This is a genomic window from Streptomyces sp. NPDC001137 (assembly GCF_040298885.1).
Taxonomy (GTDB): domain Bacteria; phylum Actinomycetota; class Actinomycetes; order Streptomycetales; family Streptomycetaceae; genus Streptomyces.
This window is the reverse complement of the sequence record NZ_JBEPBA010000004.1, coordinates 112,748-228,090: the sequence shown is the minus strand read 5'-3', so window position 1 is coordinate 228,090 and position 115,343 is coordinate 112,748. Positions and strand designations below refer to the sequence as shown.

The window sequence follows — 115,343 nt, the reverse complement described above, 5'->3', positions numbered from 1 at the left end:
ATGCGCCGTGGCCTCGCCCGGGATGACGTTGACCTTGTAACCGGCGCCCAGCTGCGTGGGGTTGGCGGTGTTGCTGAGGGTCGCGCCGATGAGCTTGGCGATGCCGCCGAGCCTGGCCAGGGTGCCCTCCATGTCCTCCGGGTCCAGCTCGGTGCCGAGCGCGTCGCCGAGTTCGTCGAGGAAGGCCCGGGTGGTCTTCGTCACCCGCACCGGGAACTTGTGCCGGCCGAGCCGCGCGACGGCCTCCGACAGCTCGGTGATGGCGTTGTCCCGGTGGATCATCGACCCGTGCCCGGCGGTGCCGGCCACGGTCAGCTTCATCCAGTGCATGCCCTTCTCGGCCGTCTGGATCAGATAGAGCCTCCGCTGCTCGTTGACCGTGAACGAGAAGCCGCCGACCTCGCTGATCGCCTCGGTGACGCCCTCGAAGAGGTCGGGGTGTTTGTCGACCAGGTGCCGGGCGCCGAACGTGCCGCCCGCCTCCTCGTCGGCGAGGAAGGCGAGCACGATGTCGCGCGGGGGCCGGCGTCCGCTGCGCAGCCGGTCGCGCACGACCGCCAGGGTCATCGCGTCCATGTCCTTCATGTCGACGGCCCCGCGGCCCCAGACGCAGCCGTCGGTGACCTCGCCGGAGAAGGGGTGGTGGGTCCAGTCGTCGGCGTTGGCCGGTACGACGTCGAGGTGGCCGTGGATGAGGAGCGCGGGCCGTGACGGGTCCTCGCCCTCGATCCGGGCGACCGTGGACGCCCGGCCCGGGTGCGACTCGAAGATCTTCGAGTCGAGACCCACCTCGGCGAGCTTCTCCGCGACGTACTCGGCCGCCTCCCGCTCACCCGGACCCGAGTGGTCGCCGTAGTTGCTGGTGTCGATCTGGATCAGCTCGCGGCAGAGGTCCACGACCTCGTCCTCGCCGGTGACGCCCCTGGCCGTGTCCGTCTCGCTCACGCTGCTTCCTCCCGCTGTCACTGCTGGTGGTTCCCCTCATCCTCCCTCTGAGCCCGGCCCCTCCCCAAGACCGGGCCCCGCCCGTCACACGCCGTTCACGCGGGACGGGGGGTGACCGGGGACCTCGCGAAAGCCTGGTAATGTTTCCTTCGTCGCCGCGGGGGAAACCCCGCACGACAGACACCTTGTCCGGGTGGCGGAATGGCAGACGCGCTAGCTTGAGGTGCTAGTGCCCTTTATCGGGCGTGGGGGTTCAAGTCCCCCCTCGGACACCAGCCGGAGCCCCCGGCCGCTCAGCGGCCGGGGGCTCCGTCGTTCGCTCAGGCCGTTGTGGCCACAACCCGTCCTCCGGCGCCGTGCCCGCGCTGATTCCGCAAGATTCCCCGAGGTCCGACGAAGCCCCAGCTCCCCCGGTGCGCTCCGGCGCGCGCCGGGCTCCGCTACGCCCTCCGGATTTACAATTTACTTGACTCGACCTTACAGGGCTTGTTGACTGGTTCGGAGCCAGTGACTCCCAGGTGACAAGAGGTGAAGCTCTGTGAAGACCCAGGGAAGCCTGACGATCGAGCGCCTGCCGGAGGCCGTCCCGAGAGTCACAAGGGGGCGTCCGCAGCCCCTGGGTGCCACTGTCGACGCCGACGGCGTGAACTTCTCGCTCTTCTCCGAGCACGCGACACGCGTCGACCTGCTGCTGTTCGACCGCTGTGACGCGCCCCGGCCGTCCCGCGTCGTACGCCTGCACCCCGAGCGGCACCGCAGCTTTCACTTCTGGCACTGCCATGTGGCCGGGATCGGTCCGGGGCAGGTGTACGCGTACCGGATCGACGGCCCCCGCAACACCCACCACTCGGGGGCCCGCTTCAACCACCGCAAGGTGCTCCTCGACCCGTATGCGCGGGCCAACATCAACAGCTGCTGGGACCGCGCCCACGCCATCGGCGGCGGGGACAACGTGGAGCACTGCATGCGCAGCCTGGTCGTCGACCTCGACGCCTACGACTGGGAGGGCGACCGTCCGTTACGGACGCCGATGGCGGACACGGTCATCTACGAGATGCACGTCCGCGGCCTGACCGCCTCGCCCACCTCGCGCGCCGCCCATCCCGGCACCTTCTCCGCGGTCGTGGAGAAGATCCCGGAGCTGAAGCGGCTCGGCATCACCGCCGTGGAACTGCTGCCCGTCTTCGACTTCGACGAGACGCAGATCCTGCGCACCGGCCCCGACGGCACACCACTGCGCAACTACTGGGGCTACGACCCGTACGGCTTCTTCGCCCCGCACACCGGCTACTGCGCCGAGCCCCACCTCGCCGGGCACATCACCGAGTTCCGGGACATGGTCAAGGCGCTGCACCGGGCGGGCATCGAGGTCATCCTCGACGTGGTCTTCAACCACACCAGCGAGGGCAACGAGTACGGGCCGACGATCAGCTTCCGGGGCCTCGCCAACGAGGCCTACTACCACCTGTGGCCGCAGGACCGCAGCCGCTACATGGACTTCACGGGCTGCGGGAACGCGGTCAACGCCAACCACCCCATGGTCACCAAGTTCATCCTGGAGTGCCTGGAGTACTGGGTGACCGAGCACCATGTCGACGGCTTCCGCTTCGACCTGGCCTCGGAGATGTCCCGCGGGCCCATGGGCTACGAGATGGCCGTACCGCCGGCCCTCTGGGCGATCGAGCTGTCGCAGGTGCTCGCCGAGACGAAGATCATCGCGGAACCCTGGGACGGCGGCGGGCTGTACCAGGTCGGCCGGTTCCCGGGGAAGCGCTGGGCGCAGTGGAACGGGCCGTTCCGCGACGACGTACGCCGTTTTGTGCGCGGGGACGCCGGCCTGGTCGGGGAGATCGCCTCCCGGCTCGGGGGTTCGGCCGACCTGTTCTTCCCGCAGCAGGTGCTGCCCACCAACAGCATCAACTTCGTGACCTGCCACGACGGCTTCACGCTCAACGACCTGGTCTCGTACCAGCACAAGCACAACCACGCCAACGGCGAGTCCGACGCCGACGGCGCGCACGAGAACTTCAGCTGGAACTGCGGGGTGGAGGGCCCGACGGACTCCGAGGAGGTGGAGCGGCTGCGGGTGCGGCAGATCAAGAACTTCCTGTCCATCCTGATGCTCAGCCGGGGCGTGCCGATGCTGCTCGCCGGGGACGAGTTCCGCAACACCCAGCACGGCAACAACAACGCCTACTGCCAGGACAACGAGACCTCCTGGCTGGACTGGGACCAGGCGGAGAAGGAAACGGAGATACGTTCCTTCACCGAACGGGTCATCGGGCTTCGCAAGCGTTTTGGGACCTTCCGTGAGGCCCGCTTCTTCACCGAACGCCGCAATGAACGGGGTCAGGCCGACGTCACCTGGCACGGCACCAAGCTGCTGTGCCCCGGCTGGGACCACGCGGACGCGCGGGTGCTGGCGGCCACGCTCGGCGGCTTCGACGGCGACCCCGACCTGCATCTGATCCTGAACATGTACCACCTGGGCCTGGACTTCGAGCTGCCGCCCGTCGAGGGCCACCGCTGGTTCCGGGTCCTGGACACGGCCTGCTCCGGGCCGCACGACCTGCTGCCCGCCGGCGCGGAGGAACCGGTCGACGGGGCCGTCTTCCACGCCCACGGCCGCAGTGTCGTCCTCCTTGTGGCGCTACCCGACGAGAAGGGCACGTGACGAGATGAGTGCCACCACCGACCGCCGTATCTTCTCCGACACCCTCGCGGGATATGTGACGTACCACAGCCCCACCCAGCACCGTTTCGGGCTGCGCACCTCCGACGGCCGCGAGTTCACCGTGCACCTGGCCCGCAACGTCGTCTCCCGCATCGTCCGCAACCTGGGCGACCCCTACCACGACACCACCTCGCGCACCCGGGACATGCTCGGCACCGGACGCTTCCTGTTCGCCTACGGGATCTTCTACGAGTGGGAGGGCGGCGCACGCTTCGAGGCGAAGGAGATCACCTTCCCCGAGGAGAGCCGCGGCCACTACGTCTTCGAGCACCCCAACTGGTGGGTGCAGCAGGCCGCGGCGATCGCCGACTTCTATCTGCGCGGCCAGTTCCCCGACGGCAAGTTCGACTGGCGCAACTACCGCACCCACCTCACCCTCGACGGGGCGCACCTGCCCGAGCACGCGGGGGCGAACGTGCGGCAGGAGACCGACACCATCTCGCGGCTGGTGTACGGCCTTTCGACCGCCTATCTGCTGACCGGCGAGGACCGGTTCCTGGACGCGGCCGAGAGCGGGACCGAGTACTTACGGCAGTACATGCGCGTCGACGACAAGCAGGACGGGATCGTCTACTGGTACCACGGCATGGACATCACACCGACCGGGCGGCGCAAGGTGTACGCCTCGGAGTTCGGGGACGACTTCGACGCCATCCCGATGTACGAGCAGATCTATGCGCTGGCCGGGCCGACCCAGACATACCGGGTGACCGGCGATCCGCGGATCCTTCAGGACATCGACCGGACGGTCGCCCTGTTCCAGCGGTACTTCCGTGATGAGGAGCGCGGGGGCTTCTTCTCGCACATCGACCCGATCAACCTCTCCCCCTGTGACGACGCGCTGGGCCGCAACCGCTCGCGCAAGAACTGGAACTCGGTCGGCGACCACGCCCCGGCGTATCTGATCAACGCCTATCTGGCCACCGGCCGCGAGGACTTCGCCGAGCTCCTGGAGGAGACCGCGGACACCATCGTGGCCCGCTTCCCGGACGAGCCGGACAGCCCGTTCGTCCAGGAGCGCTTCCACGAGGACTGGAGCCCGGACCGCACCTGGGGCTGGCAACAGGACCGGGCGGTGGTCGGACACAACCTGAAGATCGCCTGGAACCTGACCCGGATCCGGGCCCTGCACGACAAGCAGGAGTACGCCGAGACCGCCCGCCGGATCGCCGAGATCATGCCGCCGGTCGGCAGCGACCAGCAGCGCGGCGGCTGGTACGACGTGGTGGAGCGGCGGGCGGACGCGGACAGCGGCATCCACCGCATGGTGTGGCACGACCGCAAGGCCTGGTGGCAGCAGGAGCAGGCGATCCTCGCCTATCTGATCCTGGCCGGGACGGCCGACGACCCGGAGTCGCTGCGGCTCGCGCGGGAGGCCGCCTCCTTCTACAACGCCTTCTTCCTGGACCACCAGGACGGCGGGGTCTACTTCAATGTGCTGGCCGACGGGATCCCGTATCTGGTGGGCACCGAGCGGCTCAAGGGCTCGCACGCGATGGCCGGCTACCACTCGCTGGAGCTGTGCTATCTGGCGGCCGCCTACACCGGTCTGCTGATCAGCCACGAGCCGCTCACCCTGCACTTCCGGCCGCGCCCCGAGGACCTGCCGGAGCGTGAACTGCGGGTGGCGCCCGACCTGTTGCCGCCGGGGTCCGTGGAGCTGACCCGGGTGTGGGTCGACGGACGCGAGCACCATCACTTCGACGCCAAGCAGCTGACCGTGAAGCTCCCCGAGAGCGACGGGCCGGTGCGGGTGCGGGTGGAGCTGGAGCCCGTGCAGATGCGCCTGAGGATGCGCAGCGAGTTCGACGGCGGCACCGCGCACGTCCGCTGCGGCGGCGCGGTCGACGCGGGCGAACTGGACAAGTTCCGCCGGGTCCTCGGCGAGGTGATGGCCGCGGGGCCCCGGCGGGTGGAGTTCCATCTGTCCGAGGTCAGCGAGATGTGCCGGCCCGCGGTCAACGAACTGCTCGTGCAGCGCACCAAAGCAGGACTCGACGTCGACTTCGTCGTCGTCGGTGCGGTCCTGCCCGAGGTCCGCGAAGCCCTGATGGCCACAGACGCCTTCCTGCTAGAGGGCGAGGAGGACTGAACCGTGACCACCACCCTGCCCCCCGGAACCCTCGCCGCGGAGCCCGACTTCGCCCCGCCCTACGAGGTGCCCGTAGAGCCGGTGGACTTCTCCGCCTACTGCCAGGACCTCTTCGGCACCCTGAGCCGCTCCGACCAACGGCGCTGGGGCGAGGTCTACGTCCGTGGACTGCTCGGCGTGCCCGGCCGCAAGACCCCGGCCCGCATCTCCGAGCAGGTCCTCGGCCGCCGGGCCGTGCAGCAGATCCAGCAGTTCGTCAACCAGAGCCCGTGGCCGTGCGGTCCGGTGCGCCGGCGGCTCGCCGGGCAGCTCAGCCGGGCCTTCCGCTCGGAGGCCTGGTGCGTCGACGAGGTCGTCTTCGCGAAGAACGGCGACCGCTCGGTGGGCGTGGCCCGGCAGTACGCGCCCTCGCTGGAGCGCACCGTCAACTGCCAGCTGGCGCTGGCCACTTCGCTGGTGGGCCGGCACGGCGGCGTCCCGGTCAGCTGGCGGCTGATGCTGCCGTCCCGCTGGGACCGCGACGAGCGGCTGCGCACCCAGGCGCATCTGCCGCCTCAGGAGCGCTCCCGGCCGCGCTGGCGGTACATCCTGGAGGCCGTCGACGAGATGCTGGAGGAGTGGTATCTGGAGCCGCTGCCGGTGCTGGTGGACTGGCGCGGTGAGGCCGATGTGGCGCCCCTGCTGCGCGGGCTCGAGGCGCGTGGGCTTGCGTATCTGGTCGAGGCCTCGCCCAGCACCGCGGTCACCCTCCCCAGGCCGTGCGCCGGATCCCCGTACGGCAGCGGGACGTTGACGGAGCTCGCCGTGCACGCCGTCCAGCACCGCAAGCGGATGCCGATCGCCTGGCAGGACCGGACGACGGCCCGGATGCGACAGTCCCAGGTCCTGTCCGCACCGGCCCTGCTGCTGACCGAGGCGCCCCACGGCGGGGGTGCGGGCGCCCGGTCCGCGGGGGCGCAGCCGCCGCAGCGGCCGAGGCATCTGGTCACCGACTGGCCGTACGGCCGGCCCACCCCGCGTACGTACTGGCTGACCAATCTGCCCGGGCGCAGGCTGTCGGACGTGCTGCCGCTGGCGCAGCTGCGGACGCTGTCGGGCGAGAGCCTCGGCCGGCTCCAGCAGGACTTCGGGCTCGCCGACTTCGAGGGCCGCTCCTTCCGCGGCTGGCACCATCACGTCACGCTCGCCTCGGTGGCGATGGGCTACGACACGCTGAGCCGGCCCTACCGCGGCCAGCCGACGGCGGTGAAGTCGATGTCGCCGAGGCCGGGCACACCGTAGTTGGCGAGGCCCTTCCTGACCGCGAGCACCTGCGGGCGCTGGTAGAGCAGGACGTCGTGGCCCAGCTGCCAGATCAGGCGGTCGGCCTGGTTGTAGAGCTGGTCGCGGCGTCCTGCGTCCAGGGTGTGCACGGCGCGGCCGAGCAGGGAATCGATCTCGGGGCTGGAAATCCTGCCGTAGTTCTCGTAGAACTGGCCGCCGCTCGGCCGCCGGTAGACGGGGTACAGGGTGCTGGGATAGGTCAGTCCGGTGAATCGGAAGATCGCCAGATCGAAATTCCCGCGGTTCAGATACTTCGACAGGTAGTCGTCGGCCGGGACTTTCTGGATCTCCACCGAAATTCCGGCGCGCTGGAGCATCTGCTGGATCAGCTGGGAGAGGTCGAGACCAAGGCGGTTGGTGGACTGACTGAGTACGAAACGCAGGCGCAACTCCTGCCCGTTCTTGCTGCGGGTGCCGCTGCCGCCGGTGCGGTGCCATCCGCGCCGGTCCAGAATTCGCTCGGCGGCCTTCAGGTCGTAGGTGCCGAGCGAAGCGGAATTGTCCGCGTATCCGGGCTGGTTGGTCATGAAGAAGTGGTTGCCGAGCAGGGGCACCCCGACCGGCAGACCGGTGCCCGCCACCTCGGCGAGGGCATGGCGGTCGATGGCCCGCAGCACGGCCCTGCGCACCTGGGCGTCCGCGAGGGGGCCCGCGGCGCCGTTCAGCGCGACCTGTACGTCGTCCCAGGCGGAGCCGGTGCGGATGTCGGTGTCGTCGGCGTTCTTGAGCCGGTCGTAGAGGTCGGCGGAGGCGGCGTTGACGGCGTCGATCTCGCCGTTGAGGAAGGCCTGGACGGCGGTCGTGGGGTCGAGGGTGCGGAAGACGACCCGGTCGAGGCGGGGGCGGGTCCCCCACCAGGCGGGGTCGGGTACGAGGGTCAGGGTCTGGCCGGTGTCGTCCAGCGAACCGATCCTGAAGGCTCCCGCGGTGATCGGCGCCTTCCCCTGCCAACCGGTGTTGAAGTCCGCCGGGTTGCCGAAGCCGGCGGCCGGGTACAGCGGCGTGAACAGCCGCTGCCAGTCGGCGAACGGCCGCCTGAAGGTGACCTTCACCTCGTGCGCGTCCGCCCCCTGACGTACCGAGGCGATGTCCTCGTAGCCACTCGGGTCGGCGATCCGGTAGCGCGCGTCGCCCCTGCCCAGCGCACGCCACTGGGCCGCGAAGTCCCGCCAGCCGAGCGGCTTTCCGTCGGACCACCTCGCCTCGGGGTTGAGGCGGTAGGTGACCGTCTGAGGGGTGGTGGAGGTGACGGAGGCGGAGCGCAGATAGGCGGGCGCGGGCCGGGGAGCGCCTTCGGCGTCGCGGGTGAACAGGCGCGGCTCCAGCATGCCGGCGACCGTGAAGACGTCGTCCAGGGTGCCGTCCGCCTGGTAGTAGTTGAACTGCGTCAGCCACTGGTAGATCGGCAGCGTCAGGGTGCCGCCCTGGCGGAGTTCGCTGCGCGGGCGGGGGTTGACGTCGGTGCGGCCGTAGGCCGGAACCGCCGCGCTGGAGCTGCTGTTGCCGGGGGCGGCACGGCCGTGTGCCCCGGTGCAGCCGCCCAGCACGGCGCAGAGGGTGATCCAGACCAGCGCGGGCCACAACCTTCTGCCGCGTATCAGGAACCCCGTCATTGCGATGCCCTCTCCCCCGTGTGACCGCAACACCTGCCGCTGACACGGCGGGCGCTTCAGCGAGCAGTCTGCCGTAAGAAAGCGCGAACACGTCTTCAAAGGGCGTCCGTGAGCTTAACATTGGCCCATGTCAAGCACATGAAGCCGACGGGTTGCCGAGGAGTCCGACGCCCGATGCTCGTATTGTTGGCAAAACGTCTGACAAACTGCCTCGTATTGCTTCTCGCTTCAACCTTTCTCTGCTATTTGATTTCCTCCGCGGCGCTCGATCCGCGGTCCTACTTCGAGGACCGGACGCCCCGGCCGCCGGCCGCCGTGGTCGATGCGCGGCTCGCCGAAATCGGGCTCGACGGCGGCACTCCGGTGACCGAGCGTTTCGGCCACTGGGCGTGGCGGGCCCTGCACGGGGATCTCGGCCGCACGCTCGACGGCACGCCGGTGGACGCCGAGTTCGGCCGGCGAGTGGGGGTCACCGCGCGGCTGCTGATCGTCGGGACGGTCGTGGGCACGGCGCTGGGGGTGCTCGCGGGGGTGTGGGCGGCGGTGCGACGGGGCCGGCTGCCCGACCGGGCGCTGACGCTGTTCTCCTTCGCGGTGCTGTCGGTGCCGCCGTTCGTGCTGGGACTGCTGCTGCAGGCGGGTGCGCTGACGGTCAATGACGCGGCGGGCCGTACGGTGATCCGGTACACCGGCGAGCGCACGCCCGGTCTGGAGGGCGGCCCGGTGACCCGACTCCAGGACGTGGCAGTGCACTTGGTCCTGCCGACGATCTCGGTCGCCCTGGGGGCGATCGCCGCGTACAGCCGTTATCAGCGGGGGGCCACGCTGGACGTCCTCGCCTCGGACCATCTGCGCACCGCCCAGGCCAAGGGGCTCACCCCCGGGCGCGCACTGCTCCGGCACGGCCTGCGGACCTCGCTGATTCCGCTGACGGCGTTCTTCTCCTTCGGATTCCTGACGCTGTTCACGGGCGCCGTGTTCACGGAGAAGATCTACGGCCGGCACGGCATGGGCAGTTGGTTCATCGAGTCCGTGCAGCGGGGCGATGTGAACGCGGCCATGGCGGTGGAGGTGTTCAGCGCCGCGCTCGTCCTGCTGGCCGGACTGGTCGCGGATCTGCTGCACAGCGCGCTCGATCCACGGGTGCGGTACGCGTGAGATCCGCGCGGGGGGCGCGGATACGGCGGCGGCTGGTCCGCTCACCGGGCGCGGTGGCGGGCGGTGCGCTGCTGCTCGGTCTGTTCCTGTTCGCCTTCGCCGGACCGCATCTGTCCGGGTGGGGTTACGCCGACATCGACTACTCGGCGCTGCACCGGCCGCCGGACGCCCGGCACTGGCTCGGCACCAACCGGATCGGCCAGGACGTCTACGCGCAGTGCGCCCGGGGGTTGCAGAAGTCGCTGCTCATCGGGGCGCTGGCGGCGGGCTTCTCGACCGGGCTCGCGGCGGTGGTGGGGGTGTGCGCGGGGTACTTCGGGGGCTGGGCGGACCGGGCGCTGATGCTTCTCGTGGATCTGATGCTGGTGGTGCCGGCGCTCCTGGTCCTGGTGGTGGTGGCGCCGCGGCTGCGTCCTGTCGGCTGGCTCGCCTACGTCGGGCTGATCGCCGCGTTCGGCTGGATGGTCACGGCGCGGGCGGTGCGGGCCATGACCCGCTCCCTGATGGGGCGTCAGTTCGTGCTGGTGGCCCGGTACATGGGGGTCGGCGCGGTCACGGTCGTCCGGCGGCACATCCTCCCCCACATGGCGTCCTTCCTCGTCACGGACGCGACGGTGGCGGTGGCCGGGGCCGTCATCAGCGAGACCGGACTGTCGTACTTCGGCTTCGGGGTGCAGCCGCCCGACGTGTCCCTCGGCACCCTGATCGCCGATGCCGCGGATGTCCCCACGGCGTATCCGTGGATGTTCTACTTCCCGGCGGGGCTGCTGGTGCTGCTCGTGCTGGCGTTCCACCTCATCGGGGATGCATTGCGGGACGCGCTGGATCCGGAGGCGGAGGCGGTGGCCGGGGAAGCGGGGAGCCGGGTGTGACGGACGAGGTGGTGCTCGACGTGCGGGGGCTGCGGCTCGGGCGGACGGGGGGCCGTCGGGCGGCCGGGGTGCCGTTGGTGCACAGTGTCGATCTCCGGTTGCGCCGGGGGGAGGTCCTCGGACTGGTCGGCGAGTCGGGGGCGGGAAAGAGCCTCACCGCGCTGGCGCTGCTCGGTCTGTGCCCGCCCGGGGTGGAGATGGGCGGTTCGGTGCGGCTGCTCGGGCGGGAGCTGGTCGGGCTGCCGGTGCGTGAGCTCGCCCGGGTGCGGGGGCGGCACATCGCCATGGTGTTCCAGGACGCGCTGAGCGCGTTCACTCCGGTGCAGCGGGTGGGGGACCAGATCGGTGAGGTGCTGCAGATCCATCAACGCCCGCGTCCGGGGCGGGAGTCGGCGCTGCGGGCGGCGACCGAGCTCCTGGACGCGGTCGGGGTGCCGGAGCCGGACCGGGCCGCCCGCTCCTACCCGCACCAGTTGTCGGGCGGGATGCGGCAGCGGGCCATGATCGCCATGGCGATGGCGGGCCACCCCGAGGTGATCGTGGCCGACGAGCCCACCAGCGCCCTGGACGTCACCGTGCGGGCCCAGGTGCTCGAGGCACTGACCACGGCACGGCGGGCCACGGGCGCGGCGCTCCTGCTGGTCAGCCACGACCTGGGGGTGGTGGCGGGGACGGCGGACCGGGTCGCGGTGATGTACGCCGGGCGGATCGTCGAGAGCGCCGGCGTCGACGCGCTCTTCGCGCGCCCGCGGATGCCGTACACCAAGGGGCTGATCGGGTCCGTGCCGCGGCTCGACGGGGAGACACCGCCCACCCCCGTGCCGGGTGAGCCACCGGTCGCGGGTGGCGGCGGGCGGGGGTGTGCCTTCGCCCCGCGGTGTCCGCTCGCCGAGCAGAGGTGCCGGGAGCGGATACCCGAACTCATGGGAGACGACGGGCATCTGGCCGCCTGCCATCGGGGCGACGAGACGGTGAAGCGCAGCTCCGCCGAGCTGTTTCCGCCGTCGATGTTCCGCAGGCCGCCCGCCGGAGGACCACAGCCCGAGCCGGTTCTGAGGATCACCGGGCTCGCCAAGTCCTATCCCGCGCCCGGCGGCTTCGGCATGTGGAAGCCGTCGAGCCCGTGGCGGCGGCGGACGGCGGACGAACGCGTGGTGCGCGCCGTGGAGTCGGTCGATCTCGAGGTGCGCCGGGGGGAGACCCTGGGGCTCGTGGGAGAGTCCGGGGCCGGGAAGTCCAGCACGCTGCTCGAAGTGGTCTCCCTGGCGGTCCCGCAGAGCGGGACGATCGAGATCCTCGGGCAGGACACCTCGTCGTTGTCGCGCGAGGCGGCTCGGCGGCTGCGGAGCGCGGTGCAGATCGTGCCCCAGGATCCGATGTCGAGCCTGGATCCGCGGATGCCGGTGGGCGACATCGTCGCCGAGCCGCTGTGGGTGCAGCGGATGCCGGCCGACCGGGTCGCCGCGCGGGTGGCGGAGGTGCTGCGGCTCGTCGGGCTCGGCCCGCAGGACGCGTCCGCCTGCCCCCACCGGTTCTCCGGTGGACAGCGGCAACGCATCGCCCTCGCCCGGGCGCTGGCCGCCCGGCCGGAACTGCTGCTGCTGGACGAGCCGCTGTCGGCGCTCGACGTGTCCGTGGGGGCGGGGATCCTCGATCTGCTGCGCAGGCTGAGGGAGGATCCCGGCCCGTCCTGTCTGTTCGTCTCGCACGACCTGGCCGTGGTGCGACAGATGGCCGACCGGGTCGCGGTCATGCATGCCGGTCGCGTCGTCGAGACCGGCGAGGTCCAGGAGGTGTTCGAGTGGCCTGCCCACCCGTACACCAGGGCGCTGCTCGACGCGGTGTCGGTGCCTGATCCCGCGCTGCAGCGGACACGTACGGCCGTGGCCCTTCGGGGCGATCCGCCGGCGGTCGGCGCGTACGTGACGGGATGCCGGTTCCGGACACGCTGCCCCGTGTTCGCTTCACTTCGACGGGAGGAACAGCGCAGGTGTGAACGGGAAATCCCGGCGACCCTGAAACAGGCTGTGGGGGGTGGCCGTTCGGTCGCCTGTCATTTTCCGCTCACGGACCCTCGGGGCGTATCCGGGTAGGGCTCCCTTTACGGCAGCCGGCCGAGGTGCGCCGGCCGGTTCAGCAGCAGCCGCCGCCCGCCGGGCCGTTCTGCTTCGCGGGCTGGACCGTCTGCACGGATGCCCCTCCTTCTGCGAGGAAGGTTCCGCCGCCGACCAGTCCGGCGACGAACAGCACAGCCACAAGTATTGCGGCGAGTTTGTGAATCACTCCTTTTCTCCATTCCCCCTAGAGGTTTTTATTTACGATGAGAGTCAATCGAACATTACTTCGTCAGTCAAGTGCGTTCCGGGAAAATAAAAGCTGTATTGAGAATTATTGGAATCGGAATTTCCGTCTCCTGTTCACACACGTGGCAACCACAAGTGGAGCAGGGCGTTTTCGGCCGCTCCAGGCCACAGCCCGGTCAAGCCCATTGGCGTGGCCCAGTCATGCTGGTATTGTGATCTATGACATCTCAAGTCATGTGCGCACCCCTGGGAAGCCAAATGGATCAAACGGAAAGCGCATCTCCGGTCGAGGTGGGCAGGCGTATCCGGACCCTCCGCGTCAAACTCGGGCTGAAGCAGCAGGACCTGGCCTCCTCGGATATCTCGGCGAGCTACATCTCGCTCATCGAATCAGGGAAAAGGGCTCCCTCGGATGCGGTGCTGTCCGCTCTCGCCGGGAAACTGGGGTGCTCGCCGGACCATCTGCGCACCGGTCGCGACGACCACGCCCTGGAAGACACCAGGCTGAAGCTCTCTTTCGCCGAAATGGCGCTGCGCAACGGCGACAACGGCGAGGCCCTCCAGGCCTTCGGTGAACTCCTCGCCAAACCCGCCCTGCTGGACCCGCACATGCGGCTGCGCGCGCGCATCGGCCAGGCGACCTCGCTGGAGAAGCTGGACCGGATCGAGGCCGCCATCCCGGTGCTCGAGGAACTCGGCAAGGACCCGTCTCTGGCGGCCGGCTCCGACGAGTGGTGCCGCGTCCAGGTCGCCCTCAGCCGCTGCTACCGCAACATGGGCGACATCACCCTCGGCATCGAGATCGGTGAGCGGGCCATGGCCAGGCTCGACGCGCTCGGCCTGGACGTCACCGTGGACCACATCCAGGTCGGTGCGACGCTCATCGGGTCGTACCTCATGCGCGGCGACATCACCCGCGCCCACCTGCTCGCCCAGAAGCTCGTTCCGGTGGCGGAGGAGCACGGCGGACGCGCGGGCCGCGGCGCGGTGTACTGGAACGCCGGGTTGGTGGCCCTCTCCCGCCGGCAGCTGCCCGAGGCGCTCGCGCTGACCGAGCGGGCCCTGGCGATGATGGCCGACGACGACAACCTGCGGCATGTGGCGATGCTCAAGATGACGGTCGCCTGGCTGGAACTGCAGTCCGAGGTGCCCGACCCCACCCGTGCACTGGAACTGCTTCAGGACGCGGGTCAGACGCTCGCGGAGCTCGGCACCGCCGTGGAGCAGGCCAGGTGCGAGATCTGCCTGATCGACGCGAACACCCAGCTCGGCAGGTGGGACGAGGCCGTCTCCCATGCCCGGCGCGCCCTCGGACTGCTCAGTTCGGGTCCGCGCGTCGAGGCGGTCGGGGCACGCGTCAGGATCGCCGAGATCCATCTGCTGCGCGGGGAGACGGAGGAGGGCCTGCAGGGCCTGCACGCGGCGACCCGCCAGCTGAGGCATTTCGCCGCGTCGTACGAGACCGCGCAGGAATGGCGCCACCTCGGTGACGTGTGGAAGCGCCAGGGCCGCGCGAAGGAGGCTCTGGAGGCCTATGACCAGGCGCTGCAGGCCTCCGGGATGCCCACGACCTACGATCCCGCGCAGGCCCTGACCGGCCAGCAGCAGCACCAGAGCTGACCGGCCTGCTCGACGCGTTCCCCCGTGAGTGTTCATCAGCTCACCGCGCCCACAAACCGGTACCGGTGCTTCTCGTCCCGTGTGCGGCGAGCAGGTCGATGATGGTGCGGGCGAAGAGATGGCAGTGCTCGCCGGTGCGGGCGGTGACGAGATCGTCGTCGACGACGACGTCCTGGTCGACGTAGCTGCCGCCCATGTTGCGCAGATCGCCCAGCAGGTTGTTGTGGACCACGGCCCGCCGGCCGCGCACCAGTCCCGGCACCGGGGCCGCGAGCCACATGCCGTGGCAGATGACCCCCTTGAGGATGGCGGGGTCGGCGAACGCGCGGCGCAGAAACGTTGCGGCGGGCGGGAGCCGGTCCGGGTCCTCGGTGTAGCGCAGCCGGTCGGCGACCATGCCGGAGGGGACGATGACGGCGCTGAACTCCTTCAGGGCGAACTCGTCGACGTCCTCGAAGGATTCGCCGACCGTGAACGGCATCCGGTGCTCGTGTCCCTGGAAGGTCATCTCCTTCTCGCCCCACAGCCGGGACAGGAAGTGGACCTCGGCGCCCTCCTCGGGGAAGCGGCGCGCGTAGTAGAGGATCTCGGGTTCGTAGAAGTCGCTCTCCATCAGTACGGCGATCTTGTGACCCGTCAGTCGCACCGTTACCGTCCCCTCCCCCGTTCGGTGACCAGGTCGATCAGGAACGGGCCGCGGTGCGACAGCGCCTCGTCGACGGCCGCCGCGACCTGGCCCGGTTTCTCCACCCGCAGCGCGGGCACGCCCAACGACCTCGACAGGGCGACGAAGTCGATGGCCGGCCGGGAGAGGTCGAAGATCCCCGGGTGCTCGTGCTCCGGGATCCCCTGTTCCTTCCAGTACTGGTCGATGTTGAGTTCCAGCAGCCGGTAGCTGCTGTTGTTGCAGACAACGAACTTGGCGCCGATGTCGTGCCGGGCCGCCGTCCACAGCGCCTGGAAGGTGTACATGCTGCCGCCGTCGCCGGTGAAGCCGACCACCGTGGCGTCGGGGCGGGCGAGTTGGGCGCCGAGCGCGCCGGGGATGCCGACGCCCAGGGAGCCGCCGCGGGTCTGGTGCCAGCGGCCGGGTTCGGCCGCCGGGAGCGGTCCGAACAGGTCCGGGGAGGCGGTGAGGGACTCGTCGAACAGGACGACGTCGTCGGGGAGCCGGGCCGCCAGCTCCTCGGCGAAGGCGACGTGCGGGAGTTCCACCGCGTCGGCCCGCTCACGGGCGCCGCGGGCGGCGGCCGCCCGGGCCTCGGCCCGTGCGGCGGCCCCTCGTCGCAGCCGGTCCTGGGCCGCCGTACGGTCCTCGCGGCTCATCCGGGCCTCGATCGCGTCGGCGAGCAGCGCGAGGGACCGCTTGGGATCGGCCACGAGACCGATGTCGACGGGGAAGTTCTTGGCGATCGCGTCGGTGTCCAGGTCGATGTGGACCACCGGCACCCCCTCGCCGAAGACGCCCTCCAGGGCCGGGAAGACCTCGGGCAGCGCGTAGGTGCCGCACAGCAGCACGGCGTCCGCGGCGCCCGTGACACGTCGGCTGCTCTCGCCGAACATGTGGCCCAACTGACCCGCGTAGGCGGGGTGTTCGACGGACAGGTTCACCTCGGCCCAGTCGGCGCCCCACACCTCCGCGCCCCACACCGAGGCCAGGTGCCCCAGCTCTTCCTGGGCGCCGGAGAAGTGGATCCCGTCGCCCGCGATCACGATCGGTTTGCGCGCCCCGGCCAGCAGCTCCGCCGCGCGCGCCAGCGACCGCGGGTCTGGTGCGGAGGCGGTGTCGGGGTAGGACACCGGCACCGCCTCCTCGCGGGTGGGCCGGTCCATCACGTCGGCGGGCAGCACGACGAGTACCGGCCCGTACGGCGGGGTGCCGGCCACCTTGAACGCGCGGCGCAGCACCCTCAGCGTGGAGTCGGGGTCCACGACCCGCGTGGCCCACTTGGTCACCGGCTCGGCCATGGCCACCAGGTCGGCGGCCATCTGCGCCTCCATCGCCTCGTAGCGCAGGCCGGCCTCGCCGACCAGGACGACGAGCGGGGCGTGGCCGCGCTTCGCCTGGTAGAGCATGCCGATGCCGTTGCCGAGGCCCACCCCGGAGTGCAGCTGGACCACGGCCGGGCGGCGGGTGGCGCGGGCGTAGCCGTCCGCCATGCCGACGGCCACGGCCTCCTGCAGGGTCAGCACGTACTCGATGCCGGGGAAGTGCCGCAGCTCGTCCAGGAAGCCCTGCTCGACGGTGCCGGGGTTGCCGAACATGTACGGCACCCCGTCGACGGCGAGCTGTTCGAGGAACGCCGCCCGGGCCGGCCTGCTGTCCATGGTGGTACCGCCTCTCGTCGGGATCGGTGGCTACGACTGGGCGGCGGCCCGGAAGCCCCACTGGCGCAGGCCCTGGTCGAGCACCTCGACCGTCTTCTGGCCGGTGAGGTAGGAGTCGGGCGTCGAACGCCCGGTGATGAACGGGTAGTCGACGATCACCGAGGTGGTCTTGCCGAAGTTGCCGTGGTAGGCGCCGCCGGGGGCGGTCGCGTCGCGCAGGATGTACTCCAGCGGGTACGGCGGCGGGCCCATGTTGAAGTCGGTGCCGACGAATCCGGTGCCGTCGAGGTAGTCGTACTCGATGCAGTGCCCGGTGACGTGCTTGCCGCGGATGATGCTCTCCCGGTCCTCCTGGTCGCGGGCGAAGGCCAGGCAGGCCACGCCGTAGCACTCGGCGGCGATCGGGCGGTCCAGGTGGTGGAAGGCGAGGATCAGGTCGTGGACGCGCCAGTTGTTGGCGAGGTCGACGATCGGGCCGCTGCCGCCCACGATGAGGAGGGCGTCGTAGCGGTCGGCGATCTGCTCGCGGACCTTCTCCACGCGGCTGTTGTACGCCTCCCAGTCGCGCAGGAAGTACGGCTTCGAACGGTAGGGCCGGTCGGGCAGCCAGGAGGACAGGTCGAGGGGGTTGTCGAGGCGGTCGGAGGCCTCGACGGCCTTGACCTTCGCCGCCATCTCCGGGGTCGTGACGGAGCGGCCGAGCGGCGGGTCGACGTAGTCGGGGTCCATGCTCGGGGGCAGCGCCACGGGCCGCTTGCCGGTCGGGGTGGCGAAGGTGAGGTGGTATCCCGCCTTGTCGAAGGTTTCCAGGGGGCCGATCAGTTCCTCGCCCCAATAGCCGTACTCGGACAGGACGACGAGGATGCGCCTGCTCATGAGGTTCCTCTCGGTCGGCTCGGTCGGCGTTCGCTTCGGACACGTGAACTGCCGAACTCATGTCTAGTTTTCGGGCTTTGGCCGCTACCAGAAGGGAGGGCTCCGGGTGGCGCACATCCCGAAGTGGCAGACCGCACTACGGCAAATCGGGCCGTGGCCGGGGCTGTTGTCCACTGCGCAACGAACGACGCCCCCCGCGCCGGGCGGAGGGCGTCGGAGTCGGTCTGCCGGGTGTCAGAGGCGGAACAGCCCCGGGTCGGCGACCACGACGTCCAGGAGGACCGGTCCGTCGGCCGTCAGGGCGCTGCGGAGGGACTCGCGCAGGTGCTCCGGGGTCTCGATGCGTTCGCCGCGCACGCCGAAGCCGCGCGCCAGCTGGGCCATGTCGACGCCGCTGAGGTCCCAGCCCTTCTGCCAGGACTTCTGGTCCTGGAGGTAGTACTTGAGGGACAGATAGCCGGAGTTGTCGGGGATGACGAAGGTGACCGGCAGCCGGTGCTGGGCCGCGGTCCACAGGGCGTGCAGCGTGTACTGGGCCGAGCCCTCGCCGACCACGACCACGGCGCGCTTCTCGGGGTGCGCGAGGGCGTAGCCGACGGCTCCGGCGAAGGGGAAGCCGAGGGCACCGCTGGCGGTGGCGAAGTAGCCGTTGTCCGCGCCGAGCGGGATCTGCTCGTGGAAGTCGGCGCGGGCGATGGGCAGTTCCTCGAACAGCTGGGCGTCGTCGGGGAGTTCCTGGGAGAGGACGTGGAAGAGGTACGCCTGGGTGAGCGGCGTCGAGGGTTCGGGGATGGCCACGGGCTCGCGCACCGGGGCGAGTTCGGTCCGCTCGCGCTGCTCCACCAGCGGCACCAGGCCCTTCACGACCGCACCGGGCGGGGCCACGAAGCTGGTGTTCGCCAAGGTGGCCGCGGCCGCCTGCGGGTTGTCCGTGACGTGCAGGAACCGTACATCGGCGGTGAGTTGAGGCCGAGGCGTCCTGTCCAGGTCCGCGGGTGCCGTCGAGAACAGGTCCCAGGCCGTGAAGAGCGTGAACGCGGGGCCGCCGAGGACGACGACCACGTCGTGCTGCTCGCCGAGCCGCTGGTTGACCAGTTCCGGGATGGGCGGCAGGACGCCGGCGAACAGGGGGTGGTTCTCGGGGAAGGCGCCCCGGTTCCACACGGGCGCGCCCCACACGCGCGCGTTCAGCTTCTCGGCCAGGGCGATCAGGTCGCCGCGCGCGCCCTGCGCGTCCACCGGACCGCCGGCCACCAGACCCGGCCGCTCGGCACCGTTGAGCGCGTCGGCTATGCGGGCGAGGACGGCGGGATCGGGGACGACGGCGCTCTCCACCTCGGCGATCCGCACCGGCTCCGGATCGGCCGGGCGGACCCAGTCGTCCTCGGGGACGGCCACGAACACCGGGCCCTGCGGGGCCTGTTTGGCGATCTGGTAGGCCTGGGCGATCAGCGCGGGCACGTCCTGCGGGCGCCCGGGCTCACCGGCCCACTTGATGTACGGCTTCGGCAGCTGGGTGGCGTCCTTGGCGACCAGGAAGGGGTCACCGAGGAGCATCTTGCGGGCCTGCTGCCCGCCGAGGATGACCATCGGCGTGTTCGCCGCGGCCGCCGTGTAGACGCTGCCCATGGCGTTGCCGAGGCCTGGTCCGCCGTTGATGAGGACGAGGGCGGGCTCGCCGGTGCCCTGGGCGTAGCCGTCGGCCATGCCGACGACGGCGGCCTCCTGCAGGCCCATGACGAAGCGGAACTCGTCCTCGGGCCAGTACTCGAACAGCTTCATCTCGGTGTGGCTGGGGTTGCTGAAGACGGTCGTCAGTCCTAAGGCGCGCAGGACGTCCAGGGTCGCGTCCCGCACGGTGCGGGCGGTGCTCGCCGCTTCGGTCATGGTGATCAGGCTCCTGAGTCGGTATCGGGGGGGTCGAGCGCCGCCACCGCGCTGAAGACGTGGTCCGGGTCGTAGCGTTCCTTGGTCTTCAGCAGCCGGGCGGCGCCCGGGCCGAACGCGGCCGCGGCGCGCCGGCTCTCCTGGGGGCCGAGCAGATTGGGGTAGCCGCCGGGCAGGGCGTGCTCGGCGAACGCGGTGGACACCTCGCGCGCCCAGCGCCGGTGCGGCGCGGCCCGTTCGGCGCCCTCCCAGGCCGCGGCGACCTCGACGAGCAGATGGTCCCGGCGCAGCGCGAAGGCGGTGTCCGCGGCCGGTACGCGGGCGGCGGCGCCGTGGAAGTGGTGGATGTACATGCCGGAGTACGGCGAGGTCGCGCCGGCCGCCGCCTCGACGATCAACTCGATGGTGGGGTCGGTGAGTTCGGGCAGCCACCGGGTGCCGACCTCGTTGTGCCGGCCGTCGACCACGACCTGGTCGAACATGCCGAGGACGCCCGCGTACTCCTGGGGGCAGACCTGTCCGGCCAGGGGGGTGCCGAGGGCGGTGAAGCGGTCGATGACCGGGCGGCCGCGGGCGATGTCGCCGCACCACACCGGCAGGACGTAGATCAGGGGCTGTCCGTCGGGTCCGCCGAAGAAGCCGGTCATGACGGTCAGTTCGTCGGCCGCCGAGGCGATGATCTCGCGGTAGCCGCGCAGGACGGAGGCGGCCTGGGCGAGGGGGTGGAGGATCATGCCGGCGAGGACGGTGCTGATGGGGTGCAGGCGCACGCGCAGTTCGGTGACGACGCCGAAGTTGCCGCCTCCGCCGCGCAGCGCCCAGAACAGGTCGGGGTTCTGCTCGGCGCCGGCGACGACGGGGCGGCCGTCGGCGAGCACGACCCGGGCGGAGACCAGGTTGTCCAGGGCGAGTCCGCACCGGCCGGCGAGCAGGCCGTAGCCGCCGCCGAGGGTGAGGCCCGCGAAGCCGACCGCCTTGACGGTGCCGGTGACGGGGGCGAGGCCGAGGGCCCGTGTGGCCTCGACGAGGTCGCCGGCCCGGGCGCCGCCCTGTGCCACGGCGGTGCGGGAGGCCCGGTCGACGGTGACCCGGCGCATCGCGGACAGGTCGATCATCAGGCCGTCGTCCGCACTCGCCCGGCCCGCCCAGTCGTGGCCGCCGCCGCGGACGGTCAGCGGCAGCCGGTGGGTGCGGGCGATACGGACCGCCCAGGTCACGTCGGTCTCGTCGGCGGGCCGGACGATGACGGCGGGCCGTGCGTCGACCGCGCCGTTCCACACGCGCCGCGCCGCTTCGTAGGACGGGTCGCCCGGCGCGAGCACGGCCCCCCGCAGGGTGGTGCGCAGCGCGCGTACGGCGGCCGCCGACGCGGGAGTGGTCGTTGAGGGTGCCATGGCTCCCCCTTCTCTTCTTGTCGACAGGTGGGCCGGGCCGGCTCCGGATCCCTCACAGTCCTGGAGCCGGCCCGGCCGGGGAGGAAGACCGAGGAGTGGGCCTCAGCTCTCGATCAGCTCGTAGCGGCCGGGCTGTACGGTCTCCAGGTCGACGGCGGCGAGGAATGCCTGGGTCTCGGGGGCGGCGAAGAAGGCCGCGATGGTGGCCTCGGCGTCCTCGGGGGAGGCCCAGTGGACGGTCACCAGGTACTCGCCGTCGGCGCTGCGGGCGGTCGAGCGGGCGAGGAACCCGGGGCGGGCCTCCAGGTACTCCTTCTCCATCGTGCGGTTGAGCTGCTGGAACTCGGCGTCGGCGGCGGCGCCGGCTTCGCGCAGCTTGAACCGGATGGTCTCCACAGTGGTCATGTGCTCCACCTCTCTTGGGCGAGACGTGCGTCGAGGGGGCGGTTGAAGACGGGCGTGCCGGGCTGCTGCCGGCGTCCTCCCTGGGCGAGGGAGCCCGTCGGCAGGGGCGCGAATCCGAGCTCGTCGAGGAGTTCGGTGACGAGCCGGTTGGCCTCGGGGTCGTCACCCGCGACGAACAGCGCGGTCCGTTCCTCGCGCGGTGCGCCCGGCCGGGCGAGGTCGAGCAGGTACTTGTAGTTGAGGGTGTTGACCGCCTTGACCACGCGGGCGCCCGGAAGGTGGGCGGCGATCAGCTCGGAGGACGTAGTGCGGTCCGACTCGAGGTCGGGGAAAGCGCCGTCCCTGCCGGGTGTGTAGTTGGTGGTGTCGACGACGACCTTCCCGGCGAGCGCGTCGGCCGGCAGGCTCTCGTAGGCGCCGAACGGAATGGCCACCACGACGAGCGGGTCGCCGAAGGCGATCGCCTCCTCGACGCCGGCCGCCCGGGCCCGTCCGCCGAGTTCCGCGACCAGCCCGGCGAGGGAGTCGGGGCCGCGCCGGTTGGCGACGGCGACCTCGTGTCCGGCGGCGGTGAGCAGCCGGGCGAGGGTACCGCCGATCTCGCCGCTGCCCAGGATGCCGATCCTCATGTGCGGTCCTCTCAAGCGCCCGGGCGGTTGTACGCGTACGACTCGTTGGTGTCGGCCTCGTCGGGGACGAACTCGGTGACGACGTCCTTGGCTGCATGGATGTTGACCATGCGGGCCCGGCCTGGGCCGAGGTTGGCGAACTTGTGCGGCATTCCGGCCGGTACGACGCAGATGTCGTCCGGGGTCGCGTCGACGCTCTCGCCGCCGGCCTCCAGCCGTACCGTGCCCTCGACGATCACGAAGATCTCCTCGTAGGGGTGGGTGTGGCGCGGGGGGCCCGCGTCGGTCGCGACGTCGACGATGAACGCCGAGACGCTGAGACCGGGGTGGTCGCTCGCGTTGAGGATGTGGGCGGCCACCTCGCCGTTGATCTGCACGGTGGGCAGGCTGTTCTTCGCGATGATCTGCATGGGTCGGTCCTTGGGGTCCTCAGGTGGGATCGGCGACCGGGTCTGCGACCGGGGACACCGCCTGGACGGGCTCGTCGGCAGCCGGGCGCAGCCGCGTCGCGGCCCAGGTCGCGGGCAGCGCCACGACCATGACGATCAGGGCGAGTACGAACACCGAGTCGACGCCGTGGGCCTCCACGGCCCAGCCGCCGGCGGCCGCTCCCCCGGCGATGCCCGCGTTGACGGCGGAGGCGCCGAGGGTGGCGGCGAGATCGCCGCCGGGGCCGGCCAGCGTGATCACCCGGAGCTGGAAGGAGGGCACCAGGCCGAAGCCGACCAGCCCCCACACGGCGAGCGCTACGGCGGTCAGCGCCGGGTTGTCGCCGACGTAGTGCAGGGCGGTGAGGATGAGGGCGAGCGCGACGTTGGCCACCACCAGCGTGGTGGCCGCCCCGCGGTCGGCGAACCGGCCGCCGCCGAACACGCCGACGGCGCTGGCGATTCCGTAGACCAGCAGGAAGGCGCTGACCGCGCCGCCGGAGATGCCGGTGACGTCCTCCAGGTAGGAGGCGAGGTAGGTGAAGGCGGCGAACTGGCCGCCGAGCAGCAGCAGTCCGACGCCCAGCTGGGCCAGCACCCTGGGTGCGAAGGCGTGCCGGACCTGGGAGCCGAGCCCCGTCGGCCCGGTGATGCCGACCCGCGGGACGAAGGCGAACGTGGCGACCAGGGCCAGCGCGCCCAGGGCGACGATGCCGACGAAGGTGGCCTGCCAGCCGATCGCGTTGCCGACGAGGGTGCCGAGCGGCACGCCGATCACGGTGGAGACGGCGATCCCGCCGAACACCATGGCCACGGCCCGGCCCTGCTGCCCGGCCGGGACGAGGTGTGCGGCGAGCGCGGAGGCGACGCCGATGAACAGGCCGTGGATGGCGCCGGTGATGACACGCGCCACGATCAGGGCGCCGAAGCTGGTGGTGACGGCTGCCAGGAGGTTCCCGACGAGGAACACCGACAGCGCCGACCACAGCAGCAGATGGCGGCCGAGCCGGATGGTCACGGCCGTGAGCAGGGGGCCGCCGATGCAGATGCCGAGGGCGTAGGCGGTGACCAGCAGGCCGGCCGTGCCGACCGAAACGCCGGTGTCCTTGGCGATGAGGTTGAGGATGCCGACGATGACGAGTTCCGCCGTGCCGATGACGAACGCGCCCAATGCCAGTGTGCCCAGGGCGAGTTGGGTGCGACGCGCCTCGGTGTCGTGCGTGTGTTCAGCGGTGGTCACGTGCTTCGCCTTCCGAACCGATGATCCAGTGCTCCTTGACCGCCATGTGGTGCAGATAGCGGGGCTGTACGAAGGTGACGAGGTCGTCCTTGGCCCTCGCGTACTCATCGGAGGCCGCGGCCTTCTCCAGGTCTTCGAGGCTGTCGAAGGAGAGCAGGTAGGCGGCGTCGAGGAGGGCCTCGCCGATGGCGTAGGCGCCGTCCCGGGTGAAGCACTGGAGGTAGCGGCGCAGGCCCGGCACCTGGAGCATCAGCTCGGCGTGCTCACCGAGGCTGCGCTCCCGGAACTGCTCCACGGTGGTGCCCTCGGTGCGCTTGACCAGGGCGACGATCTTCACGCCGTCCTCGGGCGCCGGGTGGTCCCCGGCCCGCAGGACGTGTGCGTCGGTGTCGAGGACGACGGTGCGCCAGAAGGCGGCCCACTTGGGCTCGTCCAGCCGGGCGCCTTCCAGGAACTCCGGTGTCTGCAGGGAGGCGAGCTGGTCCTCCTCGTTCTCCAGCCAGATCTCCGCGATCCCGCTCCACAGCGGGTCGTCGGGTTCCGGACCGAAGGGAATCCGGGTGTCGATCAGATACTTCTTGATCTGCGGGATCTTGCTCGCGTACTGCACCGCGTGGACGTCGACCCAGTAGTCCTGGAACTCCTGCTCGGACATTCCGGGTTTGGGGTGGGCGAAGATCAGCTGGTGGATCATGACGCATCTCCAGGGGAGTCGGTCGGCCGGAAGGGGAGTCGGTCGGTCAGACCTTGTAGGCCTTCTTCACGTCCTCGGCGAAGCCCAGGTAGTCGCGCAACGGCCAGACCTCCTCGAACTCGAGGTACTCGCGCATCGGCAGCCGGCCGAGGGCGGTGCGGTCCAGTTCCTCGGCGCTCGGGGACTCGATGATGCCGATCACCCGCTTCTGCGCGGCGACCTTCCACAGGCCGACGGCGAATCCGGAGTCGAGGGTCTCCTGGGCGTGTTCGGCCTCTTCGCGCTCGATCTCCCAGAGTTCGTCCAGGGAGATCCGTCCCTCGTGGTTCCAGCGCATCTGGACGTAGAACAACATGGGGGTTCCTTAGGGGAGTTGGGGTCACGCCGCCGCGAGTGACGCGATCCGCCGGGTGATCGGGTCGTCGTCGCCGAAGACCTCGACGGCCAGGTCGAGCGGGGTCTTGCCGTCGTGGCCGACCAGGTCGGTGCGGGCGCCGGCGTCGAGCAGGACGGTCACGCAGTCGGCGTAGCCGTGCCACAGGGCGTCGTGCAGCGGGGTGTAGCCGTTGGTGGCGCCCTGGAAGTCGAGGTCGATGCCGGGGTGGGCGACCAGGTCGGCGGTGATGTCGACGTGGCCGTTGTAGACGGCCTTGTGCAGGGGTACGGCGCCGAAGCAGGGCTCGACGGCGTTGATGTCGGCGCCCGCGCCCAGCAGCAGCCGGACGATCTCGCCGTGGCCGTCGCGGGAGGCGACGAGCAGCGGGGTGTGGGCGTCGTTGAACCCGTTGAGGAAGGGGGCGCGGGCGTCCACTTCGGCGCCGTCGGCGAGGAGCCGGCGTACCGTCTCGGTGTCTCCGGCGGCGGTGGCGGCCATCAGGGGCTGGCCCTCGACGGCGCTCGCGTCGGCCTCCCGGCGCTCCTTCAGGAGCTGTTCGGCACGGAGCAGCTTGTCCTTGCCGAAGGTGTTGACGTTCAGCTCGTAGGCGAAGTGCTCCTCGAGCGAGAAGCCGTAGTGGGTGTGGAGCTTGAGGCCCGCGCCCTGGTCGAGGAGGTACTCCACGAGGTCCGGGTACTTGTACCAGAGGGCGTCCATCAGCGGGGTGTGCCCGGTGGTGGGGGCCACGGCGTCCACGAAGGCGCCGGCCTCGACGAGCTGCCGGGTGACGTCCAGGCTGCCGCCCTGGCAGGCCTTGTGCAGCGCGGTCGCGCCGGCCCTGGTGTCGGCGGTGTGGACGTCGGCGCCGGACGCGATCAGCGTCTCGGTGGTCGCCGGGTCGGCCTGGCCGGCGGCGATCATCAAGACGGTGAGCCCGGAGGAGTGCTCGCGCGTGCTCGGGTCGGCGCCCGCGTCGAGCAGCCGCTGGACCTCCTCGGTGGCGCGGCCGCGTACGGCCGCGATGAGAGCGGCGCTCATGAGGCCACCGCCTGGCCCCGGATCGCCCGGATGATCTGCGAGGGGTCGGTGTGGGACTCCCAGCGGACGATCCGGCCGTCGCGTACGGTCAGCCAGTGCGTGAAGATGATCTCGAAGTCGATGCCGGTCTCCTTGACCCGGGAGATCTCGTGGATGATCCCGGCGGCCTTCTCGCCCTCGACTACGAGGTCGAGCAGCTCCTCGGAGATCACGTCGCACTGGCCGGCGAACACCCCGACGCTGTCGGCCACTTCGGCGCTGCTGTGCAGGGTGCCGATCCACTTCATGTCGTCGTTGTAGCCGGGCACGGGGCGGTAGTTGATCCATTCGACGTCGTCGGCGAGGAGCCCGAGCGCGGTGCCGAAGTCGCCGCTCGTCAGGGCGGCGAACCACCGCTTGGCAACGTCCCGGGTCTGCTCGGTGAGGTCGCTCATGTCGTCTCCTTGTGGCCGTCTCGCGGCCTACTGGCTGTCCGGAGGGGTCATGATCTGCTGGTTGCCGTCCGCCCACACCGCGGTCATCACCACGCCGGCGATGCGCCAGCCGGACCCGTCGCGGGTCAGGCTGAAGCGGTAGCGGCCGCCGAGCGTCCAGGTCGGGCCGCCATGGGCATTGGGCAGCAGGTGGGTGGCCTGGAAATGGGCGGTGAGGACCGCCTCGTCCCCGTACACCTCGGCGATCTGGTTGCCGATCATGTGCTGGGTGGCCTTGAGGTGGCCGAGCCCGGCCCGCCAGTCGGCGATGACCCGGTCGCGGGCGCTGACCACGGGTTCCCCGCCGAACAGGCTCGTGTAGTCCAGGGTCACCTTCTCCGCGAGCAGGGCCGGCAGGGCCTCCCACTGGCGCAGGTCGACGTGCCACAGCATCCTGGTGCAGGTCTCGATCACGTCGATCCGGTCTTCGGCGGAAGTCATCGGCAACTCCGTGGGGGCGCGCCCGGGTCGGGGCGGGCGTGCTGGACGATCGGTCCCCGCCGAAGCTAGTGACGCGGCCGGACGCGAGGTCCCGGCGCCGGGTCCGCCCGGCACACTCTGCGAGCTCCACCTGGGTACTACGTCAGTTCATTCGAACTGACCGCTCACTTGACGCAGTGTCATCCGGCGTGTGACAGAGTGCCGGAACCGGCGGCTCGGCGCCGCCCGGGCGAGGATTCGGCTGGGGACGGTGGGACGACCGGATCAGCCCACGAGGAGGCACTGATGGCGAACAGCAGCGCACTGCGGAGCACGTCCCCAGAGGACGACGGCTGGGGTCTGGTCGGCTGAGCATGCGTATCGGAGCGGTTTTCCCGCAGACGGAGATCGGCGCGGACCCGGGCGCGGTGCGCGCCTGGGCCGAGGCCGTGGAGGAACTGGGCTTCCGGCACGCGGTCGCCTTCGACCACGTGCTCGGCGCGGGCACCGCCGGCCGCCCCGGCTGGTACGGCTACACCAGCGAAGACCCCTTCCACGAGGTCTTCGTGCTGTTCGGCTATCTCGCCGGGATCACCCGTACCCTGGAGCTCGTCACCGGGGTCCTGGTGCTGCCGCAGCGGCAGACCGCCCTGGTGGCCAAGCAGGCCGCCGAGGTCGACGTGCTCAGCGGGGGCCGGCTGCGGCTGGGCGTGGGCATCGGCTGGAACCGGGTGGAGTACGACACCCTCGGCGCGACGTTCACCGACCGCGGCGCCCGCAGCGCCGAACAGGTCGAGGTGCTGCGTGCGTTGTGGGCGCAGCCCACGGTCACCTATGAGGGGCGCTGGCATCGCGTCGAGGACGCGGGGATCCTGCCGCGGCCGGTGCGGGGGCATATTCCGGTGTGGTTCGGCGGCAACGCGGAGCCGGTTCTGCGCCGGGCGGGCGAGCTGGGGGACGGCTGGCTGCCGCAGCGGGCGCCGGACGAGACGGCTCGTGCCATGGTGGAGCGTGTGCGGTCTTATGCCGCCGCGGCCGGGCGTGATCCCGGGGGGATCGGGTTCGAGGCGCGCCTCAAGCTTGCGGAGGTGCCGCAGGCCAAGTGGGCGGCCTTCGTTGCCGGTTGGCGTGACTTGGGGGCCACCCATCTTTGCTTGAGCACGATGGGATTGGGGCTGGCGTCCGTTGATGACCACATCCGGATGCTGGGGAATGCATTGCGAGAATTGGGGCCAGTCGCTCGTGCGTGAGACTGCGGGTCGGTGGGGGCTTGTCGCGCCCACGCGGCGGAGCCGCAAATCGATACAGCCCCGCGCCCCTAAAAGAGGCGCTTCAGCGACCGTATTCCTCCGCCAGGAACCGGATTGACTGGTCCGTGAAGACCCGCATCTCACGCGTGAGGTTCTTCCCGCGCCGCCAGGCCAATTGCGTGAACACCTCGAACGGGATGTCCCAGTCCAGTTTCACGAGAATGCCGGCGTCCAATGTGTCCTGTACGCAGGCCGTCGGCAGCAGGCTGATGCCGAGGCCCGCCGCGACCCCCCGCTTGATGGATTCAATCGTGCCGAACTCCAGGAACGGCAGCGCCTCCCCCGTTCCGTCGTTCAGTTCGGCCTCGAACAGTTCCCGGTAGGCGCAGCCCGCCTCCGCGGAGATGACCTGGGTGCGGCGGAGTTCCTCCGTGGTCACCTTCGGGAGCTGGGTGAGCGGATGGTCGGGGGCGGCCACCACCGTCAGCGGTTCGGAGCCGAGGACTTCGGTCTGGACGCCCGGGTGCTGTGTCTCGGCCTCCATGAGGAAGCCCATGTCGAACATTCCCTGCCGCAGCGCATGGCAGGTCTCCGCGCACAGGCTCGGGCGCAGCACGATGTGCAGGGCCGGGTAGCGGTGGTGGAAGAACTCCAGCAGGGGCGGCATCCGGTAGGACGTGATGCTCTCCATCGAGCCGATGGTCAGCACGCCGGAGGGGTCCCCGGAGCCGACCGTGGCGCCGCGGGCCTCGCCGGCCAGGGCCAGCATCTGCTCGGCGTAGGGCAGCAGCCGCTGGCCCGCCTCCGTGAGCTGGATGCGGCCGCCGAGGCGGTCGAAGAGGTCGACGCCAAGGGACATCTCGAGTCCCTTTATCTGGCTGGTGACACTGGACTGCGCGTACTTCAGTTCCGTCGCCGCCTTCGAGAAACTGAGCAGCGTGGCCACCTTGTGGAACGCCGCCAGCTGCCTGATATCCATGGTGTTCTCCTGCATGGGCCGACAACGGATGGATTTCCTGTTCCAGCGAATCACCGGGCGGGCGCGGACGCCATGTCCCGGCGGTGTCCCCTTGGGGACAGGCGACGTCAGCTAGCGGCCAACGTCCCCGTTTTCCCGGTCCTCGCCGTTCTCCCGGTTCTCGCGGCCGATTATCAGGCCTGCCTGGAATCGGCTGACCGCGCCCATTTCCTCCATGACGGCGGAGATGTGGCGCCGGCAGGTCCGGGTCGCCATGCCGAGCCTGCGCGCAATGACCTCGTCCTTCAGTCCGAGTGCCATGAGGCGAATGATGGAGTGCCGTACTTCTTCCGCGACTTGCGGGTATTCGGCGGTCTGCTGGTCCACCTCGAAGGGGCGGCCGATCTGCCACACCGACTCGAAGGTGCGGGCCAGATAGCCCACGACCGTCGGTTCGGTGATGACGGCGGCGCCGGGCGGCTGCCGGCCGGTGCGCTCCTTGGGGATGAAGGCGATCCTGCGGTCGTAGATGATGAGCCGCTCGGAGAGTTCGTCGACGGTGCGCACCTCGGCGCCGCGTCGGCTGATCTCCTGGACGTAGGTGCGGGTGGCGAGGCTGGTGCGGGCGGTGTGCTGGTAGAGGGTGCGCACGCGGACGCCTCTGCGCAGCAGTTCCAGGGTGTGTTCCCGGTCGGCCTCGAGGAGTTCGGGCGGGCGGCCGCCGCCGGACTGCAGGCTCATGCGCTCCTGGGTGCAGCCGTAGCGGGCCCGGTCGATCTCGCGGCGCACCTCCTCCACGTCGTCGAGGACGGTGATGGGTACGTCGGCCGGCAAGCCGCCCGGCCGGGCGCGGTAGTCGGCGGCGAGGGAGCGCAACTCCTCGTGGATACGGCCGATCTCGCGGCGGCGGCGGCCGATCTCCACCTCCAGTGGGGTGACCAGCTCGGCCTCGGCGACCTCGGGGTCGAGGGGGACCACGGGGCGGCCGGGTGCGCTCGGGCTGAGCAGGTGCAGGTCCTGGAGGGACTTGCGTACCTCCTCGGCCGCGGTGACGTCCGCGCCGAGGGCGGTGGCGATCTCCTCGTCGTCGAAGCGGCCCGTCTCCAGGGCCGTTTCGTAGGCCTTCACCGCGAGGTCGCCGAGAAGAGGAATCCCGTCCGTCAATTCCTCACCCCCAAACCCGCCCGAACCCCACGAGGCCGGCGCGTCGCCGCGCACTGCTCCTTGCCGTTCCACCCTAGGACTCCGATCCCCGCCCGAACTCCCGTGCGGCGACCGCCGGCTTGAGAGCGTTAGGTATGGCACCGCATTCAGTAATGAACGCGCCGGTCCTCGGGCGTGGCCCGGTAACGCACGTTCCACAGGTTGCGGCGGATGTAGGTGCGTTGGAGCCAGCGGTCGCGGCCGTCGTGGTGGGCCCGGAAGGTGGAGCGTGCGTGGACGCCCTTGCGGTTGTTGATCAGCAGGGCCTGGCCCGGTTCCAGCCGTACGGTGTGGGCGACGGACCGGCAGGCGTCCCGCAGCGCGTCGAGGGCGGTCCTGGCGCCGCTGGTGAGCGGTCGGGTGCCGTTGGCGGAGATGGTGATCTCCGGGAAGCGGGCGGCGCCGCTGAGGATGGGCACCGGCTCGGACAGCACCTCCTCCCCCACGCTGCGGGTGTAGCTGCCGGGGGCGTTGAGCCGGTACAGCGGGCTGCGCAGTGTCTCGACCAGGGGGTCCGGCAGGTGCCGGCACAGGTCGCGGGCGTCGGCGTAGTAGGTGTAGGCGTCGTTGCCGGCGGCGCCGCGCAGGCAGTTGAGGACGAGGAAGTCCGGGTTGGCGACGTCGTAGCGGCCGGTGGTGTCGTAGGTGATGTCGCTGTGGAAGTTGAGGAAGACCGCGGAGCCCTGGTTGGTCTGCGCGCGGGCGCCCTCCTGGACCGGGACGACGTCGTGGACGAGCCGGCCGGCCTTCTCGGTGAGCACGCCGATCGGCTCGCCCAGCAGTCCGGTCAGGCCGAGCAGCACGCCTTCGGCGACGAAGCTGTTCTTGGCGGCGGACGGTTCGCCGTCGACCGGGGTCGGCGGCAGGTCCGTGTCCAGCGGCAGATTGCGTACGAGCATCACGCCCGGGGAGTCGTTGTGCCGGCCGAAGTCCATGATCTGCTGGAGGAGTTCGGTGGGCAGGGCGGCGAAGATGCGGTGGTAGCGGGTCAGGGCCCGGTCGACGTCCGCGGTCGGGTCGGGCAGCGGACACAGCTCCGCAGCGATGGTGTCGCGCACCCGGTCGGGCAGTTCGAGGTCGGCGAAGGTCAAGGCGGTCACACTCCGGCGAGGTGGGGCTCTGGTGCGGGTTCCATGACGGGCAGGTCGATCCGGTCGTGCAGGCGCTGGGCGAGGTGCAGGGCGTCCTCGCCGCTCTCGGCGATGTGCGTGGTGACCTTGGAGCCGCGGATCTCGGCGACCGGGACACCGACGTAGGTGCCGGGTTTGAGGTTCTGGCGGCGCTGCACGGCCTCCAGGTCGACGAAGCCGCCGACGACGGCGACCCACGGTTTCTCGGTCAGCCGTACGGTGTCGATGCCGGCCGCGTGGAAGACGCCGTGCGCGAGGTCGGCGCAGTCGTCGGAGTCGTAACCGAGCACCACGGAGCGCTGGTTGAAGACGATCGCCGCCATCTGGTCGCCCTCGCGGCTGATGGTCGTGCCGCGGGAGAAGGGGGCCCGGTTGTAGCGGCAGACGATCTCGATGCCGTGCCGCAGGGCGAGCTGCACGGCCCTGCGGTGCAGCACCTTCGCCCCGTACAGGGACATCAGGGCGGCCATGTTGAAGGAGACCTTCGGCAGCAGCCGTGCGCCCCGCACCAGGTGCGGGTCGGAGGTGTAGATGCCGTCGACGTCGGAGTGGATCTCGCAGGCGGTGCCGCCGAGGGCGCGGGCGACGGCGATCGCCGACAGGTCGGAGCTGTTCTTGCCGAGCCAGGTGGGCCGCCCCTGCGCGTCGATGGCCTGTCCGCCGGGGACGACGACGACCTCGTACTCGGCCAGGGTCCTGTCGAGCGGTCCCGGGTCGGTCTCGATGACCCGGGCCCACAGGAAGGACGAGTTGGTGATCAGGCCGATCTGGTGGCCGGCCAGGACGGTCGCGGTGCGGCCCCTGCGGTGCAGGGCGGTGGCGAGCAGGTGGGCGCTGATCAGGTCGGCGGTGGCGAGCATGCCGGCCGGGGTGGCGTCCTCGGGGTGGGCGTTGACCTCGTGCAGCCGGCCCCGCAGCTGTTCGGTCTCCCCCTGCATGGCGCTGACCACGACGGCCAGCCGGCGGCCCTCGCGCTCCAGCCGGGCTTCGAGGCCGGCCGCGAGCTTGTCGTAGGCGGCATGGGTACGGAAGGTGGAGCCGCCGAACTTCAGAATGGCAGCGTCGGTCACAGCAACCCCCGGTCGAGAACGGTCTCGGCGATCTGTACGGCGTTCAGGGCGGCCCCGATGCGCAGGTTGTCGGCGACCAGCCAGAGCCAGAAGCCGCGCGGGTTGTGCGGGGCGACCCGGACCCGGCCGACGTGGACGTGGTCCGGTTCGCCCGCGGTCAGCGGGGTCGGGAAGCGGCCCGGGGTGTCCCGGTCGTGGACGGTGACCTCGGGCAGGGCGGCCAGCCGGTCGATCAGCTCGGCGCGGTCGACGGGGGCCGCGGCCTCCACCCACGCCGCCTCGGAGTGCGAGTTGACGACCGGGACGCGGACGCAGGTGGTGGTGACGTCGAGGTGCGGCAGGCCGAGGATCTTGCGGGACTCCTGGAGCATCTTCTGCTCCTCCATGGTGAACCCGGTGTCCAGGAGCCGGTCGATGAACGGCACGACGTTGAAGGCGAGCGGGGCGGTGAAGCGTTCCGCGGGCAGTTCGGCGTCGGGGTCGTGCAGGGCGAGTTCGGTGCCCTCCTGGAGTTCCTCGATGCCGTGCTGGCCCTGGCCGGAGGCCGCCTGGTAGGTGCTGACGACCACCTGCCGTATCCCCCACCGCTGCTCGACCGTCTGGAGGAGCCGCACCAGCGGGATGGTCGAGCAGTTGGGGTTGGCGATGATGCCGCTCGCCGGGCGGCCGGTGAGGACGTCCGCGTTGACCTGCGGGACGACCAGCGGGGTGTCCGGGTCCATGCGGAAGGCGTTGGTGTTGTCGATGACCAGTGCGCCCTGGGCGGCGGCCGGCCGGGCCCACTTCTGGCTGACGGACGTACCGGCGGAGAAGAACGCGATGTCGACGTCCGAGAAGTCGAAGCCGTCCAGGTCCTCCACGGTGCAGGAGAGGCCGTCGACCTCCATCTGCCGCCCCGCCGAACGTGCGGACGCGGCGAGCCGTATGCCGCTGTGGCGCAGGCCCCGGGTCTCGATCAGCTCGATGAGGGTGTGGCCGACCGCTCCGGTCGCGCCGACGAGGGCGATGGTCGGCGCCTTGGTGTCGCTGACGAAGGTCATCGGGGTTCTCCGATCCGGGTGAGCGCGGGTGCCGCCGCCTTGTCCCCGTGCGTACGGCGGCCTCCCGACGGCAGCAGCCGCCAGCCGAGGTTCACGCCGAGGCCCGCCAGGACGATCAGCGGGACGCCCAGGGCCTGAAGGAGCGTGATGTGGTGCCCGTACACGGTGAAGTCGGCGAGGATGGCGACCGCCGGGTAGACGAAGGACAGGACCGCGATCTTCGCGGTGGGCAGCTTCTGGTACGAGGCGTACAGCAGGATGTACATCAGGCAGGTGTGGATGACGCCGAGTCCGACCAGCCAGGCCCAGTCGGCGCCGAGCCCCGCGGTCTTGCCGAGAGCCGTGAACGGCAGGAGCAGCGGAATGCCGACCAGCACCTGGGTGAGGGCGGTGAGTTCGGGCCGTACGGACTTCAGGTGCTTGGCGATGACCGTGGCGAAGGCGTACAGCAGCGCGGCGAGCAGTGCCTGGCCGACGCCGAGGAAGTAGGCGTCGCCCTTCCTGCCGTCGGCGGAGGTGAGGTCGGCGACCAGGAGCACGCCGAGGAAGGCGAGGACGATCCAGCCGGCCTGGTGGCGGTTGAGCTTCTCCTTGAAGAGGACCAGCCCGAGGATCACGACGTAGAACGGCTGGGTGTGGTAGACGACCGTGGCCACCGAGATCGACGTCCTGGTGTAACTGCTGAACAGCAGCACCCAGTTGAAGACGATGCACACACCGCCGAGGACCGCGAGGGCGAAGGTGCGGCGGGTGAAGTTGTGGTTCCTGAACAGGCCGCGGGCCAGGCAGTACGCGGCGAGGGCGACGGCGCCGAAGACGCAGCGGAAGAAGACCACGTTGAAGCTGGGCTGGCCGGACTCGACGACGAAGACGCCGAGGGTGCCCGACAGGACCATGGCCGCGGTGAGTTCGACGGCTCCTCTGGTCTGCTGCTGACGGCTGGGGGTGCTCACAGTCGGTACCTCTTCTCCGGGTGGATCCGCGTCTCAGCGCAGGGGCACGGCGTAGTGCAGACCACCTCTGGTCCACAGCTCGTTGGGGCCGCGCGGCACATCGAGGCCCGAGGCGCGGCCGAGGTTGCGTTCGTACAGGTCGGCGTAGCTGCCCACGGCGTCGAGGACACGGGCCGCCCACCGCTCGTCGAGGCCGGCGGCGGGTCCGTGCCGTCCGGCCTGGCGGGCGACGGCCTCGCGGGCGGCCTTGCCGGTGCGGTGGCTCTCGTACTCGGCGGCGAACAGGAGTTGCAGCACCCAGCGGCAGATCCGGAACCAGCCGGGGTCGTCGTCCCGCACCACGGCGGCCATGGGCTCGCGGGAGATCTCGGCGGGCAGGATCCGGTGTGCCTCGGGGTCGGGGAGGGTTCGTCGCGCCCCCGCCAGGGCCACCTTGTCGAGCACGTACGCGGCGCACTCGCCGGAGGCGTAGGCGCGCAGCGCGTCGGCGGGCCGGTCGAAGGGGACGGGCTCCACGGCGAGACCCCGCGGCCGGTACCAGGCGGCCAGGTTGGCCGGCGAGGTGGAACCGGCGTGCACGGCGAGCCGCCGACCCGCCAGCTGGACGGGGTCCTCCAACCCGGATTCCGCGGGCACGAGGAACCCCTCGCCGTCGTAACAGGTGACCCCGGCGAAGAGGAGCCCGTGCGCGGCCTCGCGCCCCATGGTCCAGCTGACGTTGCAGACCGTCAGATCGGCTCGCCCCGCGGCCAGTTGGCTGAGCCGGGCGGCGGATCCGGCCGGACGCCACTCGACGGCCTCCGGGTCGCCCAGCACGGCGGCGGCGACCGCACGGGCGATGTCCGCGTCCAGCCCGGTCCAACGCCCGTCGGCGCCGCACAGCGAGAGCCCGGGCTGCCCCTGGGACACCAGGGCCCGCACGGCACCGCGGGCACGCACGGCGGCCAGCGTGCCGACAAGGGCGGTACGGGCGCTCATGCCCCGCTCCGCGGCAGCGAACCGACCAAGTCCCCGCCGTCACAAGCCGCCCCCACCGACGACCGGCCGACCGTCGACCCGACCGCGCACACCGCACCGGCACAGCACACGGGCGGACCGGACCGGGCACGGGTGCCCAGCGGCCACCGGCCGTTCGCCGGGGCGGCCGGGGCGGCGGCTGTGGTGCGGGGGGTCATGCCGCGCTCCGCAGGAGGGAGCCGACCAGGTCCTCGCGGTCGTAACGGCGTTCGTTGTAGGCGAGCATCGTGGTCAGGCGGTCGGCCGTGAGGGGTGAGGTGCATGCGGTGTCCGTGTCGCGGATCGTGACCGGCATGCCGCCCGCCTTCGACCAGCTGAGCATGCCCTGTTCGTCGATGACGGCTCGGGCGGCGCCCGCGTTGTCGCGGTGCAGGCAGTACGGCACGTCGAGGACGCCACGGGCGAAGGCGGTGACCAGGGCGGAGCCGACGCTGCGGCCCAGTTCGAGGGTGGCGCCGATCAGGGTGCGGGCCTCGGTGAGGAGGCCGGTGTCGGTGGGCGGGGGGCACTTGGTGACCGCGCAGTCGGCGGCGGCCTGGCGGGCGACGGCGTCCGCGAACTCCAGGGCCTCGGCGTTCTCCTCGATCGCGGGGATACGGCGGGCCTCGGCGGGCGTCTTGACGATGAGCCGCTCGGTGCCGCTGTGCACCGCAAGGCGGACGCTGTCCTCGACGAGGCGGTAGGAGCCGATGGGGGTGCGCGGGAAGACACCCATGTAGGTGTAGAGGGTGACGTGCCAGTCGGCGCCGGGGAGGTGCTCCCCGGCGAGGCGGCGCAGGGCGGCCAGGGCTTCCAGGTCCTGGCCCAGGTGCACCTGTTGGGCGTAGCTGAGGGAGATCGAGCGCAGCCCGTGCTCGTGGAAGAACATCGCCTCCAGGACGCTGAGCGCCACCAGCAGGGAGGGCGGGCAGAGCTGGCCGAGCATGCAGCCGCCGAAGGTCTCCAGGTGCATGGGCTCGGGGGCCGCCGCGGCGAGCTCGCTGCAGCGGGCCCAGTTGTCGGTCGCCTCGGGGAGGGGGACACGGCCGTAGGGCAGGCAGTACGACACCGGGCCGCCCTCGGTGGCGTCGACGCCCGCGGCGACCATCGTGCGGAACAGGTCGAGCGGCAGCGGCGAACCGTGTCGTACCTGGACCGGGAAGTCCGCACCGGAGACCTCGCGCAGCAGGTCGCGCACGGTTCCCGCGCCGTGGGCCTGCAGCGGGAAGCCGTTGAGCTCGGCTCCCTCGCGCAGGGCGCGGCGAGCGGAGGCGTAGTCGCCGACCCGGGTGTAGCTGTCGAGCGTGATGGTGCCGACCGTGGTGGCCCGGCAGTCCCGCACCGCGCTCAACCCGGCCCGCATCCGGGCGAGTTCACCGAAACCCATGCGCGGCTGCACGACCAGCCGCCCGGCCGCGGCCGCCGTCCGGACGAAGTCGGCGAAGCGGGGCATCAGCGCGGCGCCCCGGCGACGAGAGGCTCGCCTGCGGCCGCTGTCTGGGCCAGCCCCGCGAGGAAGTCGCCGAAGGCGGCCAGGGTGCGCCCCGCCGGCTGGTCCGACTCGTTGAACACGGCGTCGAAGCCCGCGTCGAGCAGCCGCCGCCCCTCCTCGGCGTCCGCGCCCCGCACGCCCAGCTTGCCCCCGATGACCACCGGCAGGGCGGTCAGTTCGGGATCGCGGCGCAGGGCACGGATCAGGCGCAGACCGTCGAGGTGGCCGTGGCCGTTGACGGTGCTCAGCACCAGGAGGTCGGGGCGGTCGGCACCGCGGCAGGCGTCCATGACGGTCCCGTCCGGCGGGCACACGCCGAGATTGGTCACCTCGTGCCCGGCCTCCTCCAGCAGCAGCTGAAGATAGACCAGATTCCACATGTGCGCGTCGGAAGAAACGCTGGAAACGACAATACGGAGAGACATACCCATCACTCTTGGATTCGCCCGGGCGAAAGTACAGAAGCCGCCCAACGGAGTTCCCGGACCGGAGATCAGGAATTTCCATACGTCAGGTGTCCGGGGTGTCCACGGCGCCGAGCAGGCCCAGCCGGGCGGCGGCCGCGCCCAGCTGGAAGCGGGTCACCACGCCGAGTTTCGCGCACATTCCGGCCAGATAGCGGCGCAGTGTGCGGGTGGAGACGCCGAGGCTGCGGGAAATGAATTCGTCGGACCTGCCGCATTCCAGTTGACGTAGGATCGCGACTTCCATGGCGCAGATGTCGCAGGTTTCGCCGAACATGTCGGCCTCCGAGCGTCTAAAGAGCGAAGTGCCGCTCCAGGAAATCCGTGGCGACTCCCCCGCGGCGGAACTCCGGGTGGCCGAGTATCTCCTGGTGCATGGGGATCGTGGTGTGGACCCCGGGGCCCGACACCTCGAACTCCGACAGGGCGCGCAGGGCGCGGTCCAGGCAGGTGGCGCGGTCCGGGCCCCAGACGATGAGCTTGCCGATCATCGAGTCGTAGTAGGGGCTGACCCGGGATCCGGGCACGTAGTCGGTGTCGACGCGGACCCAGGGGCCGCCCGGGGTGCGGTAGTTCTCCAGCAGGCCGGGTGTGGGCGCGAAGCCGCGGTCGGGGTCCTCGGCGTTGATACGGCACTCGATGGCGTGGCCGCGGACCTCGACGTCCTCCTGCTTGACGGTGAGCGGGGAGCCGGAGGCGACGCGCAGCTGTTCGCTGATCAGGTCGACGCCGGTGACGAGTTCGGTGACCGGGTGCTCGACCTGGATCCGGGCGTTCATCTCCATGAACCAGAAGGCGTTCTGCGCCTCCGGGTCCGCCTCCAGCAGGAACTCGACCGTTCCCGCGCCCCGGTAGCCGACGGCGCGCGCCCCGGCGACGGCCGCCGCGCCGAGCCTGGCCCGCAGCTCGGGCGGGATGCCGGGGCCGGGCGACTCCTCGACCAGTTTCTGGTGGCGGCGCTGCACGGAGCAGTCGCGTTCGCCGAGGTGGACGGCGCCGTCGAAGTCGTCGCACAGCACCTGGATCTCGATGTGCCGGGTGTCGGTGAGGTAGCGCTCGATGTAGACGGCGCTGTTCTTGAACACCGCCAGGGCGCCGGCCCTTGTCCTCGTGTAGGCGTCGCGCAGGTCCCGCGGCCGGCGTACGACGGTGATGCCGCGCCCGCCGCCGCCCGCCGCGGCCTTGATGATCACCGGATAGCCGATCTCCCGCGCGATCTCCTCGGCCGCCTCCACCGAGTCGACGGGCTCGGTGGTGCCGGGCAGCAGCGGGAGACCCGCGGCCGTCATGAGCTTGCGGGCCGTGGCCTTGTCGCCGACGTTCTCCATCACGTCCGGCGGCGGGCCGATGAAGGTGATGCCGTCGTCCGCGCAGATCTCGGCGAAGTACGGGTCCTCGGAGAGGAATCCGTAGCCGGGGTGGATGGCCTCGGCGCCGGTCTTCACGGCGGCGCCGATGATGTTGGGGATGTTGAGGTAGCTGCGGGTGGGGGCGCCGGGGCCGATGTGCACGGCCTCGTCGGCGGCCTTCACGAACTGCGCGTCGGCGTCCGGGGTCGAGTACACGGCGACCGTGCGGACCCCGAGGTCGCGGCAGGTCCGGATGATCCTGAGCGCGATCTCGCCGCGGTTGGCGATGAGCACCTTGTCGAACATGTCGTCGTCCGCCTCGTCTCAGCCGGCCGGGACGAGGTCGATGAGCGGCTGTGCGTACTCGACGACGTCCCCGTCCTGTACGTGGATGGCGTGCACGGTGCCCTTGACCTCGGCGGTGATGGAGTTGAGCAGCTTCATCGCCTCGATGATGGCGAGCTGCTGCCCGGCCTCCACGGTGTCGCCGACCTTGACGAAGGGCTCCGCGCCCGGGGAGGAGGCCTGGTAGAACGTGCCCACGAGGGGCGCGGTGACCCGTACCAGGTCGGCGGGGGCGGTCTCCGGCTCCGGAGCGGCGGCCGCCGCCACGGGGGCCGCCTGCACGGCCGGGGCGGCCGGAGCCGTCGGCACCGGCGCGTTCTCCCACTCCACGTCCACGCTGAGGGATCCGGCCCGCAGCGTGATCCGCCTCAGTGTGCCGGGGAGTTCACCGGCGAGGCGCAGGGTGTGGGCCCGTAGTTCCTCCACCGTCATGTCGGTGCTGTCCTCGGCTTTGGTGGTGGTCACCTCAGTGCTCATCGTGCGTCTCCCAGTCCACTACGGGCTGCAGTTGGGGGTCCCCGAAGCGGTCGTACCGCCTCCGTCGTGCGTCGACGAGCTGCTCGCCGGAGAGGTCGAGCAGCGGGGCGAGGGTCCGCGCGAGGGCGCTCTTGACCGTCAGCGCGGTGGTGTGCGGTGCGGTGTGGGCTCCGTCGGGCGGCTCGGGCACGATGCCGTCGACGACGCCCAGGCGCAGCAGTTCGGAGGCGGTCAGGCGCAGGGCGTCGGCCGCGCGGTCCGCGTGCTCGGCCGTGCCGAAGAGGATCGTGGAGCAGCCCTCGGGGCTGATGACCGAGTAGTAGGCGTTCTCCAGGATGAGCACGGAGTTGGCGACACCGAGGGCGAGCGCACCGCCGCTGCCGCCCTCGCCGGTGACGACGGAGACGACCGGGACGCGCAGCCGGGACAGTTCGAGGATGCACTCGGCGATGGCCACGCTCTGGCCGCGTTCCTCGGCACCGATGCCCGGGAAGGCTCCCGGGGTGTCGATGAACGCGATCACCGGCAGCCCGAACCGGTCCGCGAACCGCATCAGCCTCAGTGCCTTGCGGTAGCCCTCGGGGTTCGGCATGCCGAAGTTGCTGCGTACCAGCTCGGCCGTGTCGTGGCCCTTCTGGTGCCCGAGGACGACGACGCTCTGCCCGCCGAACCGGGCGATGCCGCCGACCAGCGCCTCGTCGTCCCCGAAGGCACGGTCGCCGTGCAGGGCGACGAAGTCGTCGAAGACGTACCCGATGTACTCCAGGGTGGTGGGCCGCTGGATGTCGCGGGCGAGGGCGACGGTCTCCCGGGTGGTGCGGGTGGTCGGAACCGGGTGGGTGAGCACCGGGTCCCCGGATTCTTCGGGGAGTTCGGGCACGGACGGGCCCAGCAGCATCAGCAGTCGCGCCAGCTGCTCGCGCTGGCTCTCCCGTGGTACGACGGCGTCGATCATGCCGTGTTCGAGGAGGAACTCGGCGCTCTGGAAGCCGGCCGGCAGCTCCTGGCGGATGGTGTTGCGGATGACCTGGGGCCCGGCGAAGCCGAGGAGGCTGCCGGGCTCGGCGAGGACGACGTCGCCGAGCATCGCGAAGGAGGCGCTGACCCCGCCGAAGGTCGGGTCGGTGTTGAGGTTGATCACCGGTACCCGGGCCTCGCGCAGGGCGGCGATCCACTGGGAGGTCTTGGCCATCTGCATCAGCGACAGCGCGCCCTCCTGCATCCGCGCACCGCCGGAGGCGGCGACCAGGAGCAGCGGCAGGCGTTCGGCGAGGGCGGTGCGGGCCGCGGCGGCGACGGTCTCGCCGACGACGGTGCCCATGCTGCCGCCCATGAAGGTGAAGTCGAGTACGGCGACGACCAGGTGACGGCCGCGCACGCTCATCCGCCCGGCGAGCACCGCGTCCTGCCGCCCGGTCCGGGACTGGGCGTCCCGCAGCCGGTCGGGGTACGGCTTGCTGTCGCGGAAGCCGAGCAGGTCGCGCGGCGCGTAGCTGTCGGGGAACGCCTCGAAGCTGCCGGCGTCGGCGAGCTGGGCGATCCGCACGTCGGGTGGGATGCGGAAGTGGAACTGGCACTCGGGGCACACCTTGCGGTTGCGGTCGAGTCGTTTGCCGTAGATGTACGCGCCGCAGGACGCGCACCGGCGCCACTGGACGTCCTGTCCGGCCCGGATGGGCCCTGGTGTGGTCGTCACGTTGTGCTCCGCTCTTGTCGACTGCCGCTGCCGCGCTCCCGTGGCACCGGCACGGCCCGCTGGGGCCGGCTGTCGGTGGCCGCGGCGATGCCGAACGGCGGCATGTTGCGGTAGACGGTGTGCGTGCGCGCCGGGTCGACGACATACGCCTCGTGGTAGATGCCGACCGCGCCGTTGTCGGCGACGGTGCGGTTGAAGCGGCCCCAGGCGGGCCGGTGGGCGGCGTCCGTGTCGTGCGCGTACGCCATCAGCTCGTCCATGGAGCGCCAGTACTGGATCACCACGACCGTGCGGCCGATCCAGGTGCGGGCGCCCAGGAAGCCGTACTCCTTCTGCTTGTGGAGCTCGACCAGCATCGGGACCATCGCCGTGAAGGACGGCAGCCAGCGGTGCACCTTCCAGAAGCTGTTGATCCGCATGCCGATGAGGAACACCACGGTTCCCTCGGGCGGGTCCGCCACCTGGGGCACTAGCTCGACCTTGGCTGCCACGGAAGCTCCCATCGGAGTCTCAGAAGGGGTACGTGCGCGGGGGCGTGCTGGTGGTGAGGGTGCGCCAGCGGGTGAAGGCCTCGAGGCTCGCCCGCCCGCCGAAGCCGGAGCCGTTGCCGGAGGCGCCGATACCGCCGAAGGGAAGGCCGGCGTCCTGGACGACGGTCTGGTCGCCGATGTGGGTGACACCGCACCGGAGTTGACGGCCGATGGCCTCTCCACGTGCCGTGTCGCCGGTGTAGACGGCGGCCGTCAGGCCGTGGTCGCTGGTGTTGGCGAGGCGGACGGCCGCCGCGTCGTCCGCGAAGGCGGTGACCGTGGCGACCGGTCCGAAGACCTCCGTGTGGAAGACGTCCATCTGCTCGGTGACGTCGGCGAGGACGGTCGGCGGGTAGTACGGCGGCTGCGGACGCCCCCCGGTGACCAGCCGGGCGCCCTGGGCGACGGCCTGCTCGACGGCGTTCGCGACGGTCGTGAGCTGACGCCGGTCGATGACGGGGCCGATCTGGGCGTCGGAGCGGTAGGGATCGCCGATGCGCAGGGCGGCCGCGTGTCGGGCAAGAGCCTGCGTGTACTGCTCGACGACGGACCGGTGCACCAGGTGACGGCGGGCGGACATGCAGATCTGCCCCTGGTGCAGGAAGGAGCCCCAGGCCCCGGCGGCCGCGGCCTGCTCCACGTCGACGTCGTCGAGCACCACGAAGGCGTTCTGGCCGCCGAGTTCGAGCACGACCCGCTTCAGCAGCCGCCCGCACTGCGCCCCGATCTCGCGGCCCACCTCGGTCGACCCGGTGAACGACACCATGGCCACGTCGGGTGCCTGCACCAGCGCCGAGCCTGCCTCCGCGTCGCCGTGCACGACTTCCAGCACGTGCGGTGGCAGCCCCGCGTCGGCGAACGCCTCGGCGAAGAGGCGGCCGCCGCTGAGCGGGGTGTGCGGGTCGGGCTTGAGGAGCACGGTGTTGCCGAGGGCGAGCGCGGGGCCCAGGGAGCGGGCCGCGAGCAGCAGCGGGAAGTTCCAGGGCACGATCACGCCGACCACGCCCAGCGGGACGCGGGTCACCTCAGCCGCGCGGTCGGGGTCGTCGGCGGGCGGGTGCGGCAGCCCGGGATGCCGGGCCAGCCGCGCCCCGTGCCGCAACTCCTGTGCGGCCTGGTGCACTTCGAAGAACGCCTTGCCGGGGATCGCGCCGCCCTCCCGCACCAGCAGCTCCTGTGCCTGCTGGGCGCGCTGCACCAGCAGGTCGGCGGCGCGTTCGACGATCGCGGCGCGATCCTCGGCGGGCGTGGCCGCCCAGGCGGGGGCCGCGGCGCCGGCCCGGCGGGCGGCGGCGGTGACGCGGTCGGGGGTGGACAGCTCGACGGCGCCGAGCGGTTCACCGGTGGTGATCTCCCGGCTGACCAGCCGGGTCTCGGACGCGGTGAGGGCGGTCACCTGGGCACCTCGGTTTCGGCTTTGTCGTGGGTGCGTACGGGGCAGCGGGCGCAGTCCTCGTCGAAAGCGGCCGGTGTGCCGTCCCGGTCGAGGGCGCGCCGCAGCCGGCGCAGACAGCGGGTGCGGATCGGTCCGACCGAGCTCACCGGCATGGACAGCGCGGCGGCGATCTCCTGGTACGAGGCCGGCGGGTCCTGAAGGGCCCGCAGCAGGAGTTCGCGGCACTGGTCGGAGAGGCTGTCGAGGGCGCGCAGCACCTCCTGGCCGCGGTCGGCGCGCAGGGTGATCTGCTCCGGGCTCTCGTGGTGGTCGAGCAGATGCTCCAGCGAGGCGCTGTCGCCGACCATGACCAGACGCCGGTCGCGGGTGGCCGCCTTGATGGCCTCGCGGCGGGCGACCGTGGCGAGCCAGTCGCCGAGCCGGTCGGGGTCACGGATGCGGTCGGCGTTCTGCATCAGCCGGAACCAGGTCAGCTGGCGCACGTCCTCGGCGTCGACCCGGCTCACCCGGTGGCTGCGGGCCACCGACCAGACCAGCCGGCCGTAGCGGCCCACGGTCTCGTCCCAGGCCTCCGCCTCGCCACGGGCACAGCCCGCGAGCAGCTCCGCGTTCCCCTTCGCCGGCATCGCTCGTCCTCCGTCTGCGACCGCCCGCACGGCAGCGGGCTCCGGCTTCCATGCAACACACCGCGCGTTACGGCCGGAAACGGATGACGGCGTCAGGTAGCGGTCAGACCAGGAGTGGACAGCGTGGAGTGGGCAGTTGCTCATCGGGGGCCGCCCGCGGGGGCCCTGGGCAACAGCTCGGCCATGGCCGAACGCAGCCGTACGGGGATCGGCCCCGGCTCGTCCTCGCTGCCGCGGATGGCGATGCCGAGCGCGAAGCGGTCCCACACCTGGAGCACCTGGATCTGCCACAACGGCCGCTCCTCCTGCGGGATCTCGTCGTCGACGACGGCCAGCCCACCGCCCCTGAGCCGGTGTACGGAGAAGGCGTCGAAGCCGCGGGCCATGCCCATGCCGGTGGCCTTGGTGTACGCCTCCTTGGCCACCCAGGAGTCCGCGAAGGCGTGCCCCTGCTGGTCCTCCCGGTCGCGGCGCAGCACCTCCTGTTCCAGCGGGGTGAAGACCTTCGGCGCGAATTGGAGGGCCTCGGGGCGGGCCGGGGTGTTCTCGGCGTCGACACCCGCGGTACGCCCGCGTACCACGATGGCGGCGATCAGCCCGTTGGTGTGGGTGATGTTGAAGTCGAGCCCCCAGTCGGCACCTTGGACGGTCGGGCGCCCGAACCGGCCCTTGTCGAACCGCCACTCCCCCGGCGCCACGTCGGCGTACTGCGACAGCACCTGGCGGGAGAGCAGCCGGGCGCCGAGGAAACGGGTGCGGGCGGCGGGGAAGAGCAGCCGGTCGTGCCGGGCCCGCTCCTCCTCGGTGAGCAGTTCGAGGCCGCCGGTGGCCTCGGCGAACCGTTCCACGTCCTCCTCGGCGAGAAGCCAGACGTCGGCGCCTTCGGCCAGCGGGTCGCCGGCGGGCTCGCGCTCCCGCGACGTGTCGGGGGCCTCGGTCGTACGCATCTTCCGGTCACCAACTCACCTGGAACGGACGGAAGGAGAACAGCAGCCCCTCGCGGTGGGCGCCCGCCATGACCTCGGCGACGGCGTCGACGTCCTCGGGTCCGGTCGCCCGGCGCGTGGGGTGGAAGCGCCGCAGCAGCCGCTCCAGGCAGAGCAGGAGGACGGCCGGTGAGCGCAGGGCGGGCGCGAAGCTGTCGCGTCCGCGCAGGTAGAGGTGGACGCAGGCGGCTGCCGCCGACACGGCCGCGTACTGCTTGGCGAGGTCGTACAGCTCGGCGGACTGCCCGGCCTGCCGGCCCTGTTCGGCGAGGAGTTTGGCGTGCTCGTCGGCGAGGCGGTGCACTTCGTCGGCGAGCTGCCCCGCGGTGTCGGCGCAGCCGGCCAGCCATGCCGCCTCACGGCCCTGCGCTTCGTCCGCCGCCCGGCGCAGTTCGGCGACGGCCGAGCGGAGGGCGAGTACGGAGTCGTCGCCGCCGCGGCTGAAGAGCTGCTGCGCGGCGGGCTCGTAGGGGTCCATCGGGTGGGCCGGGTCGAAGAGCCGGGTGGTGGCGGCGACCGCCTCGGCCACGGGGGCGGGTTCCTGTGCGACGGCGTTCGCGAGCAGGTTCTGGAGCTGCAGGGCGATGTTCTTGAGGTTCACCACGGTGTTGCCGTCGGCGAAGTTGGAGATCGCGAAGTCGCGCAGGACCTTCTGGAAGATGCCGTGGCGGGGGTGGTCGCGCAGGTAGTAGCGGGCGCCGAGGACGGTGGTCAGCCGGGAGAGGGTCTCCTCCAGCAGGGTCGGCACGAAGTACTTGACGACGGAGGACCAGATGCTGGCCTGGGCGGGGGCGAGCTGGAGCGAGCGTACGGCGCCGGTGGTGAGTGCGTCGGCGATCAGCAGCTCGGCGAAGCACTCCGCCAACTGCCGTTTGGAGTACGGAACTTCGAGTACCGTCCCGCCGAAGATGACACGGCGGGAGGCGAAGTCGAGGGTGCTGCGCAGGGCGGTGTCCACGCAGCTCATGGCAATGCTGGAGATCGCGACGCGGGCCAGCTGACTGCTCTTCAGGGCGACTTCGAGCCCTTGGCCGACCCGTCCGACGAGCGCCGAGTCCGGCACGAAGCAGTCGGTGAGCCGCACCCCGCTCATGTCGAGGCCGCGCAGCCCGTGCAGCGGCTCGTCGCGCAGGTGCTCCAGCTGCTGCGCCGGGATGCCGGCCTTCTCGACGGCGAAGACCGAGTACCCGCCGGGCCCGCCCTTCTCCGAGGTACGGGCGAAGACCATGACCGTGGCGGCGACGGTGGCGTTGCCGATGGTCCACTTCTCGCCGCTGAGCAGCCAGCCACCGTCGGTACGCCGGGCGACGGTCTCGTTCGCCAGTACGTCACTGCCGTGCCGGCGCTCGGACAGCCCCCAGGCCAGCTTCCTGCCCTCGCGGATGGCGTCGGCGAAGTGCTGCCGCTGCTCGGGGCTGCCGGCGATCCACACCGGCATATAGCTGAGGCTGGTCAGCACCATGGCGGTGGCGGAGGTGGGGTCGCGGCGGCCGACGAGGCGGTAGAGGTTGAAGCCGTCCTCGACATGGACGGCCCTGCCGCCGTTGGCGGCGGGGACGATCCAGTCGTACAGGCCCCATGCGGCCAGGGTGTCCACGAACTCGTGCGGGTACTCCTGGCGTTCGTCGAGGTCGAGGATGCGCGGGTACGGCATGGGGCCGCCGGCGTCCCACGGGTCGCCGAGGTACCGCTCCAGGTCCGCCATCAGCGCGGTGAGGTCGGTCATGTCGTCTCGTCCTCCTCGGGTGCCGGTCCGTCGGACAGCTGGACCGGGAACGCGGTGAACAGGAGCCGTGCGCGATCGAGCGAAGTGAGCGCGCGGGCCGCGGGCGCCAGATCGGAAGCCGCCTGCCGGGGATCGCGCCCCTCGGCCAGGGCGACCAGCACGGCCAGAACGGCGATGAGCCACCCGGCCCCGGCGGGCTCCTCGCCGTACAGACCGCGCTCGGGGTGCGCATACCAGGCGAGGGCGGCCGCGGCGGCCGTGTACAGCAGGCAGCACCTGTCGGCGAGGTCGAGCAACTCGGGCGAGGCCCCAAGACCACGGGACCGGTCGCGCTGGGCCTCGGCGGCGGTGGCAAAGGTGTCGGCGAGGGCGGTACGGACACTGCGCACGAGGACGGCGGCCCGGTCTTCGCCACGTGCCATGAGGTCCCGCGCGAGTTCTTCCGCCTGCGCCGCAAAGCCGAGGAGCACAAGGTCCTTGGGCCGCGCGGAGAGGTCGAGCGCCCCCGGATCGAGCCCGGGAAGCGGCTCACCGAAGGCGAAGAGGGCGTCGAGACCGGCCGGGGTCCCGGAGCCGGAGACCGGTTGCTCCGGGCCCGCGGGCACGGCTGGAGAGCCGGATCCGGCTGCGGGGAGCTCGGGCATGCCGTCAGACTCGGCTGCGGGCCTTGCCCAGGGGGCGAACGTCGGGGCGTAGCCCGGGAGTTGCAGGGCCACCGCGCGCAGGACGCCGAGCGGGCTGGTGTCGATCGACTCCACGACGGTGTTGTCGCGCTGGGCCTTGTCGACGACTGCTCCGGGGCCGTGGGCCAGGACTCCGCGGGCGCCCAGCAAGGAGCGGGAGCGGGCCACCGTGGAAGCCGTCAGGCGGGTGGCCACGCGCTTGACGACCGACGAGCACAGGCCGAACGTCGCCGGTGAGAGGTGGGCGTAGCGGGCGGCGGTCAGGGAGAGGAGGTCCGCCGCGAACAACTCGGCTGCGGCGACGGCCAGTTCGCGGGAGCCGTGGGCGGTGTCCGCGACCCGGACGCCGCCGATCCGCCGCCCCCGCGTGAACCGCAGGGCCGTGCGCAGCGCCGTGTCCGCCGTCGCCACGCAGGCCGCCGTACTGAGCAGCCGTACCACCTGCTGAGCCCGCATCGCGCCCGCGAGGCCGCCGCCCAGGTCCCCGATCACCGCCTCCTGCGGTACGGGAGTGCCGTCGAAGGTCAGGTCGGCGAAGTCGATGCCCCGCATTCCGGTGACGGGCTGCGCGGGCTGCCGCCGTACACGGGGCATCTCGCCCGGCCCCAGCAGTACCGCCGTGAACGCTGCCGGGCCGCGCTCCCCCGTGCGGGCCACCACGACCGCGGCGTCCGCGGTGGCGCCCCGGCCGACGAGCCATTTGCGGCCGGTCAGCCGGAAGCCGCCGTCCCGCGCCGGATCGAGGCGGCACTCGCCCGCCAGGATGTCGCTGCCCGAGCGTTCCTCGGAGAGCGCGAAGGCGATCGTCCGTCCCTCCTGCACCCAGTCGGCGACGGTCTTCGCCTGCTCGGGAGTGCCCGCCGCGAGCACCGTCATCACGGCGGAGCAGGACAGCAGGGTGGCCGGCATGATCGCGGCATCGCGCCGGGCCGCCACCCGCACCAGCAGCAGGGTGTCGTCCAGGCCGCGCAGTGCGCCGCCCAGCGACGGGGGCAGATGGGCGAGCGGGAAGTCGACGGAGTCGAGGCGGGCGGCGAAGGCGTGGGGGAAGTCGCCGCGGTGGTCCCGCGCGACACCGGCCGCGAAGCCGTAGACGTTGTCCGTCCGCCAGGGGTCGCCGAGCAGTTCGTCGAGGAGCGCCGCGGCGGCGAAGGGGGCCGTCATGGCCGTACCTCCAGGGCCGGGTCGGGCTGCGGCACCGGGTAGTCGGCGATCGCGGGTGAGAGCGCGAGGCCCGCTGCCCGCAGCATGGACAGGCGCTGGTGGAAGGCCGCACCGGTCATGATGTGGCGGGCGACGTCGGCGACGCGGCGGTTCCGCGGGGCGGCCAGATACGTGCCCCGGACCCAGGAGTTGAAGCTGCCCATCGCGGGGCCGCACCAGATCTGGTAGTCGACCGCCCGGTCCGCCTCCCCCGTCTTGGCCCAGCGCGAGGCCATGCCCAGGTACCAGCGGAAGATCAGCGCGGCCCGCCGTTTGGGGCTGGCGGCGGCGCGGGCGAGCTGGTCGGGGTCGCGGCGCTCGAAGTAGGCGACGGTCTCCGCCCAGACGTCCTCCAGAGGGCGCCGGAAGAGCTGCTTCTCGATACGGGCGCGGGCCGCGGCCGGGATCGCGTCGATGCCGTCGTGGTCGCGGTAGAGCTCGTAGAGGAGCCGGGCGCGCATCGGGAAGAGCGTGCCGCGCTTGAGGACCTGGAGCTCCACGCCCATCTCGAACATGTCCGCCGCGGGCGCCATCTCGAAGTCCGCGAGGTCGGCCTGGGCCAGCATCTCCTTGACCTGCGCGGAGGTGCCGGCCTCGACGCAGGACTGGTTGACGGAGCCGGTCACCACATAGTCGGCGCCCATCGCGAAGGCCGCCCAGGCCGCCTCGGGCGTGCCGATGCCGCCGGCCGCCCCGACCCGGATCCGCACCGGGTATCCCAACTCCCGCATCAGTCCGTCCCGTTGCCGGATGATCACCGGCAGCTGCGCGGGCAGCGGGCGCCGGTCGGTGTGCCCGCCGGAGTCGGCCTCCACGGTGATGTCGTCGGCGAGCGGCACCCGTTCGGCGAGCCGCGCCTGCTCCGCGGTGATCGCGCCCTCGTCGAGCAGCGCCCGCACCATCGGCTCGGGCGCGGGCCGCATGAACAGCTCCGCGAGTTCCGTACGGGAGATCTTGGCGATGACCTTGTTGTCGGCGACGACCCCGTGCGGCCCACCGGCCCGCAGCCCGGCCAGCCGGTAGCGCACGATGTGCGGGGTGAGCGCCAGGAACGCGGACGCCTCCACACACGGCACCCGGTGCTTCAGATACAGGTCGACCGCGGTGCGCTCCAGACGCTCCTCGCTGGGGCTGTGGATCAGATTGCAGGCGTACGGCAGCCCCGGGATCTCGGCCGCGAAGCGCACCAGCGCCTTCTCCACGGCCTCGGGCAGCAGCCCGGCCGCCCCGTAGGAGCCGAGGTAGCCGGCCCGGGCCATGGCGATCACCAGGTCGGCGGAGGCGATGCCGTTCGCCATGGCGCCGCTCATGTACGCCTCGCGCACCCCGTACGCCTCCAGGAAGGCGGCGCTGCCCAGTCGTTCGGGCCCGAGCGGCGGCACGGCGGCGACGACCTCGTGCTCTCCGCCGGGCCGCACGCCTCCGCCTGCGGCGGCGCCGAGGCCGTAGGGCCCGCGCAGGATGTAGACGGGCTCGTCGAGGCGCATCAGCGCCTCCTGGATCCCGGTGTCGCCGACCGCGGGTGCGACAGGTCCACTCCACCGCGGCCGAGGCTGTTCGGTGCTCATCAGTACGTCTCCTAAGTCCTGCCGGGCAGCGCCCCCGAGGGGGCGTGGGGAACTGCGCCCCGCGGAGCGCTCAGTCGTGATGGATCTCGATGCCGAGGTCGCCCAGGCGATAGATCCGCAGCGTCGACTTCCAGACGTGGGCGTCGCCCAGCAGGACGATCCGGCCGGGTTCGCGGCGGATCTCCTTGATGTGGACGTCGAACTCCATGTCGGGGTCGGTGCGCAGGATCTGGCCCCGGTAGCTCCAGGTCGTGTCGACGCCGGTCGCGAGGGCGAAACGCGGGTTGCGCAGACCGTCGGTGAGGCCGGTCTCGACGGCGTACACCTGCATGCCCTGCAGCAGTGCCTCGACGCCGAGGGAGCCGGGCATCACGGGGTCGCGGTGGAAGTGGCAGGAGAAGTACCACTCGTCGGGCCGGATGGAGCGGTGCCCGCGCAGATATCCCTGGCCGTGTTCTCCGCCGCCGGGCAGGATGTCCACCCATTCGACGAGGTCGAGGTGGCCGCCGGCCAGCCGCGGGCCGCGGCGGGCGGTCTCGGCGGTCCGGAAGTCGCGCAGGTCGATGCGGCGGGTGCCGGACGGCCTGGCCGGCTGCGTGTCCAGCCACGGCAGCACGTGCTGCCCCTTGTCGAGGCCGACCTGGTGGGCGAGCGCCTTCTCGTTGAAGTAGCCGAAGAGGGACTCGCCGGTGTAGAAGACCTCGCCGTCGCAGGAGAGTTCGTAGGAGAAGTTCTGCAGGATCGAGCCGGGCATCCGGTCGCTGGACAGCAGCGTCGAGCGGTGCTGGACGGTCTTCCCGCGCAGGTCGACGTCCTTGACGAGGGTGGCGTGGCCGTCCAGGTTGCGGATGCTGAACTGCTCCTCGGGAAAGGGCAGGGTGGCGCCCAGGTAGTAGCCGAGGAGGATGGCCGCCTGGAGGCTGGACTCCATGTAGACGCAGTTGGGCATGGACGGGTGGCCGTTGTCGGCGTAGTACCAGGCGTCCTCGGGCGAGTCGTACTCGGTGACCATCACGGCCCCGCGCTTGAGCGTGCCGCGCGTGCCCTCCAGCTTCATCACCCGGTCGACGAACAGGAAGTCGCCGTTCGGGATGTACGGTGCGCGGCTGTCGGCGTAGATCTCGAACTCGGGCCCCATCGCGATGGCGAGGTCGCCTTTCGCCGCGTGCGCCATGTGGAACTCGTTGAGCAGCGCGGGCTCGCCGGTGGCCGGGGAGAGCCGGCCGAGGAAGTGCGGGACGGTGCCCGCGGTCTCCGGGCGGTAGGGCGTGCCGGGTTTCTCGCGGAGGCGGATGCCGAGGCCGGTGACGCTGATCGAGGGGGTGCCGTCGCGCAGCACGACCACGTCCGCGACGAGCGAGGGCCGGGGCAGCAGGGTCAGTTCCGTGATGTCGATGCGGTATTCGATACGGGCGTTGCGCGGGGTGATCTGTCCGCGCACCTTCACCTCGGTCCGCAGGTCCGGCACCGGCTGGAAGCGGGCGTCGGGGAGGGTGAGGTGCAGGCCGAGGGAGAGCGCGTAGGTCTCGAGGAGCTGTACGGCTCCTTCGGCGACGAGGGATCCGGCGAGCACCGGGTCGTCGGGGAAATGGCTGGTGAAGTACCAGGCGTCGGGGGCGAGTTCCTTGACGGCCTCGATACGGCCGAGGCCGTGGCTGCCGCCCTTGCGGTCGAGGACGGTGACCTCGTCCGCCATCAGCAGCGGCCGGGTGGGCAGCCGCAGCGAGGTGTTGCAGCCGGGGGGCTGCCGGTGGCCGGGGCCGAAGACCTCGGCGATACGGCCTTCGGCGAGAGCGTCGAGGTCGGCGGAGGTGAGCGAGGTGCGGTGGGTGGTGGCGAGCGGCTTGAAGGCCGTACGCCCGGGGTCCGCGGCCGTCTTGAGACCGGGGGCCACCCGCCCCTGCACCAGGCCCGGCGAACTCTCCAGCTCCTCATCGGTGAAGAAGCCCGCGCAGGCGTTGTTGAGCTTGAGGATGAGCTCGCCGTCGGCGTAGCAGTCGTAGTGGAAGAAGAAGAGCAGGGTGTCGCCCTGGCGGACGAACTGGTCGATCCAGATGTCGTAGCGCAGGGTCTGCCCGGTGCGCGGCAGGTCGCCCAGGAAGCTGAGGCTGCTGTCGAGGAGGCGGTAGACGCGCTGGCCGCGGTTGGTGAAGTCCGCGCCGAGGTAGCTGATGAGCAGGAGGTCGCACTGGCCGGCCTCGATGGTGACGGCGGGCGGGACCTGGCCGTCGACGGCGTACCAGGCGTCCTCGGGCACGTCGTACTCGGTACGGATGAAGGACGGCTTGAACTCCCCTGGTTCCGCGTCGAGTTGAGTCACACGTGTGGCGAAGAGGTAGGGCGGGGCGGGGAGCCGTACGCGGCGGTCGTAGCCGTCGATGCGGGTGAAGCGGGGGCCGAAGACGTTGCCGACCTTGCCGACGGCGAACTCGAGGAGGTCGTGTTCGTCCCAGACGACACCCTCGGGTTTCGGCGGGCGCGGTGTGGCTGCCGGCGCGGCCTGTACGGACGTCGAGGCGGACAGCACGGCGGTGAGCTCCTCCCGCAACTCCCGCTGGGCGTCCAGGACTTCCTGGTGCGCCTCCAGGATCTCGGCCCGCAGGCTGCGGACCAGGGTCAGGGTGGCCGCGTGGTCGTCCGGCTGCCGCGGCTTCTCCGGTACGGGCAGCGGGGCGCCGAAGATCGCCGGGCGGGGCGGCACATCGGCCCGCCCGGTCTGCGGGGACGGCGCCGAAACCGCGTCGGCGGGGAGCATCGTGATCGGTTCCCGCTCCAGCGAGAGCGCGGGTACGGACGGACCGTCGGGGCGGGTCGGCATCGCGGTGTCCCATTCCGTGGCGTGGAATGCCGTGTCAGGCAGTTCCGGGGCTTGGTCGGGGGCCCCGGCGGTCACCGGGACGGAGGCTGACGCACCGGGCGGGGCGCCGGCGGTCACTGCCGGCACGGGGTCCGGCAGGGGCGAGACGGCCGCCGAACCCGGGGCCGCGGCTGCGGGCCCCGGCACGGGGGCACCACCGACCGGCACCGACGGCACGGCACGGCCTCGCGGCACGGCTTCCCTGCCCGGCGACGCGGGCGCCACCGGCAGGGGGGCGTCGGCGGCCGAGACGGCCGCCACGGCCGGGACGGCGGCTCCGGGCCCCGGCACGGGTGCGCCGACCGGCATCGAGGAGACGGCAGGGGCCTGCGGCTCGGCTCCCCTGCCCGGCACGGGTGCTCCGGCGGGCGCCGGGGCGGGGGAAACGGCCGCTGCGGTCGGGGGCGACCCTGCGGCCGCCGGCACGGGGGCACTACCAACCGGCACCGACGAAACGGCACGGCCCAGCGGCTCGGCTCCCCTGACCGACGCGGGTGTCACCGGCAGAGGGGCGCCGGTGGGGGCCGGGGCGAGTGAGACGGCCGCCGAGTCCGGAGCCGCCCCTGCGGGGCGCGGCACGAAGGCAGCAGCGGCCGGCACCGACGGCGCGGCTCCCCTGCCCGACGCGGACACCACCGGCACGGGGGCGTCGGCGGGCGCCGGGGCGAGCGTGGCGGCCGGGGCGGGCGACTGCGGGGCCGCACCGTGTTCTCCCCGCTCGGCGCCGCCCATGACCGCGGCGGCGGGCACCCGCCGTACCGCATCCAGCACCGGCGCAGCCGCCTCCCTCACCAGGGGTGCCACCGGTGTGCCACCCACCGTGAAGGTGCGCAGGCCCGGCGCGGGCCGGTGTGCTGCCGTGCGGGGGCGGAACGGGGTCAGGTCGACCGGGACGCCGTGGGTGGCGAGGCGGGCGACGAGGCGGGCTATGTCCGTGGCCCCGCGGGCTCCCCGGCGGTCGACGGGAACCGAGAGGTGGAGGTCGTCGCCGAGCGTCTCGTGGATCCAGCGGGTGCAGGTGCTGGAGGGGCCGACCTCGATGAAGCAGCGGAAGCCGTCCTCGTAGGCCCGTCGTATCAGACGGGGGAAGTCGACCGTCTCGCGCAGGGTGACGGCGATGTTGTGGGCGACGACGTCCTGGTCGAGGGCGCCGACGGGAGCGTAGTGGCGGCTGCTGTAGAGGACGAGGTCACCGACGTCGCCGGTCGGGTAGCGGTTGAGGTCGGCGAGTTCCGAAAGTACGCCGTCCACCACCGGGCAGTGCATGACGTGGTTGGCGGGAGAGCGTGCGCTCTGGCAGCCCAACTCGTCGATCAGGTCGCGGCATTGGGCGGGGTCGCCCGCGACGACGACCTCCGTGGGTGTGTTGACGTGGGTGATGAAGACGCGGTCGTGGCGCTGCACGGCGGCGCGGACGGCGTCCGCGGGCGCCAGCAGTACGTGCGTCGCCCAGACCTGCTGGTCCGGCACCTCGTCGCCGATGCCCCACAGCGCCCGTACGGTCTTCTTCGGGCCGCGCAGCCGGTCGACGAAGAGCGGCGAGGCGTCGATCTTCGTCGTCGCCCGGGCCTCCTTGATCCAGCCGCCGGTGGCGAACAGCATGCTGCTCTCGCCGAGGCTGTAGCCGAACGCCCCGTGCACCGGCACCCCCAGCACCTCGCGCACCAGGTCGGTGGAGAGCAGGGCATAGCTGGTGCCGACAGCCAGCATCAGCGGGATGTCCTCGATCAACTCCGCCTCGCGGCCCATGAGTTCACGCCGGTCGAGCGGCCCCAGGGCACGCGGGTACAGCGCCGCCGAGCGCAGCATCTCCGCCGGCAGTTCGGCCTGCGTCTCGAAGCGCGGCAGGAGTCCGGGGAAGGCGCGGAAGAGCGAACGACCGAGGCCTAGATACGAGTTGAAGGCACCCGGGTAGACCAGTGCCGTCTTCGTGCCCGGCCCGCCCGCCGGACGGGCGGCGAAGCAGCTCCCGGAGGGCGAGATCCACTCGCCGCCCGCCCGGTACACCCCGGGCAGGTCCTTGGCCGCCTGGTCCAACTGCCGTACCAGCCCTGCCGTGTCGTCGGCGACCAGTACGGCCTTGAGCGCGGCGGGCCGGTCCTCGGCGAGCCGCGCCGTCCAGTCGGCGCCGCTGTCGACGGCGTCGCGCAGTTCGCCCAGCCGCCGCATCAGGGTGTCGATGTCGTCGGCGCCGACCGGTACGACGAGGCTGCCGCCGGAGCGCACCCAGTCGGTCGCCGCCACCTCGCCGCGCGTCTGCGCGCCGCCGAGCACCACATGGGCGTGGCTGCCCGCACTGCCGACGACGCTGACACCGGCCGTACGACGTCCTTCGCGGCGCTCGCGGAGCCAGGGCCGCGAGTCGCCGGCGAGGAAGAACGCGGACCCGGCGAGACGGGCGCCGTCGACGCCTTCGGGTGCGACGGGCTGGTAGCCGTAGTGCAGGCACAGCGCGGCCCGGATGACGGAGGCGAGCGCGGAGGCACAACCGGTGTCCCCCACCGCGGAGTCGACCGCGCTGACCGCGGTCCGCAGCGCCCCGCCGGCCCGCTCGGCGGACCACACGCGGCTGAGTCCCTCCAGCGTGCCGTCCTGCGCGGCCCCGGCCTCCACGAGCTCGACGTCGGCCGGTGTCACTCCGGCGGCGGCGAGGGCCTCCTCGGCCGCCGCGGCCACGAGGTCCGGCGCCGGCCGGGGGTCGAGGGTCGGCGAGTGGTGGACGGCGAGGGCGTCGACGGTGGCGTACACCGTGCGCTCGGGCGGGACGGAGCCGGGCCGGGTCACGACGACGGCACCGGCGCCGTCACCGAGCACGCTCCCGGGCGCCAGCAGCTCCCGGGCCCGCGTGGACTCCGGACCGGCCGCCAGGTCGACCGCTCCGACCAGGACCGCCTCGATGCTCGGGTCGAGCAGCAGCAGCCGTGCCGTGTCGAGGGCGTCGACACCGACGGCGCTGTCGGAGGAGACGGTGAAGGAAGGGCCGGTGAAGTTCCACAGGGAGGAGATCCGCGCCGCCATGATGCTGCCGATGTAGCTGAGGACCTCATTGGCCTCGATGGAGTCGTGGATGCCGTCCCGGGCGGCCCGGGTCAGCGCGGCGAGCTGCTCCGCCGTCGGCTCCAGACCGGCCGCGGCCGACCAGGCGGCCAGCTTGCGCCCGAGCGCGTAACGGGCACCGTGCCCCTCGGCGCTCGGCTCCATCTCCATGCCGAGGACGACGGCGACCCGCCGCCCCTTGGCCGCGTCCTTACCGCCGGGGCCGGGCCGCTCGTACCCGGCGTCCTTCAGGGCCTCCTCCGCGACCCGCATCATCAGCAGGTGCTGCTGGTTGAAGTGGTCGAGGTCCTTGGGCGGGATGCGGTAGGAGGTGGCGTCCACCTCGAACCCGTCGATGTACGCGGCCCGCGGGGCCCCGCCGTCGCCCAGCGTCTCGAACCCGCGCCATCGGTGGGACGGCAACTCCCGTACGGTGCCCGTGCCTTCGTATCCCGCCCGCTCGAACTCGTCGAGCGTGGTGAAGGACCCGAAGTGCGCGCCCATGCCGATGACGGCGAGGGACTGCGGTGTCCGCCGCTCGGTGCCGTCGTCTTCCACGTCCGTCTCGGGGCCGGACAGGACGACGTGCGCGTTGGTGCCGCCGAAGCCGAAGGCGGAGACGGCGGCCCGGCGTGCGCCGCCGGTGGCGGGCCAGGGCGTGGGTCCGCGTACGACACGGTCCGCGACCGTGCCCGGCAGCGGCTCGGCCACTCCGATCGTCGGCGGAATGACTCCGTGTCCGAGCGCGAGGACGACCTTCACCAGGCTGCTCATGCCGGCCGCGGTCAGCAGGTGCCCGATGTTGCCCTTGACCGATCCGAGCAGCGGGGTACGCCCGAAGTGCCGTTCCACACCGTCGAGTTCGGTTCGGTCGCCCAGCGGGGTTCCGGTGGCGTGGCACTCGACGTACTGGATGTCCTGCGGTTCGACACCGGCTTCCCGGTGGGCGAGTTCGTATGCGGCGAGCTGGCCGCTGACGTTCGGGGCGAGGAGGTGCTTGCCGGGGCCGTCGTTGCCGAGGGCGACGGCGTCGACGACGGCGTACACCCGGTCCCCGTCCCGGCGGGCGTCGGCGAGCCGCTTGAGGGCGACCATGGCGGCGCCCTGCCCGGTGATGATGCCCTTCGAACGGGCGTCGAAGGGCTGGCTGAAGCCGTCCGGCGGGTAGGCGTGCAGATCGGAGAAGGACAGGTGGATGACGGTCGGGTCGGGCGCGCAGACCCCGCCGGCCAGCATCAGGTCGGCGCGCCCGGTGGCGAGTTGGGCACAGGCGAGCTTGATGGCGTACAGCGCGGAGGAGCAGGCCGCGTCGAGGGTGTGGCGGGGGCCGCCGAGCCCGAGCGCGGCGGCGACCACATGAGCGGGCAGCCCACCGGGCCACAGATTGTGGGCCTCGGCCCGGGCGCCCAAGGGCCCGAGGCGGTCAGCTTCGGACCGGGTGTCGAGCGGCTCCTGCACCGGACTGCCGCCCCGGTCACCGGCCGGGCCTGCGCCCAACCACCCGAGGTTGTCGGCCTCGGACGGCCCGAGGTGGCGTGCTTCGGGCCGGGTGTCAAGCGGCCCCTGTGCCGGGCCGGCGGTCCGGTCACGGGCCGGGCTGCCGTCCGCCGCACCGGACGGCAACCCGGCCGCGGGGAAGCCGGCCGCCGCGAGGCCCTCGGAGACCGCGGCGTCCCACAGCTTCCCCGCTGTTCGGCCGGAGGCCGGGGTGGGGAACGGGTAGTTCCCGAACACCACCCCGGTCCTCCGGCCGGCCGCCCGGCCGTCCGCGGCAGCGGGGGATACACCCGCGTCGGCCAGGGCGTCCCCGGCGACCCGGAGCGCCCAGTGGAACGAGCGGTCCAGGCCGGCCAGGTAGTCGGCGGGCAGCAGGTACTCGGAGGGGTCCAGGTCCGGCGCGGCCTGGAGGAATCCGCCGCGCGTGCAGTAGATGCGGTGCCGGTCCTCGCCGTCGCCCTCGGCGAGCGGATCGTGTCCGAAGATCCGCTCACCGCCCTCGGTGCGCGAGTCGACCGCGCCCATCAGGTTGCTCCAGTAGGCGTCGGGCGTGGCCGCCCCCGGGAAGAGGCAGGACAGTCCGACGATCGCGTACTTGCCCATGACGGATCAGCCTCCGAGCCTCGTCAGACCGTGACCGTGGCGGCCGCCCGGCCCTGCTGCCTGAACCGTGCGTCCAGATCCGCGTCCTCGACCGCGACCACGTCCTCCAGGACGGCGAGCACACGGCCCTGCGGGTCGAGCGCGGTCACCGTGCAGGTGACACCGGTCCGGCCGGGCCGTACGTCCTCGACCGCGATGAGGAAGTCCCCGTCGGACGGCAGCGGCGCATACAGACTCAGCCGTCCGATCTCCATCGGCAGGCAGGCCCGCCCGCGCTGCTCGCGCACCCACACCAGCACGGCCTGCAGCAGCAGATCGGCCAGGACGGGGCTGTGCAGCCGCGTGTGGTAGCCGCCGAGCGCGGGCCGGTCGTCGGTGAGCCGGGCCCGTACGAGGAGCCGCTGCTCGTCGCCGGCCAGCAGCGTGCGCAGTCCGCGCAGGGAGGGCCCGTGGAAGAGCGTGCCGTCGCGGTACAGCCGTGCCGCGTCCTGCCCGGACGCGCCGCGGGCGATCCCCGCCAGGTCGGCGCGGTCGGCGGGCCGCTGCCCGGCCTCTCCCGTGGTCAGCCGGACGCTGTACGCGGGCCGGCTGCGACCGCTGCCGTCCACGGAGGAGGCGAGCACGTCGATGCCCTCGGCGGCGGGTTCGACGGACAGCCGCAGCCGCTGCGGCTGCTGCCCGTCGGGCTCGTCCCAGGCGACGCCCTTGAACACCTTGAACCCGCTCGCCCCGACGACGGTTTCGCCGGTCACCGTCTCGACGGCGTTCGCCAGCGCCCCGAGTGCCGCGGTGGCGGGCAGCACCCGCCGGCCGCCAATGGTGTGGTCGGTCAGCAGCGGCTGCTCGGCGAGGTCGGTCAGGGTCCGGTCCACGACCAGGGGGGTGAGCGCGGAGGCCCGCGCCGCGGGCGGCGCGGACAGCGGGGTGAGCGGACCGGTGACGATCACCGTGTCGTGCCCGTGCCCGCCCGTGAACTGCTCGGCGAACATGCCCGCCCCGGTCGCGAGCGGCACCAGGGCGATCCCGCGTGAGGCGAACATGGCACGCAGGTCGTCGGAGACCATGCCGCCGTCCCAGGCGCCCCAGTTCATCGCGGTGACACGCGCGGAGGGCAGTTCCCGCTTCAGCCGTACGGCGATGCGGTTCAGCGCCTCGTTGGCCATGGCGTAGTCGGACTGGCCGCGGTTGCCGAAGAACCCGGCGACGGAGGAGAAGAACACGAGGTGCCGCAGCTCGGCGATCCCGCGCAGGGCGTCCAGCACATTGCCGAGGCCGGTCAGCTTCGTGCCCAGCACCCGGCGTATCTCGTCCGCCGACTTCTGCGCGATGAGCCGGTCGGCGAGGACACCGGCCCCGTGCACGACACCCGTGACCCGTCCGGCGTACGGCGTCAGTGCGCGGCGCACCTCTCCGGCGTCGGTGATGTCGACGGTGAGGTACTCGACCCGGGCGCCGGTGGCGGTGAGCCGGGCGAGGTTGGCGGCGATCTCCCGGGAGGCGGTGATCTCGCGGAACTCCCCTTCGATGGCCCGTGGATTGGGCTTCTGCCCGCTCTGCGCGGCCCGCCGGGCGATGAGCCCGCGCAGTGCCGGGCCTTCGTGGCCCACGGCCCAGTCGGGCTCCGGCTCGGGCCGGCTGCGGCCGAGCAGCAGCAGTCCGGCGGGCCGGGCGGAGACCAGGGCGTGCAGGCAGTCGGCGGTGATGCCGCGGGCGCCGCCGGTGACGACGAACAGGTCGTCGGAGGACACCTCCGGGACGACCGCCGCGTGTGCCTCGTGCGGCTCGGCCGCGAGTGCGATCGTGCGCCGCCCGGCCGGGTCGTGCGCCACGTCGGTGTGCTCGGCCGACAGGTCGTGGATCTCGCCCAGGAAGCGCGCACCGACGGTGGTGGGGGCCAGCTCCGGCGCGAAGTCGACCGTGCGGGCGAAGAGTTCGGGCACCTCGATCGCGAGGGTCTTCACCAGCCCGCCGACCCCGCCGAGCAGCGGAGAGGCGTCGCCGCCACCGCGGTAGCCGTTCGCCCCGTCGAGCCGGGTGACGGCGACGAAGGCGGCGCGGGTGCCCTGCGCGGCGACCGGCTTCAGCGCGGCCAGGCTGTGCTTGGCGACCAGCAGGCAGTGCTCAAGGCGCCGCACACCCTCGCCCCACTCCTGCCCCGCCGCGGCGGCCATCTGCACGACGAGATCGACCCGCCCGCTCACCAGCGTCCCGGCGAGCTCACTCTCCTCCCAACTCGCCAGCCGCCGCACGGCATCCGCCTCCGGCACGGCACCGTCGACACCGGGCAGCGCGACGATCTCCACCCGCCAGCCGTCCCCACGCAGCGCCCCGGCGAGCGGCCGGGTCAGCGTCGACCCGTCGTCGACGAGAACCGCGGTACGCGCTTCGGCGTACGCGCCGACCAGGGTGTGCGGCGGGGCGATCTCGACGACGTCGGCGTAGGTGCGACCGATGCCGGGGGCCGGTGGGTAGGTGACGGCGAGGGGGGCGGTGGGCGCGGGGGCCGCTGCCTGGGGAGCGGGTTCGCTGGAGACGGCGGACACGGTGGAGGCGAGGAAGCCGGCAATGTCGTCGAGCGTCCGCAACTCGGCGAGCACCTCGGGATCGACGTCCTCCGACACCGGATACGACTCCTGCAACGCCCCCAGAATCTGCACCCGCTTGATCGAGTCGATACCCAGATCGGCCTCGACATCCATCCCGGGCTCCAGCATCTCCACCGGGTAACCCGTCTTCTCCGCCACCGCACCCATCAACGCCTCCATCACACCGGCGGCCACAGACGAGTCGGCAGCAGGCACGGAAGCGGGCTCGGGGTCGGGATCGGGCTGCGCGGGGACGGGCTGCGGGGCGGGCTCGACGGACACGGTGGAGGCGAGGAAGCCGGCGATGTCGTCCAGCGTCCGCAACTCCGCCAGCACCTCGGGATCGACATCCTCCGAGACGGGATACGACTCCTGCAACGCCCCCAGAATCTGCACCCGCTTGATCGAGTCGATGCCCAAGTCGGCCTCGACATCCATCCCGGGCTCCAGCATCTCCACCGGGTAACCCGTCTTCTCCGCCACGGCACCCATCAGCGCCTCCATCACACCGGCGGCCACAGACGAGTCGGCAGCGGGCACGGAAGCGGGCTCGGGGTCGGGATCGGGCTGCGCGGGGACGGGCTGCGGGGCGGACTCGGCGGACACGGTGGAGGCGAGGAAACCGGCGATGTCGTCCAGCGTCCGCAACTCCGCCAGCACCTCGGGATCGACATCCTCCGAGACGGGATACGCCTCCTGCAACGCCCCCAGAATCTGCACCCGCTTGATCGAGTCGATGCCCAAGTCGGCCTCGACATCCATACCCGGCTCCAGCATCTCCACCGGATAGCCGGTCTTCTCCGCCACGGCACCCATCAACGCCTCCATCACCCCAGCGGAGACAGACGAGTTCACGACGGGGGCGGGCTCGGGCTCGGGGTCGGGCTCGGGAAGGTTCACGGTCTCGACCGCTGAAGTGACCGGCTCCGGAGCCGACTCGGCAGGCACCGTGGAGGCCAGGAAGCCGGCGATGTCGTCCAGCGTCCGCAACTCCGCCAGCACCTCGGGATCGACGTCCTCCGACACCGGATACGACTCCTGCAACGCCCCCAGAATCTGCACCCGCTTGATCGAGTCGATGCCCAGATCAGCCTCGACATCCATCCCGGGCTCCAGCATCTCCACCGGGTAACCCGTCTTCTCCGCCACCGCACCCATCAGCGCTTCCATCACACCGGCGGCAATGGCCGCATCGGCGACGGAGACCGGCTCCGGCTCCGGCTCGGCGACAGCCACGGGCTCCGGTTCGACCGGGGCCACGAAAGCGGGCTCGCGTCCAGGCGAAGGCTCTGCTTCGGGCGCAGGCCCGGGTTCGGGCGAAGCCTCGGGTTCGGCCTCCGCCCGTCCCCGCAGCGCGTCCAGCAGCAGTCGGGTGGATCGCTCGTGCGCCGCGCCGATCGTCGCGCTCTGCTCCCGTATGAGCCGCAGCGCGGCATCGGTGTCGGGGTGCCCTCCGGCCCGTACGGACTCCTCCAGGGAGCGGACCGACGCGTGCACCGTGTCCGCGTGGGCGGTGAGGATCTCCGCCTGAAGGGCCAGCCCGTCGCGTACGACGTCCTCGACGCCGTCGGAGCTGCCGGCGCCCGCCGCCAGGGCCAGCGGCTGCGCAATCGCATCGCGGTACGCCGAACGCCGTTCCTGGGTCACGTAGTTGATACCGCGCAGCGGGATGTTCATCCCCTTGCGGGCCGGCAGCTCGGTCCGCGGCTCGACGTGGTCGTCGAAGCCGGTGAGGGGCAGCCCGAGGACCGCGAGTTCGATCGCGGCGCGCTTCAGCGAGACCTCGCTGTCCTTGCTGGGGCCGCCGTCCGCCGCGAGGGTCACGACGTCGGTGCGGCCTTCGAGGATGCGGTCGATCAGGTCCGTCAGGACGCGCTTGGGGCCGAACTCGACGAAGACGCGGAACCCGTCCGCGTACATCTTCTCGATGCCGGAGACGAAGTCGACCGGCTGGAGGAGCTGGTCCACGAGGGTGCGGCGGTTGGCCGCCGCGTCGCTGCCGTACGCCGAGCCGGGGGTGTTGGCGTAGACCGGGATCGTCGGGACGCCCAGCCCCGTCGACTCCACCGCCTGCCGGAAAGCGTCCGCGGCATGGGCGACGAAGCCGGTGTGGAACGCGGCGGAGACCGGCAGCCGCTTGGCCGGGATACGGCGGCCCGAGACGTCGGCGACCAGGCGGTCGATCTCGTCCGTGGGGCCGCCGACGACGATCTGGCCGGGGGCGTTGATGTTGCAGATGGCCACATTGCGGTACGTGGCGACCAGCCCCTGGACGTCGGAGAGGGAGGCGCGGATCGCCGCCATGGCGCCGGGGTCGAAGTCCGCGGGGGCCTGCTCCGGCGGGGCCATGGCGCGGCCGCGGGCGCGGGCCAGGTGGGCGAACCCGTCGTCGTCCAGTGCCCCGGCCGCCCAGAGCGCGGTGAGTTCGCCGAAGCTGTGGCCGATGACGCCGTCGGCGCGGAATCCGAGCCGGTGCAGCCAGGCGTACTGGCCGGAGGCGAGCGCGCCGATGGCGGGCTGGGCGAAGTCGGTGCGGCGCAGGGCCGTTTCCTGCTCGGTGCGGGCGGTGTCGGTGAAGGCGGGCGGCGGGAAGACCGTGCGGGCGAGGGTGTCGGGAGCTTCGGTCAGCCGGTTGGCGCGGTCGAACGCGGCCCGTACGGGCGGCAGCGCGACGGCGGCCCGCCGCCCCATGCCGACGTACTGGCTGCCCTGTCCGGCGAACACGGCCGCCGCCTTGACGGATGTGGGCAGGGCCTGGCGCCGGTAGGTGATGCCCTTGGGGTGCTGCCAGGAGTCGGCGTCGGGGCGGGCGCGCAGCAACTCCACTGCCGTACCGCACAGTTCGGTGAATTCTTCGTCGCTGCGGGCGACGATCCCGATGCGGGCGTCGGAGGCGGGGATCGCACCGGACTCGTCCGGAGCTGCGCCGTTCTCGATGCGCAGGGCGAGCGCCTCGGGTCCCGCCGCGTGCCACAGGCCCCAGCGGACCGTCGGGCCGAGGGACTTGGCTTCCGCGGGCCCCTCGTGCTCCTCCAGCACCATGTGGAAGTTGGTGCCGCCGAAGCCGAAGGAGGAGACGGCGGCGCGGCGCTTGCCGCGTTCCGGGTCCAGCACCCAGGGGCGCGCCTCGGTGTTGACGTAGAAGGGTGTGCTGGTGGGGTCGACCGCCTCGCTCGGTGTCTCGACGTTGATGGTCGGCGGGAGGACCTTCTGGTGCAGGGCGAGGGAGAGTTTGATGAGGCTCGCGGCGCCCGCGGCGGCCTTGGTGTGCCCGATCTGCGACTTGACGCTGCCGATGGCTGCGTAGCCGTGGTCGTCGTTGCCGTCCGCGACGACGGAGGAGAGGGCGGACAGTTCGGTGTGGTCGCCGACGGCCGTGCCCGTGCCGTGCGCCTCGAACAGTTCGATGGAGCCGACGGGTACGCCGCCGTCTTCGTAGGCGCGGCGCAGGGCGAGCTGCTGGCCCTCGGCGCGCGGGGCGTAGATGCTCTTGAAGCGGCCGTCGCTCGAGGTGCCGATGCCGCGCAGGACGGCGTAGATGCGGTCGCCGTCGCGTTCGGCGTCGGCGAGGCGCTTGAGGGCGAGCATGCCGATGCCCTCGCCGATCAGCGTGCCGTCGGCGGACTCGTCGAAGGGGCGGATCTGCTGGGTCTTCGAGAACGCCGGGGTCTTGCTGAAGCACATGTACATGAGGATCGTGTTCTCGGCGTCGCAGCCGCCGGTGATCATCATGTCGGCGCGGCCCTCGATGAGTTCGCTCACCGCGAGTTTGACGGCCGCGAGGGAGCTGGCGCAGGCGGCGTCGACGGTGCAGTTGGTGCCGCCGAGGTCGAAGCGGTTGGCGATCCGGCCGGCCACGACATTGCCGAGCATGCCCGGGAAGGAGTTCTCCTCCCACGGGATGTACGCCTTCTTGAACCGGCTCGCGATCTCCTCGGCGTCCGCCTCGCTCAGGCCGACGCTGCGTACGACCTCCTTGAGCACCGGGGTCTGCAGACGCGCGGAGAGCGGCTGGGTGAGGGAGTTGGCACCGGTGATGCCGAGCACGACCCCGGTGCGGGAGGCGTCGTACCAGCTGCCGTTGTCCGCGCCGGCGTCGCGCAGCACGTCGCGCGCCACCGTGAGGGAGAGCAGCTGGAGGATGTCGGTGACCTCCAGGGTGTTGGGCGGCAGCCCGAACTCCATGGGGTTGAAGGCGATTTCGGGGAGGAATCCGCCGCGGCGGACGTAGGTCTTGTCCTCGGCCGCGGGGTCCGGGTCGTAGTAGTCCGCGGTGTTCCAGTGGCTCTCGGGGACGTCCTCGATGCAGTCCTGGGCGTCCACGATGTTGTGCCAGAACTCGCGCAGGTCGCGCGACTTGGGGAAGAGGCCCGCCAACCCGACGATCGCGATCGGCGTCTCGGCCAGACGTGAGTAGTGCACGATGGTGGTCCTCTCGGGCTTGCGCGTCGCGCGGGTCGTGTGCGGCGGGTGCGTCAAGTGATCTGGTGGCTCAGCCGGTTCGCGAACCGGTGGCGAGGAGGGCGGCGAGGGCGTCCGCGGTCTCCGGTTCGTGGAGCATCGTGTAGTGGTCGCCGGGGACGGCCAGTTGCCGCAGCGGGCGGCCGCTGAGGCCGCTCCAGCCGAGGTCGGGGCTGTCGGGCAGGAGCGAGCGCTCCGGCTTGACGACGGTGACGGTGCGGTCGAGGGGGGCGGGCAGATATCCGGCGGTGCACCGGTTGTTGCGGACGAGTCCGGTGTGGAACGCGGTGTACAGCTTGCGCAGTCCCGCCGGTTCGGTGCCGTCCTGAAGCACTCCCTGTGCGACCGCCGCCGCGAGCAGGACGTCCAGACCGTCCTCCTCGCCGAGACCGTCCAGAGCCGCCGGTTCCAGGGTGAGGCGGCGGCCGCGCTTGGCGCCCAGGTACATCGCGAACCAGGTGAGCAGCATGTCCGGCCGGAGCAGTTCGTCCGGCCGCTGGAAGGCGGGTACGGGGGCGATCGAGTCGAGGACGACGAGGTCCTCGACGCGGTCGCCGAGCCCCTGGGCGTCGAGACGGGCGGCGATCTCGTAGGCCACCACTCCCCCGAACGACCAGCCGGCGAGGGTGAACGGCCGGTCGGTGAGTCCGGCGGCGGTCAGTTCCCCCAGGCAGCGCCGGGCGAGTTCCCGGACGCCGATGACGGACAGCGTCGGGACGAGGGCCGCCGCGAAGTACTCCGGGACGTTGCCCAGGTCGCACAGGTGCAGTGCGTGGTCCTCGGGCAGCCGTGCCGCGACCGGCTGCCAGGCGGTTGCGGGCAGCGCGCCCGGATGGACGGCGACGACCGGCCGCGCGGCCGGATCCACCGGCCCGAGCGTCGTCAGCAGCGGGCGCGCCGCGCCGGGTCGGCGTGGGGTGGCCGGGTCAGGCCGCGGCGACATGACGGTCGCTCTCCTCGGCGATGTGCTCGGACAGGGCGGCGATCGTCGGGTGGTACCAGAGGGCCGTGGCCTCCAGTTCGAAGCCGAGCCACTTCTCCAGCTCGCCCGCGAGGATCAGCGCCTCCGTCGAGTCGAGGTCGAACTCGTCGAAGTAGCGCTCGACGTCGATCTGCTCCTGGCCGACCCCGAGCCGGATCGCCAGCTTCTCGACCAGCCAGGCCTGTGCTTCTTCGGCGGTGACACGCTGCATGGGGTTCCCCTTGTCCGTTCGTGCCGTGCGGTTCAGTGACGGGTCTTGATCTCGCGGGCGACGGCTTCGGCCGCCTTGCGCCCGGAGACGAATCCGGCCTCGTGGGAGCCGATGAGGTCGACGCCGATGCGCGGGGCGTGGAAGTAGGAGCCGGCCAGCTTGATCCGGCCGCCGGGCGCGTTGACGTCGTAGATCGTGCGCTGCATGGCACGCACCTCCAGGTCGATGACCGGGTGGGTGAACGGCAGCTCACGGACGACGAGTTCGTCGCGCGGGACGATCGGCGAGTCGAGGGTGACGAAGTAGTCGTGCTCGGCGGTGAAGCCCTGCAGGGAGTTCATGTAGTAGGCGACCCAGGTGCGGGGGCGGCCGTCCACGGTCTTCAGTCCGTAGTTCCAGCTCTGCCAGCGGTCCCGGTTCGGCGGCATGCTCGACGGGTCGGTGTGCAGGATCGCCCGGGTGGCGCTGTAGCGGACCTTGCCGAGGATCTGCGCCTGGAGCGGGGTCGGCTGTTCCAGCACGGCGAGGGTCTGGTCGGCGTGCGCGGCGAGGACGGCGTAGTCGTAGCGCTCCTCGCCGGCCGCGGTGCCGATGACGACTTCGTCCCCGTCCTCCCGTACCCGGGTCACCTCGGCGCCGGTGCGGACCTTGCCGTTGACGCCGGCGACGACGCGGCGGACGTACTCGATGCTGCCGCCCGACACGGTCTTCCAGGCGACCGAGCGGCCGCCGAGGCCGCCGGGGTCGTGGGACATGAAGAAGGCGATCACCGTGGTCGCGGGCATCTCCCAGATCAGCTCGGCGGGCACCGACCAGACGGCGGTGGCGAGCAGCACGACATAGCCGTACTTGAAGGCGTCGCTGTAGCCAGCGCGGTCCAGGTAGTCGCCGAGGGAGAGGTCGGTGCGCTTGCGCAGGAAGTCCTTCGGGGCCTCGCGGTGGAAGCGCTCCGCGTCGCGCCACAGGGGCAGGAAGTCGGCCGGGTAGCGGGCGGCGATCTCGTCCTCGGAGAGCTCGAACTCGGCGGTGCCGTAGTCGAGTCCGCGGTCGAGGTCGAAGAAGTCGAAGCCGCCGGTGTGGTCGAGGGCGCGCGCGCCGAGCTTCTCGAAGAAGGCGGTGAGTTCGGGGTAGGTCCGCGCGTTGAAGACCACGAACGCCGTGTCGACGCCGATGGTGCGGCCGCCCTCGTCGACCTCCACGGTGTGGGCGTGGCCGCCGGGGCGGTCCTGGCTCTCGTACACGGTGACTTCGACGTCGTCCGGCAGGTGGTGGGCGGCGGAGAGTCCGGAGATCCCGGCTCCGACGACAGCGACACGGGTGGTCATGGCAGGGCTGCACCTCGGCTCGAACAGTTCTCGGGAACGGTCACGGTGAGGCGCAGAGGGCTGATACCTCTGAAAGGGGTCGCGGTCCGCGAGTTGCCCGTCGGACGGCGCACAAGAACCGTAGGCCGGGCCGGAAATCGGGGTCAATCGGCCCATCGGCGCCCGGATTTCCGCTATCGAAGGCTCCGATGGCGCGGATTGCGGACTGTCCGGATCCGGTCGTACGGGGCTCCGTGGGCGCGATTGCGCCACACGTTCCGTGCGCTCGACTGCACGCAGTGCGGCGGGATTCACCCCTGCGGGGGTGTACGGAATCCGGCGCTCACGGACTCTTGTGAATGACCGACGAACCGACCGCCTGCTCCCGCACGGCCTTCCCGACCGCTCAGCCGAGGAGACCTTTCATGCCGACGATTCCCTGGATGCCCGGCACCGCCGAGGACGGCACCGAGCCCTCCGGCCCGCCGCTGGTCATGGCCTCCCGGCTGGAGCTGCGCTCGCTGCTGGGCGTGCCCAGGTTCTTCCTGCTGTCCCTGGTGATATTCCAGCAGGTCCGCAGCTCGCCCGGGCTGCTGGGTGCGTCGTTGAAGGCGGAGCCACTGAAGAGGACGTTCTGGACGCTGTCGGCCTGGCGGGACCAGGAGGCGCTGAACACCTTCTCCGCGACCGATCCGCATGCGCGGAGCGTGCGCGGGCTGCGCCCCGGGATGAAGGGCTCGGTGTTCGTGTTCTGGAACACCGAGCGCGACCAGCTGCCGATCACCTGGGACGAGGCGCAGCGCCGCCTCGCCGAGCAGGCCGAGCGGGAGGCGCAGGCGACATGAGCACGGGCGCACCGCTCAACACGGGCCCGTCCCTGACAACGGACGCGCCGCCGACGCCAGTTGTCCCGCACGGCCGTCTCGTCCTCCTCGCCGCCTGCCTCGGCCTGTTCATGTCGTTCATCGAGGTGACCGCGGCCATCTCCACACTGCGGGCGCTCCAGGTCGACATGCAGGTGGCGCCCGCCGACCTGAGCTGGGTGTCCAGCACGTACACGCTTGTCGTCGCGGCCTGCGTCCTGTCGGGCGGGGCGCTGGGCGAACGGTTCGGGCGGCGCCGGGTGTTCCTCACCGGCACGGTGCTGATCGCGGCCGGTTCCCTGGTCGTGGCGTCGGCGCAGAGCTATCCGCAGGTCCTGATAGGGCGCGGTGTCAGCGGACTGGGCGGCGCCCTGGTCCTGCCCACGTCCCTCGCCCTGATCACCACCACGTTCTTCGTCGACCTGCCGCGCATGCTGCGCTACATAGCCGTGTGGGTGTCGGTCTCGGGCGTCGGTCTGGCCGTGGGTCCGTTGCTGGGCGGCACCCTGCTGCAGACGTGGAACTGGCGGGCGGTCTACCTGGTGAACACACCGCTCGCGGTGATCACCATCGCGGTGACGCTGAGGGCGGTCTCCGAGTCCCGGGTCCCGGACCGTCCCCTCGACCTGGCCGGCCAGTTCTGGGCCGTGCTCGGCCTGTCCACGCTGGTCTACGGAATCGCGGTGGGCGGCCGGGCGGGGTACGACGACCCGGTGGTGCTCACCGTGCTCGCGGTGGCCGCCCTCTCCCTCACCGCGCTGGTCCTCACCGAGCGCCGCAGGGCGGTGCCGATGCTGGACGTCCGCATGATGGCCAACGCCCGCTACACGGCGGCGTTGTGCGTCGCTGCGGCCGCCCTGTTCGTGTTCGTCGGCGTGGTCTTCCTGGAGGTCCTCTTCCTGCAACGGGTGCGCGCCTTCGGCCCCTTGGACACCGGCATACGGCTGCTGCCCGCGATGCTCGCGTTCGTGGCGGCGACGGCCGTGGCGCAGCGCCTGGCGGGACGGGTCCGCGCGGGCCGGCTGCTGGCGGCGGGCTCGCTCGTCACCACCGCTGCCGCTCTGGTGCTGCTGGGTCAGCAGCCGGACGGTTCCTATGGGGTCACCGCGCTGGGGCTGGTGCTCGCCGGGCTGGGCAGCGGTCTGGTGGTCGCTCCGTCCACGGCGGCCGCCTTCGAAGTGGTCGAGGGCCCGCAGATGGGCGCGGCCTCCTCGGCCGTGACGGCCTTCCGCCAGGTCGGCTCGGTCCTGGCGACGGCGATCCTCGGCGCCGTCCTCGCCGTCCGCTTCCTCGGCACCCTTCCCGACCGCCTCGCCGCCCACCATCTGCCGGCGCCGGTCATCGACCAGGTCGTCTCGGTCGCCCGCAGCGGAGGCAGGTCCGCCGGCCGCTCGTCACCGCAGATCACGGGCGCGGTCGGGGACGCGTTCACGGCGGGCGTGCACAGCGCGCTGTGGGTGGTGGCGGGGGTGTCGTTCGGTGCGGCTGTTCTGGCCTGGGCGCTGCTGGCGCGAAGGTCCCCCCAGGGGGAGTGAGGGCCGCTCCCCGCGGAACGGACAAGTGCCCTTTCCCGCACCGCACGTGCTCTCTTCACGCACTGTGTGGGCCATCTCTCCCCGGAGTGAAAGCAGCAGGTCACAGCGGGCGTAAGGCTGCCCGGACCACCCCGGACGGCCCACCCGAGTGGCCGATCAGCCGTCCCGAACCTAGCGTCGTACTAAAATTTCCGGCTTGTTACGGAGCTGGACCCGGACAACCCCAGGCAGACCTGCGGGCCCGCCAGCGCCCCGGAGGCTTCCGGGATCGAGACGCGAGGACCGGATGGCAGCCATTGACGAGAGCAGCGCTCTCGGCCTGCTCGACGATGAGCTCAGCGCAGAGATCCACCAGCAGTTCGGTGACACCGCACGTTTCTCCGGAGGTCAGGCGGCCTCCCCGCGCACGCTCGTCGACATCTTCGACGCTTCCGTGCGGTCCTACCCGGACGAGCTCGCCCTGGACGACGGCACCACCCGTCTCAGCTACCGGGCGCTGGCCGCCGAGGTGGAGCAGCTGCGCCGGCGCCTCGCGGCGGCCGGGGTCGGGCTCGGGGACCGCGTGGGTGTGCGGGTCCCCTCCGGCACCAATGACCTGTACGTCGCGATCCTCGCCGTTCTCGCCGCCGGTGCCGCCTATGTCCCCGTGGACGCCGAGGACCCGGACGAGCGGGCCGAGTTGGTGTTCGGGGAGGCGGAGGTCCGGGCGGTCGTCGGCGCCGGGCACGAGCTGACCGTCACCGGACGCAGCGACGTCCCCGCCGCCCGGCCCGGTGCCGAGCACGACGCGTGGATCATCTTCACGTCCGGTTCCACCGGGAAGCCCAAGGGTGTCGCGGTCAGCCACCGCAGCGCCGCCGCGTTCGTGGACGCCGAGGCCGCGCTGTTCCTCACCGACGACCCCATCGGTCCTGGTGACAGGGTCATGGCGGGTCTGTCGGTCGCCTTCGACGCGTCCTGCGAGGAGATGTGGCTGGCCTGGCGCTACGGCGCCTGTCTGGTGCCGGTGCCGCGTTCGCAGGTCCGCAGCGGCGCCGACCTGGGGCCCTGGCTGGTCGAGCAGGAGATCACCGTGGTGTCCACGGTCCCGACCCTCGCCGCGCTGTGGGAGCCCGAGACCCTCAACGACGTCCGCCTGCTGATCTTCGGCGGCGAGGCCTGCCCGCCCGAGCTGGTGCAGCGGCTGGTGACGGAGGGGCGCGAGGTCTGGAACACCTACGGTCCGACCGAGGCCACCGTGGTCGCCTGTGCCTCGCTGATGTCCGGCGAGGAGCCGATCCGTATCGGGCTGCCGCTCGACGGCTGGGAGCTTGCCGTCGTCGACGAGACCGGGGAGCCCGTCCCGATGGGCGGCAGCGGTCAGCTGGTGATCGGCGGGGTCGGGCTCGCACGCTATCTCGACGCCGAGAAGGACGCGGAGAAGTACGCGCCGCTGGAGTCCCTCGGCTGGGAGCGGGCCTACCGCAGCGGTGACCTGGTCAAGGCCGAGCCGGAGGGGCTGGTCTTCCTCGGGCGGGCCGACGAGCAGATCAAGCTCGGCGGACGCCGGATCGAGCTGGGCGAGGTGGACGCCGCGCTGCAGGCGCTGCCCGGAGTCGCGGGTGCGGCCGCCGCGGTGCGTACCGCACGCAGCGGCAACCAGCTCCTCGTCGGCTATGTCGTCATCCAGGAGGGCTGGGACCAGGCCGCCGCCGTCGAGAAGCTGCGGGCCGAGCTGCCCGCCGCGCTCGTGCCGCTGCTCGCACCGGTCACGGACCTGCCCACCCGCACGTCCGGCAAGGTCGACCGCAACGCGCTGCCCTGGCCCCTGGAGGGCCTGGAGACCGGCGGTCCGGCCGAGCAGCTCTACGGCACCGAGGCGTGGCTGGCCGAGCAGTGGACGGAGGTCCTCGGCATCCCGGTCACCAGCGCCCGCGACGACTTCTTCGCGATCGGCGGCAACAGTCTGGCCGCCGCCCAGCTGACGACGAAGCTGCGCACCCGCTACCCGAGCGCCGCCGTCCTCGACATCTACCAGCAGCCCACCCTGCGCAAGCTGGCCCGGCACCTGGAGAAGTCGGCGCAGGACGACGCCGGCCGGCGCACGATCGCCCCGGTGCCGACCCGTGCCAAGGTGATCCAGCTGCTGCTCCTGGTGCCGCTGTTCACGCTGCTCGGCCTGCGCTGGACGGTGGCCCTGGTGGCGGCCGGGAACCTGCTGCCCGGCTACTCCTGGCTGCCGACCGCTCCCTGGTGGCTGGTCGCGGCCGGCGCGGTGCTGCTGTTCAGCCCGCCCGGCAGGCTCGCGATCGCCGCGGGCGGCGCGCGACTGCTGCTGCGGGGCGTCGAACCCGGCCGGTACGCGCGCGGCGGCAGCGTCCATCTGCGCCTGTGGACCGCCGAGCGGCTGGCCGAGTTCAGCGGGGCGACCTCGCTGACCGGCTCCTGGCTGGAGCGGTACGCGCGGGCGCTGGGCGCCAAGGTCGGCCAGGACGTCGACCTGCACTCGCTGCCGCCGGTCACCGGCCTGCTCAAGCTGGGCCGGGGCGCGGCCGTGGAGTCCGAGGTCGACCTGTCGGGCTGGTGGCTGGACGGCGACCGGCTGGAGATCGGCCAGGTCAAGGTGGGTGCGCACGCCACCGTCGGCACCCGCAGCATGCTCTTCCCGGGCGCCCGCGTCGGCAAGCGGGCCGAGGTGGCCCCCGGCTCGGCCGTCACCGGCCAGATCCCCACCGGCCAGCGCTGGGCCGGTGCGCCCGCGGTCAAGCTCGGCAAGGCCAAGCGGAACTGGCCCAAGGAGCGCCCGCAGCGCGGCACGTACTGGCGCGTGATGTACGGCCTGACCGGCCTCGTGCTGTCCGCGCTGCCGCTGCTGGCGGGCGCCGCCGCGTTCCTCGTCGCGTACGCGTTCATCGACGCGGACGCGCCCCTGCGCGGCGCCGCGCTCGCCCTGGTCCCCGCCACCCTGGCGTTCGGGCTGGCGTACGCCCTGCTGATCCTCGTCGCCGTACGGCTGCTGAGTCTGGGCCTGCGCGAGGGCACGCACCCCACGCACAGCCGGATCGGCTGGCAGGCCTGGACGGTCACGCAGCTGATGGACCGCTCCCGCGAGACCCTGTTCCCGCTGTACGCCGGGCTGGCCACGCCGGTCTGGCTGCGGCTGCTCGGAATGAAGATCGGGCGCGGCGCCGAGGTGTCCACCGTGCTGGCCCTGCCCAGCCTCACGACCGTCGGTGAGGGCGCGTTCCTGGCCGACGACACGCTGACCGCGCCGTACGAGCTCGGTGGCGGCTGGATGCGGATCGGGCGCGCGGAGATCGGGCGGCGGGCCTTCCTCGGGAACTCCGGGATGACCGCACCGGGCCGGAGCGTGCCGGACGGCGGACTGGTGGGCGTGCTGTCCGCGACGCCGAAGAAGGCGAAGAAGGGCAGCTCCTATCTGGGGCTGCCGCCGGTGAAGCTGCCGCGGAACGCCGAGACGGGCGACCAGAGCCGGACCTATGACCCGCCGGCCCGGCTGCTGTGGGCGCGCGGTCTGGTGGAGCTGTGCCGGATCGTGCCGGTGTTCTGCTCGGCCGGCCTGGCCGTGCTGACGGTGGCTGCGCTGTGCCTGCTCGGGCCCTGGGCTCCCCTGCTGTCCGGGCTGGTGCTGCTCACCACGGGTGCCGCGGCCGCGGTCGTGTCGTTCGTCGCCAAGTGGCTGCTCGTCGGGCGGCACCGCGCCGGTGAGCACCCCCTGTGGAGCGGCTTCGTGTGGCGCAACGAGCTCGCGGACACCTTCGTCGAGGTCGTGGCCGTGCCCTGGCTGGCCGGTTCGGTGCCCGGGACCCCGCTGATGACCGCGTGGCTGCGCGGCCTGGGCGCCAAGATCGGCAAGGGCGTGTGGGTGGAGAGCTACTGGCTGCCCGAGACCGACCTGGTGACCCTGGAGGACGCGGCGACCGTGAACCGTGGCTGCGTGCTGCAGACGCACCTCTTCCACGACCGGATCTTGCGGACGGATACTGTTGTACTCCGTGAGGGCGCCACGCTGGGCCCTGGCGGGATCGTGCTGCCCGGCAGCACGATCGGGGCCCGCACCACCCTGGGTCCCGCGTCGCTCGTCATGGCCGCGGAGTCCGTCCCGGACGACACCCGCTGGCTCGGCAACCCGATCGAGGCATGGCGTCCCTGAGCGCGGGCCACTCGGAGTCGGTGAGCGGTGTACCGGCGGATCGGAGTGGCACGACGGCGCAGGGAGCAGAAGCGGCAGTGGCAGTTCAGCAGACGGCGGGTTCGGACCCGTACTTCCCCGAGCACGGTGACGCGCGTTACCGCGTGCACCGGTACGAGCTCACGCTGGACTACCGCCCGGGTCCGAACCGCCTGGCGGGCGCGGCCCGGATCAACGCCATCGCGGGCCGCTCGCCGCTGACCGAATTCACCCTCAACCTCTCCGACTTCAAGATCGGCCGGGTCCGGGTCGACGGCCGCCAGCCGCACTACACGCATCGCGGCGGCCGCCTGCGCATCCGCCCCGCCAAGCCGGTCCGGGCCGGTGCCGCGTTCACCGTCGAGGTGCACTGGTCGGGCAACCCCAAGCCGGTCCCCAGCCCCTGGGGCGGGCTCGGCTGGGAGGAGCTGGAGGACGGGGCGCTGGTGGCGAGCCAGCCGATCGGGGCGCCGTCCTGGTACCCGTGCAACGACCGGCCCGCCGACAAGGCCGCGTACCAGATCTCGATCACCACGCCGTCCGCGTACGCGGTGGTGGCGGGCGGGCGGCTGCTGACCCGCACCACGAAGGCGTCCACGACGACCTGGGTGTACGAGCAGTCCGCGCCCACGTCGAGCTATCTGGTGGGACTCGCGATCGGCAAGTACCAGACGGTGCTCCTGGGCGACCCGGGGCCGGGCGGAGTGCCGCAGCACGGGCACATCCCGGCGCATCTGCTGCCGGAGTTCTCACGGGACTTCGCGCGGCAGCCGCAGATGATGGACCTGTTCCAGGAGCTGTTCGGGCCGTACCCCTTCGGCGAGTACGCGGTCGTCGTGACCGACGAGGAACTCGATGTCCCCGTCGAGGCACAGGGGTTGTCGCTGTTCGGCGCCAACCACGTGGACGGGGCGCGGGGTTCGGAGCGGCTGGTCGCGCACGAGCTGGCGCACCAGTGGTTCGGCAACAGCGTCTCCATCGCCGACTGGCGGCACATATGGCTGAACGAGGGCTTCGCCAAGTACGCCGAGTGGCTGTGGTCGGAGCGCTCGGGCGGGCGCAGCGCCCAGCAACTCGCCGCCGCCGCACACCGGTTGCTGTCCTCGCAGCCGCAGGATCTCCGGCTGGCCGACCCGGGCCGCAAGTCGATGTTCGACGACCGGCTCTACGAGCGCGGCGGCCTGACCGTGCACGCGGTGCGCTGCGCGATGGGCGACGACGCCTTCTTCCGGATGCTGCGCGGCTGGGCGGGGCTGCACCGCGGCGGGGCGGTGACGACCACTACGTTCACCGCCCATGTCGGCCGGTACGCGGACGAGCCGCTGGACGACCTGTTCGAGGCCTGGGTGTACGGCACGGCGCTGCCGCCCCTGCCCGCGCAGATCCCGGCGCGTCCGGCGCACCCGCCCACCAACGCCGAGTCGGCGTAGGCGGGCGGGCCACCGGAGTCGCAGGTTCTCAGGTCGCCGGCACCTTCAGCTTGTCCCAGCTGACCTTGCCCGGGATGCCGTCCGCGTCCCTGCCCTTGAAGCCCAGTTTGCGCTGCCAGGCCCGGTAGGACTCGCGGTCGGCGTCGGTCCACTCGGGGCTCGGCCCCTCCTCGTAGTGGCCGCAGCCCTCGGCGACCAGGCGCCTGCCCATGGCCGTGATGAGCGCGGACTTCTGTCCGTCGTGGAAGAAGCCGGCGCCCGGGAACGGCGCGTACGACGGCTTCGAGGGAGTGGGCTTCGGGTCCGGGTCGGGCGCCGGGGACCGGCCGGCCAGCCGATCGGCGATCCGCTTGCGCATCCCGTCCATGGTGAACCCGCGCGGGTCCTGCTTGCCCGGCTGCCACTCCTTGTGCCCGATGACCGAGGCCGCGCTCCAGCCGTGGTGGCGGCAGATCGCGGCGGACACCTTCTCGATGGCCTCCTTCTGCGCCTCGGGCCAGGGGTCCCTGCCGTCGCCGAGGTTGATGCACTCGAAGCCGTAGAAGTGCCGGTTGCCGTCGGTGTCGGCCTCGTTGTCGTGCGGCAGCTTCGACTCGTTGACGACGGCGCGCAGTACGTCGCTGTCGCCCAACCCGGCATGATTCGCACGGCCGTTGCCGACGAGGTGGATCTCGCCCTTCTTGTCGATGACACCGTGACAGAGGGGGCCGGGCAGGCCCGAGTAGCCGTTGTAGCAGATGTTCACGGAGGCCTCGGTCCCCGAGGTGACGGTGTGGTGGATCATCACGCCGTTCACCGGGCCCCAAGGGCCCTTCGTATTGCGGTTGTGGGTACGCCAGTTGCGCACCTCGTGGACCGTCAGGCCCTCCGCACGCAGGATCTCCAGCAGCTTGGATGCGCTCAGGGGTGTGGCCATCACTCGTCTCCGTCCACGGCTGCCTCCGCTTCCGCTGTGGTCTGCGACCTCCCGTGCGAGGGGTCCTCGGCGGCCAGCTCCTCACGCCGTGCCCGTTCCTCCGCCGCGAGCGTCGCCTCGTCCGCGGCCGGGATGCTGCTGGCCAGCGGTCCGAACGCCAGCCGCAGGTCGACGGCGCTCTCCTCGCCCTTGACCAGGGCCAGCGGCGCGAAGTGGCGGGTGATGCCGACGGGACGCCGGAGCAGCGGGCGGCGCGCCGGGTCGGCCGGCCATTCGACGCCGCCGGTGGCGGTGCGGGCCGGGATCAGCCAGTGGTCGCCGGTGCGATAGCTGCCGCCCTCGGCGAAGTACACCTCGACGCCGTCCTCCAGGGGCAGCCACTCCCCCTCCGCGACGGGCACGGCTCCGCCCTTCAGCGCCGCCGTGCGGCCCTTGCGCCTGGGGCCCTCGCGGTGGTCCCAGCGGCGCAGGAAGGGGTTGAGCCCGGGCAGCCGACCGACACCCGGTTCGGGCTCGGCGGAAAGCCGCACCCGACGCCCGGGCAGGTCCAGCTCCTCGACCCGCAGCAGGGGCAGGGCCTCCAGCCGGGAGGAGTACGCCGTGTCGGTGAACTCGACGTGGTCGCCGACGTCCAGGTCCAGTTTGTCGTCGTAGCCCAGGGACGCCAACTGCACCCACGTACCGTCGAGTTCGTCGACCGGGAAGACCACGGACCCGTTCTCCCGAGACCACTTGAAGGTGGCGTCCTTCGCCCCGCCGCCCGCGTGCACCTCGACCCGGTAGAGCTGGTTCTCCGCTCCGCGGTAGCGGGCGTCGGGCCCGACCAGGCAGGGGTCCTCGTCGGCGTGGTCGGGCCGCCGGCTGCGGGCGGCCAGGCGGCCACTCGACAGCGACTGGCGCTTCGCCCACTTCTCGAAGGCCGCACGCACCACCTCCTTCGACGGGTCGGCGTCCTCGATCGCCAGTTCGGCGAGGGACAGCGGCAGCACCTGCCAGACCACCTTCACCCGGGCCGCGGTGTCCGGCATCGCGGCCCCCAGGGCGACCTCCCGCAGAGCGGGGTCCTCGGCCGCGTTCACCGAGCGCTCCCAGACGTTCAGGTAGACCACGAATGGCGACTGCGCGGGCGAGGGCAGCCGGTCGCCGGGCTTCTCCGGGTCGCGGAAGGCATCGGGCTGGTCCCAGTACGTCCAGTACGAGGGCGGGGTCGCCGGGTCCTGCTCGTCCGCCTCCTCGTCGGGTACGGGCACTCCGGGTGCGGGCCGGTCGGCGTCGAGCAGGATGCCGTCGACGTAGTAGCGGCCGCCGTGGATGTACAGCGTGTCGATGTCGTGCTTGCCGCCCACGTACTCGATGCGGAAGCCCGCCGCGTCGCGGGGCCCGCCGTAGCGGCCGATCAGGTCGGCGGCGAGGGTGCGGGCCTGGTGGAGCTGGATCGCGGTCTGCTCGTTGGTGTCGGCGTCGAGCTGGACGCGGCCCTGCTGGGCGACGACCGCGGAGTAGTGCCGCTCCGGCCGGAAGGTGAGACGGGAGAGATCAGCGTGCATGAAGGGGGTCCCCCTGGTTCAGGATTCTGCGGGTGGGTCGTACGGCGGCACTGCTCACGTCACGAAGAAGATCCCGGCGTCCGTGCCGGCCGGCGTGTACTCCGCGAGCCGAGCCCGCAGACCGTCCTCGCGCTGCGGCCGGTACAGGTCGTGGAAGGCGCCCATCTCGGCGCCGTCGTCCGCGCCCCGCCGGATCTCCTCGGGGCACCGGTCGGCCAACTGCCCGTACCAGGGCGTCCCGTAGCGAACGGCGGTGAACAACGGCCGTACGTCGGTGCAGCGATGGCGGCGCGGGGTGCGCGAGCCGGCGGGGACGGCCGAGTACCGCAGGCACCCGATGCCGCGCCGGGCCACGTGCAGTTTCCCGGTGAAGACCGAGTTCTCGGCGATCTCCACCGCGTGGGTGTGGACTTCGCCGATGACGGTCGTGCGGTGCACGTGGAGCACGGCGTGGGCGTGACGGCAGTCCGGGGCGGACAGGGCCTCGCGGTCATGCCCGGTGGCGTCCAGGATGCTGTCGCGGAGGTGGATGTCGAGCGGGTCCTCGCTCACCTCGTCGCCGATGACCTCGATGGTGCCGAGGATGCTGTGCTCGATCTGCAGGCAGGCGGTGGTGCGGTCCAGGACGATGCTGGGCTCCTCGGGCGAGTGCGGCTCGCACTCGGGCTCCAGGGACCAGCCGGGGACGAGGGTGCTGTGCCGTAGGACGACGGCACCCATCGGGCCGGTGACGTTGATGCCGCGCCCGGCGACCAGCAGCCCGTCGAGGACGATCCGCGGCCGCTCGTGCGGCGCGCAGTCCTCCTGCACGGCACGGATGTTGAGGGCGTCGGGCCGGTTGCTGTACCAGTCCAGCAGCCGGATCACCGGCCGGGTGCCCTCCGCCGCGCGCAGCTCCAGCCGGTCGCCGGGGTCGAGGTCGAAGTCCAGCTGCTCCTGGTGGGCGCCGCTGTGCGTGATCTCGATGATGCCGTCGGGGCCGGTGCCGCCTGCCCGGCGGTCGTGCTGCCAGGCCCGGTAGGCGTCCATGATCTGGTGGTACGGCTGCCCCGGACCGACCCGGTAGAAGCTCGCGTCCGGCCGGTCCACCCGGTCGGGCCGCTCGTACTCGCCGCCGCCCATGTCGGCGCCGTACCCGTGGTGGTAGTCCACCCACACGCCCTGCCGCGGCGCCGACCGCGACCCGAACGCGATCCGCCCGAGCTCCGGGTCGACGGCGATCTGCCCCCGCTTCGGCCGGTAGCGCCAGTCGGACAGGTCCGCGACCACGATGTCGGACGGCGGTACGGGCTTGTCCTCGCCGTCGCGCCGGATCACGAAGCTCTTGCCGGGGCCGTAGTAGTCCAGCAGCCGGTCGTGGAGCAGACGGCGGGTGATGAACGCGGGGACGTTGTCGGCGGTGGCGATGTGCGTGGGCGACGGCTCCGGGACCGGCTTGGTGACCAGGGGGCTGTCGTTGCCGAGGATCGAGAAGGTGTACAGGTTGCGGGCGCGGTCGACGCAGTACGCCGGGGAGGAGGTCAGCGAGTACGCCTTCAGCCGCCAGACGAAGAGGGCGACTCCGGCCGGGCTCCAACCGCCTTGACTGCGCGAGGAGTTGGCGCGGCGGACGTCGACCGTGCGGGCCGTGGTGTCGAAGGGGCCGCCCTGGAGGGCGAGCGCCGAGCCGTCCCGGAGGTCGAGGAGGCGGCCCCTGCCGGTGTCCCGGTACAGCTTCACCGACTGGTTGTGGGCGACGAGCCGCGACAGCTCGACGGCGCGGGCGGGATAGCGGGCGACCTGCTCGGAGATCTCCTCCAGCAGGTGCAGCGTGCCCTTGCGGCGCCGGTTGGCCACCGTGGCCGCCACGTCCGCGCGCGGCGCGATGGCCTCGGCGAGCGCGGCACGCCCGCCCTCGTGCAGGCCCGTGGTGAGCACGCGCTCGTAGCCCGGCAGGGTGCGGTAGCCGACGAGATCGCCGAGGTAGGGCAGCACCCAGGGCGCCGCCGTCTCCACGAACAGGTCCTCGTAGCCCTGCTCCACGCCGTCGCGGACCCGGTCGAGCTGCTCGGCGATCACCGCGAGCAGCGCGCGCAGCGGCTCGCCCTCCTCGGCGTCGCGCAGGAGGTGCCATCGGGGCAGCAGGGCGGCGAGGCCGTCCGGCTCGCGGGACGTCACCGGGACTGCCGTGTCGAACTGGACGTCCGCCTGGTTCGCGGCCATCACTTGACCTCCGTGAGGATGAGGGTGTCCGCGGCCCGCGGGGAGAGCAGGGCCAGCTGGGCCGGGCGGATGCCGCGGAAGACGTACACCGACCGCCCCTTCTTCAGGCGCCTGGTGTCGGTGATGTCGGGGTTGAGGCGCAGGAGTTCGGCGAGCGGGACGCCGTAGCGTGCGCAGACGGACGACAGGGTCTCGCCCTGCGCGTCGCGGACGGTGTGGATCTTCTCGTCGTACGCCGCCGGGTGCGCGGGCACGCTGGAGCGGGGCTCGCCGGGGTCGGTGAGCAGCGCGGCGACCTCCGCGGGGGTCGCGGAGGCAGGGACACCGGTGAAGACGTCGACGTCCACGTAGTCGACGCCGGGCACGGTGTGGGCGGTGGCGAGGAGGTCGGAGAGCCGGGCGGGCTGCCCCAACTCCCGTCCCTCGTAGCCGAGTCGGCGCAGCAGTGCCGCCCGCAGCCGGGGCTCGACCCACTCCCACGCGTAGTCCGGGGCCACCTTCACCTTGGCCGCGACGAGCAGCAGGACCAGTTCGCGCACGTCCACGCGCACGGTCAGGTTGCCGTCGCCGTACTCGGTGAGCGCCCCGCGCAGGGCGCGCAGGGTGTCGGAGTCGCCGTCGAGCGGCACATCATCGGTACCCGCGACGGTCACGTGCAGCACGCGCCCCCGCCCGTCGAAGAGCTCGCGCGCGGCGGCCCGGCCGATGCCGGCGCGGGAGCGGGCGAAGTCCTCGTAGTCGGCCGGCGAGACGAGCCGGTCCAGGGCAGAGACGGCGAGGGGGATGGTACGGCGGGTCAGGCCGGGACCGTCGGCGTCGGCGCCGCCCGTCGCCGGGCGGGGGTTGGTGACCGCGGTGACGCCGAGCGGGCGGGTGAGCGGCTGTGTGATGCGGTTCGCCGGGACGTTGGCCGCCCTGCCGGTGCCGAAGCGGTAGCGGGCGTGGACGTTCTCGTGGCCGCTGGGCAGTCGCGCGCCGTGGATGCCGTCGCCGAAGGTGACCGTCGTACGGCCGTCGGAGGCGGTGCCGGTGATGTAGACGCGCTCGCGCGGTCCGCGTCCGGCGAGGCTGTCGACCTCGTGCCAGAGCACCCCGTCCACCCGGATCTCCAGCACCGGTGTGGCGCCGAGGGGGTTGTCGTCGGCGAGCCAGGTCAGCGGGGACTGCCAGAGCGCGAACGTCTGGCCCACGCGGTCCGAGTCACCGCTGCCGATGGCCTCCTCCCGGCTCTCACCGTGGGTGGCCTCGACGACGTTGCCGAGGATGCGGACGGTCTCGCGGCGGTAGCGGTGGGCGAGATCCGTGGTCAGGGTCAGCCGGGTGTGGACGCGGTCGCCGGGCAGCTGCGGGTCCACGGCGGCATCGGCGGCGGCGATCGTGACGACCTCGTCGGCGCTCACCCCGGTGGTCCCGGGGATGTCGCCGCGCTCACCGGTGACGACGAGCAGCCGCCCGGGACGCAGTCCGTCGTACAGCTCGGCGAGTTCGATCTCGTTGCCGTGCACGTCCTCGCCGAGCGGCTCGTCCGCGAGCCGCAGCGGCTCGCCCCCGGCATACACGGTGGTGTCGCGGATGTGCGAGAGCAGCACGTCGAACTCGTCCAGCCACGGGTCCGCGAGGGTGAGTTCGGTGCCGCGTCCGGTGATGCCGTAGTTGGAGTAGGCCGCCGTACGCGCCGCCACGACCTGCGTGGTGACGAACGCCAGCTTCGGGTCGCCCGGTATGCCGTCCTGGGCACCCTTCGCGGGCCGCTGGATCGCAACCCAACTCCCGACCGTGATGCTCGTGTGCACGCTGTCGAGCTGCAGCACACGCCGGTTGACCGGCGCCGGCTTGCTGGCGATCACGATCTCGACGTTCGGCTCGGTGCTGCCCACGGTGTAGCGCAGGCTCACCTCGTACTCGCCGTGGGTGAACTGCATCGGGACGCCGGGCCGCAGGGGCACGTCCTGCGCCGTCCCGTTGCTGACACCGACGTGCACCAGACCGTCGTCGCCCGGCCGCGACACGGTCAGGGTCCGCTCGGGCAGCCCGTCGCGGAGGTGGACGTTGACGGCGGGCTCCTGCCCGGAGCCGCTGGAGAGGTCGACATGCCCGGGACCGAGCCCGAAGTTCACCTGCTGGGCAAGCGGCAGCGTCACGGCCCGCTGATCGGAACTGTTCCCCTCGACATACTGGAACTCCGCCCGGACCGGCACCTTGCCCGCGGTGTCGTACACGACCCGCATCCCGGTCAGCACGGCCCCCGTCAGCGGCCAGTCCGCACTTCGGATGACCCGCCCCTTGTCGTCCTGGATGGGCTTGAGCGGCGCGGTGGAGCCGAAGGGGGCGGCGGTGACGCGCATGGCGAGCAGGGCGCGCAGAAGCTGAGTCGTACTGGCGGAGGCAGTCCGCCGCCACGCCGGGTACAGACTGCCGAGGGAGGGATTGAGGGCGCGGAGGAGCCGGGCGGCGTCCGTGCCGGGAAGCTGGGCGCCGGGTCCGGCCGGCGAGGCGGGAGACTGGGCGCGCAGGGCGGGAAGGACAGCTGCCAGTGCATGGAACGCAGCAGTGCGCGGATCGCTTTTGAGGGGCGCGGGGAACTGCGCGATCAGCCCCGACGGCGCCGCAGACACCAACCCACCTGCCGAGGCACTCTCACTCGTGCTCTGCGCAGGCGCCAACTCCAGCGCCCGCCCGGCCAGTTCGGCCAGAACAGCCTGCAGCTGCTCGAACCACGCAGCCACGTCCTCCCACGGCTCAGCAAGCACCTGAGCCTCCCCGAGCCGGGCGACGGGCTCCGCGAGCACGGCAGCAAGGCTCTCCGGCGTCTTCACCCCGTCCAAAGCCACCCGCAGCGGCGCAAGAACCTGCTCCTCGAAGTCCTCGATCATGCGGCTGACAGGCCGCGGATTCGGCACCTCCGGGGTAGGCGGCTCATCCCCCGGCTCCCCCGGAGCGGCAGGCTCGGCAACCCACCGCCGCACCTCGTCGACAAGCTCCTTCAACGTAGGCGGCGCAGACCTCGGCAACGAGACAGCCGTGACGTCCTCGTCACGGTCGATCCGCACACCGGCGACAGGGAGCAACTTCCGCTCCCCACCGGCCTGCTCACCGAACACGAACAGCAACTGGTCGCCGACCTGCAAGGAGTTCGAGGTCCCCTCGACAAACAGCTCCGAGCGCCGCTCGAGATCGTCGGGCGTCACCAGGGACGGCCGACGCCTGCGCACCTTCAGCTCGTTGAAGTCCCAGCGAGCGCTGAGATCCCGGCTGGTCTCGAAGGTCAACGACTCCTCGTCCGCGGACGCGGGCACGCTGTGGGCACGCGCCCCGCGCGGAATCACCACGGGCAGCGTCTCCGCGCGCGGATCACGCTCAAGGGTGTACGCGAGATGGGTCGCGGCGGCGACACCGGGCCGCGGCCGGTGTCCGACCAGCCGCCCGAGCAGCACCAGCGAGCGGTGCTCGTTCGCCGTACGGACATACGCCTCGTCGGCGATCCTCTCCGAGTGGAAGGTCAGCAGGTCACCGAGGACGGCGGCGGCGTCGAGAAGCCCGATCGCCGGGTCGTCCGGGGTGCGGACCGTGAGGCCTTTCAGGGCCGGGTACGCCGGTGAGGCGAGCCGGTCGAGGAGGGCGGCCAGGAACGAGCCGTACTCGCCGACGCGGTAGTCGAGGGCGGTGCGCCCGGGCGGGTTGTGCGGCGGGGCGGGCGCGAGGCGCTCGTCGTGGCCGCCGCAGCCGCAGGTGCACTCATCGGTGGCGGTCATCGGGCCGCACCTCCCAGGGATATCGCCAGCAGGCCGTTCTCCGGCCGGTCGGGGTCGTTGTCGCAGGTGGCGATCTCCAGCGGGCCGAGCCGCAGCACGCCGTCCTCCCTCTCTCCTCGGTCCTGTTCGAACAGCCGCCGCAGCCGGGTGACCTGGACGCTCTCCACTCCCGGTACGGCCGCCGCGGCGGCGACCAGACGGCTGAGCCGTACGGGTTCGCCGAAGGTCAGCGCGTCCGGGTGGAAGAACCCGAGCCGCCCGTCGGCGAGGCGGCCGCTGCCGAGCACGCGGTACAGCTCGGCGAGGATCTGCCCGTGCTGGTGGCCGGGCCTGGCGCACACGGTCAGCGCGATGTCGAGCGGTACCAGGCGGGCGGGGCCGACCACGAGGTCGTGGCCGATGCGCCGGTACGCCTCCAGGGACTGCTCGACGTGCGCGAGCAGCTCGGCCGAGGGGGCGGCGCTGCCGTGGGCGTCGATCGCGATGTGGGCCTCCTGGACGCTGCCGGTCCAGCGGAGCTCGGCGGCCGCGCGCTGCACACCGGGGAGCTGGGCGGCGAGGGCCGCGTAGTCCTCGGCGGTGACCGCGCGCAGCCGGGTGCGGCGCAGGTCGAGCGGGGCCAGCTGACGTGTCTGCTCGACGGGTTCGGGCTCGACGCCGCCGACGGCGGGCAGCGGGTTGCGGACCACGACGGCCGGCGGCTGTGCGCAGTCGCTTGGGACGACCAGGTGGTTGATGGCCTCGGCGCCGACGTTGCCCGCGATGCCGCCGCCGAGCCGGTAGTGCAGGGCGAGGCGGGCGCCCGGCTTCGGCCTCCCGCCGTGCCGCCCGTCGCCGAAGCGCAGGGCGAGGCGGCCGTCGTCCTCCAGCTCGCCGACGAAGTGACGGTCGCGGGGGCCGATGTGCAGCAGGTCGCGTCGCGGCAGCCAGGTCAGGTCGCCGTCCTCGACGCGTACGGCGGGCAGGGCGCGGCGCGGGTCCTGGGCGAGCGCGGCGGTCGCGGAGCCGCGCAGCACCGGCTCGTCGGGGTGCAGTCCGGCCGCGTGGGCCGGGCCCCAGCTGTGGGCGATCTCCCAGGCGATGTGCCCGTCGAGGACCGTGCCCGCCCGGGCCCGGGAGGCGAGGACCGCGACGCGGCGCAGCTTGGTGTCGAGCAACTCGTCGTTCCGATGCAGGAGTTCACGCAGGGCGCGGACCGGATGCGTACGGAGTTCGAACCGCTCGATGACCTTCAGGCCGTAGACGACGGTCAGTTCGTCGATCTCCTCCTCGGTGAGTCCGTCGCGGTCGCGGGCGCTGCGCCACAGCTCGACGAGCCGCTGCCGGACCGCTCCCGGGATCGCGGCGATCCGCGCGGCCTGTCCGGCGGCCACGGCCCGCGCGTCGGGGAAGACCACCGCCTGCACGACGGGCGTACGCCCGAGGACGGGCCGGAAGCGGGGCGCGATGCCCGGGTGGACGGACTGGGCGAGCAGGGTGCGCAGGGCGGCCGCCTGGGCGTACGCGGTGCCGGGCACCACCCGCTCGTGCCGCTGCCCGGCGCGCTCCAGCCCGATTCCGGCGCGTACGGTCGCCGCCTCGCCGACCACCTCGAACAGCTCGCGGACGTCGTCGGGTACGAGGGGCTGTGCGCTCTCCGTCTTGTCCGTGAGGGAGTTGATCAGCCGCGCCGGGGCGTTGCCCTCCTCGCGGTCGTGGCAGCCGAAGGCGGGCGGGGCGCAGGGGGCGACGACGGCCGGCTCGGGCGGCACGGTGGCCGTCTGCGGGAGGCCGGAGAGGGTGCGGCCGTGGTCGACGAGGACGACGTTGCCGCGGGCCAGGGTCACGTCCTCGACGGGCAGGCAGTCGCGGCCGCCGCGGGTGGTGAGGCAGAGCGGGAATTGGAGGGCGTCCTCGGCGGCCCAGGTGACCTCCAGGACCGGCTGGTCCTCGATGCGGTCGATGCCCGGGGTGACGGAGGTGAGGCGCACGGCCTGCCGGTGGCTCGGGTCCTGGTCGCCGGGGGTGCCGGTGCGCGGGCCCTTGACCTCCTCCAGGACCAGCAAGTCGCCGGGGCGGAGGGCCAGTCGGCGCTCCCGGCAGGTCTCGGGGTCGTCCCACTCGTCGCGCAGGGTGGCCGAGGTGGCCCCCTTCGGCAGGGTGCACACCTCGCCGCCCCAGGTCCACAGGCGGATGGCGTTGTGGGCGGCCTTCAGCTCCAGCGGGTCGGCGGCCACGACCGGTTCGAAGACCTCGACCGAACCGCGCTCGTCCAGGTCGCCGAGGTCGTTCTCGTCGATGACCGTGCCCGGTTCGGGCCGGTCGTGCGGGTCGAGGGTGCGTACGTCGACGGAGGCGAAACGGAAGGTGCCCGGCGCGAGGGTGGTGTCGCCGGCGGTCTGCACGGTGACGTACGCCCGTGCCGTGCAGCCGTCGTGCATCGCGTAGTCGATGAGCCGGACGTGCCGCCGTACGGAGACCCGGCGGCGCGCGGTGTCGAGGTAGGCCTCGGTGGCCACCGCGTCCTGCTGGTAGCTGATCTGGTCACCGGTGTACGCGAGCAGCTCGACGAGCGTGACGCCCAGGTCGGCGGGGTTGCGCTCGACCCAGTCGGGGGTGGTGAGCGCCAGCCGGTCCAGGAGCAGCTTGCGGATGGTGTCGTAGTCGCGGGCGGTGTAGTCGACGACCGGCGCGGCGGGGAAGCCATCCGGTTCCGGCTCCTCGTCCTTGCAGTCGAAGGGGGTCGGGCAGTCGGGCCGGAAGGAGAAGGAGGCGCGGTGGTAGCGCTGGTCGAAGCCCCGGAAGGGTTCCGTTCCCGGGCGGCCGTACGGGTCGGCCTCGACGAGCGCGAACACGTACCGCGAGGTGTCGCCGGTCCGGTCGAGGGTGACGTAGAGCCGGTCGTCGAGCTCAGGGTCCTCCTCGCGTTCGACGCTGACGTCGACGGCGGTGATGCCGGTGACGCGGCGGCCGCCGTCGATACGGACGTTCTCGGGGCCGAGGCCGTGCGGGGCCTTGCCGAGGAAGGTGACGGTGAGCAGCAGCCCGTCGTCACCGACCTCGACGGCGTCGACTCCGTTGAGCTGTGCGGCTCTCACCTTGGCGCGGCGGGAGGTGGTCGTGCCCGTGCTCATGCCGCCCTCCCTTCGAAGACGTCGTCGGTCCGGGCTCCGGTGGCCCGCAGGACGTACGACAGGTGGACGCGTACGGCGTTGTCGTCGCCGGCGATGTCCAGGGCGACGACGTCGATGAGGTCGCCGAGCCAGCGCTGGAGCGAGGCCTGTACGGAGAGTTCGAGGCTGCTGACCAGTTCGGGGCTGTTCGGCGCGAAGACGAGATCGAGGAGGCCGCAGCCGAAGTCGGGGCGCATGACACGCTCCCCGGGGCTGGTGAACAGCAGTTGCTCGATCAGGTCGTGGACGTGCGCGGCGTGGCCGGCGTGGCCTGTGCGGCCGCGGCGGTCGGGGTGGAAGGGGAACGCGATGTCGGTGCGCGGCTGTCGGCGTGTGGCGCGGCTCATCGGACGGTGACCTTTCGCTGTGCGGCCTGGACCACGGGCGGTCCCTGCGGCACCAGGGCCGCGCTGAAGCACTGGGCCGCGGAGGTGTCGAGCAGCACGGGCGCGCCGTCGACGGTGATCCCGCTGCCGCCGGCGGTCCAGCGGACCGACACACACGGCGAGGGCACCCCGGCGGCGGTGTGCGGGCAGCCGGTGACGACGTAGGTGTGCGCGCCGGTGGCGACGGCGGCGCCCCCGATGCGTACGCCGCCGGAAGGTGTGGTGGCGGCGGTGACCCGGCCGCCGTGCGGGCAGCCGATCACGGCGCTCGCGTCGAGCAGACTCCCGGACAACTTCTCTTCTCCCCCGTGTTGCTAGCGCTTCGACTGAACGGTCAACTGGCCCTGGTTGATGGTGACGTGGTCGCCCCGCAGCAGGATTTCGGCGCCCGCGCCGTTCGCGATGACGACGACGTCCTTGGTGATGCGGATGTAGGCACCGCCCTGGGCCTGCAGCAGAATCCCCTGCTCTGCACCGGCGGTGTCGTCCATGACGATCTTGTGCGCGCCCGGTGTCTGCACGACGACCGGTTTACTGGGCGAGTTCGCCCGCAGGGCGCGGCGCGCGTCGGGCGGCAGCTCCTCGGCGGTCCCGTACCAGCACCCGGTCCACACCGGGAAGCTGGGATCCCCCTGCTCGAACTCCACCCACACACCGGCCCCCGGCGGCGGCACCACGAACTGCCCGGCCTCGGGCCCGGTGAACGGCAGGCAGGGCAGCGCCCAGGTGGACGGCTCCTCACCGAGGACGTCCGGGACCTCGACGGTGATACGGCCGATGCGCAGCGGGTCGTTGTTGTCCACGACCCGGCCGCGGAACTTGCCGAGGTGGCGATGGTTGGGTGCCGCCATGCTGAACTGCTCCTGAGTGGTGAGGGGTTACGGCCGGACGCGGTCTTCGCGGGCTTCCAGGCCCTCCCTGGAGAGGGTGAAGTTCTGCTGGAAGGACCCCGGCCGCAGGTTGTGCGTGACGGACTTGACGTAGTAGTCGCCGTCGTACGCCCGTCCCGAGCCGCGCACGCCGACGAGCTGGCGGGGCTGCAGGATGTACCCGTGCCGGTTGACGTCGAGCGACCCGGACCCGGAGACGACGTCCGCCGACACGGCGGCCCGGGCGAGGAGTTCGGCCTCGGCCTGCTCGCGCTGCTGTTTGGCGGTGCCGGAGAGGGTCTTGCGCTTGAGGGCCGGGGTGGGGCGGCGGCCCAGGGGCGGACGCAGCGGACTGATCGGCGGCTGGGGAAGGAGCGTGGACACACGGGTCCCCGGATCCTGCCAACGGGCCTGCGGTTCCTCCCTTGCCGTCCCGTCGTAGGCGAAGGTCAGCTGATCGACGGTGGTGTTGGCGTCCATGTTGACGTTGAGGGCGTGCTGACGGATGCCGAGGCGGATTTCCGGTCCCCAACGGGCAGATGACTGGCCCGGGTTGGGCCCGGGCTCCAGATAGAAGGTGTAGCCGTTGGCGTGGGCGAGGTCGGTGACGTACTGGAGATCGGTACCGGTCTGGTAGTGCACCCGCAGGTCCTGATGGGGCGGCTGGGCGATCTTCTCGGCGTAGACGTCGGGCCGTATGCCGTAGTCCGAGTACCGGCGAAGGATGTTCAGCACCCGCTCGGAGGGCGGAAGGTTGGGATACCGGGCGGTGCGCTCCTCCAGGTCCATCAGCAGCGTGAGGTCCTCGCCGGTGACGGTGAGGGTGGAGTGCCCCGGCTGATTGCTCGCACCGACCTCCTGACGCACGACGAGCCCGTCGAAGAGCACGTCGGTGGTGCCGCGGACGCTGACGGTGACGATGATCCGCGTCTTCGGATCGAAGAACCCCTCGGGCAGCAGCCGCTGGTTGATGATCCCCGTCTTGGTGAGGTCGAAGGCGAGCTGGAACCCGCTTCTCTCCCCCGCCGTGGCCGTGATCTGGGCGGACAGCAGCGCCTCGGTCACCTCGGCCGGCACGGGCTTCACCAGCTTCGGCCCCATGAGGAGCGTGATGTGGACGGGGCCGTGCAGCACGGGCTGTTCAGACACGCCGACGTCCTCCGGGCTCGGGAATCTCGACGACCCGCCCGGCCTCGTCGGTCAACTCCCGTGGGTCGAGGACGGGGTTGGCGTCGGCGATCCGCCACCACTGGCCCGGGTCGCCGAAGTACCGCTGGGCGAGGAGGTCGGGTCGCTCCCCTGCCCCGACGACATGCTCGTGGGTCTCCTGGGTGTCGAGCGGGGGCAGCAACCGGCGTTTGGTGTAACGGACTTCGGTGCCGTCCTGCTGGACGTGAATGCCGATCTCGGCGTCGTGGTAGCGGCTGGTGCGCGGGTACGGGTGAGCGCCCGGTATCGCGCTCAGAGCGCTCTCGTAGGACTCGATGTCAGCCATGAGGTTGGGCTCAGCCCCTTCCACTCAGTACGTCGGCACCGGGCAGCCCGAGGGCCCCGAGACTCCCGCCGCGCGCGGCCGCGGCGAGCCGCTCCTTCTGCGCGAGATGGGCCATGTAGAGATCGGCGCCGCGGTGCCCGGCGGGCAGATCGCTGACGGTGAGGATCTTCATCCCGATGCTCAGGGAGGCCCGGATCGGATTGAGATTCACGTCGAAGGCGGACTCGTTGACGGAGAGCTCGGTGAGCCGCACGGGCATGACCCGCTTGCTCCCCCACGTGAAGAGCGTCAACGGCATCTCGATCGGGCTGATCTCGATGGTCCCGTTCTGTGCGAGCCGGCCGGCGGCGCGCAGCTGGGCGGTGGTCGGCTGCACGAGCATCTCGAGGGTGGCGAGCTGCGGATGAATCCCGTCGGGCGCCGCGATCTCCAGCTGGTCGGTGGCGTCGATCTCGGCGGTGAACTTCCAGGTCTCCTCGGCGGGCCCCTTGAGCCGAAGCGCCTCGTTCCGGTCCCCGCTGCCCTTGCCGCCACTGCCGCCGTCACCACTGTCGCCGGCGGACTGGGGGGCGATGCTGCGCTCCAGGGTGTCGGGGTTGAACTGGAGAACGATGATGCGTTGGGGCGTGCCGGTGTCGGGGTTGACGACGACTATTCCGGAGCGGATGGGTTTGGGGATGTCTGCGTAGCGGGTCATGTTTCCTCTCTCCGGGTTCAGTCCTGCAGCTGTGTGGTCGACACCGAGCAGTCGTCGCACCAGAAGCCGAAGAGCGTGCCGCCGAAGCCCATCGGTCCGAAGAGGGTGGGCCCACTGTCCACGGCGGCCAGGAAGGGCATGAACTTCCCGCACTCGGGGCAGATGGGATGCAATTCCGGCGAGGGCCACCGAGGCAGTCCGCCGATCTGATGACGGGAGCTTCCGGTGATGGCAGGCAGACTGACACCCGTCTGGTTCGGATGAAGCTCAAGGACCATGGACCGTTCGCCAGGAACCGCGTGTGAGATCTCGGCGGAAGGTCCCTGCGGCTGGAAGTAGGCATGCGTCCCCTGCGGCGTGCACCGCACGGTCAGAACATCGACTTCGTCGCAGTCGCAGGAGAACCAGAAGAACGAGGGGTCAATTCTCAACCGGTGCGGCAGAGCCTGTGCGGAGAGAGTGAGCACCCGATCGGCCGGGGCACCGCACCGGGCGCACAGCGGGACATCGTGTACGTATCGCCCGCCCATGACGTGGGGGCTCTCGCCCTGATCGGCCACGAACCCCATGTACGCGGGACGCAGACCCGATTCCCCTCCGCTGTCGGGAAGTCGGCCCGCGAGCGGCATCAGCCACTCCCAGTCCTCCGGATCGTCGATGTCGTCACGTACCGAGGTGATCAGGTCAACTGCGTGGGGCGTTCGGACGAGGGCCAGTGCGTGCAGGTTGTCCAGATCCCGCGACTTCCTCCACCTGGTCATCAAGGCGTCGGCAACTTCGTCCCGGGCACCGGACAGGAGGCTGCGCCGGATGGTCGGACTCTCGATCCGGTCGGCGTAGGGCCGGAGCCGGTCGGGACGGTAGACGCCGATGGCAAAAATGACGGAGGTGAGAGGTGACTCCGGATCCGGGGACGCGAAGTAGTCGTCGACAAAGGCGTCGATGAGGTGTTCCGGAAGCCATGGCACAAGCCGTGCCGCCGCCTGTGCGACCGGTCCCGCGCCGCGCAGCCGCTCGGCCGCGCGCGTCTTCACGTCATGACCTGCCGGGGTCAGCTCCAGATACGAGGCGATGTACTGGGCGACTGCGAGGTCGTTCGTCTCCGTGAGAGTGTCTGCGGCCATGGCGACGCCCCGGTCGCCCTGCTGGGCGAAGAACGCCGTGACGCGCTCCGCTTTTTCGTCGACCGACAGGCCGGGGTCGAAGGCAATCTCCTCGACGTGTTCAGTCGGTGTCATTCCTTGCCTTCTTCCAGTAGTGCAGCAGCAGGTTGTCGATGCTGCGGGAGTAGCCGATTTCTTCACGGTCGGTCAGCCGTTTGTAATGCAGGATCATGCTATATACCTGACTCTTCACCAAGGTTTGCTTGGCGTGCCAACTGGTCAGGTAGAAGCGGAAGTCGTCCTCGGCGGCCGTGGTCAGATCCCTGGCATCCAGCACGATCTGCTCTGCGGTATTTCGTGACCCGTGGGTGCGTGAACCGCCGTCCGGATCAGCCTTCCGGTATTCGTGTTCCTTTCCGGTGACCATCAGCGCGAGTGCCTCGTTGTAGATCTTCTTGCTCTTCGGCCCTCTGCCGATGTTCCCCTGCGGGCCGACCGTGATGAACTCTTCCTTCTGGAGAAGGTCGGTGATTTCCCGTTCGTCGAGCTTCCTGTTCTGTCTGGCCTCTTCCCTGGCAATCGCCCTGCGCTGTGCGGCATGGATCAGTGCAGCGCCCGAAGGTATGTGGTCCGGGGTGAGCTTGTCACCCGTTACGGCGCGCCTCTCCGCCTTGCGGAACGTCAGGCTCTCGCCCTTGGTCACGGGGCCGCCGCGACGTCTGCGCCGCTGCCCCCGCCCGGGCAGTGGACTGGCGAGAATGCTGTTCAACTCCGGGGAAAGCGAGTCCGGTTGACCGGAGGGCGACGTGGAGTCCGCCTCCGCCTCCGGTTGGGCGGACCGATTCGCCTGCCGTTCCCGCTCCCGGATGCGATCGGCCTCGGCCTCCTCCAGTGCACGGGCGTTCGTTCGCTGCCTGGTGACCTCCGGTGGTTCGGTCCAAGTGTCCGTGCTGTGGAAGGGGAGGACCATCCCCTGCGGGTTGAGCAGGGCCATGATGCGCCCGCTCTTGGCACCGTCGAGGAACAGCCCCGTGAGCCGGTACCACAGTCGAAGGGCGGCGAGTGTCGCGTTCATGACGGGGCGGGGGACGCCGACAGTCATGATCCTCTCAAGGCGCGGCCGGACGCGGATGATGATCTTCTGGAGCCGCGCCTCCTTCGTCTCCTTCGACTTCTCGTCCTTACGCCTCTGATCCTGGTTCCGCCTCTTCTGCTCCTGCTGCCGCCTCTTGTGATCCCGCAGCTGGTCCTTCTTCCGCTTGAAGAAGTTCCGCAGCTTCGACGCACCATTCTTGAGTGCCTTGCCGAGCTTCGACTTCTTCAGCTTCCGGCCGAGGGTCTTGGCGGCGTTGCCGACCTTTTTCAGCGCCGACTTGACCGCGCCCTTGGCCTTCGCGAGGGCCTTGCCCATAGGGGACTTGGGCTTCTTGGGCTTGGTCGGCTTGGGGGCCTCGATCTCCTTCTGCTTCTTCTTCGGTGCGGAGTCGGGGCTCTTTTCCTTGGCGGGGGCCTGTTCCTTGTCCGGGGTTCGGCCCTTGGACGGTTCCTGCTCCTTTTCGGGTGTCCCGTCCTTCGCCGGCTCCTCGGCCCTGTCCTTCGGCGGCTCCTCGGCCCTGTCCTTCGGCTTCGCCTCCGCCCCCTCCGGCTTCTTCGCCGGCCCCTTCGGCGTGGCATGCTCCTTCGGCTTCACCGGCGACTTCGGCTCCGGCGACGGCCTGCCCTTCGGCCTCGACTCTGTGCCCTCCCTGGACAGGGCCTGCCTGGCCTTGCGCATGGCCCCTCGCGCCGAGTTGACCGCCGACCCCGCCGCCTTCTTCGCCCCGCCCCCGACCTTCTTCAGGCCGTCGAGGATCTTCTGGGCCATGCCCTTGAGCCGCTTGCCGACGCCCTTCGTCGCCGAGGACAGCTTCTGGAGGAGGAAGTTGGTGATGAAGTCCAGGAGCGCGACCACGCCCGCCGCGACCGCCTCCGCGAACAGGCATGCCGCCGGGCCCGCCTTCACCGCCTTCAGATAGGCCCAGAACTTCGAGAACGCCGACAGGATCGAGCTGACCGTCGACCATGCCGCCATCAGCCCCTGGATGATCGTGAGGATCGCGCCCGCCGCCGGGACGATCATCGAGACGACCTTCTCGATGACCAGCGTCGCGATCATCATCGGGAGGGAGGCGATGATCGCGTCCCAGGCCATCTTGCCGATCTGTTTGATCGACACGCAGCCCTTGACCAGGACGTCGATCACCGCCTTGCCGAGGCCGAGGATGCCCTCGACCTTGGTGTCGAACCACCCCTTCACCGCCACCTTGATGGCGCCCCACAGGTGGTCGGTGATGCCGGTCTTCGCCGCGCTGCCCGCCTTGGAGATCCAGCCGCCCGGGTCCGGCGCGATGTCCGCCACCAGCGCTGCGAACTTCCCCAGAGCCTCGATCGCCGCCTGCGCGAACTTGATCGCGCCCACGATGATCGCCTGGTAGGCCTTGATGACCGCCTTGACCCCGGCTTCGAGTACGTCAAGGAGCTTGTTCAGGCCTGCGGCAAGGGCGTCCAGCAGGCTGTTGACCGCCTTCTTCAGTCCGTCCGCCAGCCTGTTGACCGTAGCGATCGCCGCGTCCCGCAGGCCCTCGATCGCCTTGCGGAACTTGTCCCGCAACTCGGGGAAGGCCGCCAGTAGCGTGTCCCCGATGGCGATCAGGACGTCGGCGAGCGCGTTGATCGCCTTGACCGCCAGGTCCCGTACGAAGTCGATCGCCTGGTTGGCCCACTCCTTGAACTTGTCGATGATCCCGTTGACGGCCTTGCGGGCGGCGTCGAAGACCGCGGTGACCGCGGCGAGCAGGCCCTTGAAGAAGTCGGCGACCTTGTCGGCGATCCAGCCGAGCAGGCCTCCGGAGGGTTTCTTCTCCTCCTTCTTCTTCCGGGCCTCCTTCTCGGCGTTCTCACGCTCGGTGTCGATCCGCGCGTTGTCCTTGTCCTTGCGCTCGCCGACCTCCTTGTCCTTGTCGTCGCGTGCCTTGACGATCTCCTTGTTCTTCTTGCCGTGCTTGTCGTCGGACTGCTTGTCCGCGTCCTCGATCTTCTTGTCCTGCTCGGCCCGCCAGTCCTCGCGCTGCTTCTGCGTCTCGCGTGCGACGCGGCCGCGTTCGGCGGTCTGCTGCGTGGTGTTCTGCTCGACCTCGCGGTCGATCTCCACCTGCTTGTCCTGCTTGGCCTGCTGCTCGCTCTGCTGGTGTTCCTTGTCCTTGGCGTCGAGGTCGCCCCGCGCCTTGCCGGCGGCGCCGGTGATCTCGGTGCCCTTCTCCTGCTTGGCGACGGCGCCGACGCCGGCCTTCGGCGCGGGGGTGACCTCCAGCGCGCCCGCCTTGCCGCCGCCCGCGCCGCCGGACGCCTTGCCGCGGAGCTGTTCCGCGGGGGCGTTCGGGAAGATCTGGTCCTCGCCGAGCGGCTTGGCCGCGTCCTCGCGGCCCGTCGTCTGCAGATCGGACTGCTTGTCCTTGAGTGCCCTGGCCTGGTCGTCGGTGCGCGTCGGGTCACTGGCGCCCTCGAGGCGGATCTTGGGCGCCGGGCCGACGGTCTTGTTCTCGAGTTCCGGGTCGGTGGTCGGGATCGCGTCGGCCGCGGCCTCCACGTTCTTCGCCTCGGCCTCGCTCAGCCCCTTGTCGGGCACGGCGGGAGCGGGCGGCGGCGCCACGTCGTCGGTGGGCTGTCTGCCCTCGGCCTTCTCGCCGCCCTTGGCCTTTTGCTTCTCGCCCTGGTCCTCCGGGCCGATCCGCTCCACCTTGCCGGTGACCTGGGCCGCCGCAGGAGCCGCCTCGGGCGGCGCCGAACGCGTCTGCGGCGCCCCTGATGGCCGTTCCCGAGTCGGCGGGGCCGCGTCGAGCCGCTTCTGCTCCTCGCCGATCTTCTTGTCCGCGGCCCTGTCGACCCCGGGCATGGCGGCGGCCGCCTGGTCCGGTGCCAGCTTGCTGACGGTCTGTACGGCGGCCTTCGGGTCCTGCCCCGAGACGTCCGGCGGGTCCTGCTGCTTCTCCTCGGGCGCGGCCTCGCCGCCGCCTCCCCCGCAACTGCCCTGTCCGCCCTCGTCCTTCTCGGGCGCGGGCGCGGGCGGCGCGCAGCCGCCGCCGTCCTTCTCCAGCGAGGCCTCGGGCCGGGGCGCGTCCGTCGCCGCGGTCTGGCCTGGCCCGTCGGTCTGCTCGGCGGCCGGGCTCACCGCCGCCTGCGTCACGGACGGCGCGGCACCGGGTCCGGCAGCGGTCGTCGGGCCGGTCCGGTCGGCGGCGCCCACGGGGCCACGCGGCGCGGCGCCGGGCCCGCTCTCCTTGGGCACCCGGCTCTTGGCCGGCGGCGCCTCGCGCTCGGACCGCGGCGGTTCGGCACCGCGCCGGGCGGCCGGCGAGGGCTCACGGTCCTCGACCGGGGTCCTGGGCGTCTGGGCACCCGCGGGCCTGGACACGGCCGCCGCCGGACTCGCCACCGTGGGCGTCGCGGCCGACGGGGAGCCGGCAGCCGTACGGGACTCCGCGGCCGTACGCTCCCGCTGCTCGCTCTTCTCCGCCTCCGCGTCCTCGGCGTCCGGCTTCTCCTCCTCGTCCTGCGATCCCTCGCCGGACTCGGGTTCCTTGTTCTGCTCCTTCTCCTGCTGCTGCTCCGGGTCGGGCTTCTCGGCCTCGGGCTCGGGCCGTTCCCTGTCCCGGGTCGCGGGGTCCTGGCCGACCTCCTGGTCGAGTGGCTTCTCGGTCTCCTGGAGGTCCTTGGTGCCGCGGTCCTGGGCCTGCGCGGCGGGCCCGTTCTCGGGCTGCGGGGCCTCACCCTCGACCGGGCCCTCGTCCTGGCCCGGCGCCTTCGGCTCGGGTCCGGCGCCGTCCTCGTCCTCCTCCTGCTCCCGTTTCTCCCGCTCCTGCTCGGTCTTCTCGGCCTTTGTCGGCGGAGGGGTGGGGAAGGAGGGCAACGACGGCTCGGCGGCGCCCGGTTCGAGCTGGTCCGCGGTCGGTACGGCGGACAGGTCGAGGTCGGCCTCGGGCAGGTAGTCCTCCGGCTTGAGCGCGGGCTCCCGCTCCGCGTGCGGCGCCCGGCCGCCGCCCTCGTCCGCGCCGCCCGCGACCTCCTGGTCGGCGCCCGCTTCGAGGCCGAGCGGCCGCTCCTCCTCGCGGGGTTCGGCCTCGGCGCCGCCGTCCTCGTCCTTCTCGTTGAGGCCGTGCTCGGACAGCGCCGAGTCGGGCTGCTCGGCACGCTCGTCGACCTTCTCGGGGCGTACGGGGCCGGGCTGGGCCCGCTGCTTCGGGTCCGGCTGCTCGTTCCTGGAACCCGCGCCCGGCTGCGTCTGCTCGTCCCGCTGCTTGCGCTTGTCGGCGCCGGGCGCACCCGCCTGCCGCGGGTCGGCCTCCTCGCGTTCGCGCTGTTCCTTGCGTTCCTCCTTGGCCTGTTCGGCGCCCTGCTGCTGTCCCTGGGCGCGCCGGTCGGCGGCCTGGTCGGTGCGCTCGCGGTCGGCGGCGCCCTGTTCGTCCTTCTGCTGTTCCTCCTCCTCGGCCCGCTGCCGGGAGGCATTGCGCTCGTCCTCCTGCTCGGTGCGCTGCGCGGCGTCCTGTTCCTCGGTGGCGGCGTCCGCACGGGCCCGGCTGCGGTCGCTGCCGCTCTTCTCGTCGCGGGCCCTGGCGTCCTTCTGCTCCTCGCGCGCGTCGGCGGCCCGCTTGTCGTCCGAACCGCGCCCGGACTCCTGTTTCTTCTGCCACTGGACGCGCTCGACGCCGAGTTCCTCGAAGAGGTCGGCCTCGGGCAACGGCGCCTCGGTCGGCTGGAGTTCGACCGGGCCGGGGCGGGCCTGGTCGGCGATCTCGAGGAGGCGGTCGTACTCGGGTGTCAGCAGCCGGTTCTCCAGCCGCTCGACGACCGCGTCCTCCAACTCCTCGGACATGCGTCCCAGTTGGAGCCGTACGCGGCCGGAGGCGTCGGTGGGGTCACCGCGCAGGGAGCGCAGCACATTGCCCGCGAGCCGGTCCACGAGGGTCGCCGGGTCGACGGCCTCGGTGCGCATCCGGTCGGCGTCGACGGTGGCGTAGCGCAGCCAGCCGGGGGTGGCCTGTCCCTCCTCGACCTGCGGGGTCCGGGTGGCGGCGTCGGGCTGCACGAGAGCCTGCGCGGCCGTCTCCGCCTCCCGCTCGATCGCCTGCTGCGGCAGGCTCACGGCGCCGAGTTCGCGGCCGGCCCGCAGCGCGCCGAGGCCGTGCGGGTTCTGCACCGTGTGCTGGAGTTCGTGGGTGAGCAGCCGCCGGCCCTCGGTGGTGCCGGGCCGGAAGGCGCCCTCGCGGAAGAAGACCTCCTGGCCGACGGCGACCGCGTCCGCGCCCAGCAACTCGGTCAGCTGCCCGGCATCCCGGCCGGTGTGCAGCCGTACCCGGCTCAGGTCGTGGCCGAGCTGCTCCTCCAGCTCCCTTCGCAGACCGGGGTCGAGGGGCTGTCCGGCGCCGCTGACGATGTTCTTCGGCTCGGGCGCCCGGGACTTGACGGCCCGCTCCTTGCGCTTGCGGCGCCGCTGCTCGGCGGCCTGCTCCGAAGCGGCGTCCTGGGTCCGGGAACTCACCGGCCCACCTCCCCACGGCTGCCGAGCCGTACGGGTACGGCCGGCGCCGGTCCCTGGCCGATCCGGCAGGCGCACCCGCCGGCGTTCTGCCCGACACCGCTGACGATGTCCTCCGGCCCGACGGACCACCCCGCACCCGCATCCCGCGTCCCGGTTCTCACCGGCCCACCTCCCCGTGCCCGCTCAGCCCCTCGTGCACGGCACGCGCCAGCTCCTGACCGAGGCGCCGTGCGGAGAGTCCGGCCGGCAGGGGCGGCAGTCCGGACAGTGCGTCGACGGCGAGGGGGCCGTGCGCGGCCAGCGGCACACCGTGCAGCCGTACCAGGCGCGTCAGTTCGCTCTCGAAGGCGGCCGACACGCGTTCGGGGTCGGCCCGGAAGCCGCCGAGCACCAGCTCGCCGACCTCGATCCGGATCGCCGAGGGCTCCCGGTCCCGCGAGGAGTTCACACCCATCCGCGGACCTCCGTGGGGGTCAGCGAGCGCTCCAGCTTCAGGTACTCGGTGCGGGCGGCGGCGAGCATGTGCCGCATCTGCAGCCGGTCGCCCTCCTCGGCGGCGAGGAACGCCCCGGACAGCGCGATGTTGCGGATCGAGCCGCCGGCGACGGTGAGCTGGGCGAGCAGGGTCGGGTCGATGTCCTTCACCGGGGCCTGCGGGGGCAGTACGCGCCGCCAGATCTCGGCGCGTTCGTGCTCGGCGGGGAAGGGGAAGTCGACGACGAAGCGGATGCGCCGCAGGAACGCCGTGTCGAGGGCGTTCTTCATGTTGGTGGTGAGGACCGCCAGGCCCCGGTAGGCCTCCATCCGCATCAGCAGATAGCTGACCTCGAGGTTGGCGTACCGGTCGTGGCTGTCCTTGACCTCGCTGCGCTTGCCGAAGAGGGCGTCGGCCTCGTCGAACAGGAGCAGGGCGCCGCCGCGTTCGGCGGCGTCGAAGACCCGTCGGAGGTTCTTCTCGGTCTCGCCGATGTACTTGCTGACGACCTGCGAGAGGTCGATGACGAACAGGTCGAGGCCGAGCTCCTTCGCCATGACCTCGGCGGCCAGCGTCTTGCCGGTGCCGGAGCCGCCCGCGAACATCGCGGTGACGCCCAGACCCCGGCGCAGGGTGGCGGCGAATCCCCATTCCTGGTGGACGGTCGCCCGCTGCCGGACATGCGCGACGATCTCCCGCAGCACGCTGGTCTGCCGCTCGTGCAGCACCAGGTCGTCCCAGCCGGCCTGCGGGGCGATACGCCGTCCGAGCTCGTCCATGCCGATCCGGGCCTCGTCGAGCCCGGCCCGCCAGGCCAGTTCGCCGGCGTCCAGTTCGTCCTCGTGCGGCAGCCGGCGGTGGACGGCGGCGGCCGCGGACCGCACCACGTGCGGGGGCAGCTGGAACTGGGCGACGAGGGAACGGAGTTCACCCTCGTCCAGGCCGATCTCCTCGAAGGCGCCCGCCCACAGGCCGAGTTGCTCGTCGTCGTCCAGCCGCGGCACGGCCACCCGGGCCCCGTACGACCGCTCCGAACGCAGCGGGTCCTCGCTCGACACCACCACCGGTACGGCCGCCCCGGCCAGGAAGGACTCGGTCGCCGCCCGCTGGTCGCGGTCCAGTTCACCCGCCTCGACCAGCAGCGCGGCGGGCAGCAGGATCGCCTCGCGCTGCCACAGCCGGGCCAGCCGGTCACGCTCGGCCGGGTCGGAGGGGATGTCCTCGGCGCTCATGGAGTACAGGCCGAGGCCCGCCCGGGCGGCCGCGGCCGCCGAGATGTCGGCCCGGCTGCGCAGATCGCCGCCGGTGATCTCGACCAGCGGCGCCTCGGTCGCGTTCGTCCAGCCCTCGGCGAGACGGGTGGCCGCCAGGTCGTACGACGGCGTCAGCGCCTGCGGCACCGGGGTGCGACGCAACTGCCCGTGCAGTCGGACGTCCAGATAGGGCGAGCCCAGCAGGAAGTGCAGGATCCGCTCGTCCAGCCGCAGCCGGGACGTGGTCAGCCGTGACTCGTCCTCCAGCTCGACGATCCGCCACCGCCTGAGCGGCGCGACGGGCGTGAGCGCGCTCCAGTGCGGCTCCGCGAGGGCGGCCAGGGCGAGAGAGAAGGTCGGATACGCCCGCTCGGAATCCCCGCAGGCCGCGGCGGACCGGGCGGCAGCCGTGGGCTCCAACTCGTGGGCGGCGGCAAGGAGTACGAGGTCACGCTCGAAGGAGGTGAGACTGAAGCAGGCGACGAGGGCATCGAGGGGGGCGGTACCGGGGCCTTCCGCGGGGACCAGCGCAGCACCGGGTGCGTGGTCCTTCTCGGCGGTCCGCGCCGCGTGCGCGTCGACGCGGGCCAGGACGCGCCGGATCTCCGCGGTCAGCGTCGTCCCGCCCGGCTGCCCGCCGTTCTCGTACGTCCCCATGCCCTCACCTGCCCCCGCCGTCTCCATGCCGCCTCATTTCTCCGTGCTGTCGTCGCCCTGCCGCGGGGCGTTCCTGGTGGTGCGAGGCGCCGTTTTGCGTGCTCGCGCGGTGGACTTGGCGGCGGTCTTGGCGACGGCCTTCGCGGGAGCCTTGGCCGCCGTCCTCTTGGCAGCCGGAAGGGCCGGAGCTTCGGTCTCCCGCTTCGCAAGTTCCTTCGAATCGCCGTCACTTGACGGCTCGTCGCCCTTGGGTTGCGCGCCCGGAGGGACCGGCGCACCCGGCGCTCCGAACGGCAGCACCCGTACCTCGGGCCGCTCGACCGGCCGGCCCGGCACCGGGCTCTGGCGGCCGTCGATGAGGACGAGCGTCGCCTGGTAGACCACCGACAGCGTGTACGGCGTCTGGTAGAGCATCCCCCACAGCTTCGAGGTCTCGTCGACATCCATCACCGTCGGCGTGAACCGCACCCGCTGCGCCGCCTCGGCGAGATCGCTCCCCGCCAGGTACGGCCTCTCACCGGCCTGTTCGATGACGTCCTTCGGGAGCACCGGGATCTCGTGCAGGGTGCGCACCACGGAGCCGATCAGCCGCTGCCCGACCAGCTCCCGCTCGTCGCCGTACGCACTGATCAGGTAGTGCAGGTCGAGCGCCGCCGCGGGCCGCTTGACCAGCGTGCCGTCGGCCGCGCGGGTCGGCAGGTCGTTGCCCCGCAGCGAGGTGTTGGGCGTGACCTGGTGGAGGAACACCGAGATCGTGGGCTGTTCGAGTTGCGGATCGGCGGGCGGCTTGCGCGGCTCGACCTTCACCGCCTCGCCGAACTCCGGCCCGACGTTGTTCTCGATCAGCAGGGCGAGAGCCTGGGTGACATGGGCGATGGCAAGTGCGTTGCTCATGACGTCAGTTCCTCGGTTCCTCTCGTCCTGCTGCTGTGTGCGGGGTGGCTCACTCGCGCCCCCGGGCCAGGTAGTCCGCGAGGCTCAGGGCCGTCCCGGGCCGCTCCGCCGTCCTCCGTCGCTGTCCGGCGCCTTCCGCGGGGGTGGCCGCGGTCACCTCCAGCCGTCCGATCTGCACCTGCACCACCTGCTCGGTGGGCTTGGACGGCCGTCGGGCGGCGGCCTGCCGTACGGCGTCGCGTGCTGCCGCCGTGTCGGCTGCGCTGGGTCGCAGCGCCGCCGACACGGCCTGGGGGGCGGCCTCCGTGCCCGGGGGGATGGGCACGGACACCGCGGTCTGTGCAGGTCCTGACTCCGTGCGTCCTCGCCCGGCCGCACGCCGCCCGGCCTCGGGCAGCGGACGCGGGCCCGGCGCGACGGGCGCGACAGGACGCAGCAGGGGCGCCTCGGCCCGGACCGGCTCGGAGGCACGCGGGGCCGGTTCGACGGGCTCCCGTTCGGTGCGTACGACGGTCCGCTCCCGTTCCGGGTGCGTGCGCGCCTGGACCGCCGACGCACGCGGCACCTCCGGCGGCGCGACGGGGGCCGGCGTGGTGGCGGGCCACAGCAGCGTGTCCTCGTCCGCTGCGGGAGCGGCGGCCCGTACCGCCTCGACCCGCTCGAACGGGCCGGGCAGCCGGGGCCGTACCCGCACCGCGGCCGGTCGCGGGGACGCGTGCCGCACGAGCAGCCGGTCGAGGAAGTCCGGCGCACCCCGGGTGTCAGACATCGGCACACAGCTCCAGGTAGTAGCGGCGCCGCGTCGGGCTGAGCGCCAGGATCTCCGGCTCGCTCCAGCCGTAGGCGGTGGCGAGCAGGTGGACGTCGAGGAGCACGTCCCGTGCCCAGGCGTCCAGTTCGGTCCACAGGTAGGAGGCGATGTCGAGTTCGGCCCGGGTGGCCTCGCCGCACTCGGGGCAGGCGACGTCGATCACCAGGTCGGCGCCCGGGTCGGCGGCCTCGACGGCCTCGGCGATGCGGTGCTGCACCGGCAGGGGCAGCTCCCCCGCCGAAGCGGCCGTCCCGTCGTGGGTCGCCGAGACCAGACACCGGGCGAGCAGCGCCGTACGCGGGTCGGCCGCCCGGGCCGCGGCGTGCAGGTCGGCGACCCCGGGCAGCCTGAACTCGACGTCCCAGCCGTCCTGTTGCACCCGTACGACCGCGTCCCCCGGAGAGCCGAGCGACCGCGCGAGCTCCGCCGCGTCCAGGTCGAACTCCATGTCCGCCCCGCACGCGGCGCACTCAAGGCGCACCTGCATCCGCTCGCCGAACAGCGCCCGGCGCAGCGCGAACAGGTCCGCCTCGCGCTCGCCCACCGGAAGCTGCGGCAGCCTCCCGGTGTCGACGTCGGGCCGTGCCGTGCGATGCAGCAGCAGTGCCCGCCCGGTCGGCGCCTGGCCGAGCCCCGCCTCCCAGGCGGCCAGCAGCTCGGCTGCCCCGGTGATCGCCATGTCCCTCCCCGTTTCCCTCAACTACCCCCGGGTCATGCCGGGTTGAGGAACGAGGGCTCCTCCGGCTCGGGCACCTCGTAGTCCCGCTCCCAGCCCTCGCACTCCAGCTTCAGCGACTGGATGGCCACCGCGTTGGCGTTGGCGTCCAGCTCGCCGAGGACCTGGTACTCGCTCGGCCAGGTCCGGTAGAGCTTGTGCGAGACGGCGACCTGGCCGGCCTCGTTGAGGACCTGGATGACGATGTCCTTGCGGAAGTCCGCGAGGGACACCTCCGAGCCGAGGCCCGCGCCGACCTGCCAGACCTTGTTGGCCCAGCGGTCGAACTCGGGGTCGTGGGTGACCCCGCGCTCCAGGGTGATGCCCTCGAACTCGGAGCGGCCCGGCGACTTGCGCGGGGAGGAGGGGTCGCCGCCGTGGCGGTGCTTGACGACCTCGGTGGTCCGCTTCAGCGGACTGATCTTGCTGATGCCGGCGACCGTCCGACCGTCCCACAGGACCAGGAACTTGAAGTTCTTGTAGGGGTCGAAGCGATGCGCGTTGACCGTGAACTCAGCCATCGTTTTCCTTCAGCTCTCCGAGATTGACGGGCCGCTAGAGAGCGAACTGCCCGGACGTCTGCTGGATCCTGACGACCACGAACTCGGCCGGCCGCACCGGCGCGATCCCGACGAGCACGTTGACGACGCCGTTCGCGACGTCCTCGTCCGTCGTGGTCTCGCTGTCGCACTTGACGAAGTACGCCTCGCGCGGGGTGCTGCCCTTGAAGGCGCCCTGGCGGAAGAGCGTGTGCAGATACGAGGAGGCGGACAGCCGGATCTGCTGCCACAGGCTCTCGTCGTTGGGCTCGAACACGACCCACTGCAGGCCGCGCTGGAGGCTCTCCTCCACATGCAGCGCGAGCCGTCGCACGGGCACGTACTTCCAGGCGCTGTCGAGGGCGTCGGAGCCCTCCAGCGTGCGCGCGCCCCACACCAGCGGCCCGGTGACCGGGAAGGTGCGCAGGCAGTTGACGCCGAGCGGGTTGAGCAACCCGGTCTCACGGTCCGTCAGGTCGACGGTCAGCGAGTGCACTCCGACGAGTTGTGCCTCCGTACCGGCGGGCGCCTTCCAGACCCCGCGCTCGGAGTCGGTGCGCGCGATGACGCCGGCGACCGCGCCGGAGGGCGGGAAGGCGCGCAGCCGCCCGGTGAGCGGGTCGGTGAGCTGGATGTGCGGGAAGTACAGGCCGGCGTGGTTGCCGCGCACCGGGTCGAAGGCGGACAGCCCGGCACGGGCGCTGTCCACGCTCACCCAGCTGCTGGGCGCGTCGACCAGCAGGAAGATCCGTCGCTCCTCGCACAGCCGCTGAGCTGCGGACACGACGGTGAGCGCGTCGTCGATCTTCTCGTAGGAGGCCAGTTCGGGCAGCGCGAGCAGGTTGACGTCGGCCACTCCGCGCAGCGCCTGGATGCCGGTCTTGTCGGCCTCGGAGCCGATGAGGTCGCGCGGGCCGGGGGCCTCGCCGTCCTCGCCGCCCTCCAGCGGGAACACCGGCGGGTTGACCGAGGCCTCCAGGCCCAGGTCGTTGGCGCACTCGCCGAGGAAGCGGACGACGTCCTCGGGGTCGGTGGAGCCGGCGACCACCTGGATACGGCGGCCGAAGGCGGTGACCTCGACGCCCGCGAAGGCGTGCTTGCCGGGCGCGTCGGGCAGCGCCCGCAGCTTGCGCTCCAGGAGCAGCGCCAGCTCGGCCACGGAGGACGGGGCTTCGCCGTCGCAGTCGGGGTCGTAGAGCTTGAACTCGCGCTCCACGTCGCCGATCTTCACCGTCAGGTCGACGGCCAGGTCGGGCAGTTCGTGGCCGAACGGCTTGGAGACGGTGCCGGACGGGTCGGGGCGGCCCTCGCCGACGGCCTCGACGCGGATCAGCCGCGACCCTGCGTTGACCACGGTCGGCGCGTAGCTGGCGCTGCCGGCGTCCATGGACAGGCCGGTGAAGCTCTCGCGGGCGTCGCCCTTGGCGTCGTAGACCCGCAGGTTGAAGGTGGCTTCGCAGTCCGGGGTGTCGTAGTCGACGGCGACGCGCAGGCCGTTGCCCCACACGCCGGGTTCCTTGGCGTGGACCTCGAGGACACGGCTCTCGCTGTGGCCCTCGGTGGACTCCAGGACGACGCAGGCGGCCTTGCCGCTGCCCGCCTTGGCGACCCGGACGATCACGGCGACGGAGCCGCCGTTGCCGAAGAACTGGTGCACGGCGTAGGCGAGCGGGCTCTGGGCGCTCAGCCCGCCGAAGCGCCGCTCGAAGTCGGCGAATCCGGTGACGCGCACCGGCTCGTTCAGCGGGCCGCGCCGGGTGTGTCCCACGAATGCGGTCACCGAAGTGGTCACGGCGGAGATGGCGCGGGTGCTGCTGGGAAGCTCTTCGACGTAGACGCCCGGATACGTCGGCCTGGCGGCCGCGGCATTCGTCGGCATTCCCCCTCCTATCCCTTCTCAGGCACCGGTCAAAGGCACCAAGAGGCGGCAGAGGGGAGAGGTTCGGGCACGGCGGCGCGCGGCAGTCCCCCGACGCGCCCTTGCCGCGCCGGTCCGCGCACCCCGTATCAGCTTCCCCCGTCAGTGCCCCGGACGGACGGCCGCCCGGGTCAAGCACGCACGCTTGTGACTCCTGATGCTCAAGTGCTCTGTCCAGCCTGTGAGTTGGCCGTTGCGGGAGCAAGGCGTGTTCACGCCAGCCCGAAAGGAGGTTCGATGGAGGCGGGCGTGCACAACTCGCACCGGATGTGCGCGTGTCGGAACAGGCGCTTCACAGATCTCACACAGCCCTTGGTGCAGCAGAATGGACCACATGTCCCGACGTACCTCGCAATCCCGGCGGCAGCACGGCTCCGCCCCAGTTCACAAGCCCTCCTGCCCTTGCGGTCTTGCGGAGACGTACGAAAGGTGCTGTGGCCGATTCCACCGGGGTGAGGCGGCCGCGCCCACCGCCGAAGCACTGATGCGTTCGCGCTACAGCGCCTTCGTGAAGCTCAACGAGCAGTACCTGCTGAGGACTTGGCATCCGAGTACCCGCCCTGCGACGCTCACACTCGATCCCGGCATGCGCTGGACGGGCCTGGAGATCCTCGACACCACCGACGGCTCGGCCTTCCACGGCACGGGCACGGTGACCTTCCGCGCCTCGTACGAGGGCGGCTCGCTGCTGGAGCGCAGCCGGTTCGAACGGGTCGAGGGGGCCTGGGTGTACGTCGACGGGGAGTTCCCCGAGGCGTAGACGCGCAGGATCAGGGCGCGAGGATGTCCAGCTCCTGAAGCGCGCCCACCGTGATCTCCCGGGTCAGTTTCTCCGCGCGGGCCGCGTCGCCCTCGCGGACCGCCTCGGCGACCTGGACGTGCAGGGTGACGGCGGCCGGGTCGGGGTCCTCGAACATGACCTCGTGATGGGTGCGGCCCGCGAGGACCTCGGCGACGACATCACCGAGCCGGGCGAACATCTCGTTGCCGGACGCCACGAGGATCACGCGGTGGAAGGCCATGTCGTGGACGAGGTACTCCTCCAGCTTGTGGCCGCGGGAGTTGGCGACCATGCCGAGCGCGCACTCGGTGAGTTCGGCGCACTGCTCGGCTGAGGCGTTCCTGGCGGCGAGGCCCGCGGCGACCGGCTCGACGGCCGAGCGCAGGACGGTCAGCGAGCGCAGCTGGTGGGGGCGGTCGGCGCCGGCCAGCCGCCAGCGGATGACCTGCGGGTCGTAGACGTTCCACTCGGACTTCGGGCGCACGGTGACGCCGACCCGCCGCCGCGATTCGACCAGATGCATGGATTCGAGCACCCGGACCGCCTCGCGCATCACCGAGCGTGACACGTCGAAACGCTGGGCGAGCTCGTCGGTGCGCAGAACGCTGCCCGGCGGGTACTCGCCCGCGGTGATCGCGGGGCCGAGGGAGTCCAGTACATGGCCGTGCAGACCCCGGCCCGGAGTGGTCATGGGCTCAGCGTACGGGGCAGGTCACGGGAACAAAAAGTCAGACTTATATGTCACAGGGTCTTGAATTCGTCGTACCTAATCGGTTTCAGTGTCGTCGGCGTCGGTTGAACGGCCGGCGTCCGGATGTCGAAGAAGACAGTGAGAGCACCATGCAGCAGCTGCGCACCCCCCATGTCGTCGTGGTCATGGGCGTGGCGGGCACCGGCAAGACCACCATCGGTCCCCTCCTCGCGGCCCGGCTCGGCGTTCCGTACGCCGAGGGCGACGACTTCCACCCGCAGGCCAACATCGACAAGATGTCGGCCGGCGTCCCGCTCGACGACGAGGACCGGTGGCCCTGGCTCGACGCCATCGGTGCCTGGGCGCACGGGCGGGCCGGGCTCGGTGGGGTGGTCAGCAGCTCGGCGCTGAAGCGGTCGTACCGCGACCGGCTCAGGGCCGCCGCCCCCGGTGTCGTCTTCGTGCACCTGACGGGCGACCGGGCCCTCATCGAGGACCGGATGGCGCACCGCCAGGGTCACTTCATGCCCACGGCACTGCTCGACTCCCAGTTCGCCGCGCTCCAGCCGCTCCAGCCGGACGAGGCGGGCGTCGCGGTGGACGTCACCGGGAGCCCCGAGGAGATCACCGCCCGGGCCATGAAGGCACTGGACGCCCTGCCCCACCCGGCCGCGTAGCACCCACCCCCCGCACTCCCTCCCCCATCCCCGTACCTGCAAGGGAACTCCCGTGACCAGACTCAGCGTTGAGATGCTGGCAGCGGACGCACCCGCGCCGATCACCTCGGCCGGCCACGCTCAGCTGGGCCTCGCCGTACTGGCGGGCATCGCCGTCATCGTCCTGCTCATCACCCGGTTCAAGCTGCATGCCTTCCTGTCCCTGACCATCGGCTCGCTGGCGCTCGGCGCGATCGCCGGGGCGCCGCTCGACAAGGTGATCACCAGCTTCACCACCGGGCTCGGCACCACGGTCGCCGGTGTGGGCGTGCTGATCGCGCTCGGTGCGATCCTCGGCAAGATGCTCGCCGACTCCGGCGGTGCGGACCAGATCGTCGACACGATCCTCGCGAAGGCGGGCGGCCGGGCGATGCCGTGGGCGATGGTGCTGATCGCCTCGGTGATCGGGCTGCCGCTGTTCTTCGAGGTCGGCGTCGTGCTGCTCATCCCGGTCGTGCTGATGGTCGCCAAGCGCGGCAACTACTCCCTGATGCGCATCGGCATCCCGGCCCTCGCGGGCCTCTCGGTGATGCACGGTCTGGTCCCGCCGCACCCCGGCCCGCTGGTCGCGATCGACGCGGTCAAGGCGAACCTGGGTGTCACGCTGGCCCTCGGCGTCCTGATCGCCATCCCGACGGTGGTCATCGCCGGCCCGCTGTTCTCGAAGTTCGCGGCCCGCTGGGTGGACGTCCCCGCCCCCGACCGGATGCTCCCGCAGCGCGCCTCGGAGGAGCTGGAGCGGCGCCCCGGCTTCGGCGCCACCCTCACCACGATCCTCCTCCCGGTCGTCCTGATGCTGTCCAAGGCCCTGGTCGACATAGCGATCGACGACCCGGCCAACCTCACCCAGCGCGTCTTCGACGTCATCGGCTCCCCGCTGATCGCCCTGCTCGCCGCCGTGCTGGTCGGCATCTTCACGCTGCTGCGGCCCGCCGGCTTCGGCAGGGAGCGGCTGACCCCGCTGGTCGAGAAGGGTCTTGCGCCCATCGCCGGCATCCTGCTGATCGTCGGCGCGGGCGGCGGCTTCAAGCAGACGCTGATCGACACCGGTGTGGGCCAGATGATCCTGGACATATCCAAGGACTGGTCGATCCCGGCGCTGCTGCTGGCCTGGCTGATCGCGGTGGGCATCCGCCTGGCGACCGGTTCGGCGACGGTGGCGACGGTCTCGGCGGCCGGCCTGGTGGCCCCGCTCGCGGCCGACATGTCGACCACGCACACGGCCCTGCTGGTCCTGGCCATCGGCGCAGGCTCGCTCTTCTTCAGCCATGTCAACGACGCCGGATTCTGGCTGGTCAAGGAGTACTTCGGCCTGAACGTCGGCCAGACCGTCAAGACCTGGTCCGTCATGGAGACGATCATCTCGGTGGTCGCGGGCGGTCTGGTCCTCCTTCTCTCGCTGGTCATCTAGGGGTACGGCAATGAGTCACCCGCTCTTCGACATCAGCGGCCGCACGGCCCTGGTCACCGGCTCCAGCCGCGGCATCGGGCTCGCCCTGGCCCGCGGCCTCGCGGAGGCCGGCTGCACGGTGGTCCTCAACGGCCGCGACGCGGACCGCCTCACCAAGGCGGCCGCGGAGCTGCCCGGCGACGTCCACACGGCCGTGTTCGACGTGACCGACGGCCCGAAGGTGGCCGCCGGGATAGCGGATGTCGAGGAGCGGGTCGGCCCGCTCGACATCCTGGTCAACAACGCCGGGATGCAACTGCGCGCCCCGCTCCTGGAGTTCACGGACGGCGACTGGCACCGCATCCTGAACACCAACCTCACCAGCGCGTTCCTGGTCGGCCGCGAGGCGGCCCGCCGGATGACGGAACGCGGCCACGGCAAGATCGTGAACATCTGCTCGCTGCAGAGCGAGGTGGTCCGCCCCGGCATCGCGCCCTACGCGGCCACCAAGGGCGCCCTGAAGATGCTCACCAAGGGCATGTGCGCCGACTGGGGCCCCTACGGCGTCCAGGTCAACGGCCTCGGCCCCGGCTACATCGAGACCGAGCTCACCCAACCCCTCGTCGAGGACGAGGAGTTCAGCGCCTGGGTGCGCCGCCGCACCCCGGCCGGCCGCTGGGGCCGCACCGAGGACCTGGTGGGCGGGGTGCTGTTCCTCGCCTCGCCCGCCGCGGACTTCGTCAGCGGGCAGGTGCTGTACGTGGACGGCGGAATGACGAGCGTGCTGTGAAAGGGGCTGCTCGGATGCTCGGTTGTGTGATCCACGGCCAGGACGACCTGCGGGTCGACGAGCTGCCGGTCCCCGAGCCCGGCCCAGGCCAGGCGCTGGTCGCCGTCCGCTACGGCGGCGTCTGCGGCTCCGACCTGCACTACTGGAGGCACGGCGGGGTCGGCGACTTCCGTCTGAAGGAGCCGATGCTGCTGGGGCACGAGATCGTCGGCACGGTCGTCGCGTACGGCTCCCCGGACGCGCCCGGCCCGGCCGTGGGCACGGCGGTCGCGGTGCACCCGGCCACTCCGTGCGACATGTGCCCGGAGTGCGTGGAGGGGCGGCGCAATGTCTGCCGGGACACCCGCTACCTCGGCAGCGCGGCCCGCTTCCCGCACGTACAGGGCGGGTTCGCGGCCCAAGTCGTCGTACCGGCAGGGCAGTTGAGGCCGTTGCCGGAGGGTCTCGGACTGCGCCGGGCAGCGCTCGCCGAGCCGCTCTCCGTCGCCCTGCACGCGGTCCGCCGGGCCGGAGAGGTGCGCGGCAGGCACGTCCTGGTCACCGGCGCCGGTCCTATCGGCTGTCTCGTGGTCGCGGCGGCGAAGGCGGCGGGCGCCGACCGGGTGACGGTCACCGACCTCCTCCCGGCGGCCCTGGAGTACGCGCGTCGCGCGGGCGCCGACACCCTCGTACGGGCCGACGATCCGGCGGATGCCGGGTGGCCGCCCGAGGTGGACGTGGCCGTGGAGGCGTCCGGGGTGGCCGCGGGTCTGGACACCTGTCTGCGTCTGGTGCGGCGCGGCGGGGTCGTCGTGCAGCTCGGGATGCTGCCGCCGGGGCCGAGTCCGTTCGCCGGGAACCTGGTCGTGAGCCGGGAGATCGAGCTGCGGGGAGCGTTCCGCTTCGACACGGAGTTCGACCGGGCGCTGGCGCTGCTCGCCGCCGAGCCGGCCCTCGACGGGCTGGTCAGCGCTGTGGTGCCGGTCCGGGAGGCGGAGTCGGCGTTCACGCTGGCCGCGGACCGAAGCCGTTCCTGCAAGGTGCTGCTCGACTTCGAATCCTGAATTTTCCCCAAGGATCAGCCCAAGGCGGCTTCCCGCCGCCGGGCTCGGCCCCGATGATGAGGGCATCCTTGGACATGGCCTCCAGGGGTGCTGGGGGTCGGGGGTCGGGGGGCGTCATGGCGGTTTCCCTCGGGATGCGTATCTCGGGGCTGCTCGTGGTCGGAGCGGTGGCGGTGGCCGTCACGGCCTTCAACGGTGACGGGAGTGACACACCGGACAGCCGGGGCGGCGGCAGCGTGATCGTGACCGCGGGGCCGTCGAACGGCGTCCCGTCACCCTCCCCCACACCTCGGCAGTCCCCCGCCGGAGAGGCGAGCGGCACCGCGCTGCCGAGCGGCCAGGGCCACACCCGTACCGCCACTCCCTCGCCGAGTGACACCTCCCCGAGCAACGGGCCTCTCCTGACCCCCACTTGGCTCTCGCCGGGACCCGTCTCGCCCGACGCCGACACCGCACCCGACCCGTCGAGCGTCTACGACCAGCTCCGCGACCCCGGCCGGTGCCGGACCGCCCTCAAGCTGATCCCCACGGCCTCCACGGATCCGGAGTGGCGCCTGCTGCACGCCCTCGCGACCGCCTGCCTGGCCGTCCAGGGCGAGGGCGGCAGCTGGGCCACGGCGACCAAGGAGTACGCGGCCCTCGCAGGCAAGGCAGACACATGCAAGGGCCGCGCCGCCTACGCGGTGCTCGGCGGCTTGTTGGACTTCCATCGCCAACACCCGGAAGCGACCGTGCAGTTGAAGACCGCGTCCGGCGGCACCCCCGCCTGCACCTACCGGATCGCCGGCGTGGACACGGGCAGTGACGGCGCGGCACAACCGGGCGACACGATCACCATCGAACTACGGGGCACCTTCTTCGACCACGCCGAACTGCTCAGGTTCGGCAGCGTGTTCATAGGCGGCCAACAACTCGCAGGCCCGCCAGTACTGCGCTCGCAGACGGGCGACGAACTGGTGCTCTCGGCGGTGGTGCCATCCCTGTGCGGTGCAGCAACGGCCTTTAGGGGCGCGGGGAACTGCGCGACCAGCCACAACGGCGCCGCAGACGCCATCCGACCAGACACCACACCCCCCGCGGAGGGCCCCGTGGACGTGATCGTCCGCTACGGAACCACGGAGGCACGCCTCAAAAACGCCCTCACAGTGGTGGCACCCGCCGTAGCATCCTCGCCCCCGCCGGAGGCGCCCTCAGGGCCGCCACAAGGGATGCTCCCGCTCGGCCCACTCCCGACTCACCCTCCCGGTCCGTAGCCCACCCCGCGCCTCCGGATCCCCGATCGCCATCCCGATGTGCCCCGCGAGCACGATCCCGATCGTCAGGGCCAGCCAGTCATGGACGAACGTCGCGCTGGTGCGCCACATCAGCGGGGTCAGATGGGTGAACCACATGATCAGCCCGGTGCCCAGCATCACCAGCGTGGCCCCGGCGATCCACGCCGCGTAGATCTTCTGCCCGGCGTTGAACTTCGCCGCCGGACGCGACGAGCGCCGCTTGTCCCGGTGCAGAGCCGCCCGCAGCCAGACCCTGTCGTGGGGACCGAAGCGGTTCAGATGCCCCAGGTCGGCGCGGAAGTGGCGGGAGACGAGACCGACCAGGACGGGCACCGGCAGGGCGAGCCCGGCGCACTCGTGCACACGGACCACCAGCTCGCGGCGGCCGACCAGCTCAGCGAGCTGCGGGACGTACAGGAAGGCGGCCGTCACCACGCACACACCCATCAGCGCGGCCGTCGTGCGGTGCACCCAGCGCTGGACGGGGCCGAACCGGCGGACCCCGGCGACCGGCGGTGTGTGCGCCTCAGCTCGTAGGCTCATCGTCCCGCCCGTTCGAATGGCCGACCCAGGCGTCGACGTCGTAGCCGCGGTTCTCCCAGTAGCCCGGCTTCACGTGCTCGGTGACGGTGATGCCGGACAGCCACTTGGCGGACTTGTAGAAGTACATGGGCGCCACATAGAGGCGGACCGGGCCGCCGTGGTCGTGGCCGATGCTCTTGTCCTGCATGCGCAGGGCGACCAGGACGTCGGAGCGGCGGGCCTGGTCGAGGGTGAGGCTCTCGGTGTAGGTGCCGTCGAAACAGGTGAAGCGGACCGCCCCGGCCGTGGAGCGCACTCCCGCGGCGTCCAGCAGCCGGGACAGCCGCACCCCCTCGAACGGCGTGCCCGGGACCCGCCAGCCGGTGACGCACTGGACGTCCTTGACCAGCCGGGTCTGCGGCAGGGCGCGCAGGTCGTCGAGGGTGTAGGTCTTCGGGCGGTCGACCAGGCCGTCGACGGTGAGGCGGTAGTTCGTGGCGTTCTTGTGCGGTACGGAGGAGGCGACCGAGTAGTAGCGGAAGCCGCCCCCGTTGGGGAGCAGGCCGGTCAGGCCGGTGGGGTCCCTCTCGGCCGCCGCGCCGAGGAAGCCCTCCAGGGCGCGCTGCAGGGTGGGCGCGGCGACCACGCCGAGGGCGCCCAGGCCGATGGTGCCGAGCAGGACACGTCTGCCGACCGGAGTGCCGCGCTCCGGAGGTGGCTGCGGTGTGCCCGGCTCCTCGGGATGTTCGGAGTTCACGTATCCATTCGAACACCCGCGGCCCCGGCGGGACCAGGAATCGCGGGTGCTCGTCAGGGTTCCGTAATCACTTCTTACGGCGTTCTCAGAATCCGTCGGCGGTCCTCGTGGCTACGACGCCTCCTGCGCGGCCTGGTCCAGCTGGAACGCCTCGTTGCCGAGCCCGATGCGGGCGTGCGCCTCGGGTGAGCGGGAGCGCAGGAGCAGGCCCTGGACCAGGCCGACGACCAGGGCGAGGCCGATGATGCCGGGCAGCGCCCAGCTCAGGGCCGAGTCCGGGCCGGCGCCGACCAGGACGTCGAAGTCCTTGACCGTGTAGCCGGCGATCACCAGGAGGGCGACGGCCGCGAGGGCGGAGGTGACCAGTCGCCAGGCCTGGGCGGCCGCCGCTCCGCGCCGGGCGAAGAAGACGATCACCGACACGGAGGCGGCCGCCATCAGCAGGATCACGCCGAGCGCGCCGATGTTGCCGAGCCAGGTGAACAGGTGCAGGACGGGTGCGGTCGGGTCGCCGGTCGGCTTGTCGTCGGCGACCGCGAAGGCGATCACGACGACGGCGGACACGACGGTCTGCAGCAGGGAGCCGGTGCCGGGCGCGCCGCTCGTGCCCGTCGTACGGCCGAAGGTGCGCGGCAGCAGCCCCTCGCGGCCCATGGCGAAGGCGTACCGGGCGACGACGTTGTGAAAGCTGAGCAGGGCCGCGAACATGCCGGTCACGAACAGGACGTGCAGGACGTCGGTGAAGGCTCCGCCGAGCCGGGACTCGGTGAGCGAGAACAGCAGTCCGGCGCTCTGCTTCTGCGCGGCGCCGACGATCGAGGAGGGACCGGTGGCGACGGTGTACGCCCAGGAGCTGATCGCGAAGAAGACGGTGACGAAGCCGACCGCGAGCAGCATCACCCGCGGGACGAGGACGTGCGGGCGGCTGGTCTCCTCCGCGTACACCGGTGCCTGTTCGAAGCCGGTGAAGGCCGCGATGCAGAAGCAGAGTGCCGTGCCGACCCCGGCGCCGGTGAGGGTGTCCGGGTTGAAGGCGTGCAGCGACAGGCCCTGCTTGGCGGGGTCGGCGATCGAGGCGACGTCGAAGATGACGACGAGGATCACCTCGACGACCAGCAGAACGCCCAGCAGGCGCGCGTTGACGTCGATCTTCAGCCAGCCCAGCAGCCCGACGACGGCCACGGCCGCCAGCGCGGGTATCCACCACGCCACCTGGACGTCGGCGTAGGTGGCGAACAGGTTGGAGACCTCGAAGCCGAAGATGCCGTAGATGCCGACCTGGAGCGCGCTGTAGGCGGCGAGGGCGACGAGGGCCGCGCTCGCTCCTGCGGTGCCGCCCAGGCCGCGGGATATGTACGCGTAGAAGGCGCCGGCGTTGTGGACGTGCCGGCTCATCTCGGCGTAGCCGACGCTGAAGAGGACCAGCACCACGCCGAGGACGACGAAGAGCAGCGGCTGTCCGACGATCCCCATCACCGCGAATGTGGTGGGCATGACACCCGCGACCACCATGAGGGGGGCGGTCGCGGCGAGCACGGAGAGCAGCAGGCCGCCCGCGCCCAGGCGGTCGGCGCGCAGGGCGCGCTCCTGCCCCAGATAGGTACTGATGCCGCCCGCGGCGGCTCTGCTCGCGTTGGAACTGCCCGTGGTCATTCGGGGGACCGTCCTTCTGTCGGGGTCGGGAGTGTCATGCCGTGCCGAGCGCGGTGGCGCGCGCGGCACGGAAGGCGGAGTACGGATCGCGGTCCGGGTACGACCAGGGGGCGGCCGTGGCGTGCTCGCCGATGCGGTGGAACAGGGCCGCGGCCTCGGCGCCGCGGCCCTCGCAGACCTTGGCGTGGGCGAGGAAGTTGAGGTCGACCAGGCGGCGCGGGTGGCCTTCGTGCTCCCATTCCAGCCA

84 protein-coding genes and 1 tRNA gene (2 of these 85 running past the window's edge) are annotated in these 115,343 nt (G+C 71.8%); 19 read left to right on the top strand and 66 right to left on the bottom strand.

Annotated elements, in window-relative coordinates:
• Positions 1-945 carry the 5' portion of a M20/M25/M40 family metallo-hydrolase gene (locus ABT254_RS09595; protein WP_351466112.1) on the bottom strand. 381 nt of this gene lie to the left of the window's left edge, so 945 of the gene's 1,326 nt are visible here — the first part of the coding sequence; the start codon lies at positions 943-945; the stop codon falls past the left edge of the window.
• 187 nt (positions 946-1,132) lie between these two features.
• Between ABT254_RS09595 and ABT254_RS09590 the strand changes: the two genes are divergently transcribed.
• The 4 genes from ABT254_RS09590 (at position 1,133) to ABT254_RS09575 (ending at position 7,052) form a co-directional block, all read left to right on the top strand.
• Positions 1,133-1,220: transfer RNA gene (locus ABT254_RS09590), tRNA-Leu, on the top strand.
• Positions 1,221-1,483: 263 nt separating this feature from the next.
• The gene (gene glgX, locus ABT254_RS09585) at positions 1,484-3,619 is read left to right on the top strand and encodes a glycogen debranching protein GlgX (protein ID WP_351466109.1); all 2,136 of its coding nucleotides are present in this window, start codon (positions 1,484-1,486) and stop codon (positions 3,617-3,619) included.
• Positions 3,620-3,623: 4 nt separating this feature from the next.
• The gene (locus ABT254_RS09580) at positions 3,624-5,771 is read left to right on the top strand and encodes an AGE family epimerase/isomerase (RefSeq protein ID WP_351466106.1); all 2,148 of its coding nucleotides are present in this window, start codon (positions 3,624-3,626) and stop codon (positions 5,769-5,771) included.
• Between the two features lie 66 nt (positions 5,772-5,837).
• Positions 5,838-7,052: an IS701 family transposase gene (locus tag ABT254_RS09575; protein ID WP_450751164.1), complete on the top strand. Its 1,215-nt coding sequence runs from the start codon at positions 5,838-5,840 to the stop codon at positions 7,050-7,052.
• Here the strand turns inward: ABT254_RS09575 and ABT254_RS09570 are convergent.
• Positions 6,995-8,707, bottom strand: coding sequence for an ABC transporter family substrate-binding protein (locus ABT254_RS09570; RefSeq protein WP_351466101.1), 1,713 nt, complete (start codon positions 8,705-8,707; stop codon positions 6,995-6,997). The two genes, ABT254_RS09575 and ABT254_RS09570, sit on opposite strands and share 58 nt — an antisense overlap.
• A gap of 174 nt (positions 8,708-8,881) precedes the next feature.
• Between ABT254_RS09570 and ABT254_RS09565 the strand changes: the two genes are divergently transcribed.
• The 4 genes from ABT254_RS09565 to ABT254_RS09550 all read left to right on the top strand — a co-directional run bounded on the left by ABT254_RS09565 (position 8,882) and on the right by ABT254_RS09550 (position 14,660).
• The gene (locus ABT254_RS09565) at positions 8,882-9,865 is read left to right on the top strand and encodes an ABC transporter permease (protein ID WP_351466098.1); all 984 of its coding nucleotides are present in this window, start codon (positions 8,882-8,884) and stop codon (positions 9,863-9,865) included.
• Positions 9,862-10,737: an ABC transporter permease gene (locus tag ABT254_RS09560; protein ID WP_351466095.1), complete on the top strand. Its 876-nt coding sequence runs from the start codon at positions 9,862-9,864 to the stop codon at positions 10,735-10,737. The genes ABT254_RS09565 and ABT254_RS09560 overlap by 4 nt, the downstream gene beginning before the upstream one ends.
• Positions 10,734-12,830: a dipeptide ABC transporter ATP-binding protein gene (locus tag ABT254_RS09555; RefSeq protein ID WP_351466092.1), complete on the top strand. Its 2,097-nt coding sequence runs from the start codon at positions 10,734-10,736 to the stop codon at positions 12,828-12,830. Before ABT254_RS09560 ends, ABT254_RS09555 begins: the two co-directional genes overlap by 4 nt.
• A 468-nt stretch (positions 12,831-13,298) precedes the next feature.
• Positions 13,299-14,660: a helix-turn-helix domain-containing protein gene (locus ABT254_RS09550; RefSeq protein WP_351466089.1), complete on the top strand. Its 1,362-nt coding sequence runs from the start codon at positions 13,299-13,301 to the stop codon at positions 14,658-14,660.
• A 40-nt stretch (positions 14,661-14,700) separates the two neighbouring features.
• Here ABT254_RS09550 and ABT254_RS09545 read toward each other — a convergent pair whose 3' ends face one another.
• From ABT254_RS09545 to ABT254_RS09480, 14 genes are all read right to left on the bottom strand, one after another.
• Positions 14,701-15,306: a DJ-1/PfpI family protein gene (locus ABT254_RS09545; RefSeq protein WP_351466086.1), complete on the bottom strand. Its 606-nt coding sequence runs from the start codon at positions 15,304-15,306 to the stop codon at positions 14,701-14,703.
• A 2-nt stretch (positions 15,307-15,308) separates the two neighbouring features.
• Positions 15,309-16,988 (bottom strand): thiamine pyrophosphate-binding protein, encoded by a 1,680-nt coding sequence (locus ABT254_RS09540; RefSeq protein WP_351466083.1) that lies wholly within the window; start codon positions 16,986-16,988, stop codon positions 15,309-15,311.
• Between the two features lie 30 nt (positions 16,989-17,018).
• Positions 17,019-17,864 (bottom strand): type 1 glutamine amidotransferase domain-containing protein, encoded by an 846-nt coding sequence (locus ABT254_RS09535; protein WP_123964054.1) that lies wholly within the window; start codon positions 17,862-17,864, stop codon positions 17,019-17,021.
• Between the two features lie 234 nt (positions 17,865-18,098).
• Positions 18,099-19,751 (bottom strand): benzoylformate decarboxylase, encoded by a 1,653-nt coding sequence (mdlC, locus tag ABT254_RS09530; protein WP_351466080.1) that lies wholly within the window; start codon positions 19,749-19,751, stop codon positions 18,099-18,101.
• A gap of 5 nt (positions 19,752-19,756) precedes the next feature.
• A complete protein-coding gene (locus ABT254_RS09525) occupies positions 19,757-21,145 on the bottom strand; it encodes an FAD-binding oxidoreductase (RefSeq protein ID WP_351466077.1) in 1,389 nt (462 codons plus the stop codon).
• Between the two features lie 102 nt (positions 21,146-21,247).
• On the bottom strand, positions 21,248-21,550 hold the full coding sequence (locus ABT254_RS09520; protein WP_351466074.1) for a hypothetical protein: 303 nt from the start codon (positions 21,548-21,550) through the stop codon (positions 21,248-21,250).
• Positions 21,547-22,179, bottom strand: coding sequence for an NADPH-dependent F420 reductase (locus ABT254_RS09515; RefSeq protein ID WP_351466071.1), 633 nt, complete (start codon positions 22,177-22,179; stop codon positions 21,547-21,549). The genes ABT254_RS09520 and ABT254_RS09515 overlap by 4 nt, the downstream gene beginning before the upstream one ends.
• A gap of 11 nt (positions 22,180-22,190) precedes the next feature.
• Positions 22,191-22,589 carry a cupin domain-containing protein gene (locus tag ABT254_RS09510; RefSeq protein ID WP_123964059.1) on the bottom strand — a complete coding sequence of 133 codons (399 nt, stop codon included), beginning with the start codon at positions 22,587-22,589 and terminating at the stop codon, positions 22,191-22,193.
• 19 nt (positions 22,590-22,608) lie between these two features.
• Complete coding sequence (locus tag ABT254_RS09505) at positions 22,609-23,847, bottom strand: MFS transporter (protein WP_351466068.1); 1,239 nt, start codon at positions 23,845-23,847, stop codon at positions 22,609-22,611.
• Entirely contained in the window at positions 23,834-24,541 is a 708-nt protein-coding gene (locus ABT254_RS09500) for an EthD domain-containing protein (RefSeq protein ID WP_351466065.1), read from the bottom strand. Before ABT254_RS09500 ends, ABT254_RS09505 begins: the two co-directional genes overlap by 14 nt.
• 46 nt (positions 24,542-24,587) lie before the next feature.
• Positions 24,588-24,896, bottom strand: a complete 309-nt coding sequence (locus tag ABT254_RS09495) for a muconolactone Delta-isomerase (protein ID WP_030947702.1) — start codon at positions 24,894-24,896, stop codon at positions 24,588-24,590.
• Between the two features lie 24 nt (positions 24,897-24,920).
• Positions 24,921-25,955: an ankyrin repeat domain-containing protein gene (locus tag ABT254_RS09490; RefSeq protein WP_351466062.1), complete on the bottom strand. Its 1,035-nt coding sequence runs from the start codon at positions 25,953-25,955 to the stop codon at positions 24,921-24,923.
• Positions 25,952-26,389, bottom strand: a complete 438-nt coding sequence (locus ABT254_RS09485) for a nuclear transport factor 2 family protein (protein ID WP_351466060.1) — start codon at positions 26,387-26,389, stop codon at positions 25,952-25,954. The genes ABT254_RS09490 and ABT254_RS09485 overlap by 4 nt, the downstream gene beginning before the upstream one ends.
• A 27-nt stretch (positions 26,390-26,416) precedes the next feature.
• Positions 26,417-26,869 (bottom strand): nuclear transport factor 2 family protein, encoded by a 453-nt coding sequence (locus ABT254_RS09480; protein ID WP_351466057.1) that lies wholly within the window; start codon positions 26,867-26,869, stop codon positions 26,417-26,419.
• A gap of 353 nt (positions 26,870-27,222) precedes the next feature.
• Here ABT254_RS09480 and ABT254_RS09475 point away from each other — a divergent pair, with 353 nt between their 5' ends.
• Entirely contained in the window at positions 27,223-28,098 is an 876-nt protein-coding gene (locus tag ABT254_RS09475; protein WP_351466054.1) for an LLM class F420-dependent oxidoreductase, read from the top strand.
• A gap of 82 nt (positions 28,099-28,180) precedes the next feature.
• Here ABT254_RS09475 and ABT254_RS09470 read toward each other — a convergent pair whose 3' ends face one another.
• From ABT254_RS09470 to ABT254_RS09350, 25 genes are all read right to left on the bottom strand, one after another.
• A complete protein-coding gene (locus ABT254_RS09470) occupies positions 28,181-29,077 on the bottom strand; it encodes a LysR family transcriptional regulator (RefSeq protein WP_351466051.1) in 897 nt (298 codons plus the stop codon).
• A gap of 111 nt (positions 29,078-29,188) precedes the next feature.
• Positions 29,189-30,220 carry a LuxR C-terminal-related transcriptional regulator gene (locus ABT254_RS09465; RefSeq protein WP_351466048.1) on the bottom strand — a complete coding sequence of 344 codons (1,032 nt, stop codon included), beginning with the start codon at positions 30,218-30,220 and terminating at the stop codon, positions 29,189-29,191.
• 146 nt (positions 30,221-30,366) lie between these two features.
• Positions 30,367-31,350 (bottom strand): TauD/TfdA family dioxygenase, encoded by a 984-nt coding sequence (locus tag ABT254_RS09460; protein ID WP_351466046.1) that lies wholly within the window; start codon positions 31,348-31,350, stop codon positions 30,367-30,369.
• 5 nt (positions 31,351-31,355) lie between these two features.
• Positions 31,356-32,459: an amino acid kinase family protein gene (locus tag ABT254_RS09455; RefSeq protein WP_351466044.1), complete on the bottom strand. Its 1,104-nt coding sequence runs from the start codon at positions 32,457-32,459 to the stop codon at positions 31,356-31,358.
• Positions 32,456-33,499: an aspartate-semialdehyde dehydrogenase gene (locus tag ABT254_RS09450; RefSeq protein ID WP_351466041.1), complete on the bottom strand. Its 1,044-nt coding sequence runs from the start codon at positions 33,497-33,499 to the stop codon at positions 32,456-32,458. Before ABT254_RS09450 ends, ABT254_RS09455 begins: the two co-directional genes overlap by 4 nt.
• The gene (locus tag ABT254_RS09445; protein WP_351466888.1) at positions 33,496-34,395 is read right to left on the bottom strand and encodes a DMT family transporter; all 900 of its coding nucleotides are present in this window, start codon (positions 34,393-34,395) and stop codon (positions 33,496-33,498) included. Before ABT254_RS09445 ends, ABT254_RS09450 begins: the two co-directional genes overlap by 4 nt.
• 90 nt (positions 34,396-34,485) lie before the next feature.
• On the bottom strand, positions 34,486-35,430 hold the full coding sequence (locus tag ABT254_RS09440) for a transporter substrate-binding domain-containing protein (RefSeq protein WP_351466039.1): 945 nt from the start codon (positions 35,428-35,430) through the stop codon (positions 34,486-34,488).
• 193 nt (positions 35,431-35,623) lie between these two features.
• Positions 35,624-36,901 carry a methylaspartate mutase gene (locus ABT254_RS09435; RefSeq protein WP_351466036.1) on the bottom strand — a complete coding sequence of 426 codons (1,278 nt, stop codon included), beginning with the start codon at positions 36,899-36,901 and terminating at the stop codon, positions 35,624-35,626.
• Positions 36,901-37,365, bottom strand: a complete 465-nt coding sequence (locus ABT254_RS09430) for a cobalamin B12-binding domain-containing protein (protein WP_351466033.1) — start codon at positions 37,363-37,365, stop codon at positions 36,901-36,903. Before ABT254_RS09430 ends, ABT254_RS09435 begins: the two co-directional genes overlap by 1 nt.
• 85 nt (positions 37,366-37,450) lie before the next feature.
• The gene (locus tag ABT254_RS09425) at positions 37,451-37,681 is read right to left on the bottom strand and encodes a helix-turn-helix transcriptional regulator (RefSeq protein WP_351466032.1); all 231 of its coding nucleotides are present in this window, start codon (positions 37,679-37,681) and stop codon (positions 37,451-37,453) included.
• Between the two features lie 16 nt (positions 37,682-37,697).
• A complete protein-coding gene (gene accC, locus ABT254_RS09420; RefSeq protein ID WP_351466029.1) occupies positions 37,698-39,059 on the bottom strand; it encodes an acetyl-CoA carboxylase biotin carboxylase subunit in 1,362 nt (453 codons plus the stop codon).
• 18 nt (positions 39,060-39,077) lie between these two features.
• Positions 39,078-39,575, bottom strand: coding sequence for an acetyl-CoA carboxylase biotin carboxyl carrier protein (gene accB / locus ABT254_RS09415; protein WP_351466026.1), 498 nt, complete (start codon positions 39,573-39,575; stop codon positions 39,078-39,080).
• Entirely contained in the window at positions 39,565-41,271 is a 1,707-nt protein-coding gene (locus ABT254_RS09410; protein WP_351466023.1) for an acetyl-CoA carboxylase carboxyltransferase subunit alpha, read from the bottom strand. Before ABT254_RS09410 ends, accB begins: the two co-directional genes overlap by 11 nt.
• Complete coding sequence (locus tag ABT254_RS09405) at positions 41,268-41,762, bottom strand: DUF4188 domain-containing protein (RefSeq protein WP_351466020.1); 495 nt, start codon at positions 41,760-41,762, stop codon at positions 41,268-41,270. The genes ABT254_RS09410 and ABT254_RS09405 overlap by 4 nt, the downstream gene beginning before the upstream one ends.
• A gap of 19 nt (positions 41,763-41,781) precedes the next feature.
• Positions 41,782-43,197, bottom strand: coding sequence for an aldehyde dehydrogenase family protein (locus tag ABT254_RS09400; protein ID WP_351466017.1), 1,416 nt, complete (start codon positions 43,195-43,197; stop codon positions 41,782-41,784).
• Positions 43,194-43,823 carry an RNA polymerase sigma factor gene (locus ABT254_RS09395; protein ID WP_351466014.1) on the bottom strand — a complete coding sequence of 210 codons (630 nt, stop codon included), beginning with the start codon at positions 43,821-43,823 and terminating at the stop codon, positions 43,194-43,196. The genes ABT254_RS09400 and ABT254_RS09395 overlap by 4 nt, the downstream gene beginning before the upstream one ends.
• Before the next feature lie 140 nt (positions 43,824-43,963).
• Entirely contained in the window at positions 43,964-44,770 is an 807-nt protein-coding gene (locus ABT254_RS09390; protein ID WP_351466011.1) for a 4'-phosphopantetheinyl transferase family protein, read from the bottom strand.
• A 7-nt stretch (positions 44,771-44,777) separates the two neighbouring features.
• Positions 44,778-46,535, bottom strand: coding sequence for an acyl-CoA dehydrogenase family protein (locus tag ABT254_RS09385; protein WP_351466008.1), 1,758 nt, complete (start codon positions 46,533-46,535; stop codon positions 44,778-44,780).
• Positions 46,532-48,382: an acyl-CoA dehydrogenase family protein gene (locus tag ABT254_RS09380; RefSeq protein ID WP_351466005.1), complete on the bottom strand. Its 1,851-nt coding sequence runs from the start codon at positions 48,380-48,382 to the stop codon at positions 46,532-46,534. Before ABT254_RS09380 ends, ABT254_RS09385 begins: the two co-directional genes overlap by 4 nt.
• Positions 48,379-49,989, bottom strand: coding sequence for a PfaD family polyunsaturated fatty acid/polyketide biosynthesis protein (locus ABT254_RS09375; RefSeq protein WP_351466002.1), 1,611 nt, complete (start codon positions 49,987-49,989; stop codon positions 48,379-48,381). The genes ABT254_RS09380 and ABT254_RS09375 overlap by 4 nt, the downstream gene beginning before the upstream one ends.
• A 70-nt stretch (positions 49,990-50,059) precedes the next feature.
• Positions 50,060-57,982 (bottom strand): beta-ketoacyl synthase N-terminal-like domain-containing protein, encoded by a 7,923-nt coding sequence (locus tag ABT254_RS09370; protein WP_351465999.1) that lies wholly within the window; start codon positions 57,980-57,982, stop codon positions 50,060-50,062.
• A 23-nt stretch (positions 57,983-58,005) separates the two neighbouring features.
• Positions 58,006-64,989, bottom strand: coding sequence for an SDR family NAD(P)-dependent oxidoreductase (locus ABT254_RS09365; RefSeq protein WP_351465996.1), 6,984 nt, complete (start codon positions 64,987-64,989; stop codon positions 58,006-58,008).
• A 70-nt stretch (positions 64,990-65,059) separates the two neighbouring features.
• Positions 65,060-65,971, bottom strand: coding sequence for a thioesterase domain-containing protein (locus ABT254_RS09360; protein WP_351465993.1), 912 nt, complete (start codon positions 65,969-65,971; stop codon positions 65,060-65,062).
• Complete coding sequence (locus ABT254_RS09355; protein ID WP_123964082.1) at positions 65,955-66,221, bottom strand: acyl carrier protein; 267 nt, start codon at positions 66,219-66,221, stop codon at positions 65,955-65,957. Before ABT254_RS09355 ends, ABT254_RS09360 begins: the two co-directional genes overlap by 17 nt.
• Positions 66,222-66,253: 32 nt before the next feature.
• The gene (locus ABT254_RS09350) at positions 66,254-67,546 is read right to left on the bottom strand and encodes an NAD(P)/FAD-dependent oxidoreductase (RefSeq protein ID WP_351465990.1); all 1,293 of its coding nucleotides are present in this window, start codon (positions 67,544-67,546) and stop codon (positions 66,254-66,256) included.
• A gap of 404 nt (positions 67,547-67,950) precedes the next feature.
• Between ABT254_RS09350 and ABT254_RS09345 the strand changes: the two genes are divergently transcribed.
• The 4 genes from ABT254_RS09345 to ABT254_RS09330 all read left to right on the top strand — a co-directional run bounded on the left by ABT254_RS09345 (position 67,951) and on the right by ABT254_RS09330 (position 75,524).
• Positions 67,951-68,370, top strand: a complete 420-nt coding sequence (locus ABT254_RS09345) for a DUF3291 domain-containing protein (protein ID WP_351465988.1) — start codon at positions 67,951-67,953, stop codon at positions 68,368-68,370.
• Positions 68,367-69,923 (top strand): MFS transporter, encoded by a 1,557-nt coding sequence (locus tag ABT254_RS09340; protein WP_351465985.1) that lies wholly within the window; start codon positions 68,367-68,369, stop codon positions 69,921-69,923. Before ABT254_RS09345 ends, ABT254_RS09340 begins: the two co-directional genes overlap by 4 nt.
• 286 nt (positions 69,924-70,209) lie before the next feature.
• Positions 70,210-74,076 (top strand): Pls/PosA family non-ribosomal peptide synthetase, encoded by a 3,867-nt coding sequence (locus ABT254_RS09335; protein ID WP_351465982.1) that lies wholly within the window; start codon positions 70,210-70,212, stop codon positions 74,074-74,076.
• 77 nt (positions 74,077-74,153) lie between these two features.
• Complete coding sequence (locus ABT254_RS09330; RefSeq protein WP_351465979.1) at positions 74,154-75,524, top strand: M1 family metallopeptidase; 1,371 nt, start codon at positions 74,154-74,156, stop codon at positions 75,522-75,524.
• Positions 75,525-75,552: 28 nt separating this feature from the next.
• Here the strand turns inward: ABT254_RS09330 and ABT254_RS09325 are convergent, their stop codons facing one another.
• The 20 genes from ABT254_RS09325 to ABT254_RS09230 all read right to left on the bottom strand — a co-directional run bounded on the left by ABT254_RS09325 (position 75,553) and on the right by ABT254_RS09230 (position 105,440).
• On the bottom strand, positions 75,553-76,440 hold the full coding sequence (locus ABT254_RS09325; protein ID WP_351465977.1) for a peptidoglycan-binding protein: 888 nt from the start codon (positions 76,438-76,440) through the stop codon (positions 75,553-75,555).
• The gene (locus ABT254_RS09320; RefSeq protein WP_351465975.1) at positions 76,440-77,987 is read right to left on the bottom strand and encodes a DUF6519 domain-containing protein; all 1,548 of its coding nucleotides are present in this window, start codon (positions 77,985-77,987) and stop codon (positions 76,440-76,442) included. The genes ABT254_RS09325 and ABT254_RS09320 overlap by 1 nt, the downstream gene beginning before the upstream one ends.
• Positions 77,988-78,041: 54 nt before the next feature.
• On the bottom strand, positions 78,042-80,189 hold the full coding sequence (locus ABT254_RS09315) for a hypothetical protein (RefSeq protein ID WP_351465973.1): 2,148 nt from the start codon (positions 80,187-80,189) through the stop codon (positions 78,042-78,044).
• Positions 80,189-83,941 carry a putative baseplate assembly protein gene (locus tag ABT254_RS09310; RefSeq protein WP_351465970.1) on the bottom strand — a complete coding sequence of 1,251 codons (3,753 nt, stop codon included), beginning with the start codon at positions 83,939-83,941 and terminating at the stop codon, positions 80,189-80,191. The genes ABT254_RS09315 and ABT254_RS09310 overlap by 1 nt, the downstream gene beginning before the upstream one ends.
• Positions 83,938-87,054 carry a putative baseplate assembly protein gene (locus tag ABT254_RS09305; protein ID WP_351465967.1) on the bottom strand — a complete coding sequence of 1,039 codons (3,117 nt, stop codon included), beginning with the start codon at positions 87,052-87,054 and terminating at the stop codon, positions 83,938-83,940. The genes ABT254_RS09310 and ABT254_RS09305 overlap by 4 nt, the downstream gene beginning before the upstream one ends.
• The gene (locus ABT254_RS09300; protein WP_351465964.1) at positions 87,051-87,440 is read right to left on the bottom strand and encodes a GPW/gp25 family protein; all 390 of its coding nucleotides are present in this window, start codon (positions 87,438-87,440) and stop codon (positions 87,051-87,053) included. Before ABT254_RS09300 ends, ABT254_RS09305 begins: the two co-directional genes overlap by 4 nt.
• Entirely contained in the window at positions 87,437-87,772 is a 336-nt protein-coding gene (locus ABT254_RS09295) for a hypothetical protein (RefSeq protein ID WP_351465961.1), read from the bottom strand. Before ABT254_RS09295 ends, ABT254_RS09300 begins: the two co-directional genes overlap by 4 nt.
• Before the next feature lie 21 nt (positions 87,773-87,793).
• Positions 87,794-88,330 carry a phage baseplate assembly protein V gene (locus ABT254_RS09290; RefSeq protein WP_351465958.1) on the bottom strand — a complete coding sequence of 179 codons (537 nt, stop codon included), beginning with the start codon at positions 88,328-88,330 and terminating at the stop codon, positions 87,794-87,796.
• A 27-nt stretch (positions 88,331-88,357) separates the two neighbouring features.
• Positions 88,358-89,497 carry a hypothetical protein gene (locus ABT254_RS09285; protein ID WP_351465955.1) on the bottom strand — a complete coding sequence of 380 codons (1,140 nt, stop codon included), beginning with the start codon at positions 89,495-89,497 and terminating at the stop codon, positions 88,358-88,360.
• Complete coding sequence (locus ABT254_RS09280; RefSeq protein WP_351465952.1) at positions 89,490-89,843, bottom strand: LysM peptidoglycan-binding domain-containing protein; 354 nt, start codon at positions 89,841-89,843, stop codon at positions 89,490-89,492. Before ABT254_RS09280 ends, ABT254_RS09285 begins: the two co-directional genes overlap by 8 nt.
• A gap of 10 nt (positions 89,844-89,853) precedes the next feature.
• Positions 89,854-90,540: a hypothetical protein gene (locus ABT254_RS09275; protein ID WP_351465949.1), complete on the bottom strand. Its 687-nt coding sequence runs from the start codon at positions 90,538-90,540 to the stop codon at positions 89,854-89,856.
• Positions 90,541-90,557: 17 nt separating this feature from the next.
• Entirely contained in the window at positions 90,558-91,778 is a 1,221-nt protein-coding gene (locus tag ABT254_RS09270) for a hypothetical protein (protein WP_351465946.1), read from the bottom strand.
• Complete coding sequence (locus ABT254_RS09265) at positions 91,765-98,217, bottom strand: eCIS core domain-containing protein (RefSeq protein WP_351465943.1); 6,453 nt, start codon at positions 98,215-98,217, stop codon at positions 91,765-91,767. The genes ABT254_RS09270 and ABT254_RS09265 overlap by 14 nt, the downstream gene beginning before the upstream one ends.
• A 157-nt stretch (positions 98,218-98,374) precedes the next feature.
• Positions 98,375-98,671 (bottom strand): hypothetical protein, encoded by a 297-nt coding sequence (locus tag ABT254_RS09260; RefSeq protein ID WP_351465941.1) that lies wholly within the window; start codon positions 98,669-98,671, stop codon positions 98,375-98,377.
• The gene (locus tag ABT254_RS09255) at positions 98,662-100,629 is read right to left on the bottom strand and encodes an ATP-binding protein (protein WP_502971950.1); all 1,968 of its coding nucleotides are present in this window, start codon (positions 100,627-100,629) and stop codon (positions 98,662-98,664) included. Before ABT254_RS09255 ends, ABT254_RS09260 begins: the two co-directional genes overlap by 10 nt.
• A 6-nt stretch (positions 100,630-100,635) precedes the next feature.
• Positions 100,636-101,496 (bottom strand): Pvc16 family protein, encoded by an 861-nt coding sequence (locus tag ABT254_RS09250; RefSeq protein ID WP_351465939.1) that lies wholly within the window; start codon positions 101,494-101,496, stop codon positions 100,636-100,638.
• A 49-nt stretch (positions 101,497-101,545) separates the two neighbouring features.
• Complete coding sequence (locus tag ABT254_RS09245) at positions 101,546-102,265, bottom strand: hypothetical protein (protein WP_351465936.1); 720 nt, start codon at positions 102,263-102,265, stop codon at positions 101,546-101,548.
• Complete coding sequence (locus ABT254_RS09240) at positions 102,258-102,986, bottom strand: T4 family baseplate hub assembly chaperone (RefSeq protein WP_351465933.1); 729 nt, start codon at positions 102,984-102,986, stop codon at positions 102,258-102,260. The genes ABT254_RS09245 and ABT254_RS09240 overlap by 8 nt, the downstream gene beginning before the upstream one ends.
• A 32-nt stretch (positions 102,987-103,018) precedes the next feature.
• A complete protein-coding gene (locus tag ABT254_RS09235) occupies positions 103,019-103,543 on the bottom strand; it encodes a phage tail protein (RefSeq protein WP_004003113.1) in 525 nt (174 codons plus the stop codon).
• 34 nt (positions 103,544-103,577) lie between these two features.
• Positions 103,578-105,440 (bottom strand): phage tail sheath subtilisin-like domain-containing protein, encoded by a 1,863-nt coding sequence (locus tag ABT254_RS09230; RefSeq protein WP_351465930.1) that lies wholly within the window; start codon positions 105,438-105,440, stop codon positions 103,578-103,580.
• A 373-nt stretch (positions 105,441-105,813) separates the two neighbouring features.
• Between ABT254_RS09230 and ABT254_RS09225 the strand changes: the two genes are divergently transcribed.
• Positions 105,814-106,239, top strand: a complete 426-nt coding sequence (locus ABT254_RS09225) for a YchJ family protein (protein WP_351465927.1) — start codon at positions 105,814-105,816, stop codon at positions 106,237-106,239.
• 10 nt (positions 106,240-106,249) lie between these two features.
• Here the strand turns inward: ABT254_RS09225 and ABT254_RS09220 are convergent, their stop codons facing one another.
• Positions 106,250-106,951, bottom strand: coding sequence for a FadR/GntR family transcriptional regulator (locus ABT254_RS09220; protein ID WP_351465924.1), 702 nt, complete (start codon positions 106,949-106,951; stop codon positions 106,250-106,252).
• A gap of 149 nt (positions 106,952-107,100) precedes the next feature.
• Here ABT254_RS09220 and ABT254_RS09215 point away from each other — a divergent pair, with 149 nt between their 5' ends.
• From ABT254_RS09215 to ABT254_RS09195, 5 genes are all read left to right on the top strand, one after another.
• Positions 107,101-107,628, top strand: a complete 528-nt coding sequence (locus ABT254_RS09215; protein ID WP_351465921.1) for a gluconokinase — start codon at positions 107,101-107,103, stop codon at positions 107,626-107,628.
• Between the two features lie 52 nt (positions 107,629-107,680).
• Positions 107,681-109,078, top strand: a complete 1,398-nt coding sequence (locus ABT254_RS09210; protein WP_351465918.1) for a GntP family permease — start codon at positions 107,681-107,683, stop codon at positions 109,076-109,078.
• Positions 109,079-109,088: 10 nt separating this feature from the next.
• Positions 109,089-109,847: an SDR family oxidoreductase gene (locus ABT254_RS09205; protein ID WP_351465915.1), complete on the top strand. Its 759-nt coding sequence runs from the start codon at positions 109,089-109,091 to the stop codon at positions 109,845-109,847.
• A gap of 14 nt (positions 109,848-109,861) precedes the next feature.
• Positions 109,862-110,890: an L-idonate 5-dehydrogenase gene (locus ABT254_RS09200; protein ID WP_351465912.1), complete on the top strand. Its 1,029-nt coding sequence runs from the start codon at positions 109,862-109,864 to the stop codon at positions 110,888-110,890.
• Positions 110,891-111,006: 116 nt separating this feature from the next.
• Complete coding sequence (locus tag ABT254_RS09195; protein ID WP_351465909.1) at positions 111,007-112,143, top strand: hypothetical protein; 1,137 nt, start codon at positions 111,007-111,009, stop codon at positions 112,141-112,143.
• On the opposite strand, the gene ABT254_RS09190 is transcribed toward ABT254_RS09195, so the two are convergent.
• The 4 genes from ABT254_RS09190 to ABT254_RS09175 all read right to left on the bottom strand — a co-directional run.
• The gene (locus tag ABT254_RS09190; RefSeq protein ID WP_351465906.1) at positions 112,081-112,707 is read right to left on the bottom strand and encodes a cytochrome b/b6 domain-containing protein; all 627 of its coding nucleotides are present in this window, start codon (positions 112,705-112,707) and stop codon (positions 112,081-112,083) included. The two genes, ABT254_RS09195 and ABT254_RS09190, sit on opposite strands and share 63 nt — an antisense overlap.
• Positions 112,691-113,443 carry a molybdopterin-dependent oxidoreductase gene (locus ABT254_RS09185; protein WP_351465903.1) on the bottom strand — a complete coding sequence of 251 codons (753 nt, stop codon included), beginning with the start codon at positions 113,441-113,443 and terminating at the stop codon, positions 112,691-112,693. Before ABT254_RS09185 ends, ABT254_RS09190 begins: the two co-directional genes overlap by 17 nt.
• Before the next feature lie 111 nt (positions 113,444-113,554).
• A complete protein-coding gene (locus ABT254_RS09180) occupies positions 113,555-115,096 on the bottom strand; it encodes an APC family permease (protein WP_351465900.1) in 1,542 nt (513 codons plus the stop codon).
• Between the two features lie 34 nt (positions 115,097-115,130).
• On the bottom strand, positions 115,131-115,343 hold the 3' end of the coding sequence (locus ABT254_RS09175) for a hypothetical protein (protein ID WP_351465897.1). Its footprint extends 729 nt past the window's final position; 213 of the gene's 942 nt are visible here — the last part of the coding sequence; its start codon lies off the right edge, out of view; it ends in the stop codon at positions 115,131-115,133.

Excerpts from the sequence above, each read along its gene's own strand:
- ABT254_RS09195 (WP_351465909.1), top strand. The coding sequence starts at position 111,007 with ATGGCGGTTTCCCTCGGGATGCGTATCTCGGGGCTGCTCGTGGTCGGA.
- ABT254_RS09580 (WP_351466106.1), top strand. The coding sequence starts at position 3,624 with ATGAGTGCCACCACCGACCGCCGTATCTTCTCCGACACCCTCGCGGGA.
- ABT254_RS09325 (WP_351465977.1), bottom strand. The coding sequence starts at position 76,440 with ATGGCCACACCCCTGAGCGCATCCAAGCTGCTGGAGATCCTGCGTGCG.
- ABT254_RS09280 (WP_351465952.1), bottom strand. The coding sequence starts at position 89,843 with ATGGCTGACATCGAGTCCTACGAGAGCGCTCTGAGCGCGATACCGGGC.
- ABT254_RS09480 (WP_351466057.1), bottom strand. The coding sequence starts at position 26,869 with ATGACTTCCGCCGAAGACCGGATCGACGTGATCGAGACCTGCACCAGG.
- ABT254_RS09395 (WP_351466014.1), bottom strand. The coding sequence starts at position 43,823 with ATGCCGGCGAAGGGGAACGCGGAGCTGCTCGCGGGCTGTGCCCGTGGC.
- ABT254_RS09445 (WP_351466888.1), bottom strand. The coding sequence starts at position 34,395 with ATGGTCCTGTCGGGCACCCTCGGCGTCTTCGTCGTCGAGTCCGGCCAG.
- ABT254_RS09470 (WP_351466051.1), bottom strand. The coding sequence starts at position 29,077 with ATGGATATCAGGCAGCTGGCGGCGTTCCACAAGGTGGCCACGCTGCTC.
- ABT254_RS09520 (WP_351466074.1), bottom strand. The coding sequence starts at position 21,550 with ATGACCACTGTGGAGACCATCCGGTTCAAGCTGCGCGAAGCCGGCGCC.
- ABT254_RS09540 (WP_351466083.1), bottom strand. The coding sequence starts at position 16,988 with ATGGACAGCAGGCCGGCCCGGGCGGCGTTCCTCGAACAGCTCGCCGTC.
- ABT254_RS09525 (WP_351466077.1), bottom strand. The coding sequence starts at position 21,145 with ATGGCACCCTCAACGACCACTCCCGCGTCGGCGGCCGCCGTACGCGCG.
- ABT254_RS09570 (WP_351466101.1), bottom strand. The coding sequence starts at position 8,707 with ATGACGGGGTTCCTGATACGCGGCAGAAGGTTGTGGCCCGCGCTGGTC.
- ABT254_RS09475 (WP_351466054.1), top strand. The coding sequence starts at position 27,223 with ATGCGTATCGGAGCGGTTTTCCCGCAGACGGAGATCGGCGCGGACCCG.
- ABT254_RS09370 (WP_351465999.1), bottom strand. The coding sequence starts at position 57,982 with ATGGGCAAGTACGCGATCGTCGGACTGTCCTGCCTCTTCCCGGGGGCG.
- ABT254_RS09310 (WP_351465970.1), bottom strand. The coding sequence starts at position 83,941 with ATGACCGCCACCGATGAGTGCACCTGCGGCTGCGGCGGCCACGACGAG.
- ABT254_RS09565 (WP_351466098.1), top strand. The coding sequence starts at position 8,882 with ATGCTCGTATTGTTGGCAAAACGTCTGACAAACTGCCTCGTATTGCTT.
- ABT254_RS09490 (WP_351466062.1), bottom strand. The coding sequence starts at position 25,955 with ATGAGCGCCGCTCTCATCGCGGCCGTACGCGGCCGCGCCACCGAGGAG.
- ABT254_RS09510 (WP_123964059.1), bottom strand. The coding sequence starts at position 22,589 with ATGCAGATCATCGCGAAGAACAGCCTGCCCACCGTGCAGATCAACGGC.
- ABT254_RS09180 (WP_351465900.1), bottom strand. The coding sequence starts at position 115,096 with ATGACCACGGGCAGTTCCAACGCGAGCAGAGCCGCCGCGGGCGGCATC.
- ABT254_RS09340 (WP_351465985.1), top strand. The coding sequence starts at position 68,367 with ATGAGCACGGGCGCACCGCTCAACACGGGCCCGTCCCTGACAACGGAC.
- ABT254_RS09335 (WP_351465982.1), top strand. The coding sequence starts at position 70,210 with ATGGCAGCCATTGACGAGAGCAGCGCTCTCGGCCTGCTCGACGATGAG.
- accC (WP_351466029.1), bottom strand. The coding sequence starts at position 39,059 with ATGTTCGACAAGGTGCTCATCGCCAACCGCGGCGAGATCGCGCTCAGG.
- ABT254_RS09215 (WP_351465921.1), top strand. The coding sequence starts at position 107,101 with ATGCAGCAGCTGCGCACCCCCCATGTCGTCGTGGTCATGGGCGTGGCG.
- ABT254_RS09200 (WP_351465912.1), top strand. The coding sequence starts at position 109,862 with ATGCTCGGTTGTGTGATCCACGGCCAGGACGACCTGCGGGTCGACGAG.
- ABT254_RS09535 (WP_123964054.1), bottom strand. The coding sequence starts at position 17,864 with ATGAGCAGGCGCATCCTCGTCGTCCTGTCCGAGTACGGCTATTGGGGC.
- ABT254_RS09450 (WP_351466041.1), bottom strand. The coding sequence starts at position 33,499 with ATGACCTTCGTCAGCGACACCAAGGCGCCGACCATCGCCCTCGTCGGC.
- ABT254_RS09425 (WP_351466032.1), bottom strand. The coding sequence starts at position 37,681 with ATGTTCGGCGAAACCTGCGACATCTGCGCCATGGAAGTCGCGATCCTA.
- ABT254_RS09315 (WP_351465973.1), bottom strand. The coding sequence starts at position 80,189 with ATGGCCGCGAACCAGGCGGACGTCCAGTTCGACACGGCAGTCCCGGTG.
- ABT254_RS09390 (WP_351466011.1), bottom strand. The coding sequence starts at position 44,770 with ATGCGTACGACCGAGGCCCCCGACACGTCGCGGGAGCGCGAGCCCGCC.
- ABT254_RS09320 (WP_351465975.1), bottom strand. The coding sequence starts at position 77,987 with ATGCACGCTGATCTCTCCCGTCTCACCTTCCGGCCGGAGCGGCACTAC.
- ABT254_RS09550 (WP_351466089.1), top strand. The coding sequence starts at position 13,299 with ATGGATCAAACGGAAAGCGCATCTCCGGTCGAGGTGGGCAGGCGTATC.
- ABT254_RS09275 (WP_351465949.1), bottom strand. The coding sequence starts at position 90,540 with ATGACCCGCTACGCAGACATCCCCAAACCCATCCGCTCCGGAATAGTC.
- ABT254_RS09245 (WP_351465936.1), bottom strand. The coding sequence starts at position 102,265 with ATGTCTGACACCCGGGGTGCGCCGGACTTCCTCGACCGGCTGCTCGTG.
- ABT254_RS09260 (WP_351465941.1), bottom strand. The coding sequence starts at position 98,671 with ATGGGTGTGAACTCCTCGCGGGACCGGGAGCCCTCGGCGATCCGGATC.
- ABT254_RS09430 (WP_351466033.1), bottom strand. The coding sequence starts at position 37,365 with ATGTCTCTCCGTATTGTCGTTTCCAGCGTTTCTTCCGACGCGCACATG.
- ABT254_RS09190 (WP_351465906.1), bottom strand. The coding sequence starts at position 112,707 with ATGAGCCTACGAGCTGAGGCGCACACACCGCCGGTCGCCGGGGTCCGC.
- ABT254_RS09355 (WP_123964082.1), bottom strand. The coding sequence starts at position 66,221 with ATGCAGCGTGTCACCGCCGAAGAAGCACAGGCCTGGCTGGTCGAGAAG.
- ABT254_RS09290 (WP_351465958.1), bottom strand. The coding sequence starts at position 88,330 with ATGGCGGCACCCAACCATCGCCACCTCGGCAAGTTCCGCGGCCGGGTC.
- ABT254_RS09235 (WP_004003113.1), bottom strand. The coding sequence starts at position 103,543 with ATGGCTGAGTTCACGGTCAACGCGCATCGCTTCGACCCCTACAAGAAC.
- accB (WP_351466026.1), bottom strand. The coding sequence starts at position 39,575 with ATGAGCACTGAGGTGACCACCACCAAAGCCGAGGACAGCACCGACATG.
- ABT254_RS09435 (WP_351466036.1), bottom strand. The coding sequence starts at position 36,901 with ATGCCCCGCTTCGCCGACTTCGTCCGGACGGCGGCCGCGGCCGGGCGG.
- ABT254_RS09515 (WP_351466071.1), bottom strand. The coding sequence starts at position 22,179 with ATGAGGATCGGCATCCTGGGCAGCGGCGAGATCGGCGGTACCCTCGCC.
- ABT254_RS09305 (WP_351465967.1), bottom strand. The coding sequence starts at position 87,054 with ATGAGCACGGGCACGACCACCTCCCGCCGCGCCAAGGTGAGAGCCGCA.
- mdlC (WP_351466080.1), bottom strand. The coding sequence starts at position 19,751 with ATGACCGAAGCGGCGAGCACCGCCCGCACCGTGCGGGACGCGACCCTG.
- ABT254_RS09225 (WP_351465927.1), top strand. The coding sequence starts at position 105,814 with ATGTCCCGACGTACCTCGCAATCCCGGCGGCAGCACGGCTCCGCCCCA.
- ABT254_RS09345 (WP_351465988.1), top strand. The coding sequence starts at position 67,951 with ATGCCGACGATTCCCTGGATGCCCGGCACCGCCGAGGACGGCACCGAG.
- ABT254_RS09385 (WP_351466008.1), bottom strand. The coding sequence starts at position 46,535 with ATGACCGACCTCACCGCGCTGATGGCGGACCTGGAGCGGTACCTCGGC.
- ABT254_RS09205 (WP_351465915.1), top strand. The coding sequence starts at position 109,089 with ATGAGTCACCCGCTCTTCGACATCAGCGGCCGCACGGCCCTGGTCACC.
- ABT254_RS09380 (WP_351466005.1), bottom strand. The coding sequence starts at position 48,382 with ATGACGGCCCCCTTCGCCGCCGCGGCGCTCCTCGACGAACTGCTCGGC.
- ABT254_RS09500 (WP_351466065.1), bottom strand. The coding sequence starts at position 24,541 with ATGATCCACCAGCTGATCTTCGCCCACCCCAAACCCGGAATGTCCGAG.
- ABT254_RS09220 (WP_351465924.1), bottom strand. The coding sequence starts at position 106,951 with ATGACCACTCCGGGCCGGGGTCTGCACGGCCATGTACTGGACTCCCTC.
- ABT254_RS09250 (WP_351465939.1), bottom strand. The coding sequence starts at position 101,496 with ATGAGCAACGCACTTGCCATCGCCCATGTCACCCAGGCTCTCGCCCTG.
- ABT254_RS09350 (WP_351465990.1), bottom strand. The coding sequence starts at position 67,546 with ATGACCACCCGTGTCGCTGTCGTCGGAGCCGGGATCTCCGGACTCTCC.
- ABT254_RS09360 (WP_351465993.1), bottom strand. The coding sequence starts at position 65,971 with ATGTCGCCGCGGCCTGACCCGGCCACCCCACGCCGACCCGGCGCGGCG.
- ABT254_RS09240 (WP_351465933.1), bottom strand. The coding sequence starts at position 102,986 with ATGGCGATCACCGGGGCAGCCGAGCTGCTGGCCGCCTGGGAGGCGGGG.
- ABT254_RS09495 (WP_030947702.1), bottom strand. The coding sequence starts at position 24,896 with ATGTTGTTCTACGTCCAGATGCGCTGGAACCACGAGGGACGGATCTCC.
- ABT254_RS09255 (WP_502971950.1), bottom strand. The coding sequence starts at position 100,629 with ATGGAGACGGCGGGGGCAGGTGAGGGCATGGGGACGTACGAGAACGGC.
- ABT254_RS09485 (WP_351466060.1), bottom strand. The coding sequence starts at position 26,389 with ATGAGCGACCTCACCGAGCAGACCCGGGACGTTGCCAAGCGGTGGTTC.
- ABT254_RS09270 (WP_351465946.1), bottom strand. The coding sequence starts at position 91,778 with ATGACACCGACTGAACACGTCGAGGAGATTGCCTTCGACCCCGGCCTG.
- ABT254_RS09230 (WP_351465930.1), bottom strand. The coding sequence starts at position 105,440 with ATGCCGACGAATGCCGCGGCCGCCAGGCCGACGTATCCGGGCGTCTAC.
- ABT254_RS09440 (WP_351466039.1), bottom strand. The coding sequence starts at position 35,430 with ATGAGCGCCCGTACCGCCCTTGTCGGCACGCTGGCCGCCGTGCGTGCC.
- ABT254_RS09300 (WP_351465964.1), bottom strand. The coding sequence starts at position 87,440 with ATGAGCCGCGCCACACGCCGACAGCCGCGCACCGACATCGCGTTCCCC.
- ABT254_RS09375 (WP_351466002.1), bottom strand. The coding sequence starts at position 49,989 with ATGAGCACCGAACAGCCTCGGCCGCGGTGGAGTGGACCTGTCGCACCC.